At 63.4% G+C, this 113,518-nt stretch carries 104 protein-coding genes, 4 tRNA genes and 1 other RNA gene (2 of these 109 only partly in view); 34 read left to right on the forward strand and 75 right to left on the reverse strand.

The features are described from left to right. From AAHM38_RS02110 to ndk, 17 genes are all read right to left on the reverse strand, one after another. Positions 1–526, reverse strand: the 5' portion of a protein-coding gene (locus AAHM38_RS02110; protein ID WP_027677618.1) for a phosphoribosyltransferase. It extends 47 nt beyond the left edge of the window; the window shows 526 of its 573 coding nt (coding positions 1–526); its start codon is at positions 524–526; its stop codon lies off the left edge, out of view. Positions 527–641: 115 nt separating this feature from the next. Beyond that, positions 642–1,982, reverse strand: coding sequence for an adenylosuccinate synthase (locus AAHM38_RS02115; RefSeq protein WP_116574861.1), 1,341 nt, complete (start codon positions 1,980–1,982; stop codon positions 642–644). Between the two features lie 95 nt (positions 1,983–2,077). Then, positions 2,078–3,241: an ATP phosphoribosyltransferase regulatory subunit gene (locus AAHM38_RS02120; RefSeq protein WP_116574860.1), complete on the reverse strand. Its 1,164-nt coding sequence runs from the start codon at positions 3,239–3,241 to the stop codon at positions 2,078–2,080. Between the two features lie 58 nt (positions 3,242–3,299). Continuing rightward, positions 3,300–3,500 (reverse strand): DUF2065 domain-containing protein, encoded by a 201-nt coding sequence (locus AAHM38_RS02125; RefSeq protein WP_027677621.1) that lies wholly within the window; start codon positions 3,498–3,500, stop codon positions 3,300–3,302. 76 nt (positions 3,501–3,576) lie between these two features. After that, on the reverse strand, positions 3,577–4,491 hold the full coding sequence (gene hflC, locus AAHM38_RS02130; RefSeq protein WP_116574859.1) for a protease modulator HflC: 915 nt from the start codon (positions 4,489–4,491) through the stop codon (positions 3,577–3,579). Positions 4,492–4,503: 12 nt separating this feature from the next. Continuing rightward, positions 4,504–5,880, reverse strand: a complete 1,377-nt coding sequence (gene hflK, locus AAHM38_RS02135; protein ID WP_116574858.1) for an FtsH protease activity modulator HflK — start codon at positions 5,878–5,880, stop codon at positions 4,504–4,506. A 55-nt stretch (positions 5,881–5,935) separates the two neighbouring features. Continuing rightward, entirely contained in the window at positions 5,936–7,189 is a 1,254-nt protein-coding gene (gene hflX / locus AAHM38_RS02140) for a GTPase HflX (RefSeq protein ID WP_116574857.1), read from the reverse strand. Between the two features lie 73 nt (positions 7,190–7,262). Beyond that, positions 7,263–7,502, reverse strand: a complete 240-nt coding sequence (gene hfq, locus AAHM38_RS02145) for an RNA chaperone Hfq (protein ID WP_004626316.1) — start codon at positions 7,500–7,502, stop codon at positions 7,263–7,265. A 299-nt stretch (positions 7,503–7,801) separates the two neighbouring features. Then, positions 7,802–9,145 (reverse strand): ribosome biogenesis GTPase Der, encoded by a 1,344-nt coding sequence (gene der, locus AAHM38_RS02150; RefSeq protein ID WP_009238402.1) that lies wholly within the window; start codon positions 9,143–9,145, stop codon positions 7,802–7,804. Between the two features lie 194 nt (positions 9,146–9,339). Beyond that, entirely contained in the window at positions 9,340–10,518 is a 1,179-nt protein-coding gene (gene bamB, locus AAHM38_RS02155) for an outer membrane protein assembly factor BamB (protein ID WP_012761773.1), read from the reverse strand. A 49-nt stretch (positions 10,519–10,567) separates the two neighbouring features. Continuing rightward, a complete protein-coding gene (locus AAHM38_RS02160) occupies positions 10,568–11,203 on the reverse strand; it encodes a YfgM family protein (protein ID WP_012761772.1) in 636 nt (211 codons plus the stop codon). 66 nt (positions 11,204–11,269) lie between these two features. Next, the gene (hisS, locus tag AAHM38_RS02165; RefSeq protein ID WP_009238404.1) at positions 11,270–12,592 is read right to left on the reverse strand and encodes a histidine--tRNA ligase; all 1,323 of its coding nucleotides are present in this window, start codon (positions 12,590–12,592) and stop codon (positions 11,270–11,272) included. Positions 12,593–12,689: 97 nt separating this feature from the next. Then, positions 12,690–13,976: a flavodoxin-dependent (E)-4-hydroxy-3-methylbut-2-enyl-diphosphate synthase gene (ispG, locus tag AAHM38_RS02170; protein ID WP_116574856.1), complete on the reverse strand. Its 1,287-nt coding sequence runs from the start codon at positions 13,974–13,976 to the stop codon at positions 12,690–12,692. A 50-nt stretch (positions 13,977–14,026) separates the two neighbouring features. Further along, the gene (locus AAHM38_RS02175; RefSeq protein WP_012761770.1) at positions 14,027–15,109 is read right to left on the reverse strand and encodes a RodZ domain-containing protein; all 1,083 of its coding nucleotides are present in this window, start codon (positions 15,107–15,109) and stop codon (positions 14,027–14,029) included. Further along, positions 15,102–15,899 (reverse strand): type IV pilus biogenesis/stability protein PilW, encoded by a 798-nt coding sequence (pilW, locus tag AAHM38_RS02180; protein ID WP_012761769.1) that lies wholly within the window; start codon positions 15,897–15,899, stop codon positions 15,102–15,104. The genes AAHM38_RS02175 and pilW overlap by 8 nt, the downstream gene beginning before the upstream one ends. Then, positions 15,896–17,047 carry a 23S rRNA (adenine(2503)-C(2))-methyltransferase RlmN gene (rlmN, locus tag AAHM38_RS02185; RefSeq protein WP_012761768.1) on the reverse strand — a complete coding sequence of 384 codons (1,152 nt, stop codon included), beginning with the start codon at positions 17,045–17,047 and terminating at the stop codon, positions 15,896–15,898. The genes pilW and rlmN overlap by 4 nt, the downstream gene beginning before the upstream one ends. A gap of 42 nt (positions 17,048–17,089) precedes the next feature. Beyond that, complete coding sequence (gene ndk, locus AAHM38_RS02190) at positions 17,090–17,515, reverse strand: nucleoside-diphosphate kinase (protein WP_004626298.1); 426 nt, start codon at positions 17,513–17,515, stop codon at positions 17,090–17,092. A gap of 369 nt (positions 17,516–17,884) precedes the next feature. Here ndk and AAHM38_RS02195 point away from each other — a divergent pair, with 369 nt between their 5' ends. Further along, the gene (locus AAHM38_RS02195) at positions 17,885–18,586 is read left to right on the forward strand and encodes a Bax inhibitor-1/YccA family protein (RefSeq protein WP_116574855.1); all 702 of its coding nucleotides are present in this window, start codon (positions 17,885–17,887) and stop codon (positions 18,584–18,586) included. 94 nt (positions 18,587–18,680) lie between these two features. Here AAHM38_RS02195 and rlmD read toward each other — a convergent pair whose 3' ends face one another. Continuing rightward, complete coding sequence (rlmD, locus tag AAHM38_RS02200) at positions 18,681–20,033, reverse strand: 23S rRNA (uracil(1939)-C(5))-methyltransferase RlmD (protein WP_037027398.1); 1,353 nt, start codon at positions 20,031–20,033, stop codon at positions 18,681–18,683. Positions 20,034–20,193: 160 nt separating this feature from the next. On the opposite strand from rlmD, the gene AAHM38_RS02205 reads away from it, so the two are divergent. Beyond that, positions 20,194–21,057, forward strand: coding sequence for an endonuclease/exonuclease/phosphatase family protein (locus tag AAHM38_RS02205; RefSeq protein ID WP_116574854.1), 864 nt, complete (start codon positions 20,194–20,196; stop codon positions 21,055–21,057). 32 nt (positions 21,058–21,089) lie between these two features. Here AAHM38_RS02205 and rpoS read toward each other — a convergent pair whose 3' ends face one another. The 4 genes from rpoS to surE are packed head-to-tail and all read right to left on the reverse strand — an operon-like array spanning position 21,090 to position 24,779. Then, complete coding sequence (gene rpoS / locus AAHM38_RS02210; RefSeq protein ID WP_012435315.1) at positions 21,090–22,226, reverse strand: RNA polymerase sigma factor RpoS; 1,137 nt, start codon at positions 22,224–22,226, stop codon at positions 21,090–21,092. Positions 22,227–22,234: 8 nt separating this feature from the next. Continuing rightward, on the reverse strand, positions 22,235–23,062 hold the full coding sequence (locus tag AAHM38_RS02215; RefSeq protein WP_004626287.1) for a peptidoglycan DD-metalloendopeptidase family protein: 828 nt from the start codon (positions 23,060–23,062) through the stop codon (positions 22,235–22,237). A 1-nt stretch (position 23,063) separates the two neighbouring features. Beyond that, positions 23,064–24,008 carry a protein-L-isoaspartate(D-aspartate) O-methyltransferase gene (locus AAHM38_RS02220; RefSeq protein WP_012761762.1) on the reverse strand — a complete coding sequence of 315 codons (945 nt, stop codon included), beginning with the start codon at positions 24,006–24,008 and terminating at the stop codon, positions 23,064–23,066. A 15-nt stretch (positions 24,009–24,023) separates the two neighbouring features. After that, the gene (surE, locus tag AAHM38_RS02225) at positions 24,024–24,779 is read right to left on the reverse strand and encodes a 5'/3'-nucleotidase SurE (RefSeq protein WP_009238415.1); all 756 of its coding nucleotides are present in this window, start codon (positions 24,777–24,779) and stop codon (positions 24,024–24,026) included. A 211-nt stretch (positions 24,780–24,990) separates the two neighbouring features. Between surE and AAHM38_RS02230 the strand changes: the two genes are divergently transcribed. Beyond that, positions 24,991–25,965, forward strand: a complete 975-nt coding sequence (locus AAHM38_RS02230; RefSeq protein WP_009238416.1) for an NADPH:quinone oxidoreductase family protein — start codon at positions 24,991–24,993, stop codon at positions 25,963–25,965. Positions 25,966–26,039: 74 nt separating this feature from the next. Here AAHM38_RS02230 and AAHM38_RS02235 read toward each other — a convergent pair whose 3' ends face one another. From AAHM38_RS02235 to AAHM38_RS02265, 7 genes are all read right to left on the reverse strand, one after another. Next, the gene (locus AAHM38_RS02235; protein WP_009238417.1) at positions 26,040–27,146 is read right to left on the reverse strand and encodes an alkene reductase; all 1,107 of its coding nucleotides are present in this window, start codon (positions 27,144–27,146) and stop codon (positions 26,040–26,042) included. Positions 27,147–27,246: 100 nt separating this feature from the next. Next, entirely contained in the window at positions 27,247–27,876 is a 630-nt protein-coding gene (locus tag AAHM38_RS02240; RefSeq protein ID WP_012761761.1) for a TetR/AcrR family transcriptional regulator, read from the reverse strand. 91 nt (positions 27,877–27,967) lie between these two features. Then, on the reverse strand, positions 27,968–28,759 hold the full coding sequence (locus AAHM38_RS02245) for an ABC transporter permease (RefSeq protein WP_009238419.1): 792 nt from the start codon (positions 28,757–28,759) through the stop codon (positions 27,968–27,970). Between the two features lie 23 nt (positions 28,760–28,782). Beyond that, the gene (locus AAHM38_RS02250) at positions 28,783–29,595 is read right to left on the reverse strand and encodes an ABC transporter ATP-binding protein (protein ID WP_009238420.1); all 813 of its coding nucleotides are present in this window, start codon (positions 29,593–29,595) and stop codon (positions 28,783–28,785) included. A 64-nt stretch (positions 29,596–29,659) separates the two neighbouring features. Further along, positions 29,660–30,709, reverse strand: coding sequence for an ABC transporter substrate-binding protein (locus AAHM38_RS02255; RefSeq protein WP_116574852.1), 1,050 nt, complete (start codon positions 30,707–30,709; stop codon positions 29,660–29,662). 88 nt (positions 30,710–30,797) lie between these two features. After that, the gene (locus tag AAHM38_RS02260) at positions 30,798–32,006 is read right to left on the reverse strand and encodes a CaiB/BaiF CoA transferase family protein (RefSeq protein ID WP_116574851.1); all 1,209 of its coding nucleotides are present in this window, start codon (positions 32,004–32,006) and stop codon (positions 30,798–30,800) included. A gap of 28 nt (positions 32,007–32,034) precedes the next feature. Then, positions 32,035–32,949 carry a LysR substrate-binding domain-containing protein gene (locus AAHM38_RS02265; protein ID WP_012761758.1) on the reverse strand — a complete coding sequence of 305 codons (915 nt, stop codon included), beginning with the start codon at positions 32,947–32,949 and terminating at the stop codon, positions 32,035–32,037. A gap of 211 nt (positions 32,950–33,160) precedes the next feature. Between AAHM38_RS02265 and AAHM38_RS02270 the strand changes: the two genes are divergently transcribed. Next, entirely contained in the window at positions 33,161–34,501 is a 1,341-nt protein-coding gene (locus AAHM38_RS02270; RefSeq protein ID WP_116574850.1) for a carbohydrate porin, read from the forward strand. A 14-nt stretch (positions 34,502–34,515) separates the two neighbouring features. Here AAHM38_RS02270 and recR read toward each other — a convergent pair whose 3' ends face one another. From recR to AAHM38_RS02290, 4 genes are all read right to left on the reverse strand, one after another. Further along, entirely contained in the window at positions 34,516–35,139 is a 624-nt protein-coding gene (gene recR, locus AAHM38_RS02275; RefSeq protein WP_371316215.1) for a recombination mediator RecR, read from the reverse strand. Next, on the reverse strand, positions 35,136–35,435 hold the full coding sequence (locus tag AAHM38_RS02280; RefSeq protein ID WP_116574849.1) for an antibiotic biosynthesis monooxygenase family protein: 300 nt from the start codon (positions 35,433–35,435) through the stop codon (positions 35,136–35,138). The genes recR and AAHM38_RS02280 overlap by 4 nt, the downstream gene beginning before the upstream one ends. A 23-nt stretch (positions 35,436–35,458) precedes the next feature. Further along, complete coding sequence (locus AAHM38_RS02285) at positions 35,459–35,806, reverse strand: YbaB/EbfC family nucleoid-associated protein (RefSeq protein ID WP_009238427.1); 348 nt, start codon at positions 35,804–35,806, stop codon at positions 35,459–35,461. Between the two features lie 85 nt (positions 35,807–35,891). Beyond that, complete coding sequence (locus tag AAHM38_RS02290) at positions 35,892–38,087, reverse strand: DNA polymerase III subunit gamma/tau (RefSeq protein ID WP_116574848.1); 2,196 nt, start codon at positions 38,085–38,087, stop codon at positions 35,892–35,894. 126 nt (positions 38,088–38,213) lie between these two features. Between AAHM38_RS02290 and ffs the strand changes: the two genes are divergently transcribed. Next, an RNA gene (gene ffs / locus AAHM38_RS02295) (signal recognition particle sRNA small type) lies at positions 38,214–38,312 on the forward strand. A gap of 52 nt (positions 38,313–38,364) precedes the next feature. Here ffs and AAHM38_RS02300 read toward each other — a convergent pair. Together AAHM38_RS02300 and AAHM38_RS02305 are read right to left on the reverse strand one after the other, a co-directional pair. Further along, a complete protein-coding gene (locus AAHM38_RS02300) occupies positions 38,365–41,886 on the reverse strand; it encodes a UvrD-helicase domain-containing protein (protein WP_116574847.1) in 3,522 nt (1,173 codons plus the stop codon). Next, on the reverse strand, positions 41,883–44,726 hold the full coding sequence (locus tag AAHM38_RS02305; RefSeq protein ID WP_116574846.1) for a PD-(D/E)XK nuclease family protein: 2,844 nt from the start codon (positions 44,724–44,726) through the stop codon (positions 41,883–41,885). The genes AAHM38_RS02300 and AAHM38_RS02305 overlap by 4 nt, the downstream gene beginning before the upstream one ends. A 217-nt stretch (positions 44,727–44,943) precedes the next feature. On the opposite strand from AAHM38_RS02305, the gene trxA reads away from it, so the two are divergent. The 9 genes from trxA to AAHM38_RS02350 all read left to right on the forward strand — a co-directional run bounded on the left by trxA (position 44,944) and on the right by AAHM38_RS02350 (position 55,469). Continuing rightward, positions 44,944–45,270 carry a thioredoxin TrxA gene (gene trxA / locus AAHM38_RS02310; protein ID WP_004626253.1) on the forward strand — a complete coding sequence of 109 codons (327 nt, stop codon included), beginning with the start codon at positions 44,944–44,946 and terminating at the stop codon, positions 45,268–45,270. Positions 45,271–45,459: 189 nt separating this feature from the next. Continuing rightward, a complete protein-coding gene (gene rho / locus AAHM38_RS02315) occupies positions 45,460–46,722 on the forward strand; it encodes a transcription termination factor Rho (protein ID WP_004626250.1) in 1,263 nt (420 codons plus the stop codon). A 267-nt stretch (positions 46,723–46,989) separates the two neighbouring features. After that, the gene (locus tag AAHM38_RS02320) at positions 46,990–48,363 is read left to right on the forward strand and encodes a sigma-54 dependent transcriptional regulator (RefSeq protein ID WP_116574845.1); all 1,374 of its coding nucleotides are present in this window, start codon (positions 46,990–46,992) and stop codon (positions 48,361–48,363) included. 1,164 nt (positions 48,364–49,527) lie between these two features. Beyond that, positions 49,528–50,196: a LuxR C-terminal-related transcriptional regulator gene (locus AAHM38_RS02325; protein WP_116574844.1), complete on the forward strand. Its 669-nt coding sequence runs from the start codon at positions 49,528–49,530 to the stop codon at positions 50,194–50,196. A gap of 61 nt (positions 50,197–50,257) precedes the next feature. Then, positions 50,258–51,124 (forward strand): M90 family metallopeptidase, encoded by an 867-nt coding sequence (locus AAHM38_RS02330; protein WP_116574843.1) that lies wholly within the window; start codon positions 50,258–50,260, stop codon positions 51,122–51,124. Next, positions 51,121–51,678: a hypothetical protein gene (locus AAHM38_RS02335; RefSeq protein WP_116574842.1), complete on the forward strand. Its 558-nt coding sequence runs from the start codon at positions 51,121–51,123 to the stop codon at positions 51,676–51,678. The genes AAHM38_RS02330 and AAHM38_RS02335 overlap by 4 nt, the downstream gene beginning before the upstream one ends. A gap of 203 nt (positions 51,679–51,881) precedes the next feature. Continuing rightward, on the forward strand, positions 51,882–52,142 hold the full coding sequence (locus AAHM38_RS02340; protein WP_004626237.1) for a type B 50S ribosomal protein L31: 261 nt from the start codon (positions 51,882–51,884) through the stop codon (positions 52,140–52,142). Positions 52,143–52,312: 170 nt separating this feature from the next. Next, positions 52,313–54,103 (forward strand): ArnT family glycosyltransferase, encoded by a 1,791-nt coding sequence (locus tag AAHM38_RS02345; protein ID WP_009238436.1) that lies wholly within the window; start codon positions 52,313–52,315, stop codon positions 54,101–54,103. 19 nt (positions 54,104–54,122) lie between these two features. Further along, entirely contained in the window at positions 54,123–55,469 is a 1,347-nt protein-coding gene (locus tag AAHM38_RS02350; protein ID WP_012761746.1) for an MATE family efflux transporter, read from the forward strand. Positions 55,470–55,574: 105 nt separating this feature from the next. Here the strand turns inward: AAHM38_RS02350 and AAHM38_RS02355 are convergent. The 4 genes from AAHM38_RS02355 to gltX form a co-directional block, all read right to left on the reverse strand. Then, positions 55,575–55,651 (reverse strand) — tRNA-Asp (locus AAHM38_RS02355). Positions 55,652–55,714: 63 nt separating this feature from the next. Beyond that, positions 55,715–55,790, reverse strand: a tRNA-Glu gene (locus AAHM38_RS02360). A 119-nt stretch (positions 55,791–55,909) separates the two neighbouring features. Next, positions 55,910–55,985 (reverse strand) — tRNA-Ala (locus AAHM38_RS02365). Between the two features lie 126 nt (positions 55,986–56,111). After that, positions 56,112–57,509 (reverse strand): glutamate--tRNA ligase, encoded by a 1,398-nt coding sequence (gene gltX, locus AAHM38_RS02370; RefSeq protein ID WP_012761745.1) that lies wholly within the window; start codon positions 57,507–57,509, stop codon positions 56,112–56,114. A 205-nt stretch (positions 57,510–57,714) separates the two neighbouring features. On the opposite strand from gltX, the gene AAHM38_RS02375 reads away from it, so the two are divergent. Beyond that, a complete protein-coding gene (locus AAHM38_RS02375; RefSeq protein WP_012761744.1) occupies positions 57,715–58,671 on the forward strand; it encodes a patatin-like phospholipase family protein in 957 nt (318 codons plus the stop codon). Positions 58,672–58,746: 75 nt separating this feature from the next. Here AAHM38_RS02375 and AAHM38_RS02380 read toward each other — a convergent pair whose 3' ends face one another. The 5 genes from AAHM38_RS02380 to AAHM38_RS02400 all read right to left on the reverse strand — a co-directional run bounded on the left by AAHM38_RS02380 (position 58,747) and on the right by AAHM38_RS02400 (position 65,382). Further along, positions 58,747–59,394 carry a C40 family peptidase gene (locus AAHM38_RS02380; protein ID WP_009238440.1) on the reverse strand — a complete coding sequence of 216 codons (648 nt, stop codon included), beginning with the start codon at positions 59,392–59,394 and terminating at the stop codon, positions 58,747–58,749. Between the two features lie 241 nt (positions 59,395–59,635). After that, on the reverse strand, positions 59,636–61,291 hold the full coding sequence (locus AAHM38_RS02385) for an ABC transporter ATP-binding protein (RefSeq protein ID WP_116574841.1): 1,656 nt from the start codon (positions 61,289–61,291) through the stop codon (positions 59,636–59,638). Beyond that, entirely contained in the window at positions 61,288–62,412 is a 1,125-nt protein-coding gene (locus AAHM38_RS02390; RefSeq protein WP_116574840.1) for an ABC transporter permease, read from the reverse strand. The genes AAHM38_RS02385 and AAHM38_RS02390 overlap by 4 nt, the downstream gene beginning before the upstream one ends. Before the next feature lie 14 nt (positions 62,413–62,426). Then, complete coding sequence (locus tag AAHM38_RS02395) at positions 62,427–63,479, reverse strand: microcin C ABC transporter permease YejB (protein WP_116574839.1); 1,053 nt, start codon at positions 63,477–63,479, stop codon at positions 62,427–62,429. Positions 63,480–63,495: 16 nt separating this feature from the next. Beyond that, positions 63,496–65,382 (reverse strand): extracellular solute-binding protein, encoded by a 1,887-nt coding sequence (locus AAHM38_RS02400; protein ID WP_179817505.1) that lies wholly within the window; start codon positions 65,380–65,382, stop codon positions 63,496–63,498. A gap of 309 nt (positions 65,383–65,691) precedes the next feature. Between AAHM38_RS02400 and fabI the strand changes: the two genes are divergently transcribed. Further along, positions 65,692–66,486 (forward strand): enoyl-ACP reductase FabI, encoded by a 795-nt coding sequence (gene fabI / locus AAHM38_RS02405; protein WP_116574837.1) that lies wholly within the window; start codon positions 65,692–65,694, stop codon positions 66,484–66,486. 190 nt (positions 66,487–66,676) lie between these two features. Here the strand turns inward: fabI and AAHM38_RS02410 are convergent. The 6 genes from AAHM38_RS02410 to cysS form a co-directional block, all read right to left on the reverse strand. After that, positions 66,677–66,770 (reverse strand) — tRNA-Ser (locus AAHM38_RS02410). A 138-nt stretch (positions 66,771–66,908) separates the two neighbouring features. Beyond that, positions 66,909–68,159 (reverse strand): aspartate kinase, encoded by a 1,251-nt coding sequence (locus AAHM38_RS02415; protein ID WP_009238446.1) that lies wholly within the window; start codon positions 68,157–68,159, stop codon positions 66,909–66,911. Between the two features lie 96 nt (positions 68,160–68,255). Then, the gene (tilS, locus tag AAHM38_RS02420; RefSeq protein WP_116574836.1) at positions 68,256–69,674 is read right to left on the reverse strand and encodes a tRNA lysidine(34) synthetase TilS; all 1,419 of its coding nucleotides are present in this window, start codon (positions 69,672–69,674) and stop codon (positions 68,256–68,258) included. Next, positions 69,643–70,611: an acetyl-CoA carboxylase carboxyltransferase subunit alpha gene (locus tag AAHM38_RS02425; RefSeq protein WP_004626201.1), complete on the reverse strand. Its 969-nt coding sequence runs from the start codon at positions 70,609–70,611 to the stop codon at positions 69,643–69,645. Before AAHM38_RS02425 ends, tilS begins: the two co-directional genes overlap by 32 nt. Before the next feature lie 86 nt (positions 70,612–70,697). Continuing rightward, positions 70,698–71,582: a DNA-3-methyladenine glycosylase family protein gene (locus AAHM38_RS02430; protein WP_165835769.1), complete on the reverse strand. Its 885-nt coding sequence runs from the start codon at positions 71,580–71,582 to the stop codon at positions 70,698–70,700. Next, a complete protein-coding gene (gene cysS / locus AAHM38_RS02435) occupies positions 71,567–72,958 on the reverse strand; it encodes a cysteine--tRNA ligase (RefSeq protein WP_116574834.1) in 1,392 nt (463 codons plus the stop codon). Before cysS ends, AAHM38_RS02430 begins: the two co-directional genes overlap by 16 nt. A 253-nt stretch (positions 72,959–73,211) precedes the next feature. Between cysS and AAHM38_RS02440 the strand changes: the two genes are divergently transcribed. Genes AAHM38_RS02440 through AAHM38_RS02455 form a run of 4 tightly spaced genes read left to right on the forward strand, consistent with a single transcriptional unit; the run spans position 73,212 to position 75,848 of the window. Next, on the forward strand, positions 73,212–73,862 hold the full coding sequence (locus AAHM38_RS02440; protein ID WP_116574833.1) for a hypothetical protein: 651 nt from the start codon (positions 73,212–73,214) through the stop codon (positions 73,860–73,862). Between the two features lie 52 nt (positions 73,863–73,914). Then, positions 73,915–74,496 carry a peptidylprolyl isomerase gene (locus AAHM38_RS02445; RefSeq protein ID WP_009238452.1) on the forward strand — a complete coding sequence of 194 codons (582 nt, stop codon included), beginning with the start codon at positions 73,915–73,917 and terminating at the stop codon, positions 74,494–74,496. Positions 74,497–74,526: 30 nt separating this feature from the next. Continuing rightward, entirely contained in the window at positions 74,527–75,033 is a 507-nt protein-coding gene (locus AAHM38_RS02450) for a peptidylprolyl isomerase (RefSeq protein WP_004626191.1), read from the forward strand. Beyond that, complete coding sequence (locus tag AAHM38_RS02455; protein ID WP_116574832.1) at positions 75,030–75,848, forward strand: UDP-2,3-diacylglucosamine diphosphatase; 819 nt, start codon at positions 75,030–75,032, stop codon at positions 75,846–75,848. Before AAHM38_RS02450 ends, AAHM38_RS02455 begins: the two co-directional genes overlap by 4 nt. Before the next feature lie 22 nt (positions 75,849–75,870). Here AAHM38_RS02455 and cysE read toward each other — a convergent pair whose 3' ends face one another. Beyond that, positions 75,871–76,617, reverse strand: a complete 747-nt coding sequence (gene cysE / locus AAHM38_RS02460; protein WP_116574831.1) for a serine O-acetyltransferase — start codon at positions 76,615–76,617, stop codon at positions 75,871–75,873. A gap of 147 nt (positions 76,618–76,764) precedes the next feature. Further along, positions 76,765–77,649, reverse strand: a complete 885-nt coding sequence (locus tag AAHM38_RS02465; RefSeq protein WP_116574830.1) for an RNA methyltransferase — start codon at positions 77,647–77,649, stop codon at positions 76,765–76,767. 133 nt (positions 77,650–77,782) lie between these two features. On the opposite strand from AAHM38_RS02465, the gene AAHM38_RS02470 reads away from it, so the two are divergent. The 3 genes from AAHM38_RS02470 (at position 77,783) to AAHM38_RS02480 (ending at position 80,317) form a co-directional block, all read left to right on the forward strand. Next, positions 77,783–78,595 (forward strand): inositol monophosphatase family protein, encoded by an 813-nt coding sequence (locus AAHM38_RS02470; protein ID WP_116574829.1) that lies wholly within the window; start codon positions 77,783–77,785, stop codon positions 78,593–78,595. Between the two features lie 316 nt (positions 78,596–78,911). Continuing rightward, positions 78,912–79,616: a glutamine amidotransferase gene (locus AAHM38_RS02475; protein ID WP_116574828.1), complete on the forward strand. Its 705-nt coding sequence runs from the start codon at positions 78,912–78,914 to the stop codon at positions 79,614–79,616. Next, a complete protein-coding gene (locus AAHM38_RS02480; protein WP_116574827.1) occupies positions 79,613–80,317 on the forward strand; it encodes an MOSC domain-containing protein in 705 nt (234 codons plus the stop codon). The genes AAHM38_RS02475 and AAHM38_RS02480 overlap by 4 nt, the downstream gene beginning before the upstream one ends. 12 nt (positions 80,318–80,329) lie before the next feature. Here the strand turns inward: AAHM38_RS02480 and AAHM38_RS02485 are convergent, their stop codons facing one another. Next, the gene (locus AAHM38_RS02485; RefSeq protein ID WP_116574826.1) at positions 80,330–82,141 is read right to left on the reverse strand and encodes a methyl-accepting chemotaxis protein; all 1,812 of its coding nucleotides are present in this window, start codon (positions 82,139–82,141) and stop codon (positions 80,330–80,332) included. Positions 82,142–82,161: 20 nt separating this feature from the next. Then, positions 82,162–84,018, reverse strand: coding sequence for a methyl-accepting chemotaxis protein (locus AAHM38_RS02490; RefSeq protein WP_012761729.1), 1,857 nt, complete (start codon positions 84,016–84,018; stop codon positions 82,162–82,164). Between the two features lie 238 nt (positions 84,019–84,256). Between AAHM38_RS02490 and AAHM38_RS02495 the strand changes: the two genes are divergently transcribed. The 3 genes from AAHM38_RS02495 (at position 84,257) to AAHM38_RS02505 (ending at position 88,981) form a co-directional block, all read left to right on the forward strand. Further along, positions 84,257–85,153 carry a LysR family transcriptional regulator gene (locus tag AAHM38_RS02495; RefSeq protein WP_116574825.1) on the forward strand — a complete coding sequence of 299 codons (897 nt, stop codon included), beginning with the start codon at positions 84,257–84,259 and terminating at the stop codon, positions 85,151–85,153. 97 nt (positions 85,154–85,250) lie between these two features. Beyond that, positions 85,251–87,899, forward strand: a complete 2,649-nt coding sequence (gene mutS / locus AAHM38_RS02500) for a DNA mismatch repair protein MutS (protein WP_116574824.1) — start codon at positions 85,251–85,253, stop codon at positions 87,897–87,899. A gap of 5 nt (positions 87,900–87,904) precedes the next feature. Beyond that, positions 87,905–88,981, forward strand: coding sequence for a metallophosphoesterase (locus tag AAHM38_RS02505; RefSeq protein WP_012761726.1), 1,077 nt, complete (start codon positions 87,905–87,907; stop codon positions 88,979–88,981). A gap of 47 nt (positions 88,982–89,028) precedes the next feature. Here the strand turns inward: AAHM38_RS02505 and AAHM38_RS02510 are convergent, their stop codons facing one another. Next, positions 89,029–89,556 carry an FKBP-type peptidyl-prolyl cis-trans isomerase gene (locus AAHM38_RS02510; protein ID WP_009238465.1) on the reverse strand — a complete coding sequence of 176 codons (528 nt, stop codon included), beginning with the start codon at positions 89,554–89,556 and terminating at the stop codon, positions 89,029–89,031. Positions 89,557–89,567: 11 nt separating this feature from the next. On the opposite strand from AAHM38_RS02510, the gene AAHM38_RS02515 reads away from it, so the two are divergent. Both AAHM38_RS02515 and AAHM38_RS02520 read left to right on the forward strand, forming a co-directional pair. Further along, entirely contained in the window at positions 89,568–90,797 is a 1,230-nt protein-coding gene (locus AAHM38_RS02515; RefSeq protein ID WP_116574823.1) for a ribosomal protein uL16 3-hydroxylase, read from the forward strand. A 240-nt stretch (positions 90,798–91,037) separates the two neighbouring features. Then, the gene (locus tag AAHM38_RS02520) at positions 91,038–91,271 is read left to right on the forward strand and encodes a hypothetical protein (RefSeq protein WP_024542047.1); all 234 of its coding nucleotides are present in this window, start codon (positions 91,038–91,040) and stop codon (positions 91,269–91,271) included. Between the two features lie 156 nt (positions 91,272–91,427). Here the strand turns inward: AAHM38_RS02520 and AAHM38_RS02525 are convergent, their stop codons facing one another. The 8 genes from AAHM38_RS02525 to AAHM38_RS02560 form a co-directional block, all read right to left on the reverse strand. After that, complete coding sequence (locus AAHM38_RS02525; protein ID WP_012761724.1) at positions 91,428–92,213, reverse strand: MBL fold metallo-hydrolase; 786 nt, start codon at positions 92,211–92,213, stop codon at positions 91,428–91,430. A 34-nt stretch (positions 92,214–92,247) separates the two neighbouring features. Further along, positions 92,248–93,444 (reverse strand): outer membrane protein assembly factor BamC, encoded by a 1,197-nt coding sequence (gene bamC, locus AAHM38_RS02530; protein ID WP_012761723.1) that lies wholly within the window; start codon positions 93,442–93,444, stop codon positions 92,248–92,250. A 61-nt stretch (positions 93,445–93,505) separates the two neighbouring features. Then, the gene (dapA, locus tag AAHM38_RS02535) at positions 93,506–94,390 is read right to left on the reverse strand and encodes a 4-hydroxy-tetrahydrodipicolinate synthase (RefSeq protein WP_012761722.1); all 885 of its coding nucleotides are present in this window, start codon (positions 94,388–94,390) and stop codon (positions 93,506–93,508) included. Between the two features lie 118 nt (positions 94,391–94,508). Continuing rightward, entirely contained in the window at positions 94,509–95,075 is a 567-nt protein-coding gene (locus AAHM38_RS02540) for a class I SAM-dependent methyltransferase (RefSeq protein WP_012761721.1), read from the reverse strand. Between the two features lie 10 nt (positions 95,076–95,085). Continuing rightward, positions 95,086–96,288, reverse strand: coding sequence for a tryptophan--tRNA ligase (locus AAHM38_RS02545; protein WP_012761720.1), 1,203 nt, complete (start codon positions 96,286–96,288; stop codon positions 95,086–95,088). 21 nt (positions 96,289–96,309) lie between these two features. After that, entirely contained in the window at positions 96,310–96,975 is a 666-nt protein-coding gene (locus AAHM38_RS02550) for a site-2 protease family protein (RefSeq protein WP_009238471.1), read from the reverse strand. Between the two features lie 66 nt (positions 96,976–97,041). Next, positions 97,042–97,665, reverse strand: coding sequence for an L-threonylcarbamoyladenylate synthase (locus tag AAHM38_RS02555; protein WP_009238472.1), 624 nt, complete (start codon positions 97,663–97,665; stop codon positions 97,042–97,044). Between the two features lie 13 nt (positions 97,666–97,678). Further along, complete coding sequence (locus AAHM38_RS02560; protein ID WP_116574822.1) at positions 97,679–98,539, reverse strand: 3',5'-nucleoside bisphosphate phosphatase; 861 nt, start codon at positions 98,537–98,539, stop codon at positions 97,679–97,681. 151 nt (positions 98,540–98,690) lie between these two features. Between AAHM38_RS02560 and AAHM38_RS02565 the strand changes: the two genes are divergently transcribed. The 3 genes from AAHM38_RS02565 to AAHM38_RS02575 are packed head-to-tail and all read left to right on the forward strand — an operon-like array spanning position 98,691 to position 100,709. Further along, the gene (locus tag AAHM38_RS02565; protein ID WP_116574821.1) at positions 98,691–99,770 is read left to right on the forward strand and encodes an NAD(P)/FAD-dependent oxidoreductase; all 1,080 of its coding nucleotides are present in this window, start codon (positions 98,691–98,693) and stop codon (positions 99,768–99,770) included. A gap of 7 nt (positions 99,771–99,777) precedes the next feature. Beyond that, positions 99,778–100,323: a DUF4166 domain-containing protein gene (locus AAHM38_RS02570; RefSeq protein ID WP_116574820.1), complete on the forward strand. Its 546-nt coding sequence runs from the start codon at positions 99,778–99,780 to the stop codon at positions 100,321–100,323. Continuing rightward, positions 100,320–100,709, forward strand: coding sequence for a thiol-disulfide oxidoreductase DCC family protein (locus AAHM38_RS02575; RefSeq protein WP_116574819.1), 390 nt, complete (start codon positions 100,320–100,322; stop codon positions 100,707–100,709). The genes AAHM38_RS02570 and AAHM38_RS02575 overlap by 4 nt, the downstream gene beginning before the upstream one ends. 8 nt (positions 100,710–100,717) lie before the next feature. On the opposite strand, the gene AAHM38_RS02580 is transcribed toward AAHM38_RS02575, so the two are convergent. Then, positions 100,718–101,635: an alpha/beta fold hydrolase gene (locus tag AAHM38_RS02580; protein WP_116574818.1), complete on the reverse strand. Its 918-nt coding sequence runs from the start codon at positions 101,633–101,635 to the stop codon at positions 100,718–100,720. A gap of 79 nt (positions 101,636–101,714) precedes the next feature. Continuing rightward, entirely contained in the window at positions 101,715–102,584 is an 870-nt protein-coding gene (locus AAHM38_RS02585; protein WP_371316216.1) for a ferritin-like domain-containing protein, read from the reverse strand. A gap of 88 nt (positions 102,585–102,672) precedes the next feature. Here AAHM38_RS02585 and AAHM38_RS02590 point away from each other — a divergent pair, with 88 nt between their 5' ends. From AAHM38_RS02590 to AAHM38_RS02600, 3 genes are all read left to right on the forward strand, one after another. Beyond that, positions 102,673–103,200 (forward strand): gamma carbonic anhydrase family protein, encoded by a 528-nt coding sequence (locus AAHM38_RS02590; RefSeq protein WP_009238479.1) that lies wholly within the window; start codon positions 102,673–102,675, stop codon positions 103,198–103,200. Then, positions 103,197–104,210 carry an Hsp33 family molecular chaperone HslO gene (gene hslO / locus AAHM38_RS02595; protein ID WP_116574816.1) on the forward strand — a complete coding sequence of 338 codons (1,014 nt, stop codon included), beginning with the start codon at positions 103,197–103,199 and terminating at the stop codon, positions 104,208–104,210. Before AAHM38_RS02590 ends, hslO begins: the two co-directional genes overlap by 4 nt. Positions 104,211–104,315: 105 nt before the next feature. Continuing rightward, on the forward strand, positions 104,316–104,729 hold the full coding sequence (locus AAHM38_RS02600; RefSeq protein WP_012761711.1) for a hypothetical protein: 414 nt from the start codon (positions 104,316–104,318) through the stop codon (positions 104,727–104,729). Between the two features lie 56 nt (positions 104,730–104,785). On the opposite strand, the gene ftsB is transcribed toward AAHM38_RS02600, so the two are convergent. From ftsB to AAHM38_RS02650, 10 genes are all read right to left on the reverse strand, one after another. Continuing rightward, positions 104,786–105,121 carry a cell division protein FtsB gene (gene ftsB / locus AAHM38_RS02605; protein ID WP_012435260.1) on the reverse strand — a complete coding sequence of 112 codons (336 nt, stop codon included), beginning with the start codon at positions 105,119–105,121 and terminating at the stop codon, positions 104,786–104,788. Positions 105,122–105,212: 91 nt separating this feature from the next. Beyond that, on the reverse strand, positions 105,213–106,496 hold the full coding sequence (gene eno / locus AAHM38_RS02610) for a phosphopyruvate hydratase (RefSeq protein ID WP_116574815.1): 1,284 nt from the start codon (positions 106,494–106,496) through the stop codon (positions 105,213–105,215). A gap of 54 nt (positions 106,497–106,550) precedes the next feature. Next, positions 106,551–106,841, reverse strand: a complete 291-nt coding sequence (locus AAHM38_RS02615; RefSeq protein WP_009238484.1) for a DUF1330 domain-containing protein — start codon at positions 106,839–106,841, stop codon at positions 106,551–106,553. A 90-nt stretch (positions 106,842–106,931) separates the two neighbouring features. Further along, on the reverse strand, positions 106,932–107,786 hold the full coding sequence (kdsA, locus tag AAHM38_RS02620) for a 3-deoxy-8-phosphooctulonate synthase (protein WP_009238485.1): 855 nt from the start codon (positions 107,784–107,786) through the stop codon (positions 106,932–106,934). A gap of 21 nt (positions 107,787–107,807) precedes the next feature. Then, positions 107,808–109,469 carry a CTP synthase gene (locus tag AAHM38_RS02625; protein WP_116574814.1) on the reverse strand — a complete coding sequence of 554 codons (1,662 nt, stop codon included), beginning with the start codon at positions 109,467–109,469 and terminating at the stop codon, positions 107,808–107,810. A 90-nt stretch (positions 109,470–109,559) separates the two neighbouring features. Then, positions 109,560–110,381 carry an alpha/beta fold hydrolase gene (locus tag AAHM38_RS02630; protein ID WP_009238487.1) on the reverse strand — a complete coding sequence of 274 codons (822 nt, stop codon included), beginning with the start codon at positions 110,379–110,381 and terminating at the stop codon, positions 109,560–109,562. Positions 110,382–110,398: 17 nt separating this feature from the next. Further along, positions 110,399–111,301, reverse strand: coding sequence for a hypothetical protein (locus AAHM38_RS02635; protein ID WP_009238488.1), 903 nt, complete (start codon positions 111,299–111,301; stop codon positions 110,399–110,401). 82 nt (positions 111,302–111,383) lie between these two features. Further along, entirely contained in the window at positions 111,384–112,229 is an 846-nt protein-coding gene (locus AAHM38_RS02640) for a transglutaminase family protein (protein ID WP_116574813.1), read from the reverse strand. 57 nt (positions 112,230–112,286) lie between these two features. Further along, complete coding sequence (locus AAHM38_RS02645) at positions 112,287–113,237, reverse strand: alpha-E domain-containing protein (protein ID WP_116574884.1); 951 nt, start codon at positions 113,235–113,237, stop codon at positions 112,287–112,289. Between the two features lie 74 nt (positions 113,238–113,311). Next, positions 113,312–113,518, reverse strand: partial view of a circularly permuted type 2 ATP-grasp protein gene (locus AAHM38_RS02650; RefSeq protein WP_116574812.1) — the 3' end only. 1,278 nt of this gene lie beyond the right edge of the window; the window shows 207 of its 1,485 coding nt (coding positions 1,279–1,485); its start codon lies beyond the right edge, outside the window; its stop codon occupies positions 113,312–113,314.

Raw genomic sequence — 113,518 nt, forward strand, 5'->3', positions numbered from 1 at the left:
GCTTGATCCACGCCGCCAGGTTGTGGGGACGCAGCGTGTCGTACTCCTCGAACGGCTGATGGATCCACGGATTGGTCGCAAGAAACTGCACGGCGTAATCCGGTTTGATCTTCGAGCATGCCTTGTGCCACAGCACAGCGGTGCGCACGTCGGTCACGGCCGGATAGCGCTCCTTCAGGTGACGCCCGACACGCTCCAGCGTGACGCCCGAATCCACCAGATCATCCACCAGCAACACGCGGCCTGACAGCTCGCCACGCGTCATCGTGATGTATTGCGCGATGTCGAGATCGCCCTGCTGCGTGCCGGCGGCTTCGCGATAGCTGCTGGTTGCCAGGATGGCCAACGGCAGGTCGTAGATGCGCGAAAGCTGATCGCCAACACGCAAGCCGCCGCGCGCCAGGCACAGGATCTTGTCGAACTTCCAGCCCGACTCGTGCACGATCAGCGCCAGACGCTCGATCAGACCATGGTAGTCATCCCAAGACACCCACAGGTGCGAGTCGTCGTTGATCGGCTGGTTCATGGTGTACCTCTTCGTATCGTGAATGCGGCGTGAGTTGCCGCTATCGTGTTCTATGAAAACGGCGCTCCATGCAAATTCGCCCGGCGAAGCACCGGGCGAATCTGGGAGCAACGCGTCAGTCCTTGTAGGGATGACGCAGCAGGATGGTCTCGTCGCGGTCGGGACCGGTCGAGATCATGGCGATCGGAATACCGGCCACTTCTTCGACACGCTTCAGGTAAGCCTGAGCGGTTTCGGGCAGCGCGTCCCATTCCTTCAGGCCGAAGGTGGAGGTATTCCAGCCCGGGAATTCTTCGTAGATCGGCTGGCAACGCGCCACGGCATCGGAGCCGCGCGGCAGGATGTCGATTTCCTTGCCGTCGAGCATGTAGCCCACGCACAGCTTGAGCGTTTCCAGTCCATCCAGCACATCGAGCTTGGTCATGCACAGACCAGACACACCGTTGATCTGGATCGCGCGACGCAGCGCAGCGGCATCCAGCCAACCCGTGCGGCGCGGACGGCCCGTGACCGAACCGAATTCCTTGCCGACATTGGCCAGACGCACGCCGATCGGATCCTGGCGCGCCGGGTTATCCGCATCGTACAACTCGCTCGGGAACGGGCCAGAGCCCACGCGCGTGCAATACGCCTTGGTAATACCGAGGATGTAATGCAGTTGGCCCGGGCCGACGCCTGCACCCGCGGCGGCATTACCCGCGACGCAGTTGCTCGACGTGACGAACGGATACGTGCCGTGGTCGATATCGAGCAGCGTGCCTTGCGCGCCTTCGAACATCAGGTTCTTGCCGGCAGCGTTGGCGGCAAACAGCTCGGCCGATACGTCCGTCACCATCGGGGCGAGGCGAACTGCGTACGACAGCATCTCGTCGAGCGTCTGCTGGAAATCCAGCGCCGGGTGATTCAGGTACTGCGTCAGAACGAAATTGTGGAAATCCAAGTTTTCGCGCAGACGCTCGGCAAAGTAAGCCGGGTCGAAGAGGTCCTGCACGCGCAGCGCGCGGCGGGCCACCTTGTCTTCGTACGCGGGGCCGATGCCGCGGCCGGTGGTGCCGATCTTAGCAGCGCCACGCTTGGCTTCGCGCGCCTTGTCGATGGCGACGTGGTACGGCAGGATCAGATTGGTCGCTTCCGAAATGCGCAGTCGGTTCTGCACCTGCACGCCGGCCGATTCCAGCTCGTCGATTTCCTTGAACAATGCCTCGGGCGACAGCACAACACCGTTGCCGATGTAGCACGCGACGCCGTCGCGCATGATGCCTGACGGAATCAGACGCAGGATCGTCTTCTTGCCGCCGATGATGAGGGTATGGCCTGCGTTATGTCCGCCCTGGAAACGAACCACGCCTTGCGCATGATCGGTCAGCCAATCGACGATTTTCCCTTTACCTTCGTCACCCCATTGGGTGCCGATGACGACGACATTGCGTCCTTGGCTCACTGCTGGTGCGGACATGTTGAATTTGCAGATGGGTTAAAAACGTATTCTACCCTTGTTGCCAGGGGCTTCCTTGAAATTGCGGGGTATTTACACAACGTTATGCAGCAGCTTCAGATCGAAGCGTTGCGGGGCTTGACGATCCAGCGACCGCCCTCTTCGACGAGCTGCCGGTCGTAGGCGAATTCCTCCAGATCTTCCGGGTGGCCCGGCAGCGACTGGATCACGATTTCGCCCGCAGCGCGCAACGCGGCAATCGCCTCGCGCAGCTTGGCATCACCCGACCATGGCGCGTGGATGGCGGCGGCGCGCGCCTCCACCGGCGAGATACCCGCCACTTCGCGCAGGTCCAGTGAAAAGCCTGTCGCCGGGCGGGCGCGGCCGAACGCCTCGCCGACCTTGTCATACCGGCCACCGCGCGCCACGGCATTCGGCACACCGGCCACATAGGCAGCGAACATCACACCGCTGTGGTAGTGGTAGCCGCGCAGATCGGCCAGATCGATGTTGACGGTCGCTCCGCCTGCACGCTCGGCCAGCGTAGCCAAGTCGTTCAGCGCGCGGCCGATGGCAGGCAACGCCGGCAACTGCTTGCGCGCAAGCTCGAGCACGTCAACGCCGCCGTACAGCGCCGGCAACAGATTGATGGCGTCGCGCTGAGCCGCCGGAAGATCAGCCGTGATGGCACGCAAGGCGGGCACGTCCTTGGCGGCCAGCGCCGTGAAAAGATCGTCCTGAATGCGTGCGGCAATCGGCGATTGCTCCAGCAACGCGGCCACCACGCCGACGTGACAGAGATCCAGACGCACATCGGCCAGACCCGCGGCCGACAGTGCGGCGAGCATCAGCTCCTGGATTTCCAGATCGGCTTCCAGCCCGGCGTGGCCGTAGATTTCAGCACCGATCTGCAGCGGCTCACGGGTGACGTGAAATCCACTCGGGCGCGTGTGCAATACCGAACCGGCGTAGCACAAGCGCGTGACGCCGGCGCGGTTCAGCAAGTGAGCATCGATGCGGGCGACTTGCGGTGTGATGTCGGCGCGCAGGCCGATGGTGCGGCCGGAAAGTTGGTCGACCAGCTTGAACGTCTTCAAATCGAGGTCATGCCCAGTGCCGGAGAGCAGCGACTCGATGTATTCCAGCATCGGCGGCATGACGAGTTCGTAGCCGTAAGTGCGGAACAGGTCGAGCATGCAGCGGCGCAACTCTTCGATCTTGCGCGCCTCGGAAGGCAGCACATCAGCAATGGATTCAGGCAGCAGCCAATTGGTCGGCATGGCGGTCTCGCTCGGGAGTCTGGTACGGCAGAAATTCGGTAAAAACGCAGGAAGTGCGCTAGCGATGCAGCAACCGCAGGAGGATCAGTCCAATCGCCATCGACACCAGGCCGATCACGCGAAGCTTTTCGTCGGGCAGATCAGTCAGCGTCTGGAACGCGCGTCGCCAGGCCTGCGGCGCCACGAACGGCAGAATGCCCTCGAATACGAGCACCAGCGCGCACGCTGCGAGCAAAACGTTGGGGAGTGACTCTTCCATGGGATGCGGTTGGCGAACGAACAAAACCCCGGCAAGCCGGGGTCTGTCCGCCTCAAATGATCAGCGACACATTGTACTAGCGATGGCGCCCCGTCTGGGCTGCCGGTGCCGCCGCGGAGTTGCCGCCGTTCGGGCTGCGCATGTATTTGAAGAAATCGTTGTTCGGGTGCAGCACCATCACGTCCTTCCGATCACGGAACGACGCGCGATACGCTTCCATGGAGCGCCAGAAGGCGGCGAACTGCGGATCGCGGCCAAATGCATCGGCATAAATATCTGCGGCGCGGGCGTCGCCCTCACCCTTGATCTTCTGTGCATCGCGGTAGGCATCGGCGAGGACGACTTCGCGCTGACGATCGGCATCGGCGCGGATCTTTTCGCCCTCGGCGGCACCTGTCGATCGCAGCTCGTTGGCCACGCGCTTACGCTCGGCCTCCATGCGGCGATAGACGGATTCCGTCACGCTGGCCAGCAGATCGACACGCTTCAGGCGCACGTCGATGATGTCTACGCCGACGGACTTGCCATACTCCTGCACGCCTTTGAGGATGCTCTGCATCACGGCTTCACGATCGGTCGAGACCACATCGGACACTGTGCGGCGTGCAAACTCATCGCGGGCGATAGAGTTGATCTTCTGCGTCATGCTGTCCTGCGCAAGGCGGTTATCGCCTTTGAAGCTCACGTAGAAGAGACGCGGATCGGACACGCGCCACTTCACGAACCAGTCGACCAGCAGGTTCTTCTTCTCCGCCGTGATGAAACGATCGGCGCCGGCGACATCGATGGTCTGCAGGCGCTTATCCATGAACACAACGTTCTGCAGCGGCGGCGGAAGCTTGAAGTGCAGCCCCGGCTCCTTGATGACCTGCTTGATCTCACCAAAGGCGAACACCACGGCGTACTGCCGTTGATCCACCACGAACACCACCGACGAAAACACCGCCAGGGCAATGACCAGCGCCACGAAGGCAGAAATCAGACGATTCATAGTGCCCTCCTGTTAGCGCGAATCACGGTCACGGTTGCGCAGTGCTTCGCGCGAGCGCGAGTCTGCGTCATTGGCCGGTGACGGATTGGAGGGAGTCGGTACGCCCTGCGCAGAACCGCTGTCCTGCGCTGAGGCGCCAGGCGCCGCTGCCGGGCGGGAGGTGTCGCCCTGCGTTTGCGCGATCAGCTTGTCCAGCGGCAAATACAACAGGCTGCCATTGCTCTGGTCGACCATGACCTTGGTCGAGTTGGAGTAAATGTCCTGCATGGTTTCCAGATAAATGCGATCGCGCGTAACCTGCGGCGCCTTCGCATATTCGCGTTGCACCGAGGCAAAGCGGGCCGCATCACCCTCCGCCCGTGCGATAACACGTGCCTTGTAGCCTTGCGCCTCTTCACCCAGACGGGCGGCCGTACCCTTGGCGCGCGGCACCACGTCATTGGCGTAAGCCTGACCTTCGGAGATGGCACGCTCGCGATCCTGGCCCGCCTTGGTCACATCATCGAACGCGGCCTGCACCTGCTCCGGCGGCTGCACGCTCTGCACGTTGACGCTGAGGATGCGGATGCCGGTCTTGTAAGCCGACAGGATTCGTTGAATCGATTCCGCGAGATTTCGGCCAACCGCATCGCGCCCTTCGTACAGCACCGCGTCCATCTTGTTGCGGCCAACGATCTCGCGCACCGACGTCTCGGCCGCCTGTGTCACCAATTCTTCATCGCCGCCGCGGTCCGTACGGTTGTAGAACAGGTAATCGACCGGATTGGCAATGTTGTACTGAACCGAGAAGCGCACGTCGACGATGTTCTCGTCCTGCGTGAGCATCGAGGAGTCTTTGAGGTTCGTGTCCTTGATCTGGGTCGTCCGACCAATTTCAAGCGTGCGCACGCCCGACAGGTTCACGATTTCGTGCGACTCGATCGGATACGGCAGACGCCAATTGATACCGGGCGTTGCCAGATACTTGAAGCGACCGAACTGCAGGATCACGCCTGTCTGGCCTTCCTGCACGATAAAGAAACCGCTGGCCAGCCACAGGCCCACCAGCACCGCCAGCAGCACGCCGACGCCCAGCCCCGAGCCACCTCGGCTGCTACCGGGACGCAGCGGCGTGGGACCGTCGTTACCGTTACCGCTATCCTTGCGGCCGAACAGGTTGTTCAGACGGCGATTGAAGTCGCGCCACAGCTCGTCAAGGTCGGGCGGGCCATCCTGGGGCGGCTTGCTTTGGCGCTTCGGCTCATCTTTGTCTTCGCGCTCGGCGTTGTTGTCATCGCCGCGGCCCCACCGGGGATCATTCAGCGAAAGCAGCACGCGCAAGCGGTGCCACAAACCTCGCGCCGAACGCGGCGAGGCCATGGAAGAAGACTGGGTCGAAATCTCGGGCATGAGCGGTCGGGCTTGTCCTGATTGTCTGACTGCGAAGAAGTAACGGGCCATTCTATCAGCCCTCTTCGTCACCTTTGGCGGAAGAACCGCTGCTCGGCAAGCTTTGCGACAGTTCGTCACGGTGCTCCGGCAGCAAATCGCGGCGCGTGTCGAAGCGCGGATCGAAATCGCCGCCATGCGACGCGGGGTGCTCACGCAGGCGGATCGCGGTCTCGACCAGGGCTTCGCGCAACAGATCGAGCCCGGTCCCTTCGATGGCGGAAACGAACACGCGCCGCACGGCACCGGTCTCGTCGCGCTCGATACGCGGGCCAGCGACGCGCAGCTCCTCCGCCGCGTCGATCTTGTTCATCACCAGAATCTGGGGGATGCCGCTGGCGTTGATTTCATCCAGCACGCGATCGACCTGCTCCATCTGCTCGTGCTTGACGGTGCTGGCGGCGTCCACCACGTGCAGCAGCACGTCGGCGTGCACGGTTTCTTCCAACGTGGCGCGGAAGGCGGCCACCAGCTGCGTCGGCAAATCACGGATAAATCCCACCGTATCCGACAGGACCACATTGCCCAGCCCCTCGAGGTACAGCCGGCGAGAGGTGGTGTCCAGCGTGGCAAACAGCTGATTGGCAGCGTACGCGCGCGCCTTGGTCAGCGCATTGAACAGTGTCGATTTGCCGGCGTTGGTATAGCCGACCAACGAGACGGAAAAAGCGTCGTTGCGGCTGCGCGAACGGCGCTGCGTGTCATGTTGACGTTGGAGTTTGTCCAACTCGGACGACAGACGCTTGGCGCGCTCATCGAGCATCCGGCGATCCAGCTCGAGCTGACGCTCGCCCGGGCCGCCGCGCAGGCCGACACCGCCCTTCTGGCGCTCCAAGTGACTCCATGCCCGGACAAGACGGGCAGCCTGGTACCGCACGCGTGCAAGCTCGACCTGCACCTTACCGACGTGGCTTTGCGCGCGCTGGCTGAAGATGTCGAGGATGAGTCCGGTCCGGTCCACCACGTGGCGCCCGAAAAAGCGCTCGAGGTTACGCTGCTGAGCCGGGCTGAGCGCGTGGTTGAAGATGACGATCTCCGCATCTTCCTCATCTGCGGCGATCTTCACCTCTTCGGCCTTGCCAGCACCGATGAACAACGCAGCGTCGGGCCTGGAACGCTTGCCCGTGACCGCACGCACCGGTTCAGAACCGGCGGTGGAGGCCAGCAGGGCCAGTTCGCTCAAACTTTCCTGAAAATCGTGTTTGCCGAAATCGACGGCGACCAAAATGGCGCGCGTCGGCTCCGAGCTGGAGGTGGGATGGGATGCCAAACGGGGGAATAGAGAAGGGAGAAACGGGGTGGGTGCGTCCCGCCGCGCGGAAGGCGGCGGGAGCGAGGCAGAATCAGGCGTCAGGCGCTTCGTCCACGCGGAAATTCACGGCACGGGCCGGCACCACGGTGGAGATTGCGTGCTTGTACACCATCTGCGTCACGGTGTTACGCAGGAGCACGACGTATTGGTCGAACGACTCGATGTTGCCTTGCAGCTTGATACCGTTGACGAGGTAGATCGACACCGGCACATGCTCCTTACGCAGCGCATTCAGAAACGGGTCTTGTAGCAATTGCCCTTTGTTGCTCATGGCACACTCCAGATTTATAGGTTTAGTGGTGGGTTATGGGGCTAGGAAGCCCGGGTTCAAGCAGGCGACGCAAAAAAAGTTCGTCAAAAGAGTCGGCCAGACGCGTCCAAATGACGCCAATGGCGCCTGGATTTGTAGACACCAAGCGCCATGTCTCGAGAATTTAGCCTTAGAAATCAGGGAAAGCAAACGGAAAACCGAAGACCCCGCCATATGAAATGGCTCGGCCTTTTTGGTCATCCTCCGTTCGACTGCCCCGCGTCACACGCTCCCGCCGTCGAGCACCGCCCGCGCGGCGCTCAGTCGTTCGATTGGGAGTACGGGTTTTTGTTCGTACGAAATTCGATCCGCAGCGGTGTGCCCTTCAGTTGGAAGGCCTCGCGGAAACGCCCCTCCAAGTAGCGGCGATAGGTCTCGGGAATATTCGACAGCGCATTGCCGTGAATCACCACGATCGGCGGGTTGGAACCGCCCTGGTGCGCGTAGCGCAGCTTGGGGCGTGAAACGCCTGCGCGTCGCGGCTGCTGGTACTCGACCGCCTCCATCAGCACGCGCGTGAGCTTCGGCGTGGGCAGCTTGACCATGGCGGCAGCATAGGCGGCGTCCACGGACTTCATCAGCGCGCCAATGCCAGTGCGCTCCTTGGCGGAAATGTAATGCACGTTGGCGAACGACAGGAACTGAAGCTTGCGCTCCATATCGTGCTTGATGCGATCGCGGGCATGCCCGGTCAGGCCATCCCACTTGTTCACACCGATTACCAGCGCGCGGCCGGATTCGACGATGAAGCCGGCGATATGCGCGTCCTGATCGGAAATATCCTGCTGCGCATCGAGGATCAGCACGACCACGTTGGCATCTGCAATGGATTGCAGCGTCTTCACCACCGAGAACTTCTCAATCGCCTCGAACACCTTGCCACGCTTGCGCAAGCCCGCCGTATCGATAAGCGTGTAAGGTTTGCCGTTACGCTCGAAGTCCACGTAGATGGCATCGCGCGTCGTGCCCGGCATGTCGAACGCGATCACGCGCTCTTCGCCGATCAGGGCGTTCACCAGCGTCGACTTGCCCACGTTCGGACGGCCAACGATGGCGATACGGGTACCGTGGTCGTGCGCGTCGGCTGCCTCGGCAAGCTCGGGGCGCTCGGCAAATGCCAAGTCGAGCGCCTCCGCCACCAAATCATTGACTCCGTCGCCGTGCGCGGCCGATATGGCAGCCGGATCGCCCAAACCAAGCTCGTAGAAATCGCTGGCGACGGCGGTGTAGCGCATGCCCTCGGCCTTGTTGACGGCGAGCAGGATGCGGCGCCCGGTTTTGCGCAGGTAATCGGCGATCACGCGATCCTGCGGCGCCAGTCCCAGGCGGCCATCGACGATGAAGATCACGACATCGGCTTCAACCACGGCCTGGCGCGTCTGCTTGGCCATCTCAGCCACGATGCCTTCCTTGGCAACGGGTTCGAAGCCGCCGGTATCGATGGCGATGAACGGACGGTCGCCGACCCGGCCTTCGCCGTAGTGGCGATCGCGCGTCAGGCCCGGAATATCCGCAACCAACGCGTCACGCGAGCGCGTCAGACGGTTGAAGAGGGTCGATTTGCCGACATTCGGCCGCCCTACAAGGGCAATGACTGGTTTCATGCTTGTGTGCCGCACGCGAATAGCGCCACGGCAAATTCTGATTGTTGCAACTGCGGTTGGCATCTGCACGGCTGAATGCCTGGTGACACAGATGCAAGACGCCCGCGGAGTACGCGGGCGCAAGTTCGAGGCGGCTCAGCCGCCCCGATGTGATGTGTGTGCCGCCGCAAACCACCCGGCCGCGGCCGCGAATGTTACTTCGGCAGATAGCCGTAGACACCGCCGCCGCGGGTTTGGACGACGAGTGTCTGGCCGACCACCACAGGTGCTGCGCCAATGGCGCTGCCGTCGGTTTTCACGCGCGCGACGAACTTGCCATCATCGCGCGACAGGAAATGCAGCCAACCTTCGGAATCGCCCACGATGACCGCACGGCCAAACGCCAGCGGCGTACCGAGGTCGCGCCATAGCAGCGCGTCGTTTTTCCAGAGGTCGGCACCGTTTTGTGCGTTAAAGCCGTAGACAACCGACTTCTCGTCAGCGGCGAACAACCCGCCATCATCTTGCGTCACGCCGGTCGGCGACGAGAAATCACGACCCCAGCGCGGGGCGCCAGTGCTCATATCAAAACACGCCACGCGACCTTGGAAACTGGCTGCGCAGACTTGCGAACCGTTGACCGACGGCGCACCGGTCACATCGTTCAGCCGCTCGATTTCCGATACGCCACGCGGATACGACACGGCAGCTTCCCAGCGCAGCGCGCCATTGCTGGCCGACAGCGCACCCAGCTTGCCACCGGCAAACCCCAGGATGATGTTATCGCCGGCAAAAATCATCGGCAGACTGCTGCGCAGGTTCAGCGCCGAGGGAGAACGCTGATAGATCCACTTGCGTTCGCCGTTGCTGGGGTCCAGACCCAGGACGCGACCATCCGTCGTGCGGACGATCACCAATCCCTGCCCAACCAGCGGCGCCGTCAGGACTTCACCGTTAACGGCGACCTTCCACTTCTGCGCGCCCTTTTCGTCGAAAGCGATGACCGCGCCCTTCTCACCCGCCACCGCGGTCAGGGTGCCGTCGCTGCCGGGGCCAGTGGTCAGGTCCACGTCCGCCTTGCCTTGCCAGACCGTGCGGCCGGTCGCGCCATCCAGGGCGGTCACAGTACCGCCGGCGGCCGACACGTAGACGTTGTTGCCCGCCACCGCCGGCTGCATCACGTAGCGGCCGCTCTTGCCGACGCTGACGCTCCACACCTGACGCACTGCCAGCACTTGCTGAACCTCCATCAGCTTGGCCGGCTCATGCTTGTTCTTGCTGCTGAACAGCGAGCAACCGCCAAGGACAGCCGTCGCTGCCAGTGCCAGCACTGCCACGCGCGCCGCCTGTGCAATACCGCGCGCGACACCACCCTGCTCAAGTGCGTGAATCATGAAATCGGGATCCTTTTGTTATGCGTTGAACTGCACGAGGGTGCGCCAATCAGGCGCCGCCCAGGGCATCCAGCTTGAACTGCACGATCTGGCGCGCCGAAGCGTCAGCCGGACCGAACTTTTCCAACGCCAGCTTGTAGGCAGCGCGGGCTTCTTCGTTCTTGTTCTGCGCGGCCAGCAGATCGCCGCGACGATCGGCGTAAAGCCCGGCGAACGCCGGCGCAACGTCGCCGGAGACTAGCGCGATGCCCTGATCGTAGGCTTTCTCATCGAGCAGAAGGCCAGCCAGGCGCAGCTTGGCGAGCGCCTTGTATTCGTCGTCGCGCGCATGATCAACCGTCCATTGCAGCTGCGCCTTGGCGCTGGCCACATCGTTGGCTTCGTACAGCGCCTTGGCTGCGGCCAGCGCGGTCATCTGCGCGTAAGCCGTGCCGCCGAACTTGTCTTCCATGTCAGTGGCGGCGCGCTTGATCTTCTCAGCATCCTTGCCATCAACGGCCTTCTGTACCTGCTCGTACAGCACGGACGCTTCGCCGGCCTGCTTGCGCTGCCAGTTCTTCCAGCCAAACCAACCGGCCACAGCCAGCAGCACCACGATGGCGACCCATGTGACTACGTTGCCGTTATCACGCCACCAGTGCTTGAGGCTCTCAATTTGTTCCTGTTCTTCGAGATCGTAGGCCATGCTTTGCAGAGCTTGAATATTGGGAGTGAATCGCGGTTGTTCGCTGCCGAGGTCAGCTGCCCGCTGTTAGTCGTTATTGGCCACCAGGGCGTCGATCAGGCGGTCGACCAGTTGGTCCGACGGCACGGTCTGCTGGGCATCCGCGGTCGGATCGCCCCGCAGCGGCTTGATCTGGGCGACGCCTTGGGTGACTTCATCGTCGCCAATGATAACCGCATAGGAGGCGCCACTTGCGTCAGCGCGCTTGAACTGCGACTTGAAGCTACCGTTGCGGCCTTCCGGCGAGGCGTGCAGGATGACGTCGAGGCCGGCATCGCGCAGGCGCTCTGCCGCGATCAGCGCCTGCACCTGTGCCTCGTCTCCCTGGTGGACGATATAGACGTCACAGCCTTGTGCTTCTGGCTCGAGCTTTTCTTCACGCAGCAGTTCAATGATGCGCTCGACACCCATCGCCCAACCGCATGCGGGGGCTGGCTTGCCACCGATCTGCTCGATCAGCGGGTCATAGCGGCCGCCACCGGCCACAGTGCCCTGCGCGCCCAGCTTGTCCGTCGTCCACTCGAAGACGGTGAGGTTGTAGTAGTCCAGCCCCCGCACCAGACGCGGATTGATGGTGAACGGAATGTTGTTCGCCTTGAGGAGCTTTTGCACGCCCTCAAAGTGCGCGCGCGATTCGTCGCCCAGGTAGTCGATCAGCTTGGGCGCGCCTGCGGCCATGTCCTGCAGCGCCGGGTTCTTGGTGTCGAGCACGCGCAGCGGATTGCTGTACAGGCGGCGCTTGCCGTCCTCATCCAGAATGTCCTGGAAGCCTTCCAGATATTTGATGAGATCGGCGCGGTGTGCAGCGCGCTCTTCCGCCTGACCGAGCGAGTTCAGCTCCAGCTTAAGGCCGACCAGGCCGAGGTCGTCCCACAGCCGCTGGCACATCAGGATGACTTCTGCGTCGATGTCCGGGCCCGCAAAGCCCAGCGCTTCTACGCCCACCTGATGGAACTGGCGATAGCGACCGCGCTGCGGACGCTCGTGACGGAACATCGGGCCGGTGTACCACAGGCGCTTCGGGCCGTCGTACAGCAGGTTGTGCTCGATCACGGCGCGCACAGCGGCAGCGGTGCCTTCGGGGCGCATGGTCAGTTGTTCGCCGTTCAACGCATCGGTGAAGGTGTACATCTCTTTCTCGACGATGTCCGTCACCTCGCCGATGCCACGCACAAACAATTGCGTCTGCTCTACGATCGGCGTGCGAATCTGCTGGTAGCCATAGGCGCGCAGCATGCTGCGCACGGCGTTATCAAAGTGCTCCCACAGCGGGGCGTCAGCAGGCAGCAAGTCGTTCATGCCTTTGACGCCAGCGATCTTCTGCACGCGTTGTTTTTGTGTATCGCTCATGATGTCACGTTGAAAGCCGGCTTCTCGCATCTACCTTCATGCAAGGCCGGCCGGTCGTTTCGTGCTTCGGCTTTGGATTCCGAAGCCTGATGTCGCTTTAGACCGCCGCCGGAGTCTGTGCGCCGTAATGCGTCCGCACGTACTCGTCGACGATCGCCTGGAATTCTTCTGTGATGCGCTCGCCGCGCAACGTTTTCACCTTCACGCCATCAACGAAAACCGGCGCCGCCGGCGACTCGCCCGTGCCTGGCAGCGAAATGCCGATATTGGCGTGCTTGCTCTCTCCGGGGCCGTTGACGATGCAGCCCATCACGGCCACATTCATCTCTTCGACGCCGGGGTACTGCTCCTTCCACACCGGCATCTGCTCGCGCAAATACGACTGGATGCGCGCCGCGAGTTCCTGGAACACCGTGCTGGTCGTGCGCCCACAACCCGGGCACGCGATCACCATGGGCGTGAAATTGCGCAGGCCCATGGTCTGCAGAATCTCTTGCGCGACGATGACTTCCTTCTCGCGCGGCGCACCCGGTTCCGGCGTGAGCGAAATGCGGATCGTGTCGCCGATGCCTTCCTGCAGCAGCACTGACAACGCCGCCGTGGAAGCGACGATACCCTTGCTCCCCATGCCGGCCTCGGTCAGGCCCAGGTGCAGCGCGTAATTGCAGCGACGCGCCAGCTCGCGGTACACAGCAATCAGATCCTGCACCGCCGACACCTTGCACGACAGGATGATCTGGCTGCCTGGCAAGCCCAGTTCTTCAGCCTTCTGCGCGGACTGGATCGCGGAGGTGATCAGCGCCTCGACCATCACGGCGCGGGCATCCCAGGGGGTTGCACGTTGCGCGTTCTCGTCCATGATGCGCGCAAGCAGATCTTGGTCAAGGCTGCCCCAGTTCACCCCGATACGCACCGGCTTGTCGTAGCGGCAGGCGATCTCGATCATCTGCGCAAACTGCATGTCGCGCTTGGCACCTTGCCCGACGTTGCCCGGGTTGATCCGGTACTTGGATAGCGCCTGCGCGCACTCCGGATAGTCCTGCAGCAGCTTGTGGCCGTTGTAATGGAAATCGCCGACCAGCGGCACATCCACACCCATGCGGTCGAGCTGCTCTCGGATGGCCGGCACCGCGGCCGCAGCAGCCGGGGTATCCACTGTGATGCGCACCAACTCAGAGCCGGCTCGCGCCAGTTCCTTTACCTGGATTGCGGTACCGATGGCGTCCGACGTGTCGGTATTCGTCATCGATTGCACGCAGACCGGCGCGTCGCCACCGACGTGCACAACACGATCACCCCAGCGGATTTGCGCGGCGCGCGAGTTCCGGCGCGGCAGCGGGCCCACCAAGGCTGGAGCGCAATCGAGAGGTGTGGAGATTTCCATGATCAGACAGGGCGCACTGCCTACAGGCACCGCGCCAATTACAAGACGGTTCAGGGCAACGTGGCCCGTGCCACGCGATTGCGGGCGTACTTCTGCAGATCGACGGTCGCGCCACCCACGGCCAGCGATTCAACGGCTTCTGCATTGCCGAAGACGACCTTGAACGGTGGCGTGCCGGTCAGATCACGCGCGTCGCCTTCCTTCGAAATGCCGCTGGCGAGCGTCTTGCCGGTCTTGTCCTTGATCTCGTACCAGGACGAACCGGAGAAGCGCACCGAGACCGAACCGCCGCCCGATTCAGCCGGCTTGGCAGCTTCTGTCGGCAGAGCAGCGGCCGGACCCTCGACGTTGATGACAGCCGGCTTGCCACCCGCAGCCGCTACGGCGGGCGCCGGAACGGCACCGTTGTCTGAACGCGGCAGCGTAGGCGGCGGCGCCAACGGCGCAGTCACCACACCCGAGGCCGGAGCGGCCGGTCTAACAGGCGTCAGCGGTGTCGGCATCGAAGCGGCCGGCGTCTCGGACGGAGCCTGCTCAGTTGCTGGAGCCACTTGCGCGGGCGCGGTTTGCTCCGCAGCCGGCGCCTCCTTCGCGGTGGATTCGGTGTTCTGCGTCGCTGCCGTTTGCGTAGCGAACCATTGCTTCAGACGGTCCATACCGGCCAGCGCACCGGCCGCCACAATCACCGCAACTAGCGCACCAATCAGCCAGCGGCCATTGCCGCCGCGACGCTTGGCGAAACTCGGCTTGTCCGAAAACGATTCACCCAGCCCGCCCTCGGGACGCAAGCCGATGTTGGTGATCGGCGCACGCGCGTTCAAACGCGCAAGCTGGTCATCGACATCGACCTGCAGGGCGCGCGCATAGGCGCGGATGAGGCCCTTGGTGAACGTCATGTCAGGCAACGCACTGACATCCGCCGATTCCACCGCCAACAACTTGCCCGGCGCCACCTTCAGGCGCGTGGCCAGATCGTCGACAGTCAGCCGTTGACGCTCACGGCCGGCACGCAGGCGTTCGGCAATCTCGCGCAGCGCATCGTCGCGCTCCGACGAAGGGGCGGCAGGCGGATTCGAGACAGGCGCCGCGCCATGAGAAAAATCGGCAGCGCTTGCCACGTCGCGGTCAGTCATCCCAGGCTCCTCGTTCGAATGCCGCCTCTTCGGGCGCATTGGGGAAGCGGCGCTGCAATTGCGCGCTCCATGCGTTCTGCTGCGAAGTGTCGCCGAGGCGCCGCGCGATGCGCGCGCCCAGCCATAGGCTTTCTGCCGTCGGATTGCCGCGGCCATTCACACGCTCGATAAACGGCATGGCACGCGAATATTCGCGGCGTTTGTAGTACAGCTGCGCCAATGTCAGGTTGGTCAGCGAATTGTTTGCGTCGATGTAGGTAGCGCGCGTCAGGCTCTTCTCCGCGCCCTCCAGATCGCCCTGACGCATCTGGCAAACGCCCAGGTTCGTCCACGGTTTGGCGGGGCTGCCGGCGGCCGGCGCCTCAATGGCCTGGCGCAGCATCGCCATGCCTTGATCCGGCTTGCCGCCTTGCGAGCACAGGAACCAGCCGTAGTTGTTCAGCAGGTCTCCATCTTGCGGCGTTGCTGCCAGAGCGCTGCGAAAACTCTCATCCGCCTGCTCGCGTTGGCCCAGGTTCATGTAAGCCAGCGCGCGAATGTGATACGCGTTCGGGACGCTCGGATCGATCGCGATGGCATTCTTGATTTCCTCAAGCGCTGTCGCACTCTGGCCGGCTTCCAGGTATTGCGTCGCGAGTTGCAATCGGATCGCCGCCCGACGACCGACGTCGGCCTTTTGTTCGGGGACGGTTGTCACTTCTCGTGTCTGAGTCTGGACCGGCGGCGACAATGCGCACCCGGCGGCTGCCAGCATAAAGACCAGACTGACAGCAGTCGACCAACGCTTCATGCGGTACCCATGCGGTGAGTGGAGTCGGCCCCGACCACCGGGATCTCGACGATCTTGCCGAACTTCCCGCGCTCGGCCAGGCGTGTGCGATCTTTGACCTCACCGGCGAGCTGACCGCAAGCCGCATCGATGTCATCGCCCCGCGTCTTGCGGATGGTGGTGACGATGCCGGCATCCAGCAGCACTTGCGAGAAGCGGCGGATCTGCTCATTGTTCGAGCGCTTCAAGCCCGATTCCGGAAACGGGTTGAAGGGGATCAGGTTGAACTTGCACGGCACGTCGGCCACGACGCGCAGCAGTTCACGGGCATGCTCGACGGTGTCATTGACACCATCCAGCATGCAGTATTCAAAGGTGATGAAATCGCGCGGCGCGAACTCGAGATAGCGGCGGCAAGCAGCCATCAGTTCGGCCAGCGGGTACTTCTTGTTGAGCGGCACGAGCACGTCACGCAGCGCATCATTGGATGCATGCAGCGACACGGCAAGTGCCACAGGCACATCGCGCGCAAGACGGTCCATCATCGGCACGACGCCGGAGGTGGATACCGTTACGCGACGGCGTGAAAGGCCATACGCGTTGTCGTCCAGCATCAGCGCCAGAGCGGGCACCACGGCGTCGTAATTCAGCAGCGGCTCGCCCATGCCCATCATGACCACATTGGTGATGACGCGGTCGTCTTTCGGACCACGGCCGAGCTGTTTGCGCATAGCGAATTCCGCCATCCAGAGCTGACCGATGATCTCGCCAGTGCTCAGATTGCGCGAGAAACCCTGCTTGCCGGTCGAACAGAACCGGCAGTTGACGGCACACCCCGCCTGAGACGATACGCACAACGTGCCGCGCGTCTCTTCGGGGATGTAGACCGTCTCGACGGCATTGCCCTGCCCCACGTCGACCAGCCACTTGCGCGTGCCATCCGACGAAAGGTGATCGGTAATGACCGCCGGCGCCTGGATGTTGGCGCGGGTCGCAAGCTTTTCGCGCAGCGACTTGGCGAGATCGGTCATCTCGCCAAAATCGGACGCGCCCGACTGATGAATCCAGCGCTGCAACTGCTTGGCGCGAAACGACTTCTCACCCAGGCTCTCGCAGTACGCGAGAAGGCCGTGTGCGTCGAAATCGAGGAGATTCACCACATCGCTCATGACTTGCAACCCGAAACCACAACCCCAGTCTAGTGTTGACGCTTAGCGGCTGTAAATGTTCAGGCCCGGGAAGAAGAAGGCTACTTCCACGGCAGCCGTTTCAGCTGCGTCCGAACCATGCACGGCGTTGGCGTCGATGCTGTCAGCGAAGTCGGCGCGGATCGTGCCCTTCTCAGCCTTCTTCGGATCGGTTGCGCCCATCAGGTCACGGTTCTTGGCGATTGCGTTTTCGCCTTCCAGCGCCTGCACCATCACCGGGCCCGAGATCATGAAGTCCACCAGGTCCTTGAAGAACGGGCGCTCCTTGTGCACAGCGTAGAACTGTTCGGCTTCAGCGCGCGACAGGTGGATCATCTTGGCTGCGACGATCTTCAGGCCGGCACCTTCGAAGCGGGCGTAGATCTGGCCGATGACATTCTTGGCCACGGCATCCGGTTTGATAATCGACAAAGTGCGTTCGAGCGCCATCAAAAACTCCAAAAAATGAAGGTGTTACGTGAAAGATAAACGTTAAATTCTAACACGGGAGGCAACCGGATTGGATGTCAAGCGGTGCAACCGGATGTGACGCGCGGTGGCCGCGGCGGGAGGCGGCACAGTCACTTCCCGCCGAGCAGCCTTCCAGCCCGATGAACACGGCTTAGCATCCCCTTATCGAGAGCACGAAAAGTCACGTCCGAAGGGCATTTTCCGTCCCGATTGCCCTCCCGCCGCCGGAACCGCGTGGCATGCTGGCCCTCCAAGCAAAGGACGATGCGGCTTGCAAAAGCCAACTTTGGATGCCACATTCGCTGTGTCGTCACATTGTCTGCAATGTCATTCACCCAAGGAGTTCGCATGGACAACCAACTCAACACGTACGGTTTTGGCGCTTCCGGCACCGCCGGCGCGTTGGCCGTCCGCAACCGTGTGCTGCGCAATACCTATTGGCTGCTCGCGCTTTCCATGATCCCCACCATCCTCGGTGCGTGGATTGGTGTCGCCACCGGATTCAACCTGATGGGACGTAACCCGCTGATGGGTTTCGTCATCTTCATGGCAGTGGCCTTTGGCTTCTTCTACGCCATTGAGCGCTTCAAGAACAGCGGCCTGGGCGTGGCGCTGCTGCTCGGCTTCACGTTCTTCATGGGGCTGATGCTGTCGCGGCTGATCGGCATGATTCTGGGCTTCTCGAACGGTGCGTCGCTCGTCATGACGGCGTTCGGCGGCACGGCGATCATCTTCGGTGTGATGGCGACGGTCGCCACGGTCAGCAAGCGCGATTTCTCGGGCCTGGGTAAGTGGCTGTTCATGGGCGTGCTGGTGCTGATCGTTGGCTCGGTGGCCAATATCTGGCTGCAATTGCCGGCGATGATGCTGACGATCTCGGTGCTGGCCATCGCGATCTTCTCTGCCTACATCCTGTTCGACGTACAGCGCATCGTGAACGGCGGCGAGACCAACTACGTGACCGCCACCCTGGCGATCTACCTCGACGTCTACAACATCTTCACGAACCTGCTGGCGATCCTGGGCATCTTCGGCGGGAATCGTAACTAAGCACGCACAGCACGCTGGCAACAGCGCAGCGAAAAAAAAACCGGCGCCTGGTGCGCCGGTTTTTCTTTGTCCGTGAGACGCGGAATCGCTCAGATCAGTCGCGCTCGAACACCGCCATCGACTCGACATGCGACGTGTGCGGGAACATGTTCACCACGCCCGCACCCGCCAGTCGGTAGCCTGCCTCGTGCACCAGCAAGCCCGCGTCGCGCGCCAACGTCGCAGGATTGCACGACACATAGACGATGCGCTTCGGCAGCAAATCCGCCTCCTCACCGCCGCGCTGCGACAGCTCGGCCAGCGCCTTCGACACAGCCAGTGCGCCTTCGCGCGGCGGATCGACCAGCCAGCGATCAAACTTGCCCAACGCGGCGATATCGTCAGCAGTCACTTCAAACAGGTTGCGACAAGCGAACTTCGTCTTCGCGTCCAAGCCGTTGTGCTGCGCGTTGGCGAGCGCACGCGTGGTCAACGCCTCGCTGCCTTCAATGCCCATGACTTCGCGCGCACGCGTTGCCATCGGCAGCGTGAAATTGCCGATACCGCAGAACAGGTCGAGCAGCCGATCGCCCGGCTGCGCGTCGAGCAGTTTCAGCGCGCGCGACATCAGCACCCGGTTGATCTGGTGATTGACCTGCGTGAAATCCGTCGGCTTGAACGGCATGGTGATGCCGAACTCGGGCAACGTGTACGTCAGCGTGCGATCGAGCGGATAGAACGGATAGACCGTATCCGGGCCCTTCGGCTGCAGCCAGAACTGGATGTTGTGATGATCGGCGAAAGCACGCAGCTCCGCCTCATCCTCAGCGGTAATCGGCTCTAGGTTGCGCAACACCAGCGCGGTTACATCCTGGCCGACCGCCAGTTCGATCTGCGGCATACGTTGTACGATCGACAGGCGGCCCACCAATTCGCGCAACGGAACCAGCAGCGCGGACACGTGCGGCGGCAACACCTCGCACGACGTCATGTCCGCCACATAGCTGCTCTTGCGCTCGTGAAAACCCACCAGTACGCCGCCTTTGGCGGCAACATGGCGCACGGTCAAACGCGCGCGATAGCGGTAGCCCCAATCCGGGCCGGCAATTGGCCGGAACACCACGTCCGGACGCAGCTTGGCGAGATGCCACAGGTCGTCTTCCAGCACGCGCTGCTTGATCGCAACCTGTGCGCGCGAATCCAGATGCTGCATCGAGCAGCCACCGCACACGCCAAAGAACTTGCACTGCGGCGTCACGCGTGAAGCAGACTGGCGCAGAATGTTGACGACACTCGCTTGCTCGTACGACGGCTTTACGCGGTGACTGCGGTACATGACCCGCTCCCCCGGCAACGCGCCTTCCACGAACACAACCTTCCCCGGCGTGCCGTCCTCGTTGGTCAAACGGCCGATGCCGCGCGCCTCGCCATCCAGCGAGACGATGTCGAGCGGACCGGCCACGGGCAATTCTGGCTTGCGGCGGCCACGAGGCTTGGCCGGCGGCGTATTCGGCGCGACCGTTGCTGGAGCAGAAGAGGAAGGCGTGACGTTGGGTGCAGCTTGAGACACGAGCGAGCCTGGGCAAAATGAGGGCAAGGGCGGCATTGTAAGACACCGGAGGACCAGCATGGGCACCGTCATCCTGACGTGGAATATCCAGTGGGGCCGTGGCGCCGACGGGCACGTCAGCCTCGCGCGCCAACTCAAGCAAGCGCGGGAGATGGCCGAATTCGATGTGCTGTGCCTGCAGGAAGTCACCTCCGGCTTCAGCGATCTGCCGGGGCAACCGGGCGCGGACCAATGGAGCGAGCTCGCCGACGCGCTTGGCAGCGAGTACACCGTCATCGGCGGCTTCGCGCTGGAGCGCCACAACGGCGCGCATGTGCAGCGCTTCGGCAACGCCATTGCCACCCGCCTGCCCGTGCATTACATCCAGCGCCATGCATTGCCCTGTCCGCCGGATACCACACCGTACATGCCGCGCATGGCCATTGAGGCGATCGTGCAGGCGGCGTTTGGTGCCTTGCGCATCGTCACCACGCATCTGGAGTACTACTCGGAGCTGCAACGTGTGGCGCAAATCGATGCGCTGCGAGCCATCCACACGGAAGGTTGCGCGCGAGCGAATCAACCAGCCACGCTTGGCGCAGAACCCGAAGCGGGCCCTTTCCGGCCGCTCGCGCAGACCAAGGCAACCATCATCTGCGGTGATTTCAACTGCAAGGCGGATTCCATGCCCAAGCGCTTGGCCACCGCGCCATTCGCTCGCGAACCCGCTTTGCATGATGCGTGGGAGATTGCGCACGGCGCAACGCCGCAGCCGCCGACCTTCGGTGTCTACGACCGCGCTGACTGGACTGAACCAGCCTACGCGTGCGATTTCATGCTGATTAGCGAGCCACTGAAACCGCGTGTGCTGCGCCTGGAAATCAACAGCGCTACACAGGCATCGGATCATCAACCGATGCTGCTGGAGCTGCGGAACGACTGAAAAAGGGGAACGAAAGAAGGGACAGTGGCGCCTTACAGCACCGCGTCCTTGCGTACGCCCTGAGAGGCGAAATGGCGCTTTAGCTTGACCAGGGCTTCCTGCTGGATCTGCCGCACGCGTTCGCGCGTCAAACCCATCTCGGCGGCCAGTTCTTCCAGCGTCGCTGGTTCGATGTAGTTGAGGCCAAAGCGGCGCTCGACCACATAGCGATGCTTGTCGGACAAGCGTGCGAGCCACGACTTCATCAACTGCGACAGCTCGCGATGGGCCACTTCCTGATCCGGCGATGCGCCATGCTCGTCCGATAGGAAGTCGAGCAGGCTCGTGCCCGGATCAAGATCGAACGGCGTATCCAGCGAAGTCGTGTGCTCGTTGAGCGAGAGCACGTCCTGCACTTCCTCCGTGGTCTTGCCAAGCAGGTGGGCGATGTCTTCAAGGCTTGCGTCTCGGCCATCCACGCCGCTCTTTTCCAGATGGCGCTTAGCGCGCAGCACCTGATTGAGCTCGCGAATCACATGCACCGGCAAACGGACGGTGCGCGCCTGATTCATGATCGCGCGCTCGATGCTTTGGCGGATCCACCACGTTGCATACGTCGAGAAGCGGAACCCGCGTTCCGGATCGAACTTTTCGATCGCGTGCATTAGACCCAGGTTGCCCTCCTCGATCAGATCGAGCAGCGGCACACCGCGGTTCAAATAACCCTTGGCGATACTCACGACCAGGCGAAGGTTGCGCTCGATCATGACCTGGCGCGCTGCGAATTCGCCGGCCTTGGCCAGCGTCGAAAAATGCAGTTCTTCTGCTGGCGTCAGGAGCGGCTTGATGCTGATGCGATTGAGATAGTGCTGAACAGTGTCGGCGGCCAGCTCGGCCTGCAGCACCTTGCGGAAATCTTCCTCGGGTGCGGCCTCCTCGGCCTCTTCGCCCTCCTCCTCTTCTTCGTCCGACTCGTCAGCACTGTCGGACGTGTCGTTCAGATCGGCGGAATCGGCAACAGGGAGGTCGTCGACAAGCGCATCGACGACTTCGATCTCTTCAGCAGGAGGCTGCGCCGCACCGCGCGCACGCCGCCCAGCGCGCCCGTTTGGGGTGCGCTGGCCCTCTACAGCAGCGTCGATGTTGTCATCGGCTGGGGTGACGGGCGTGGCGGCTTTCTGGCGCGGCATGCATTCCTCTATTGAGGCGGCAAGTAGCGCATCGGATCGACCGGCTTACCGTTGCGGCGCACTTCAAAATGAAGCTTCACGCGATCCGCATCGGTACTGCCCATTTCGGCGATCTTCTGCCCTTTCTTGACCGTGGATTGCTCGGTGACCAGAACCTTGTCGTTGTTGCCGTAGGCGGTCAGGAACGTGTCGTTGTGTTTGATGATGACAAGATTCCCGTACCCACGCAAGGGTCCAACGTGGATCACTTTTCCATCGTCAGCAGCGACCACCGCATCGCCACGTTTGCCGCCAATGTCGATGCCCTTGTTGCTCTTGTCATCGAAACGGTTGATGAGTGAGCCGCGTGCCGGCCAGCCCAGCGAGATTGCACTGTCGCTTGCCCCGGCAGGAGCGCTGGACGACGCAGTGGGCGGCGGCGTGACCGCGATGGAATCGACTGGCTGCGTAGTTGTATTGGTCGGGCGAACCGGCGTAACGACGGCCCCAGTGCTGCTGACATCCGCGTTCGGCGGTACAACGCGCAACAACTGATCGACTTCGATCTGGTTCGGGTTGGCGATATTGTTCCAGGCTACCAGGTCTCGCGGCGCCTGGCCGTTACGCAATGCGATGCTGTACAAGGTATCGCCACGCTTGACACGATAGTAGCCGGGGGGCGGCGGCTCTTGCGACACGGTGCCAGTGTTGCCTGCACGCGAGGTGCGGTCGAGAACAGGGGCCTGGTTGCCGGAGGATGCGCAAGCCGCCAGTAGTGCGGCCGACACCATCGCCACGGCGAGCCGGCCTGCGCGTGCGGGGCTTGGACGGTTCATGGAGCTCCGGGAAATGAACATGCTAAACAGTTCCTGATTTTAACGGGACAAAGAAAACGCCTTCAAGCGCGGTACTGTGAAACTCGAAGCGGCTGCGGCGCTCAATGAGAACGAGCTGCTGCGCCGGACCGCTGTTGCGGTCGGTGGCAACGGGGGCGATCAGCCGGCCGCCGACGGTCAGCTGGTCGAGCAGCGCCTGCGGCACCTCCAGCCCCGCTGCCGCCAGGATGATGGCGTCGAACGGCGCGGCCTTCGGCAGCCCGAGCATGCCGTCGCCATAGTGCAGGCGGATGTTTGGCACGCGGAGTGGCCGCAAGTTCGCTTTGGCTTTTTCATGCAGCGGGCGAACGCGCTCGATCGAGTACACCTCATCCGCCAGTTGCGCCAGAACAGCTGCCTGGTAGCCACAGCCCGTACCGATTTCCAGCACGCGCGCGAGCGGCATGCCGGTGCGGCGCGACCGTCCATTCAACAACAACTCGATCATCCGCCCGACCACTGACGGCTTCGAGATCGTTTGCTGATGACCAATCGGCAATGCGGAGTCTTCATACGCCTGCGACGCCAGGCCGGCATCGACAAACAGATGGCGTGGCACGGTGCCGATTGCAGCGAGCACGCGCTTGTCACTCACGCCCCCTCCTTGCACACGGCCAACCAATGTCTGACGCGCGCGGTCCGACGCCATGCCGCCCGCCGCCGCATGCGCTGCCGCCGTGCGTGCCTGCACGGCGCTCGCAGCGACGGCGCCGACCGCAGCGTCGACCCCCGCCACGCGTTGCGGCGCAGGTGCGGGGGCGGCAGCGGGCGACGCGCGCTCCACGGATGCCGCACGCACCGGCGTGGGGCGTGAGACTGCGCTTACCCCGGACGAGATTCGCGTTTTACGCTGGGGCTCCGCCGGCTTACGCTCGACCACTGCATCGAGCGTCAACGGGAAGCGCCGGTCGCGCGGGCGTTCAGACATGAGCCACCCGGCCGATCATGGTGTCTGCCAGCGGCGCACCGTGCGCAGTTGGGCTGTATCGGTCAGATCGAGCTGCAGCGGCGTCAGCGAGACGAAGCCGTGCGCAACGGCGTGAAAATCGGTGCCCTCGCTGGCGTCTTTTGCATCGCCGGCGGCACCGACCCAGAAGATCGGCTCGCCGCGTGGATTGGCTTGGCGGATCACCGGCTGCGACTGATGCCGCTTGCCCAGACGCGTCGCACGCCAACCTGCCAGCTCGGCGTACGGCAGATTCGGGATGTTGACGTTCAGCAGGACCGGCCCGTCCAGCGGATCGGACAGATAGCGCTCGACCACCTCGCGGGCAACGCGCTCGGCGGCGTCGAGGTGCGTCCAGCCCTTGTCGGCCTGCGAGAACGCAATCGACGGAATACCGAACAGGTAACCTTCGATGGCGGCGGCGACCGTGCCGGAATACAGCACGTCTTCACCCATGTTCTGGCCCTGGTTGATACCGGAGACGACCAGATCGGGCTTCTCTTCGATCATGCCGGTGAGCGCGATGTGCACGCAATCCGTCGGCGTGCCGTTGACGAAGCGAAAACCCTTCTGGGCACCTTCCGTCGCCTCGAACACCGAAAGCGGACGCTGCAGCGTCAGCGAGTTGGACGCGCCGCTGTGGTTCTGTTCTGGTGCGACCACCGTCACGCGGCCGAGGGGGCTCAGCGCGCGGTGCAGCGCTGCAAGCCCGGGGGCGAGGTATCCGTCGTCGTTGGCAATGAGAATATGCATGGCGCGGATTGTAACCGAGCAACGTTCGCGAATCGTGCTTGGGCACACGTTCTACACGCTTACAAAATATGCATCGACAGGCTGGACGCTTCATCGCAGCCGGTCAAATCGAACGATCGTGCTTTTATTCGGTTACACTGGCAGACGAGATCGCGTGCAATGCATGCGAGATGGCGAACAATCCAACGCAAGACTGTTGAGGAGACACATGATGAAAGCCGTCGTCTGCAAGACCTGGGGCCCGCCCGAATCGCTGGTGATCGAAACATTGCCGGATCTCTCGCCGGGTGCGGGCGAAGTCGTGATCGACGTGAAGGCTGCGGGGGTGAATTTTCCTGACGTGCTGATCATCCAGAATAAGTACCAGTTCAAGCCGGAGCTGCCGTTTACCCCCGGCTCGGAAGTCGCGGGCGTGGTCAATGCAGTAGGCGAAGGCGTGTCGCACCTCAAGGCCGGCGACCACGTGATCGCCTTTCTTGGCCAGGGCGCGTTTGCTTCACAGGTGAAGGCATCGGCCAAGGTGGTGATGCCGATGCCGCCGGGCATGGCGTTCGACACCGCTGCGGCATTCACGCTCACGTATGGTACGTCGCACCACGCGGTGGTCGATCGCGGGCAACTGAAGGCTGGTGAGACGATGCTGGTGCTGGGCGCTGCGGGCGGCGTCGGGCTGGCGGCCATCGAGATCGGCAAGGCGATCGGCGCACGCGTGATCGCCGCAGCATCGAGCGACGAGAAGCTGGCGGTCTGCAAGGACCACGGCGCTGATGCGCTCATCAACTATTCTACCGAAGACCTGCGCGAGCGCATCAAGGAATTGACCGACGGCAAGGGCCCGGACGTGATCTACGACCCGGTTGGGGGCATTTACGCGGAGCCGGCATTCCGCTCGATCGCCTGGCGTGGCCGCTACCTCGTGGTCGGCTTTGCCAATGGCGAGATCCCCAAGATGCCGCTAAACCTGGCACTGCTGAAAGGCGCATCGCTGGTTGGCGTGTTCTGGGGCGAATTCGCACGCCGCGAGCCGAAGGCGAATTTGGCGAACATGATGCAGATGCTCGGCTGGATGCAGGAGGGTAAGATTCGTCCGCACATCTCTGCGCGCTATCCGCTGGAGCAGACGACGCAGGCGCTGCTGGACATGGCGGCGCGCAAGGTGACGGGCAAGGTGGTGATCCAGCCTTAAAGACTTAGGCGCCAGACAAAAAAAGCCGCGCAGGCGATCAACCTGCGCGGCTTTCTCTTTGGTACAACGGGTTATCAGGCCGCTTCTTCGAGCGTCGGATAGTCGGTATAGCCCTTTTCCTGGCCACCGTAGAACGTTTCGCGATCTGGCTTGTTCAGCGATGCGCCGGCACGGAAGCGCGCCACCAGGTCAGGGTTGGCGATGAACGGGCGGCCGAACGCCACGGCATCAGCCAGACCGGAAGCGATCATCTGCTCCCCCTCTTCCGCCGTGTATTGGCCGCACACGATAAGCGTGCCCTTGAAGGCGTCGCGCAGTTGGCGGCGGAAATCGTTGCTCAGTTCGGGGCCGCCTGCCCAATCCGGTTCGGCGATGTGCAGGTAGGCGATACCGCGCTTGGTCAACTCGCGAGCGAGGTACAGCGCGCTTTCTTCTGTTTGCTCGTCGGCAATGTCGTGAGCCACGAAGTGCGGCGACAGGCGGATGCCGACGCGGTCTGCGCCAATCTCGGCGATGGCGGTGTCGACCACTTCGAGGATCAGGCGGGCGCGGTTTTCCAGCGAGCCGCCGTATTGGTCGGTGCGCTGGTTGCTGTTGGTCGACAGGAATTGGTGTAGCAGGTAACCGTTGGCGGCATGGATTTCAACGAAGTCGAAACCGGCGCGGCGCGCACGCAGAACGGCCTGGCGGTATTGCGCGATCACACCGGGGATTTCTTCCGTGGCAAGAGCGCGCGGCTCGCTGGTCGGCACATTGGCGGGCGTGCCGTCGGGCTGCACGACAAAGCTCTGCGCGCCCTTGGCGACGATGGCTGACGGCGCGACGGGAGCCTGGCCGTTTTCCTGCAGCAGCGTGTTGGAAATGCGGCCCACGTGCCAAAGCTGTTGCGAGATGCGGCCGCCCTTGGCGTGCACAGCATCCACCACGGTTTTCCAGCCCGCTTCCTGTGCGTCGGTGTACATGCCCGGCGTCCAGGCGTAGCCCTGGCCCTGGCGGGAAATTTGCGTCGCTTCCGTAACGATCAGACCAGCAGTTGCACGCTGCGCGTAGTAAGTCACGTTCAGTTCGGTCGGCACGTCACCTGGCTGGCCGGCGCGCGAGCGTGTAAGGGGTGCCATGACGACACGATTGGCGAGGGTCGTACGGCCGGTCTGAACCGGGGACAGCAGTTGTTGAGTCATATCAGCTCCTGGAAGAGGGACTATTCGACCGGTCATCTAGAACCGGAATCAAAGAAAAAGCGAGGAACGTGCCTCGCAGGCAATTGGTTTCAGAATGGAATCAGTGTTTGGGCTTGGCTAGCAGCATTTCCGTTTGCGCGACACAGCTCTTGAACGCGTCGACCGTGCGGTGCGCCTTGGCCAGCAGTGCACCACCCATCCACATGGCGTACAGGCCTTCGGCCAGTTCGTGCGCGTCCTGCACCGGCGCCAACGAGCCGTCGGCGACACCGGCCTCGATCGCGGTGGCGATGCGCTCGACCATGCGCGTCATCCCTGCCGACAACACCTTGCGCATCGGCTCCGACAAATCCGATACCTCGCCTGAAAGCTTGACCGCCAGGCACGTGACTTCGCACGCGCTGCGCTCATGCAGATCGATCCAGGCCAAGAAATAGCGCAGCAGCCGCTCACGGGCGGTGATGCGCGTGTCGTTGAACAGGCTGACAACGCCCGCGTCGTAGTCCTGGAAATAGCGCTCCAGCATGGCGACGCCAAAATCTTCCTTCGACCCGAAGTAGTAATAAAACGAGCCCTTGGGTACCTGCGCACGGCCCAGGATTTCCGCCAACCCGACGGCCGAAAAACCGCGCCCGAGGATCAGCTCGGCACCAGCGTCCAGGATGCGGTCGCGGGTGTCGTGCCGGGCTTCGGCGCCTTCAGCGGTGGCGGGTTCGGGGTGCTTACTCATGGTGGATCGCATTGTAGTAGACCGACCGTCTAGCTGCATGACCCTGCTCTAGGCAGGGTCGATGTGACGTTCGCATCGTTGGCTCGCGCGCTCAGAGCTTTTCGGTTTCGCCGCTCTTCGGTTGCCAGCGCATCAGGCGTTTTTCCATCAAGCCTACGAGCCAGTCCAGCACGAGCGCAAATACCGTCAGCACGACGATGCCCGCAAAGACGGTGTTGATGTCGAACGTGCCCTCTGCCTGGAGGATCAGGTAACCGACACCGCGCGCGGAGCCGAGGTACTCGCCCACCACCGCCCCGACGAAGGCCAGGCCCACGGACGTATGCAGCGATGAGAACACCCAGCTCGTCGCGCTCGGCAGATAGACGAAGCGCAGCAGCTGCCGCTGCGATGCGCCCAGCATGCGCGCATTGGCCAGCACGACCGGGCTCACTTCCTTCACGCCCTGATAGACGTTGAAGAAGACGATGAAGAACACCAGCGTCACTGCCAGCGCGACCTTTGACCAGATACCCAGTCCGAACCACACGCCAAAGATCGGCGCCAAGATCACGCGCGGCATCGAGTTGGCGGCCTTGATGTATGGATCAAGCACCGCCGAGGCCGCCGGGCTCAGCGCCAGCCACAGGCCTGCGCCCAGGCCGGTGGCCGTGCCGATGGCAAATGCCAGCACTGTCTCGGCCAGCGTCACGCCAAGGTGCTGATAGATATCGCCTTCGGTGACGAACCACGCCCAGACGCGCTGGGCAACGATGAGCGGTTCCCCGAAGAAGAACGCGACTTCCTGCGAGCGCGTGGCGAAGTGCCACACGCCCAACGTGACGACCAGTAGGCCAAGCTGCCAGGTGCGCAGCGCAAATGGAGAAAGCGGACGGTTAGCCATGGATGCAATCGATCAGATTCAGGTCAAGCCACGCGGCGGTGCTGCGCATAGCCCTTGAGCACTTCTTCGCGCAGGACATCCCAGATGCGCGAGTGCAGATCGACAAAGCCGGCCTGATCGCGAATCTCTGCCACATCGCGCGGGCGCGGAAGGTCGATGGTGAATTCGCCGATCGGGTGCGTGCCGGGGCCGGCAGCCAGAACGACCACGCGGTCGCTCATGGCAATCGCTTCGTCCAGATCGTGCGTGATAAACAGCACCGCCTTACGCTTGGCGGCCCAGAGATCGAGCACCTCGTTTTCCATCAACTGGCGCGTCTGAATATCGAGCGCAGAAAACGGCTCGTCCATGAGGATGATGTCGGGGTCGAGCACCAGCGTTTGCGCCAGGCTTACACGCTTGCGCATGCCGCCGGAGAGTTGATGCGGGTAGCGGTCTTCAAAGCCGGCCAAACCCACGCGCGCAAGCCACGACATCGCCAAATCACGCGCCTCCTTGTCGGGCATGCCTTGAAACTCCAGCCCGGCCATCACGTTGTCGAGCGCGCTGCGCCATGGCATCAGCGCCTCGGCCTGGAACATGTAGCCGGCGCGACGGTTGATACCGACCAGCGGCTCGCCAAACACCCGCACCTGCCCGGAAGACGGCTGCAACAGGCCGGCCGCTAGATTCAGCAACGTGGATTTGCCGCAACCCGTCGGCCCCACCACCGAAACGAACTCGCCGGCATGCACCTCCAGCGAGGTGTTCTGCACAGCGGTGTAACGCTGGCCCGGCGTGTCGGGCGAGATGAACGTGCAGGTGATCTGATCGAACGAAAGCGCGGGATGGGACATGGTCTGCGGTCCAAAAGCAATGCGCCCGGGCGGAACCGGGCGCGTTGCTGAAAGCCTGTGGGACTTACTTGTACTTGGCGTTGGCCTTCTGCACGAAGGTATTGGTGAAGGTCTGGTCGAGCTTGATCTGCTTGCCCCTCACTTCCGCATCGAACTCCGACAGCGTGCGCAGCGCCGTAGCCGGGCCGTCGGCCGGCATCGTGCCATCCGGCGAGATGGCCTCACGCACCTTCTCCCACGCCGCCAGATACAGCGCACGGTCGCCCAAAAGATAGGCTTCGGGCACCGTCTTGACGATGTCCGACGGGCCCGCCTTTTGCAGCCACTTGAGCGCACGCACCATGGCGTTGGTCATCGCCTGCGTCGTGTTGGGATTCTTCTGGATGAACGCGGTAGACGCGTACAGGCAGCCGGCCGGCATGTTGCCGCCGAACACCGCCTTGGTTTCGGCCAGGGTGCGGGTATCGGACACGACGCGCACTTCGTTCTTTTGCGTGAGCATCGACATCACCGGGTCCAGGTTGGCCAGGGCATCGATCTGCCCAGCACGCACGGCGGCAATCGCTCCGCTGCTCGGGCCCACGCCAATGATCGACACTTCGTTCGGCTTGATGCCGGCGCGCGCCAGCACGTAGTTGACCATGATGTTGGTCGACGAACCGGGAGCCGTCACGCCGATCTTCTTGCCTTTCAAATCGGCAATCGACTTGTAGTTGGGCAGCGTCTTGTTGTTGACCGCCAGCACGATCTGTGGGGCCCGCCCTTGCAGCACGAACTCCTGGTACATCTGCCCCTTGGCCTGCAGCACCAGCGTGTGCTCGTACGCGCCGCTCACCACGTCGGCGCTGCCGCCAACCACGGCCTGCAGCGCTTTTGCGCCGCCGGCAAAGTCGACGATTTCAACGTCCAGGCCTTCGTCCTTGAAGTAGCCCAGGCGCTCGGCAATCGTCAGCGGCAGGTAGTAGAACAACGCCTTGCCGCCCACCGCGATGGTGACCTTGCTCTTTTCAGGTTTGCCCTGCGCCAGAACGGCTGGACTGGCAGCCAGCAGGCTCGTCGCACACAGTGCAGCGCCCATCCACTTTGCCCAGCGCCCAATGACTTGTGTCCCCATGCCTGTCTCCTGTTCTGTGCGTTCACTGCCTCGGCGGCGATATTACCGCAACGATTTGCAACACAACATGCGGGATCGTCCTAGCTGTCTAGCTTTTGGCTTCGGCAATGATGCCTTGCGAAACCAGCGCATCGATCTGCCCATCCGTCAGGCCGTGGCCGCGCAGTACGTCACGCGTGTGCTGGCCCAGGCGCGGCGCGCTCGCCTGCACGGCGCCCGGCGTGGCGGAAAGCTTGGGCACCACGCCCGGCATTTCCACCTCGATGCCCGACTGCGCGCGCACCGTTTCGATCACGCCGCGTGCGCGGTAGTGCGGGTCGGCAGCAATGTCTGCGACGGTGTAGATCGGACCGCAGGGCACTTCGGCCGCATGCAGCGCAGCCAGAACATCGGCGATGGGGAGCGTGCTTGTCCAAGCATTGACGGCAGCGTCGATTTCCTCGGCACGCGCCGCGCGGCCGTCGTTGCGGGCCAGGCCGGGATCGTCAGCCAGATCTTGCCGGCCCATGTGTTGCATCAGGCGGCGGAAGATGTTGTCGCCGTTGGCGGCAATCAGCACGTATTCGCCACCGGCGCAGCGATAGGCGTTCGACGGTGCGATACCCGGCAGCGCCCCGCCCGCCGGCTGGCGGATCGCGCCAAACACCGAATACTCCGGCAGTAGGCTCTCCGTCAGGTTGAACACGGATTCATAGAGCGCCACGTCGATCACCTGCCCCTTGCCGCCGCGCGCATCGCGTTCGTACAAGGCCAGCAACACGCCCAGCGCGCCATGCAGGCCGGCGATCGTGTCGCCAAGCGACAGCCCTGCGCGGGCAGGCGGCCGCCCTGGCTCACCGGTCAAATAGCGCAGGCCGGCCATGGCTTCTGCAATAGCCGCAAAGCCGGGCTCATCGCGTTTGGGCCCCGTCTGGCCATAGCCTGACACGCGCAACATGATGAGCTTCGGATTCACCGCCGAAAGCGCCTCGTACGAGAGCCCCCACTTTTCCATCGTGCCGGGCCGGAAGTTTTCGATCAGGACATCGGCTTCGGCCGCCAGCTTGCGTACGACTTCCTGCCCTTGCGGCACCCGCAGGTCGACACAGACCGACTGTTTGTTGCGCGACTGCGCCTCCCACCAGACTGATGTGCCCTCGTGCAGCATCCGCCATTTGCGCAGCGGGTCGCCCTGCCCCGGCGGCTCGATTTTGATGACCTGTGCGCCAAAGTCGGCGAGCGTCTTGGCTGCAAACGGCCCGGCAATCAGTTGCCCGAGTTCGAGCACGCGGATGTCCTGCAAAACCTGTGTCGGCATGGTCGTATGGAGTGGGAGAGCGTTGAATTCAGAGTACGGCGGAGTTGCCGAGCAGATGCGTCATCAACAGGCGAGCGGAGCTGGTCAGCGCCTCGGGGTCACGCACGCCCACCAGCAGGCGGCGATGCGCCCATTCGTCTTGGAGCGCCACGAGCGCCAGACCGGCGCCCGGCAGGCTCGATACATGGCTTTGTGCGGCGATGCGCGGCAACACGCCCACGCCAAGGCCAGAGGCCACCATCCGGCAGACGGCTTCAAAGCTGCGCACCTGGATGCGCAGGCGCAATGGCTTGCCCAGACGCAAGCTCTCGTCGACCAGTTGCGCGGCGAGCGACGTGCCCGGCGGCAGGCTGACGAAATCGAAGTCCAAGGCGTCGGCGAAATGAACCTGCTTGCGCGCGGCCAACGGATGCCCGCGGGGCGTGACCATGGCGAGATCGTCCTCGCGGTAGTCGAACGATTGCAGCCCTTCACACGGCGTACCGGCCGCGAAGATCCCAAGGTCTGCCCGGTTCTCGCGCAGCGCGGCAACGATGTCGCCGCTGTCCTGTTCTTCCAGCGCGATGCGGATCGCCGGGTTGGCCAGCATGAAGGCGGCCAGGTCGTCAGCCAGGAATTGCGTAATCGACGAAGTATTGGCCCACACGCGCACCAGCCCGCGCGTGCCGGCGGCAAAGTCGGACAGCGCACCGGCCATACGTTCGACGTCCTGCAAGATGCCGACAGCGTGGCGGAAGCACGCCTGCCCCGCTTCGGTCAGTTCTACACCCGCGGCATGGCGATACAGCAACGGCGCGCCCACGGCCGCTTCCAGATCGGAAATCCGCTTGCTGGCCGCCGCCACAGCCAGGTGCGATTGGCGCGCCCCGGCCGAGATGCTGCCCAGCCGAGCCACCGCCACAAAGAGGCCAAGGGTGACGAGATCGAAGCGGGCAAGATTCATGATGCAGATAATTCGGCGGAGTTGGAGAAACGCGACAGGTTAATGCGAATCGTTACAATTTTCATCGGCAAGTCATGACATAGCGCTTAGCATGGCCGGGTTTTTGCCTCATTCCGGCTGCGCCAGCCCGGAATTTTAGCGGTTGCCCCATTTGTCGTGCCTCATGCCCTCGCTGACTCTTCACGTCATCCCTCGCCGTCCATTCACTCTGATGGGAGCCGTGCAACAAGCCACGGCGGCCTTCATGCTCGTATTGAGTCTGCAAAGCGCTGCGCTGGCGGCTGGCGCGGAAACGCCTGCCGCGGACATCCCGGAGCCAGAGCGATGGAACGTGCATGGACAGTTCACCAACGTGACGCAATGGCATCCGTCGTTCCGCTCGCCTTACAGCGGCACCAATAGCCTCACGCCTGACAACAACACCAAGGAGACGGTCGACGTCACGCTCTACCTCGGCCTGCGCCTGTGGAAGGGCGCCGAGCTGTACGCGAACCCGGAAATCGACCAAGGTTTCGGACTAAGCAATACGGTCGGCCTGGCCGGCTTCTCAAGCGGGGAGGCCTACAAGATCGGCAACAATGCCCCCTACCGCAAGCTGCCGCGCTTGTTCCTGCGGCAGGTCATTAATCTCGGCGGCGAGCAGCAGGCAGTAGAGTCAGCTCCCAACCAGCTTGCCGGCAGCCGCTCGGCAGACAACGTCACCATCACCGTCGGCAAGTTCTCGGTGGCAGACATATTCGACACGAACACGTACGCGCACGACCCGCGGGGCGATTTCCTGAACTGGGCGGTGATCGATGCCGGCGCATTCGACTATGCAGCTGACGCCTGGGGCTACACGCATGGTCTGGCGGCGGAATGGACGCAATCGTGGTGGTCGCTGCGCGGCGGACTCTTCGCGCTTTCGGTGGTACCCAACAGTGTCACGATCGACACCACGTGGAAGCAGTACCAGTGGGTGGGCGAATTTGAAGCGCGCCACGATTGGTTCGGCCGCCCGGGCAAGATCAAGCTGCTGGCCTTTGCAACACGAGGCCGCATGGGGGGCTATGGCGATGCGGTCAGCCTCGCCCAACAGACGGGCAACACGCCGGACACGGGCCTGGTGCGGCGCCTCGCTTGGCGCCCGGGGGTTGCCTTGAACCTGGAGCAGGAAATCACCTCCGACTTGGGCGTCTTTGCGCGGGCCAGCATGAACGACGGCAGCAAGGAAACATACGAGTTCACCGACATCAACCAGTCAGTGTCGGCCGGGTTCTCGCTGAAGGGCAACCGTTGGGGGCGCCCGAACGACACGTTCGGTGCCGCCGTGGTGGTGAACGGCCTGTCGCGCGCGGCACGCCAATATTTCGCGGCCGGCGGCATGGGCGTATTGATTGGTGATGGCGCGCTCAACTACGGCACCGAACGCATCGCCGAGCTGTACTACAACTGGGCAGCCATCAAGCACCTCACGCTCGGACTGAACTACCAGTATGTCGTCCATCCCGCGTACAACCGGGATCGCGGCCCGGTATCGATCGTCGGGGCACGCGTCCACGCCGAATTTTAAGCAACTGCGGAAGATCAGAGTTGGCGCCGGTCCAGCACGGCTCGAGCGATGGTACCCGCGTCCACGTATTCCAGCTCACCGCCTACCGGCACGCCACGCGCAAGCCGCGTCGCCTTAATGCCGCGCGCCTTCAACATCTCGCCAATGTAATGGGCCGTCGCCTCACCTTCGCTGGTGAAGTTGGTTGCGAGGATGACCTCGGTGCACGGCCCGCCCAACGCAGGATCGGTCGCACGGGCCAGCAAGCGTTCAAGGTGAATCTCTTTGGGGCCGATGTTGTCCAGCGGCGAGAGCCGCCCCATCAGCACGAAGTATTGGCCGCGATAGGTCAGCGTCTGCTCGATCATCATCTGATCAGCCGGCGTTTCCACCACGCACAGGACCGAAGCGTCACGGCGCGTGTCAAGGCAGGTCTCGCAAACATCCTGCTCGGTAAAGGTATTGCAGCGGCTGCAGTGCTGGATCGATTCCGTCGCCTCCGACAGCGCCTGCGCCAGTTGCGCGGCGCCTTCGCGGTCATGCTGCATGAGGTGATACGCCATCCGCTGGGCAGACTTGGGGCCGACGCCCGGCAGCACGCGCAAGGCCTCAACCAGCATCTGCAGCGCCGACGGCGTGCCCGCGGCGTTACGCATCATGCATGCTCCAGAATCGTTGTGTGGTGCAACACTTCGGGCATCGGATCATAAAAGTGATGCAGCAGCGCGCGCCAGCGCTGGTATTCGGGCGATTGCCGAAAGCCGATGGGGTGATCTTCCAGCGTCCGCCAATGCACCAGCAGCAGATAATCGCTCGCCTTTTCCATGCACCGTGACAGCGACAGCGAAACGAAGCCACGCATCGCACCAATGATGTGGCGAGCCTCGCCGAAGGCGGCCTCGAAGGCAGCTTCCTGGCCGGGGCTGACGTGCAGCAGCGCGGATTCCAGCACCATGGCGCGATCCAGATGAGCGTCGCTTAGAACGGCAGTTTGAAGCCAGGCGGCAACATGCTCGCCATACCGCCCAGGCCGGAAGTGAGCGAGCCCATCTTCTCTTGCGTGGTGGCCTCGGCCTTGCGCACGGCATCGTTGAACGCTGCGGCGATCAGGTCTTCGAGCAGATCCTTGTCTTCGCCTTCGGCCAGCAGGCTCGGGTCGATCGACACACGCTTCACGTCGTTCTTGCAGGTCATCACCACTTTCACGAGGCCCGCGCCGGACACGCCTTCCACCTCGATCAGGGCGAGCTGCTCCTGCGCCTTCTTCATGTTCTCCTGCATCTGCTGGGCCTGCTTCATCAGCCCGGCGATCTGGCCTTTCATCATGGTCGTTGCTCCTTGAAATGGGTCATGCAAGGCGCGCCACTCAGATGCGCGCGCCGGTGTTCAATGTTCAGTCTTGGAATGCGGTTCAGTGCGCGTGCGGTTGGATCGACCCAGGCACGACCTGCGCGGCAAAGTCCCGAACCAGCGCCTGCACAAAGGGGTTGGTGGCGATGGCATCTTCGGCATTGCGCTGGCGCTCGGCGCGCTGCTCGGCATCGACGGCCGCCGCGGTGGCGCGTGCAGGTCCGATATCGCACGCCACACGGACGGGCGTGCCGAAGTGTTCCGTCAGTGCGGCTTCCAGACGCTCGACGACGTTCGCATCAGTCAGCGGAGGCAACGGTACACGCAATCGCATCGTGGCACCTTCCACAGCCGCCAACTCGCTCTGGTAAGCCAGTTGCTGAGCCAGACCGCGGATCGGCAGGCTCGCTGCCAGCGCCGGCCAATTGCCGTCGAACGTGGCAAGACCGCTGGTGCTCAGATCAGGCGGCGTAGCAACGGCTACCGGCTCGGGGGCAATCGTCTTGACCGGCGCGGGTGCGGCTGCGGGGGCCTCGATCGGTGCTGGACCTGTTGCCGGTTCAGGCGCACCGGGACGCACTCCCGAAGCGGCATCCCAGCCGGCAAAGGCGGCGTCCATCTCCTCAAGTGACGGCGAAGCAAACTCGCCCGGCATTTCGTCCCAGGGTGGCGGGCCGTCATCGGCGGGCACAGCGACTGCAGCCGGTTGTTCACCGCGCTGCGGCGGTGACACCACGGCAGCAGTAGCCGCAGCCGTATTCGGACGTGGGCCCGCAATGGGAGCAGCAGGACGAGCGACGGGAGCGGCAACCGGTGTAGCGGCGGGCGCAGAGGCGCCACCACGGCCACGGCTTGACGCCTGACGCGCAGCGGCCAACGCTTCCATTGCCGGCGAGCGACGTGCGGGGGCCGCAGCCTGCGTATCTGAAACCGCCGCAACGGGCGCGGGCGCTGGCGGAGTCGCCTGATCAGTCGCTCGCGGCGCCTCGACCACCGGCTGCGGACGCACGGCCACCGGCGCAACCCGAGCAACCGGCGCCGCCACAGGCGCCGTCGCCGTAACCGCCGGACGCGTCGATGCGGCTGGCGATGCAGCCAGCGGCATCGCGCGCTTGCCGCCGCCACCGCCCGAAGGCGGCGCCGCGTCCCCACCGGAATGTCCCGGCTGGAACGCCAACATACGCAGCAGCGTCATCGTGAAGCCCGCGTATTCATCCGGTGCAAGCGCCAGTTCGTTGCGGCCCAGATTGGCAAACTGATAGAACAGCTGCACCGACTGCGCGTCGAATCGCTCGGCAAGCCGGCGCACGTCGTCGGCCTCGGGCCAGTCGTCCTGCACAGCAGCGGGCACAACCTGCGCCAGCGCAATCTTCTGCAGCAGCGAAGCCAGATCCTGCAGCGCGCCCGAGAAGCTCAGACTACGCCCGGCCATCTCGTCCGCAATCTCGACAAGCGCGGCGCCATTCTCGTCGGCCAGCGCATCGAGCAGACGCACGAGGTAGCTTTGATCAATCGCGCCGAGCATGCCGCGGACAGCTGCTTCGCTGACCTCGCCGGCGCTATACGCGATGGCCTGGTCAGTCAGCGACAGCGCATCGCGCATCGAACCCTGAGCCGCGGCCGCGAGCAGACGCAGCGCGTTCGGCTCGTGAGCGATGCCCTCTTCGCCAAGGATGCGATCGAGGTGGGACACGATGTGCCCCGGCGGCATCTGCTTGAGGTTGAACTGCAGGCAGCGCGACAGCACCGTCACCGGAATTTTCTGTGGATCGGTGGTCGCCAGGATGAACTTGACGTGCTCGGGCGGCTCTTCCAGCGTCTTCAGCATCGCGTTGAAGGCGTGGTTGGTCAGCATGTGCACTTCGTCGATCATGTAGACCTTGAAGCGGCCGCTTGTGGGTGCGTAGATCGCGCGGTCCAGCAGTTGCGCCATCTCGTCGACGCCGCGGTTGGAGGCGGCATCCATCTCGATGTAATCGACAAAGCGCCCGGCATCGATCTCGGTACAGGCGCGGCACACGCCGCACGGCTGTGCGGTGATGCCGCCCTGCCCATCCGCGCCGACGCAATTGAGCGATTTGGCAAGGATGCGCGACAGCGTCGTCTTGCCGACACCGCGCGTACCCGTGAACAGGTATGCGTGGTGCAGGCGCTGCTGTTCGAGCGCATGCGTGAGCGCTTTCACCACGTGTTCCTGACCGACCAGCGTGGTGAAATCGCGAGGGCGCCACTTGCGGGCGAGCACTTGATAACTCATGCGGCGGATTGTAGCAAAGCGAGGTGGATTTCCGACGCGGTTTCGTACGGGTCAACCGCCATGCGCGCCGAGCGAATTGCAAGGATATTCAGGTGGGGACGTGGGAGTCGGTTACAATGGCGGTCGGACGGGCCTCCTCGCATGGTGGCGCGGTCAACCTGGTCAGGTCGGGAACGAAGCAGCCACAGCCGTTTTCCGCCAGTGCCGAGGGTCAGGCTCGTCCCCCTTCTCTTCTCTCTTCCGCATCACCCTTCCCCTCTTGTCTATGCTGCCCGCGTCAGAACAGCGCGCCCTGGCTGTCGTCGTGTGACGCCTGCACCGGCCTGGGCAATGCATCCAGATCGAACCATTCCCCCTGCGCAGTCGCCACGCCCGCGCGCACGTTGCGCCCCGGATACATCGGCGTGACGGCGGCCACATAGCCGCGCAGCTGATCGGCATAGGCGGCTCGTTCGACCGGCAGCAAGCGCAGCTTGTAGTCGACCACGAGGACCTCGTTGCCACGCTCGATCAGACGATCGATGCGCAACAGCGCACCGTCGCGACCGAAAAGTTCGATCTCGTTATGAGCGGCGTCGAAGCGCGCAGGGTCGAAGACATGCGCCAGCGCCTCGGCAGAGAGCATCCGGCGCACAGCGTCAGCGGCGCGTGTGGCATCGGCTTGCGTGACGCCGGTCGCGCCGAACCAGCGCGCGATCGTCTCGGCGTCGGGCGCTTGTTTCGGCAAGCCCCGGCGTGTCAGGCGCTCGAGCACCGCATGCAGCAGTTCGCCCTGTGCGACGGCGCCTTGGTCGAAGACGATATCGGCCGCCCCTTCGGCAGGCGCGCCGGCCGCCCCCACACGCACCGTTACAGTCAGCGGCGCGCGAAAATCGTGATACGAGACAAGCTCGTGCCCCGCCGCACTCGAGACCGAATCGGCTACGTCATCCAGCATTGCAGCGGGTGACGCCACGCCTGCCGAGGCCAGCAGTGTGTACCAGCTGGCCGTGCCGTCCACCTCGGGCGCATCGCCTTCATCCAGAGATTGGGCTGCCGTGGCATCGCGCTTGTTCGCCACGCCGGAAACGATCAGTGCTTGCCGCGCACGCGTCATCGCCACGTAGAGCAGGTTCCAGTTTTCGCGCTCGGCAAGCGCATTTTCTTGCTTGAAGAGAGGCTCGCGCGCGAGGCCACGCTCGGACGTCTTGCCGAAGGCGGAAAAATGCGCTGGCGCCTGCGCTCCGGGCGGCCAGTCGATCAGGATCCCAGCCGTATCGACGCGCGCGTCGCTGTGGTGGCTGTCGAGCAGCACGACGAACGGCGCTTCCAGCCCCTTGGAGGCATGCACGGTCAGGATCTGCACGGCATCAAGACCCTCGTTGGCGACTTCGGCATCAATAGCATCCGGCGCCTCTGTGTCGCCCTGCATGCCTTCGTCTGGGCTTTCATCCTCGTCGCCCTGGCGGATGGCGCGCAGTTCAGCCATGAACTTCGGCAGGCTCGGATACCGGCCACCGTCCAGATCGAGCGCGAGCTTCAAGAACGCATCCAGGTTGGCGAGCACCTGATCGCGGTTCGCGGCCGGTGCGCGCTCGGCATAGCGGCGCTTGAGTTCGCCGGTGTAGACGATGTAATCGAGCAGATCGTGCACAGGCAGCGTGGGCGCCACCGCCAGCCAGCGCGACAGCATGCGATGCGCGTAGCGCAAGGTGTCCGACGCATCCGCCTGGCCGGCCAGCGCGGTCAGGCGCTCCCACCATGTCAATGCGGCCGCGCCTTCGCCAAACTGCGCCAGTGCGATGAGGTGCTCGTCCGAGGCGGCGAAAACGGGGCTGCGCAGCACATGCGCAAGCGACAAATCTGCCTGCGGCGTCATCAGGAAATCGAGCAGCGCGCATAGATCAAGCGCTTCAAGCGTAGCCAGCAGACCGCCGCGGCGCGGGCTCAGATACGGCACGCCGGCATCGCGCAGCGCACGTTCGTAATCGGCGAGGTAGCGTTTGCGGCGGACAAGCAGTTGGAAATCGCTCCACCGCACGGCGCGCTCGACGCCGCCTTCGCGAATGCGCTCATTGGCGTGCAATGCGCGCAGGCAAGCCGCCACTTGGCGGCCCTCGGCATAGCGCTGCGAATCGCCGGCCTCTTCGCGCGGTTCGGTTAGCGTATCGCGCGGCGCGGCTTCGTCAGCCTGCCCGGCTTCGGGCGCCGGCACGAGCGGCAACAGCAGCGCCTGCCCGACGGGCGCGTCCACGGCAGTGCTTTGCTCGGCGTAGATGGGATAGTCGCCGCGCGCCCGCGCTTGCAGGAACACGGCATTGACCCACTCCAGCACGGCCGGCGCGTTGCGGCGCGTGCGATTGGTACGCAGCACGGTCGCATTGAATTCTGCAACCAGCATTTCGCGCGCAGCGTCGAACAGCCGGGCATCGGCGCGCCGGAACCGGTAGATCGATTGCTTCGGATCGCCCACGAGGAACACGCTTGGCTGCGTGCCAGTGCCGGCATAACCGGCCAGCCAGCCTTGCAGGATGCGCCACTGCATCGGATTCGTATCCTGAAACTCGTCGAGCAGCAGATGCTTGTAGCGCGCGTCGAGCCGCACCTGCAGGTAAGCGGCCGTGTCGTCTTGCTGCATCAGGCGCGCCGCTTCCCATTCGAGATCGGTGAAATCCATCGCGCGCGCCTGGCGCTTGTACGCCTGATAGCGGTCGATGAGTGCATCGCCCAGCGCAAACAATGCAGCGTTGACGGCGCGCACGCGGGCCTCCTGGCGACGCGCCTGAAACGCCGTCAGAGTTTCGCAAAGCGTGGTATGCAAGGTCACCAGCGTTTGCGCGTGCTCGTCGCCGATGGCTTTGATGAGCGCCTTGGTCGGCTTGCAGGCGCGTGCTTTGCCGGCCTGCGTGTGGAACGCGGCGAACAGCGCTTCAAACGCTTGCGCGCGAGCAGCCTCGTCCGACACATCCATGCCGCGCGCAGCAGTGACCGCCGATTCGATGGCCACCGCGCGCTTGCCTTCGGCCGCACCGCCCTGCCCAAGCCAGCCGGACACGCTCAGCATGTCGGCCAGCAATGCCGCATCCTGTAGCGCTTCGATCAGAGGATCGACGGTCGCATCGTCGCCAAGCAATTCGTCCAACGCATCCAGCGGACGGCCGCCCGCCTGCGTCTTGTACGCCCACCAGTCGCTGCGCTGGTGGAACATTGCATCGAGCAGGCGACCGGCCTGGAAATCGCCGACCAGATCGGCAAGCGCTTCATACGCGGCGCGCAAGTCAGCGTGATCTTCCGCCAGCAGGCCGCGCCAGAAAGGCGCCCACGCTTCACGCCGCAGCCGTCCGGCATCTTCACGCAGCGAGGCGCCCTGCTGGACGCCAGACGACAGCGGCGCGCCGCGCAGCAACGACCCAAACCAGCCATGGAACGTATCAATCGCCATGTGCGATGGCGATTCCAGCACGCGCGCATACAGCCCACGCGCCGTTTCAATCAGCGCCGGCGCATCGCGCTCGTCCACCGTACGCGCGATCAGCTCGCGAACGACCCCCTCATCGTCGGCGCCGGCCAGTTGGGCGAGGATGTCGAGCAAGCGCTGGCGCATCTCTTCGGCGGCCTTGCGCGTAAACGTGATGGCGAGAATGTCCGACGGCGCGGCACCGGCCAGCAGCAAACGCAACATGCGCGTGACCAGCAGCCACGTCTTTCCGCTGCCCGCGCACGCTTCCACCACGACGGAGCGCTGCGGGTCGCACGCAGCGCGCGAGAAGGCCTCGGGCGAGACGGCAGCACCGTCGCGTTCGTAAGCGTGATCGCTCATGCCGCGCCCTCCGGCTCGCGCGGTGCGCCTTCGGTCCAATACCCCTTGCGGCATAGGCCGCGCGCCGCGCAGTAGCGGCACGCCGATTCATCCCCGAACGCCGGCAGTGGCGCACCGGCTGCGAGGGCCGTCATGTCCTTTTGCATCTGCTCGATCAACCAATCGACGACTTGCGTGAAATCGGGCAATGCAACGTCGCGCTTGTCGCCGCGGGCCTCGCCGTCGAGCGAAACCCACCCGCCCGAATCTGCACGCGCATCGAGGACGCCGTAAAACGGAAGCTGGCAATCCTCAAACGGCGTCTTGGCGCGACGCACCAGCGCCATTTGCGACTGCGTCTTGTAATCGAGCACCGCCACGCCGTGTTCGTCGTGCACATCAATGCGGTCGATCCGGCCGCGTAAGCGCAGCGCGCGCTCGTCGGGCAATGTGATGGACGTATCGACATCGACTTCACCTGCCTCAAAGCGCCAGCCATCCGCCTCGCGAGCGGCCTGCCACGCCAGGTACGACGGCATCACACCGAGCCAGCGCCGATAGAAGCGCAACGCGTTGCCGTCCTCGGCCAGCAGCGGGCCGAACTGTTCGTCGGTAATGGTCTGCAGCAGACTCAGACGATCGGCCGGATCGTGCATCGGCGTTTCCAGCAACTGGCGGTGAAAACGATGCAGGATCGCGTGCAGGATCTCGCCGATGTCGCGTTTCTCCAGTTCATCGGAAACTTCTTCCAGCTCGCCCAGCCGCAGCATGCGACCGACGAAGAACTGGTATGGACAGCGCCGCAGACTGTTGTATGCGGCCGCGCTCAGCGTGGACGGCACCAGCGTCGGCGCTGCGGGCGCGGGCATGTCGGTGGGCTGGCTCGTGGTCTGCAAACTGGGCAACGTGACTGACGTGTCGATACGTATGCCGCTCGCCGCCAAGCGGCGTTGCAAGCGTTCAAGCCAGCCGGAAAGGCGATGCGGCTCGCCACGTCCGCCGTGGCGTTGCCAGGTCAACACCACCTCGGGCTGATTGAGGAGCACTTCGGCCAAGTCACGAGCCTGCTGCGCAAAGCGCTGTGCGCGGTCGGGCAAACCGAGTTCGCGCCGCACGTCGTTAGAAAAGAACAGCCATTCGGGCTGCGCAGACGGCAACTGCGCATCGTCACAACCCACCACCACCACGCCATCAAAACGCCGCATGCGCGCGCCATTCAGCGGCAGGATGACAACACGCCGGTCCGCTGGCGGTGAAGGTTCGCTGAAGACCGCAGATTCGAGCAGCATCGAGAGCAACGCGCGCCATTCCGTCAGGGAGAAACGCGCGCCCGCATCGGTGCTGCCATGTATGGACGTGCGCAGCCGGTCAATCCAGTCCAGCAGTTGCCGGCCCGCATCGTCGTTCTGCAACCCGGTGCGCATATGCAGACGATCGAGCGTGCCTGCCAACAGCGTTACCCACGCGTCGAGCGTGGCGCTGCCGGCCCGGCGCCACAGCGCCGCTTCGTCGGCCAGCACGCCCAGACGATCGGCAAGGCGGCTGACCTTTGCTTCGCCCTCGGCATCACTCGCAGGGCGATCGGTAACCAGCCGGCGCAATCGCCCCCATCCACCTGAAACGTTATGCCGGCGCACCCGACGCTCCAGTTCTGCTACCCAGGCAGGCGTGGCCGTGCCGGCATCGGCATCGCGCAAACAGAACGGGCTCTTGATGAGATCGAGCAACGCCGCGGTATCGCCGTCGCCCTGCACCACGTCGACCCAGCGCATAAGTGCCGCAGCGGCGCGCGTCGTGGAAAGCTTCCAGCCGGTCTCATCGCGCACCGGCACGTTCACGCGCGCCAGCAACGCGCGAACGCGCCGCGCGACGATGCGATCCTGTGCCACCAGCGCCAACGAGCGGCGCCCGGCATTCAGCCAATCGACCAGCGTATGCGCGGCGAAGGCTGCCTCGTCTTCAAAACGTGCAGCGCCTGCAATGCGCAGGATTGGCGCGGGCAATTGCGCGGCGGCAGCATCGTCCGCCGCCTGGGCTGGCGTGGCGCATTCGGGCCAGGCGTGCAGCAGCAGATTGCGGAAATCCGCGTGTGTGGAAGGCGCCGCAGACGTGCCGCTTTCAGGCGCGTTCCAGTCGTAGCCGATGCTCAACACCGGCACCCGCTCGGCGGCGCGCTGCAGGAAATCCAGATCGACCGCCTCGGGATCCGTCGGGCTCATCCACACGATCGGTCCGTCCAGTTCGTCGAGCAGGCGCCGCATGGCCCGCAATCGCATCGGAATCGGGTCCGCCGCGCCGGAAAGCAACCGCCAGAACGTCAGCACAATGCGCGATTCGGTACCGAGAAAGCGTTCGGACAATTGCGCGTAGGTGCGCTCCAACGCCTCGGCCAACGCCGACTCCAGCTCGTCAGCCCGCCCACCTGCGCCACTGTGCGCTGCATCCAGCGTCAGCCAGCGTTGCGACAACTCATCCGACACCGTCACAAGCACCTGCGCCACGCCCCACAGAGCGGCATCGTCTTGCGCGCCGAGCGCTTCACGCAGCCATGCCTGCGTCTTGAGCGCCTGCTGCACTGCCAGTAATCGCGACAGCGGCGTGCGCCCGGCGGGCGAACCTGCTTCCGGTGGCAAATCGAGCAGCCAATGCCCCAGGGTCAGAATGCGCGGCAGCAAACGCGGCGTGCCGGCTGCTTGCGCACCGGCATGCAGAGCGCCGCGCACCCCAGGAATCTGCGCGGCTGTCGGCACGACGATCGTCGCGGTACCGGGGGGTTGCGCATGCGCATCCAGAAAGCGCCATGCAGCGTCGGCGGCACGCGAAAGGAATGCTGGGCCAGGCGCGAAGGCAAGCGTCTGCATGCGAGGGAATATGGCGATATACCGGGAAGCGAAGACCTGCGGCTATCGGCGAGATAGCCACAATCAACAGTCGAATCGGTTGAAAATAGAGGCGTCGGTACTATATCAGCAGCATCCGCGCCGACAGTGGTCTCAATGCACGCCGGTCCGTGTAATCGTGTAATGTATGGGTTCGGCGCACGTCGCCAGCTTTTACGAAAAAACAGAGGTTCCCGCCATGAGCGAACAGATCAAGTATGTGAGCGACGCGTCCTTCGAGGCAGACGTGCTCAAGTCCGACAAACCCGTGCTGGTCGATTTCTGGGCCGAATGGTGCGGTCCTTGCAAAATGATCGCCCCGATCCTGGACGAAGTTTCCAAGGACTACGGCGAGAAGGTGCAAATCGCCAAGATCAACGTCGATGAGAACCAGGGCGTGCCGGCCAAGTTCGGTATTCGCGGCATCCCGACGCTGATTCTGTTCAAGAACGGCGCTGTGGCCGCGCAAAAGGTGGGCGCGCTGTCCAAGTCGCAACTGACTGCATTCCTGGACAGCCACCTGTAAGCCGTTTTTCGGCTATAGGCGACCTTTCGCGTTGCCCCACACACACGCTGGCGCACTTCCGCCTGGAAGCCCGCCAGCGTTGTGCTAAGATTGCAGCCAATCTGTTTCCCCGAGCGTTCGCTCGACCCTTCCCCCCTCCCCCGTTTCTCGTTTCGCCGCCCGTTCGGGCCCTTCCCTCATCTTTCGTCTATGCATCTGACAGAACTGAAATCCTTGCACGTGTCCCAATTGCTGGAAATGGCGGGGCAGCTGGAGATCGATAACGCGCAGCGCATGCGCAAACAGGAATTGATGTTTGCCATCCTGAAAAAGAAGGCGAAACAGGGAGAAACGATTTTCGGGGACGGCACCCTTGAAGTGCTGCCCGATGGCTTCGGTTTTCTGCGCTCGCCCGAGACTTCGTATCTGGCCAGCACCGACGACATCTACATCAGCCCGTCGCAGATCCGCCGGTTCAATCTGCACACCGGTGACACCATCGAAGGTGAAGTCCGCACGCCCAAGGATGGCGAGCGCTACTTCGCGCTGGTGAAGGTCGACAAGGTCAATACGCAGCCTCCTGAAGCGGTGAAGAACCGAATCATGTTCGAGAACCTGACGCCGCTGCATCCGAACAAGCCGCTCACGCTCGAACGCGACATCAAGGCCGAAGAGAACATCACCGGCCGCATCATCGACATGATTGCCCCGATCGGCCGCGGCCAGCGCGCGCTGCTGGTGGCAAGCCCGAAGTCGGGCAAGACCGTGATGCTGCAGCATATTGCGCACGCCATCGCGACCAACCATCCGGAAGCCGAGCTGTTCGTGCTGCTGATCGACGAGCGTCCGGAAGAAGTGACCGAAATGCAGCGCACCGTGCGCGGCGAGGTGGTGGCATCGACGTTCGATGAGCCCGCCGTGCGTCACGTGCAAGTGGCCGAAATGGTCATCGAAAAGGCCAAGCGCCTGGTCGAACTGAAGAAGGACGTGGTGATCGTGCTGGACTCGATCACGCGTCTGGCCCGCGCCTACAACACTGTGGTGCCAACCTCGGGCAAGGTGCTGACCGGCGGTGTCGACGCCAATGCGCTGCAGCGCCCGAAGCGTTTCTTCGGTGCGGCACGTAACCTGGAAGAAGGCGGTTCGCTCACCATCATCGGTACGGCGCTGATCGAAACCGGCAGCCGCATGGATGACGTGATCTATGAAGAATTCAAGGGCACCGGCAACATGGAAGTGCACCTGGAACGCCGGCTGGCCGAAAAGCGCGTCTACCCCGCCATCAACCTGAACAAGTCGGGCACGCGCCGGGAAGAACTGCTGATCAAGCCGGACATCCTGCAGAAGGTGTGGATTCTGCGTAAGTTCATCCATGACATGGATGAGGTCGAGGCGATGGAATTCCTGCTCGACAAACTCAAGACGACGAAAAACAACGCTGAGTTCTTCGACATGATGCGACGCGGCGGCTAAGTCTCCTGCCTGCATAGCGAAAAGCGCACCCATCGTGGTGCGCTTTTTTATTGCTGCGTCAACTACATGTTTTTCCTCGGGGTTCTCTTGTCAAAGTCGTGAAATTCGCTAGTTCATTTGCATTACAGTCCGGGCGCGCAAGCGTTTGCCACCATCGTCCTTAAACGTCATCGCAAAAGAGAAACCCGGCAACCATACTGCAAGCCTGCCCGGGCCGAGCCGCCTCGGCAAAGAAGGACCCACACCAAAAATCGAACGGGGGAAGCCATGCGAGAAGAGTCGCTGGAATGTACTGCTGCGTGCCGAACCGTCGTAGTGGCGTCACGTGCGGGGATGGGGGAGATCGACGAAACGATTTTGGGTGCCGACTGGCACGTGCGACGGGTAACGTCGATGCGTGAGCTGGGCTGTGCCATTCGTGACGGCGTCCCCAAGGCGGGGCTGGTCGATTTCGGCAGCGCGTTCTCGGCTGCGGAGTTGGACTTGCTCGAGCGGTGCATGCAGGTGCCGCATGTGGGCTGGGTGGCGGCGTTGCCGCCGGCCATGCTGCATCACGAACGCGTACGCCAGCTCGTGCGCGATTACTGCGTAGATTACGTGCAGATGCCGCTGCGCACGGACGAGACCGCGTATTCTCTGCGTCACGCCTGGGGCATGGCGTCGCTTGCACAGGAAGCCGCGCCGACGCCCAAGGCGAATCATGCGCGCATGCTCGGTGAGTGCCCCGCCATGCACGCACTGTTTCGCGCTATCCGCAAGGTCGCCCAAAATAGCGCGCCGGCCTTCATCGCGGGGGAGTCGGGCACCGGCAAGGAGCTGACTGCACAGGCCATTCATGAGGCGTCATCTCGCGCAGGCGGTCCGTTCATCGCCATCAATTGCGGGGCGATTCCGCCGCACCTGATCCAGTCTGAATTGTTCGGCTACGAAAAAGGCGCTTTTACCGGCGCGCATCAGCGTCATATCGGCTGGGTCGAGCATGCAAACGGGGGCACGCTGTTCCTCGATGAAATCGGCGACCTGCCGCTCGAGAGCCAGGTCAGCCTGCTGCGCTTCCTGCAGCAAGGCACGATTACGCGGCTTGGCGGGCACCAGGCGATTCCGCTGGACATCCGCATCATCTCGGCAACGCATGTGGATCTGGAAGCGGCCCAACACCACGGCGGATTCCGGACCGATCTGTTCCATCGACTGTGCGTGCTCACCCTGTCGGTGCCGCCCCTTCGAGAGCGCGGCAGCGACATCGTTCTGCTGGCCGAACACATCCTGGCCCAGCATGCCAGCGAGGCGTCGCACCGGATTCGCGGGTTCACGCCCTGCGCGCTGCACGCGATGATGCATTACCCGTGGCCGGGCAACGTGCGCGAACTCATCAACCGCGTGCGCCGCGCGCTGGTGATGACCGACAACCGCAAGATCTCCGCGGCCGACCTGCACCTCGAAGGCTATGCATCCGTCTCGGGCCAGACACTGGAGGAAGCGCGCGAAGGTGCGGAGTCGGATGCCATCCGCACGGCCATCGCCCGTAACGGCTTCCATATGGGCATGACGGCACGCGAACTGGCGGTGTCTCGCGTCACGCTGTATCGGCTGATGCAAAAGCACGGCATTCGAGCAGAGCATCCACTGCACCCGGCCTAGGCCAGGGCTCATCGCTTTCATTTCGCTCGGCCGGGGCATAGCGGGGGTGCTACGTCCCTGAATGCGCTTTTTTTTTGGGCAAGCCGAAGGAATTGCGCCGCGGCCTGCCTCTCGCTTTCCTCACCCGATTCATCCAATACTTGGTTCAATGCACCGAATCCAGCGACTGGCATGCGACGGAATCGGCGGCGCCCGCACGGCAAATGCGGTCAGGTTGGCTCGCATCGGGAACCCGGTTGAGGATGGCTAATGAGAAAAAAGTGCCCGCCGGGGGACGGAGCACGAAACCGTTGAACAACCGCCGTACCTGCTTCTGCAGCGTAGTTGCAAAAGCGCCACATTTGGTGCGCGCGGAGCCGCGCCAACAGGGCCGACCCGCGCCAAGTGACTGCCGCGGCGCCGATCATCCGGCGCGGTAGCTGACACACACCGCGATGCACCCCACTTTCGGGGGGATTGCGCAAGCCCCGTCGCCGTTGGATTGTTAAGCCACGCATGCGACGTACTCAGTTCGCCGTCCGTGAGCGCGGACCCGACAGAACCGGTGGATGGATCGAATGCGTGGGTGGGAACAAGACCGAATGCGAGTCGCGCCGGCAACGTATCGGCGAGAACGCTTCGAAGGGCGACCGACAGCGTGATTGCACGCTGCACGATGAGATCGCTGCGTACTGCGAGCGCCGGCATCATGACGACCATGGCCGCGCGGTTAGCCACCACCCCGGTCCTCTCGATCGTCCACCCGAACGGCAAACGTCGAGCACAGCGCTGCGCGATTGTCGGCATGGCCAACTCCTCCCCGTCGGGGATGGAGCGACATCCATGCCATGGCGGCTAACGCCTTGTTTTAACGGGATATTTTCAACACGGAGAACCGCCAAACCCCGGCATGGCAGGCGATTTTGTGTCGCGACTGAAACAGCTGTCGCCATCAAAAATCGCGGTGATCGGGCGCAGGCGCTCCAGTGGTCTAATTGCGCGCCCTGGCAAACGCTGGGCTACAGTAGCCAGGACGCAGCAACGAGAGTCCCGAGGCATGGCCGTTGGCGGCTGTCATTTTTGACTTCCGCCACTAAAATGATTCGGAACGGGGGTCTGCTCCGGCCTGTATCTCGCCTGGGCGACAAGGATGTTCGCAAGATCGGTAACAGGTCGAGAACAACGATGAACACTGTTTTGATCGAAGCCCATCCGTTGGTGCGTACAGGGATTGCGCACCTGCTACGGACGCTCAAAGGCGTCACCGGCGTCACTGTCGTCGAGCCAGACGAAGGGATGTTTGACGCCATCGAAACCAATGCCGACGCGGGTCTTCTTGTCATCGGCCTGCCGCTGCCACATCTCGATGAGTTGTCGGCCATCGGCGAGATCATGCACCGGCCGCACGCGCGCCACGTGGTTGTGCTGGCTGAATCCGAATCGCCCGACATCATCCGTACGCTCATGCAGATGGGCTTGTCCGGGTACACGCTCAAGCATTCGCCGGGCGAAGTCATCGCGGCTTCGCTGGAACTTGTGCTGGTGGGTGGCCAATACATTCCGGCCAGCGCACTGCTGCCGGAATCGCGCCTGGACGGTGCGCCCAACCCTGCGCTCGCTGGCGACCCTCAGACCGATCCGAAGCTGCTCGGTATTACGCCCCGGCAGTACGAGATTCTGGTGCTGCTCTCGCGCGGGCATCCGGTCAAGACGATCAGCCGCATGCTGAATATCTCCGAGGCAACGGCCAAGGCGCATATCAGCACGCTGTATCGGCGCCTGACGGTCCGCAGCCGCACTGAGGCGGTGTACGTCGCCAATCAGCGCGGCGCGCGCCTGCTCTCGGTCGCCTGACTCCATCCAAAGCGAGAGCGCACGTCGCAAAGTCGCACGCGACGGCCGATATACTGGCCGCATGCTTTCGTCCGTTTTCCGCTGGCTCTCACGCCGCGCACGTACGCGGCGCCTGGCGCGTTACGCCATCTCCGACGCGCTGTGGTCACACGCACTCGATGGCCTGCCCTTTCTGCTCGACTGGTCCGACGCAGACCTCGCACGCCTGCGTGAAACGGCCACGCTCTTCATCGCCGAAAAGGAATTCACCACCGCGCACGATTTGCCGCTCACCGACGACATGGTGGTCAGCATTGCCGCGCAAGCCAGCGTGCCGATCCTGGAGCTGGGCATCACGTGGTACAGCGGATGGCACGGCGTCGTCATCTACCCTGGCGAGTTCGTCATCCGCAAGGAAGTCATGGATGAAGACGGCGTCGTGCACAACGTGCGCGAAGAAGCCGTCGGTGAGGCATGGGAGCACGGTCCGGTCATCCTCTCGTGGCAGGACATCGAACTCGGGGGCGCACTGGCCGCGCCCGGTGCGCAGCCGTATAACTTGGTGGTGCATGAGTTCGCGCATAAGCTCGACATGCTCAACGGCGAGTCGGACGGCATCCCGGCGTTTTCATCACGCCTGCATGCCAACGTTGATCGCGAGCAATGGGCCGATGACCTCAATGCCGAGTACGACGTGTTCGTCAATCGTTGTGAGCAGATTCCGGAGCGCCGTTGGGGCGACGACCCGATCCTGTCGGTGCTCGACCCTTATGGCGCCCACCATCCGGCCGAGTTCTTTGCGGTGGCTTCGGAAGTGTTTTTCGTCGAACCGGTGGCCTTGCTTGAGGCGCTGCCATCGTTGTATGCGCTCCTGCAGGCGTTTTACCTGCAGGATCCGGCACGGCGCGTGCTGGGCTCCGAGCAACGCCAGGAGGGATCCCTGCCATGAAGATTCGCCAAGCGCTTCGCACAACGCTGCTCGGTTGCTGCCTCGCTGCCGGCACAGCGTTGGCACAACCCACCGCGCCCGTGGTCCTCAGCATCACCGCGCAATTCGATGGGCAATCCGAAACCAAACGCGTCACGCTTGCGACGGAGACATCCACGACGGGGCAGCACGTCGCCTTGCTCGAACGTACGCATACGTACGACGTGGGCGGTTCGATGCCGCGCAAAGAATGGGAGACGCGCTTTGCCGCCGGCCTGCCCGACGACACGATCCCGCAGGGCTGCGACACCACCACGTGCAAATTCCTACGTCACCGCTGGGCCAAGACTGGCGTCGACGTCACTCTGCGGCCGATGGTCGCTTCGGGCGAATTTCAGACGCTGTCCATCGGTGTAACGCTGCATCGGTTCCAGCCGTCGCCCGACGCCGAAGCCCCCGCCCGCATCGACACCTGGACGGGCAATGTCGACACCTCGTTGCGTGTCGGCGACACCAAGACCATGGATTTGGACGGCCACGGCGTGCTCACAATCGAGCGTCTCGGCCAACCTTGACCAAAATAGGCTCTTTCTGTCACTTTTCGAGGTGCCGACGCCACGGATTTTGCGGCAAGCGCGTTGCTCAAGCCTTTGTTTCTCTGGCATAATTCTCGTTTCTCCACCCGGCAAGTGATTCGAAGGCTGGTCGCACGGTGGCTCCTACCCTGTGAGCACCGGAAGCGCGCCGCGAATTGGCTACCTCTACCCCAGGGCCCATCATGAAAGAAGGCATTCACCCGAATTACCGCGAAGTCGTGTTCCAGGACATGTCCAGCGACTTCAAGTTCATCACCCGCTCGACCATCCAGACCAAGGAAATGATCACGCTGGACGGCAAGGAATACCCGCTGGCCAAGATCGAAGTCTCGTCCGAATCGCACCCGTTCTACACGGGCCAGCAAAAGGTTCTGGACACGGCCGGCCGCGTGGAAAAGTTCCGCAACAAGTTCGGCAGCAAGATCGGCAAGGCTGCCAAGTAATACCGGCGCCGGAGACGGCTCACCAGATGACCCGTCTCACTGGTCAGAAAAAGGCAGCTCCGGCTGCCTTTTTTGTTTCTCGGTACATGCTTAGGCCGTTGATTCGGCCGCTCTTTACGATTCGCACGTTCCAGTGCAACCCCGACTGGGCTCGCCCGGTCTGACACCCGATGAACACCACCCGCGTCTCGCGCATCCGCCTGACTGCCGCCGCCACCCGAGAGTTGCCGCGCTGGCTGCTGCTTGCCATCTGCGTGATCTACGGCCTGTCGGGCCTGTTCTCGCGCGACCCGTGGAAGAACGAAGACGCCGCAGGCTTCGGCGCGATGTGGACGCTGGCCACCGGCAGTGCGCAGGACTGGCTGATGCCGAACATCGTCGGGCGCCCCGTCGTGCAATCTGGGCCGCTGGTGTTCTGGATCGGCGGCGCGTTCATTCACCTCTTCGGACAATGGCTCGGCCCGGCGGACGCGTCTCGCCTGGCCACCGCTCTCTTCTTCTTCGTTACCAGTGCTTGCATCTGGTACGGGGCTTATCTGCTGGGTCGGCGCCCAGAAGTCCAACCGTTTGAGTTCGTCTTCGGCGGCCAGCCAAACACGCGCGACTATGGCCGTACACTGGCAGATGGTGCACTGCTGATCTTCCTCGCCTGCGTTGGCCTCGCGCAACGCGGTCACGAAACGACACCGCTGGTCGGGGCGCTGTGCTTCGTGGCGGTCGCGGTGTATGGCTTGATCCGAGCGCTCGACAAGCCGGTGCACGGCAGTCTCGTCTACGGCATCGGCATCGGCTGCCTGTCGCTGGCGGGCGGCCCAATCCTGCCATTGGCCATCACGGTGGCCGTATTGATCGCCGCGCATGCCACGCGCGTACTGCCGCTGCGACCTCTGCTGACAGTAGCACTGCCCGTGTCGATCGTACTCGGCTGCTCGTGGCCGGCAATAGCGTACTTGCTGGCAAACAATCCGACTGACGCCGTGACCTACGTCCGTGAATGGGCGCGCTTCGATCGCCATCAATACGCCGGTCCTACGGCGCATTCGCTTGGCTTTGTCGCACGCAACCTGCCGCTGTTTGCTTGGCCGGTTTGGCCGCTGGCCGCATGGGCGTGGAAAAGCTGGGGCGGCATGCGTACCGCTCCGCATATCACGTTGCCATTGGCCGTCCTCCTGCCGCAATTTGTGTTGCTGCTCATGCAGCCTCACCCGGGCGACGACGGCTTCCTGCTGCTGATTCCGCCGATGGCCGTGATGGCCACGTTCGCACTGCCAACGCTCAAGCGTGGCGTGATCAGCGCAATCGACTGGTTTGCTCTGCTGGCTTTCACCATCTTGGGTGGCACGCTATGGCTGCTGTGGATCGCCAAGATGACGGGTTTTCCGCCTCAGCTTGCGCGCAACGTGTACCGCATCGTGCCGGGCTACCGGCCTGAGTTCAGCTGGACCGCGTTGGTCTGCGCGCTGCTCGTGACCGCGGCGTGGGTGCTCATCGTGGTCTGGCGCACATCGCGCGCACCCAAGGCCATCTGGCGCGCCGTGGTGATCTCGGCCGCCGGCACCACGCTCATGTGGGTGCTGATGATGACGCTGTGGCTGCCCACCATCAACTACGCCAAGACGTACCGTGATGTTGCGCAGTCGGCCGCCCTTGCGCTGCCGCGCACCTACACGTGCGTGCAGCCAATCCGCATGGGCGATGCGCAGCTTGCCTCGTTTGCGTACTTCGGCCACATCCGCTTCGGCAGCGCCGAGGACAACTGCGACATCCTGCTGCGTCACGACCCGTACGACTACGGTGCACCGACGAGCGTCTCCAACTACGAGTGGCGCCCGATCTGGGAAGGCCGACGCCCCGCCGACCGCGACGAGCACTTCCGCATGTACCGCCTGACCGAGGCCGCCACCGCCACACATCCGCCGCCCGCGCCGGCCACCACACGCCGGCGCAAGCTGCGCCAATAACGCTCTCGGTCGTACCCACATGTTTGTCGCCGACGTCCGCCGCATTACCGCACTGGCTTGGCCTGTGCTGATCGGCCAGTTGGCGGTCATCGCTTTCGGCGTGCTCGATACGGCGATGGCTGGCCGCGCCTCTGCAGCAGACCTCGCGGCCATCGGACTCGGCGGGTCGATCTACGTGACCGTGTACATCAGCCTGATGGGTGTGCTGCAAGCGCTCTCGCCCATCGCCGGCCAACTGTATGGCGCGCAAAGGCACAGCGAGATCGGCGAAGAAGTGCGCCAGGCTGTCTGGCTCGGGCTGGTGCTCGCGGCGATCGGCATGCTGATCCTGTGGTTCCCCGCCCCACTACTGCAACTGGCAGACGCCACGCCCGAACTCGCGGAAAAAGCCACCGCCTATTTGCGGTATGAAGCACTCGCATTACCTGCAGCGCTCGGCTTCCGGATCTACTCTGCGTTGAACAACGCGCTGTCGCGCCCAGTGATGGTGACGGTACTGCAGCTCGCCGGCCTCGCCATCAAATTTCCGCTCAACGCACTGTTTCTGTACGGCGGCATGGGCGTCCCCGCGATGGGTGGCCCGGGCTGTGCACTCGCCTCGATGATCATCAGCTGGCTATGGTTTGTGGCTGCGGCCGCCATCCTGATGCGCAATCCCGCATACAAGCCGCTTGCGATTTTCACGCAATACTCACCACCCAATCGCGCCCGGCTGTGGGCACTCGTACGCCTGGGTGTGCCGATGGGCTTCACCTACCTGATCGAGATCACATCGTTCACGTTGATGGCGATCTTCATCGCGCGTCTCGGTACGGTGGTCTTGGCAGGGCATCAGATTGCCGCCAACCTTGGGGCAGTGGCCTACATGGTGCCGCTGTCCTTGTCGATCGCGACGTCGACGCTGGCTGCGCAGTCGATCGGCGCGCGCGATCGCGTTGCGGCCCGACGCATCTCGCTGAACGGCATCAAATTGGCGGTGATGTGCGCGATCATCGTCTGCGCGGCCGTGCTGTTCTTGCGTCGCGAGCTGGTCAGCCTCTACACGCACGATGCTACTGTCCTGGCGATTGCGGTGCCGCTGCTGCCTTTCATCGCCTTCTATCAGATGTTCGATGCGCTGCAGGTCATGACTGCATTCATCCTGCGCGCATACAAGATCGCGCTCATCCCGACCGTCATCTACGCCTTATCGCTGTGGGGCGTGGGTCTGGGCGGCGGCTACGTGCTCGGATTTGGACTACTGGGGGAGTTTGCGACGCCTCTGCGTGGCGCAGCCGGCTTCTGGGCGGCCAACGCGCTCAGTTTGATGGTGGCCGGCGCGTTGCTGGTCAGCTATTTCAATCGAGTTAGCCGTACCGCCGATTAAAGAAAGCCATTCGCCGCCGCTTTAAAAGCGGCGTCAATCTGGAATGACTAGAACTGAATAGAAAGCGCAAAAGAAAAAACCCGCTGCAAGCAGCGGGTTTTGATTTGGCGGAGCGGACGGGACTCGAACCCGCGACCCCCGGCGTGACAGGCCGGTATTCTAACCGACTGAACTACCGCTCCGTGTCGGTCGCAACATCAGCTAGAGACTGATCTTGCTATGAGCTTCTGGTTAAGCTCTTGTTTTGGCGTCCCCTAGGGGATTCGAACCCCTGTACTCACCGTGAAAGGGTGATGTCCTAGGCCTCTAGACGAAGGGGACAGAAACTGTTTTGCAACGCTTTCTGTCTTACGCTGCGAAGTCCGCTACTATAACGAACTTTTTTGCGTTTTGGAAGCCTCTTTTCAAAATTTATTTTTGAATCGAATCTTCCGGCATTTTGGTGGAGCTAAGCGGGATCGAACCGCTGACCTCTTGCATGCCATGCAAGCGCTCTCCCAGCTGAGCTATAGCCCCAAGGTACTGCCTTTTACTGCTTGCTTCTTACTGCATTTCGCTTCGTGTTGCAGCGAAAACAAGAGTATAGGGGAAGTGTTTAGCGCTTGGCAATACCCTTAAGCAAAAATTTTTGAGCCGGATTCATCACGCGCCCAGGCGCCGCAGAACGACGTCGCGACCGAACAGTTCCAGCACAGCATCAATCGACGGCGTTTGCAGTTGGCCCGCCACCAGCAGGCGTACCGGCATTGCCAGCTTCGGCATCTTCCAGCCCTGTGCCGCCAACACTTCCTTGAAGGCAGCGCCAATGGCCTCGCGCTTCCACTCCGGCAGCGCGCCAAGCTTCTCTGCCAGCACGGCAATGCCAGGGCGTACGTCGTCAGTGAGATGCTGCGCAGCCAATTCCGGCTCGACCGCGATATCCGTGCGATAGAACAGCAGCGCGGTCTGCGCGACTTCACGGAGCGTGTTGGCGCGATCCTTCACGAGCGCAATCACGTCAGCCAGCACAGGGCCGCCATCGACCTTGCCACCCAGCTCTTCAATGAACGGCTTCACCAGATCGGCCAGGCGCACGTTATCGGCCTGCTTGATGTAGTGGTTGTTCAGCCAGGCGAGCTTTTCGGGGTTGTATTGCGCCGGCGACTTGCCCAGGTGTTCGAGGTCGAACCATTCGATGAACTGTTCGCGCGAGAAGATCTCAGCATCACCGTGCGCCCAGCCGAGGCGGGCGAGGTAGTTGACGATGGCTTCGGGCAAATAGCCCGCATCACGGTAGCCGGTGACGGCCATGGCACCGTGGCGCTTGCTCATCTTCTCGCCCTGCTCGTTGAGCACGGTCGGCAAGTGAGCGTAGACCGGCGGCGTACCACCAAGCGCGCGCAGGATGTTGATCTGGCGGGGGGTGTTGTTGACGTGGTCATCGCCGCGGATCACGTGGGTGATCTGCATATCCATGTCGTCGACGACCACGCAGAAATTGTACGTAGGCGTACCGTCGGGGCGCGCGATCACGAGGTCGTCGAGTTCATCGTTGGAGATTTCGATACGGCCCTTCACTGCGTCGTCCCACACGACGCTTCCGCCGATGGGGTTCTTGAAACGGATCACTGGTTGCACGCCGGCTGGGGGCGTGGGCAAAACCTTGCCAGGCATCGGGCGCCAGGTGCCGTCGTAGCGGGGCTTCTCGCCACGCTCGCGTTGCGCTTCGCGCAGAGCGTCGAGCTCTTCGGTGCTCATGTAGCACGGGTAGGCGAGTTCCTGCTGCACCATCTGCGCGACCACGGCGCGGTACCGGTCCATCCGCTGCATCTGGTAGAACGGACCTTCGTCGATGTCCATGTCGAGCCAATCCATCGCTTCCAGGATCACGTCGACGGCTTCCTGGCTGGAGCGCTCCACGTCGGTGTCTTCGATGCGCAGAATGAAATCTCCCTTCATTTTGCGCGCGAAGGCCCACGGATAGAGTGCCGAGCGGATGTTGCCGAGGTGGATGAAGCCCGTGGGGCTGGGAGCGAAACGAGTGCGGACGCGCTGTGTCATAGGAATGGCCGAACGAAGAAGGCCGCGTGGTCGGACCCTGAGTACGGATCCTGAGCGGCCTCTATCAAAACCGAAATTATAGCAACCGAGCTGCACCTGTCTGGCCGACCCGTCGCCGAACTTTGGCACAATGGCGGCCGGCCGCAGTGCGCTCCGTTACGACTGAACACAACTACGCGGCATATCAAACCGCCCCAACCTCCTCATGCAACGCCGCCTCTTCCTGGGTGCCGCCGGCGCCTCGATACTCTCCGCCTGCACCGTGACGGGCTTTTCGCCCGGCAAAACTGAAACACCCGTCACCCCCGCCACGGCTGTACTACCGCCGACGGCCCTGCCCGCCTCACAGCCCCTGCGGATCGGGTTGGCGCTGGGCGGCGGTGCCGCGCGCGGTTTTGCGCACATCGGCGTCATCAAGATGCTGGAAGCCCAGGGCATTCAGATTGACTTCATCACCGGCACGAGCGCGGGCAGCGTGGTGGCGGCGATCTACGCATCGGGTATGTCGGGGCTGGAGATGAACCGCATGGCCCTCAAGATGGACGAGGCCATGATCGCCGACTGGGCGCTGCCCTTCGGAACGCGCTTCGGCGGCTGGCTCAAGGGCGAGGCGCTGGAGAAATACATCAACCGGCTGGTCAAGCAGAAGACGATCGAGCAGATGCGCATTCCACTCGGCATCGTTGCGACGGATCTGGCGAGCGGCAAGCCGATCCTGTTCCGGCGGGGCAATACCGGTCAGGCGGTGCGTGCGTCCTGCAGTATCCCGGGCGTGTTCCAGCCGGTAACGATCAGCGGTCGCCAATATGTGGACGGCGGCTTGGTGGCGCCAGTGCCGGTTACCTACGTCAAGCAGATGGGCGCGACGTTCGTGATTGCAGTGAACATCTCGGCAGACCCTGCCAACCAGGCTGTGTCGGGGCAGGCGAGCATGCTGCTGCAGACGACAGCCATCATGGGGCAGAGCATCAGCAAGACGGAGCTGGCCCAGGCCGATGTGGTCATCACGCCGTCGCTGCCGTTTGTGAAGGGCAGCGACTTTACCGCGCGCAACGAGGCGATTCTCGCGGGCGAGCAGGCTGCCCAGGCCGCCATGCCGTTGCTGCGCGAGAAGCTGCATCTGACGCAGACCGTCGTCGGCACACCCTTGCCACCGCACTGACACGCCGTCTGCAGGCAACAAAAAAGACCGCCGCGGCGGTCTTTTTTCTATTGCGTGATAGCCAATCGGAGCGACTCAACCACCGTACATTGCCAGCGGTTTGCCAGCGGCGTTCGGGTCAACGCGCTTGAGCTGTTCGACAAAGTTATCGGCGCCGTCCTTGATTGCGGTACCGGAATTGCCCTCGATGCGGCGGGCGCCGTTGTAGCGCGTCACCCAGTACGAGGCGGTCATGTCGTCCACGCGAATCTTGCTGCCCGTGGACGGTGCGTGCACGAACTTATTGTCGCCGATATAGATGCCGACGTGCGAGAACGTGTGGCGCATGGTGTTGAAGAACACCAAGTCGCCAGGACGCAGTTCAGCCGTGTCGACGCTGGTGCCGACGCGGCTCATTTCCACGGCGCGGCGCGGCAGCAGGAAACCGAAGGTGTCATTGAAGACGTAGCGGACGAAACCGCTGCAATCGAGGCCCGATTCCGGCGTATTGCCCCCGAAACGGTAACGCAGGCCGATCATGCCCAGTGCGTTCATGACCACGTCGCCGGTCTTGCTCATTACGTTGGAAATGAGGCCGGACTTGGCTTCGGGCTTGACGTCGGCGCGGACTTCCGTGTCCTTGAAGACCGTATCAGCATGCACCGCATTCGACACGAGCACGCCGCAACCGATCACAACACCTACCGCCAGGCGCGCCATGGAATGAAGTACGAAATGCTGCATTGGCTCTCCCTCGGAAACTTGTAATGATGCGGCCGACATACGCCGTCGCAAATGAGAACAGTCCGAATCTTGTTAAAACAATCTCGCAGGATGATAAAAGTGACACTTTGACTTGTCAAAGGTCGTTACAAATTCCTCGGAATCCACATGCAAATCAGGTACTTAGACATGACTTTAGATGCGCATTCTTACAAAAACCGCGCCTCTAAACTGCACTGACCTGGGGCAAGAGCAGTGGAAATTACGGGTTATCCCGAGCGGGGATGAGCGAGGCAGCCGCCATCAGCTTGCAGGTGTAGGGGTGCGAAGGCGACGCCAACACCGCTTCAGTGTCGCCCTCTTCCACCACTTTTCCATCCTTCATCACCACCACGCGATGTGACATCGCGCGAATAACGGCAAGGTCGTGGCTGATGAATAGATACGACAGGTTGTACTTTTTCTGAAGGGCTGAGAGCAGCGAAAGCACCTGCTGCTGGATCGACACGTCAAGCGCCGAAGTCGGCTCATCAAGCACCAGCAACTGCGGCTTGAGGATCAGCACCCGCGCAATGGCAACGCGCTGGCGCTGCCCACCCGAGAATTCATGCGGATAGCGGCCCAGAGCCGTGCGATCCAGCCCGACCTCGCGCAGCGCCTCGATCACGCGGTGACGGCGCTCGGTGGCGTTGACATGCGGCTGGTGCAGCGCAAGGCCCTCGCCAACGATCTCTTCGATCGTCATGCGCGGCGACAGCGAGCCATACGGGTCTTGAAACACGACCTGCATGCGCGCGCGCACCGCCCGGCGCTCATCGCGAGAAATGCGCAGCAGCGAGTTGCCAAGGAAGCGCAGGTCGCCGCTCTTTGCGGTTTGTAGACCCAGCAGCGTCTGCGCGAGCGTGGTCTTGCCAGAGCCGGATTCCCCCACGATGCCGAGCGTCTCGCCTTCGCGCAGTTGCAGCGACACGGCATCGACCGCGGTGAACGGGTCTGTCCTGAACCAGCCGGCAAATCCAGGGCGATGGCGTTCGTAGGTGACCGTCAGCTTGTCGGCTTCGAGCAGCACCGGTGCAAGCGGCACCAGCGGCAGCACGTCGCGCTGCGGGCGGCTCTCAAGCAAGCGCACCGTGTACGGGTGCTGAGGCGCGGCAAATACGTCGGCTGTGTTGCCGGTCTCGACCAGGACGCCCCGCTCCATCACGCCAACGCGCTCAGCAAAGGCACGGACCATGTTCAGGTCGTGCGTGATCAGCATGATGGCCATGCCGAATTCAGCCTGCAGCTCGCGCAGCAATTGCAGGATCTGCATGCGCACCGTCACGTCGAGCGCGGTGGTCGGCTCGTCAGCCAACAGGAGCTTGGGCGAACATGCCAGCGCCATGGCAATCATCGCGCGCTGGCGCTGACCGCCCGACAGTTGGTGCGGGAAGGCATCAAACCGGCGCGGCGCCTCCGCAATGCCGGTGCGCTCCAACAGCGCAATCGCACGTGCCTTGGCGGCGCGCTTGTCCAGTCCCTCGTGCAATTCCAGCGTTTCGACGATCTGGTTGCCGATCGTGTACAGCGGGTTGAGCGCCGTCATCGGCTCCTGGAACACCATGGCGACATCGGCGCCACGCAGGCCGCGCATTTCGCGCTCGCTGGCGGCCAGCAGATCGCGGCCTTCGAGCAGGATACGGCCGCTGTATTGCGCATCGGCCAGCAATCGCATGATCGATAGTGCGGTCACGGACTTGCCTGAGCCCGATTCGCCCACCAACGCGAACCGCTCGCCGACGTGCAAATCGAGCGAGACATGCTTGACGGCTTCTGTCACCTCGCCGTGCTCGGATTCGAAATGCACGCACAGGTCATCCAGGCTCAGCAGCGGGCCGTCGAACTTCGGTGCGGAGGAACGCAGATCGACGCGGGTCATTTCACCCCCGTCGGTTTCTGGCGCGTGCGAAGTTGCGCGAATGACAGGCGCGTGTCGAAGGCATCGCGCAGCGCGTCGCCCATGAAAGTCAGCAGCACGAGGGTCAGCACGAGCACCACGAACGTCGATAGCGAGATCCACCACGCATCCAGGTTGGCCTTGCCCTGAGCCAGCAGCTCACCGAGGCTCGGGGTGGATGGCGGTACGCCGAGCCCAAGGAAATCGAGGCTAGTGAGCGCAAGAATGGCCGCGCTCATGCGGAACGGCAGGAAGGTGATCACCGGTGTCAGGCTGTTGGGCATGATGTGGCGCCACATGATCTGCCAACTGGACAGGCCCATCGCTCGCGCGGCCTTCACATAGTCGAGCGAGCGGTTGCGGTAGAACTCGGCGCGCACGTAATCCGACAGGCTCATCCAGCCGAACAGCGACAGCAGGATGATCAGCAGCCCAAGGCTGGGGGTGAAGATCGACGCGAAGATGATCAGCAGGTACAGCTCCGGCATCGAACTCCAGATTTCAATCAGGCGCTGCGACACCATATCGAAGCGCCCGCCGAAGAAGCCCATCAGCGCGCCGGTCAGTGTGCCGACCACCACGCCGAGCACCGTGAGCGCCAGGCCGAACAGCACCGACACGCGGAAGCCATACAGCAGCCGCGCAAACACATCGCGGCCACGGTCATCGGTACCGAGCCAGTTCTCAGCGGACGGCGGCGCCGGGTTGGGCTCCTTCGAGAAATAGTTCAGCGTCTCGTACGAATACGGATTGGGCGGGTAAATCGCAAAGCTTCCCGGCTCCTTGAACTTGTCCCGGATGAATGGATCGAGGTAATCCGTCGGGGTCGGAAAATCCCCGCCGAAGGTCGTCTCGGGGTATGCCTTCACGATCGGGAAATACCAGTTGCCGTGATACTTGACCACCAGCGGCCGGTCATTGGAAATGCATTCGGCGCCCAGACTCAGAACGAACAGCACCACGAAGATGATCAGGCTCCAATAGCCCAGCCGATGCTGCTTGAAGCGACGCCACGCGCGCTTGAGCGGCGACGGCGAATGGCGCACCGGATGCGCCGCCGCTATGTTGGATACCTGGGTGGAAGTGCGGGAATACTGCGTCATGGTTGCTGGCCCACCTATCGCCCAACCGAGCCAAAATGGATACGCGGATCGACCAGCACGTAGCACACGTCGGAAATCAACCGCGCAGCCAGCCCAATCAGCGTGAACAGGTAAAGCGTGCCGAGCACGACCGGATAATCGCGTCGCATCACGGCCTCATACGAGAGCAGCCCCATGCCGTCGAGCGAGAACAGTTGCTCGATCAGCAGCGAACCCGTAAAGAACGCACCAATGAATGCCGACGGGAAGCCCGTCACCAGCGGCAGTAACGCGTTGCGGAAGATGTGCTTCCACAGCACGCGCCGCTCCGACAGGCCCTTGCTACGCGCGGTCAGCACGTACTGCTTGCGGATTTCCTCCAGGAACGCGTTCTTCGTCAGCATGGTGATGACGGCAAAACTGCCCACCACCGACGCCATGACGGGCAGCGTGATGTGCCAAAGGTAATCCGTGATCTTGCCAAGCAGGCCAAGCTGATCCCAGTTGTCGGACGTGATGCCGCGGATCGGGAACCACTGGAAGAATGTGCCCCCACCAAACAGCACCAGCAGCAACACCCCCAGCACAAAGCCCGGGATGGCGTAACCGACCAGCACGATGATGCTGGTCACAAGATCGAACCGGCTGCCTGCGCGCACTGCCTTCGCAATGCCGAGCGGCACCGCTATGAGATATGTGAGAAAGAATGTCCACAAGCCGATCGAAATCGATACCGGCAATTTCGACTTGATGAGATCCCACACGCTGCGGTGCTGGAAATAGCTTTCACCCAGGTCGAAGCGTGCAAAACGGCCAAGCATCAGGAAGTAACGTTCGACGGGGCTTTTGTCGAAACCATACAAGGCGCGGATTTCCTTGATCTTCTCGGCGTCGACGCCCCGACGCCCGCGATAGTCGAAGGCGCCGCCACCGCTGGCCTCGCCGCCACCGCCCCGCCCCTTCATCTCCATCATCATCTGTTCGACCGGACCACCGGGCACGAACTGGATCACGACAAACGTGAGCGTAACAACGCCGATCAGCGTCGGGATCAGGAGCAGCAACCGTTTGATCAGGTACGCGAACATGGTGTCACCGATGCGGTCATTTAGCAGCCGATTGGGGGGATTCCGGCATCCGCCACCAGGCCGTCAGCACCCAGGCCTCGGCCGAGTAGTAATACGGCAAACGATCCGGGTACATCAGGTTCTTGTTGTAGGCCACGCGGTGCAAAGCCGAATACCAGTGTGGAATCACATAGCAGCCGTGCATCAGTACGCGGTCGAGCGCGCGCGAGGCGGTGATCAGCTCGTCGCGATTGTCGGCACGCAGTACATCGTCGATCAGCGCGTCCACGGCTGGCGATTTCAGGCCGATCACATTGTCCGAGCCGGCCTCGTCAGCCGCCGCTGAACCGAAGCGATCCTTCAGCTCGTTGCCGGGGCTTTGCGAATCCGGAAAGCGCAGCGAGATCATGTCGAAATCGAACTCTTCCAACCTCTTCTGGTAGAGCGCGAAATCGGTCATGCGCTGGTTGACCTGAATGCCGAGCTTCTCGAGGTTGCGCGCGTACGCTGCCATGACGCGGCTCATGGCGCCCCCGTCATCGAGCATCTCGAAGACGAACGGCTCGCCCTTGCTGTTGCGCAGCGCGCCGTCCGTGTACGTCCAGCCGGCTTGCGCCAGCAGGCGACGCGCCTGCCGCAGGTTGTCCCGCAGCGAGCTGGGGGGATCCGTCGAAGGCGGGGCGGACAGCACGCCAAACACTTCGGGGTCGAGCTTGCTGCGCAGCGGCTCCAGCAACGTCAGCTCACCCTTGCTGGGCGTGCCCGTGAGCGAATCCGACGCGGCCAGCTCGCTATTGGCGAAGTAGCTGTCGAGCCGGCGATATGCACCATAGAAAAGCTGTCGATTGAGCCATTCGAAATCGAGCGCCAACGCCAGCGCCTTGCGCACGCGAAGGTCCTGGAACAGAGGCCGCCGCAGATTCATCACAAAGCCCTGCATGCCGGCACCGTTGCGATGCGGGAATTCGCTCTTGATCAGCTCGCCGCTGCGAAATTTCACGCCGACGTAACTCTTCGCCCAGTTCTTGGCGCGGTATTCGACCATGGCGTCGTACTCGCCAGCCTTGAACGCCTCCAGGCGGGCAGTTTCGTCCTTGTAGAGCTTGTATTGGATTCGCTCAAAGTTGAATGACCCACGGCGAACATTCAAGTCGCGCCCCCAATGATCGGGATTGCGCCGAAAGGTAATGCCGCGCGACGGGTCAAAGCGCTCGATCACATACGGGCCGCTCGCGATCGGGTCCTGGAAGGTCAGCTTGTCGAATGCGACATCCTTGCCGCCGTCCGGATCATCGGGCTTGCCACTGCCCTTGCCCCACTTGGGCGAGAACACCGGCAGGCCGCCGACGATGAGCGGCAGCTCCTTGTTCTTGCGCTTGAAGTCGTAACGGATGGTGCTGGCGTCCACCACCGTCACCTTGGCAACATCCGCGGTCATGCTGCGGTAGGCGGGGCTTGCCCCCTTGCCCATCAGCATGGCGTAGGAGTATTTGACGTCGGACGCGCGCACGCGATCGCCATTGGAGAATCGTGCGCGCGGGTTGATGTGGAAGGTGACCGAGAGCTCGTCGGGGGCGACCGTCACGTCGTCCGCAAGCAGGCCATAGCCACTGGCGGTTTCATCCCAGCTTGTGATGAGCAGGCTTTCGAAGACCAACTGATTCAGCCCCGGCGCCGACGTCCCCTTGATCGTGAACGGATTGAACTTGTCAAAACTCGTGCGGCGGTCCGGATTGCCGAGCAGCAGCATGCCGCCGATGGGCGCCTTCGGGTTCAGATAGCCGAAGTTGGAGAAACCGGCCGGATACTTGAGGTCGCCATATTCGGCGTAGCCGTGTGCCGCCCACGCGGGAGTCGCGCAGATCGCCCCCAGCAGGCTGAACAGCGCCATGAATCGCTTGTGTGCCGCAACGCGCACGCTCATTGCGCCCCTTGCCCCCAAAGTCCTTGCATGCGTTGATCCGATTGATCGCTGTCTGAAAAACTGTTTTCGACGATTCTAACGCCCTCACGCGGCAATTCCGCCAATTCAGGGCCGGGGATCGTCCCGCATTGACAAGGCCGGCAGGGATTGTGCGGCACCGCGCAAATGGGCAGCCGCCCCGCGCTTTCCGGTATGATCGCGCCCACCTAATTGCCTCGTGCCCAGGATGCCGCCGCTGCGCAGCCGCAGTGACGAGTGACCACAGCAACATACGGGCGCGACGTTGCCCCACATTTGTACGGAGAAACCATGGGATTCCTCGCTGGCAAGCGCATTCTGATTACCGGCCTTCTGTCCAACCGCTCGATTGCCTACGGCATCGCCAATGCCTGCAAGCGCGAAGGCGCGGAACTGGCCTTCACCTACGTCGGCGAACGCTTCAAGGACCGCATCACTGAATTTGCCACCGAGTTCGACAGCAAGCTGGTGTTCGACTGCGATGTCAGCAGCGATGAGCAGATCGCCAAGGTGTTCGAAGACCTCGGCCAGCACTGGGGCCACTTCGACGGCCTGGTCCACTCGATCGGCTTTGCACCGCGCGAAGCGATCGCCGGCAACTTCATCGATGGCCTGTCGCGCGAGTCGTTCCGCATCGCGCACGACATCTCGGCGTACAGCTTCCCCGCGCTGGCAAAAGCTGCGCTGCCGATGCTGTCGCCCAATGCTTCGCTGCTCGCCCTGACGTACCTGGGTGCTGAGCGCATCGTCCCGAACTACAACACGATGGGCCTGGCCAAGGCGTCGTTGGAAGCCGGCGTGCGCTACCTGGCCGGCGCGCTGGGGCCGAAGGGCATTCGTGCCAACGGTATCTCGGCTGGCCCGATCAAGACGCTCGCCGCCTCTGGTATCAAGGATTTCGGCAAGCTGCTGAAGTACATGGAAGAGGTCGCCCCGCTGCGCCGTAACGTCACGATCGAAGAAGTCGGCAATGTGGCTGCGTTCCTGCTGTCGGATCTGGCAAGCGGTGTGACGGGCGAGATCACCTACGTCGATTGCGGCTTCAACGTGACCGCAGGCGTGCCGGAGAGCGTCGGCCAAGGCTGATTTGCATTGGTGCGCGCGCGGGCCATCTTCGGATGGCCCGCGCATACCAAGCCAACAAAGCAGCAGACAAAGAAAAAGCCCGCATGGCGCAAACCATGCGGGCTTTTTGACGTGCATTGCAATGCGAGCCGTCACGTCAGCTCGACTCGCATCCGCCTGTTGGGTGCGCTTCCCGCGAGAAGCGCCAAACTGGCGGAGACGGAGGGATTCGAACCCTCGATCCAGGTTTTGGCCCGGATGCTCCCTTAGCAGGGGAGTGCCTTCGACCTCTCGGCCACGTCTCCCAAACTCGCGTCGCACGAAGGAGCCCGTGCAACGAAACGCGTATTCTAGCCACTTCACCCCACCCGGTCAACGACAACTGCATGACACGCGGCGAGAATCTGGGGCTCTCGGGGTCGCCACCCCGGCCGATCAGCCGATTACGCCTGGTCCAGCTCGAACGCCTTGTGGAGTGCGCGCACGGCCAGCTCCATGTACTTCTCATCGATCAGCACCGAGATCTTGATTTCCGAGGTGGAGATCATCTGGATGTTGATCCCCTCTTCCGACAACGTGCGGAACATCTTGCTGGCGATGCCTACGTGCGAGCGCATGCCCACGCCCACCACCGACACCTTCGACACCTTCGGGTCACCCGACACGCTGGCCGCGCCGATATGCGCCTTCACGCTATCGTTCAGGATCGCCAGGGCGCGCTGGTATTCGCCACGCGGCACGGTGAAGGTGAAGTCCGTCTTACCTTCCACCGACTGGTTCTGGATGATCATGTCGACGTCGATGTTGGCGTCGGCAACCGGGCCCAGGATCTGATAGGCGATGCCGGGCTTGTCCGGCACACCGATCACGGTGATCTTGGCTTCGTCGCGGGCAAAGGCGATGCCGGAAATGGCGGCGGCTTCCATGTTCGAATCTTCCTCAAAAGTAATCAGCGTGCCCGAGTTCATCTCAACGTCGAGCGGCATCAGCGGGTCGGTCAGCGACGACAGCACGCGGGTCTTCACGCGGTACTTGCCGGCAAACTCCACCGAGCGAATCTGCAGCACCTTCGAGCCAAGGCTGGCCATTTCCAGCATCTCTTCGAAGGTGATCTTGTCCAGGCGACGCGCGTCGTCCACCACGCGCGGATCGGTCGTATAAACGCCATCGACGTCGGTATAGATCAGGCACTCCTCGGCTTCGAGCGCGGCGGCAACCGCCACGGCCGAGGTATCCGAGCCACCACGGCCCAGCGTGGTGATATGGCCTTCGCTGTCGATGCCCTGGAAGCCCGTGATGACCACCACACGACCGGCGTCGAGATCGGCGCGCACACGCTCGTCGTCGATCGACTGGATGCGCGCCTTGGTGTAGGCCGAATCGGTCTTCACCGGCACTTGCCAGCCGGTGTAGCTGCGGGCATCGATGCCTTCGGCATGCAGAGCAATGGCCAGCAGACCCACACTCACCTGCTCGCCAGTCGAGGCAATCATGTCGAGTTCACGCGGGTCGGGTTGGGCCGAAATCTCTTTGGCCATACCCAGCAGGCGGTTGGTTTCGCCAGACATGGCCGACGGAACGACCACGATCTGGTGACCTGCACGGTGCCACTTGGCAACGCGCTTGGCGACATTCTTGATGCGTTCAACCGAACCCATCGAGGTGCCACCGTATTTGTGAACGATGAGAGCCATCTTGGAAAGATCAGGAGGAGGCGGAGCGGTGCAAAAGCTTTTGAAAATACAGCAATTTGCATCGATCGGCAAGCAATCCGCCGGTGACGATGTGTATCACGACGCACCCTCAAGGCCAGGACGCCACGTGATGCGCCAACCAGTACCGCTATGCGTGGCCGCCTGGTTCATTCCCAGCCCCGCGGCAAACACCAGCATTTCGCCTGCATAGAGCAGTGGCAAACGCTCGCGCTCCCACGCAGGAATGCCGGCTTCCTGGTAAGCCTGCTTGAGCGCCCGCGACGGCCCGCCCGGGCGCAGCACGATGCGCTCGCCACCGCGCCGGGGCGACAGGACCAGCTGCGCTTGCAAAGTTTGCGTCGCAACGCCATCGCTCGCCACGGGCGCAAACAACAGCGCCCCGCCCCATGCGTCCACCGCCACACGCTGCTCGGCCGGATGCGCCGGCTCGAACAGCTGGGCCCCGATCGCGACCGCGGCCTGCCCGGGGCGATCGTTGGTGCCAGTGTCGATCCATGCAATGCCACGGTAGCGCCTGACCTGCCCAGTCGGCAATTCAATGCGCAGTGCACCGTCATCTCGCGCGTCAACCAGTTGCGTATGCAGATCCTCCAGGCGGCGACTCGACAGCGCGCGCATGCCCCCCTTGGCCAACCAGGCACGCAGCACCGCACGCTGACGTGGCGCGGACAGCGCGCTCAACGCCGCCACGTTCAGTTCATTGGCCGACGCGACCTGGCTCAAGTCCGCCTGCGCAATCTCATCGATCAACGCAGCCGCATCCGCCAGATGTGCCGCACTGCGCGACAGCGCCTCGCGATAGGCCGGGAAATGATCCGCCATGCCCGCAAGCAGTGGACGCAATGCATTGCGTGCATAGCGTGCGTCGGTGTTGGAAGGATCTTCGACCCAGCAGAGCGCGTGGGCATGTGCGTACAGTTCGATCTCGCTGCGCGGTGCATCGACCCATGGACGCAGCAACGTGACTGCACCCGCCCGCGCCATCGGCATGGCGGCCAGGCCATCGAGGCCGGCACCGCGCATCAGTTGCAGCAGCACCGTTTCCGCTTGGTCATCCTGATGATGCGCCGTCAGCAGAATGGAGGCGCCCGTCTCCGTGCAGAGCGCTTCGAGCGCTGCGTACCGGGCTTCGCGCGCCGCCTCTTCAACGCCCCGCCCCGCATCAACCGCTACATTGACGCGGCGCCCATGAAACGTAACGCCGACCGCTTGGGCCATGCGCCGACACGCGCATTCCCAGACATCGGCGTCAGCATGCAGGCCATGGTGAATATGGAGCGCCACGAGCTGCACGCGGGCACCCGCGTCGCGCCACGCGGCACACGCGTGCAGGAGCGCCGCGGAATCCCGCCCGCCTGACAGGGCAATTGCCACAGTCGGCGGCTCTGCGTCTCCAGAAACAACAAAGGCCGCACACGCGGCAACGCGTTGTGCGACCTTGTTGACGAGATCAGCCGACGAATCAGCGACCTTCGGTTTCCTTGAACTTGCCATAAGCCATCAGGCGCTCGTGACGGCGCGCCTGGAGTTCCGACGTCTTCATGCCCTGGAACTGGCGCAGCGATTCGGCCAGCGCGCGCTTGAGCATCGTCGCCATGCTCTTCGGATCACGGTGTGCGCCGCCCAGCGGCTCGTTGACGATCTTGTCGATCAGGCCGAGCGCCTTCAGGCGATGCGCGGTCAGGCCCAGTGCCTCAGCGGCTTCCGGCGCCTTCTCTGCGGTCTTCCACAGGATCGACGCGCAGCCTTCCGGCGAGATCACGGCATAGGTGGCGAACTGCAGCATGATCACGGAATCGCCCATGGCAATGGCCAGTGCGCCGCCCGAACCGCCTTCACCGATGATGGTGGCGATCAGGGGCACCTTCAGGCCGGCCATCACAAACAGGTTGTGCCCGATGGCTTCGGATTGGCCACGCTCTTCCGCATCGATGCCCGGGAATGCGCCCGGCGTATCGACAAACGTGAAGATCGGCAGGCCGAACTTGTCCGCCAGCTCCATCAGCCGCTTGGCCTTGCGGTAGCCCTCGGGCTTGGACATGCCGAAGTTGCGCAGCGCGCGCTCCTTCGTGTCGCGACCCTTCTGGTGACCGATCACCATGCAAGCCTGGCCGTTGAAGCGCGCCAGACCGCCCACGATCGACAGGTCGTCGGCGAAGGTGCGATCGCCGTGCAGTTCGTGGAAGTCGGTAAAGATCTCGCGGACGTAATCGAGCGTATATGGACGCTGCGGGTGCCGGGCGATCTGCGCGACCTGCCATGGCGTCAGGTTGGCGTATAGATCTTTGGTGAGCTGCTGGCTCTTGGAAGCCAGGCGGGAAATTTCTTCAGAAATGTCGACAGCGGAATCGTCTTGTACGAAGCGAAGTTCTTCGATCTTCGCCTCAAGTTCTGCGATCGGCTGCTCGAACTCCAGGAAGGTAGTTTTCATGGATCTTCTGAAAGGCTCTTGAAGGCGCGCATTCTACCGGATTTTGACCGCCCGGCGATGCGCTCCGTTTCATCGAAATGAACAGTTCAATAGGTGGTCGCCGTGTCTAGGCTGCGCCACATATACCAAGTAGCCACGGTGCGCCATGGTTCCCAGTTGGCAGCCACTTCGCGCGCCTCGCTGCGAGTGACGGGTTCGCCACTGAAATAATTCTGTGAGATCGCGTTGATGAGTCCGATATCGTCCAGCGGCAGCACGTTCGGGCGCATCAGATTGAACATCAGGAACATCTCTGCTGTCCATCTGCCGATGCCGCGGATCTGCGTCAGCTCGGCAATCACATCCTCATCTTCCATTTCCGCCCACTTAGCGACGTGCACGGTGCCGTTGCGGAAGTGATCGGCTAGGTCAAGGATGTACTCGGCCTTGCGCTTGGACAAACCGCAACCCGCCAGCTTCTCCTGACCGGCGCGCAAGAACTGTGCGGGCACCAGCTTGGGGCACACAGCCACGACGCGCTCCCACACCGATTGCGCAGCCTTGACCGAAATCTGCTGACCCACAATCGAGCGTGCGAGGGTGACGAACGGATCGCCGCGCGAAGCCAAATGCGCCGGCCCGCAGGTCGGGATGATCTTGCGCAGGATGCGGTCGCGCTTCATCAAGTCTGCGCAAGCCTCTTGCCAGTATTCCGGCGGGCCCGAGAGCACCACTTCTGCCGGCACAGGCAGCGCCTCGCTGGTGGGAAGCGTTTCCGGCAGCGGCACCTTGCCAGCAGGCGCGCGTTTAGCCGGAGCCTTGGCGACCTTCACCGGCACGCCCTTGGCGGCAACCGTCTTGCTCGCTACGCCGTCTACTTTCTTCGCCACCCCTTTCTTGGCAGCCGGGGCCTTCACCGCCGGCGCTTTCTTGGCGACGGTGCTGCGCACTACGTTGGCTTTCTTGGCCACCGCGTTCATGCGCGTCTCCATTCGGTCACCCCACCCGGTTTGTCTTCCAGAACGATCCCTGCAGCGAGCAGATCGGCACGGATCGCATCGGCACGGGCGAAATCGCGTGCGGCTTTGGCGGCGCGGCGCTCTTCGATACGCGCTTCCACTTCGGCGGCGTCCAAGCCATCGGGCGACACACCGCCCTGCAGGAACGCATGCGGATCGCGGCCCAGCAGGCCCAGCACTCCGGCCAGCGCGGCCAGTTGACTGGCCAGCTCGGGCGAGCGCGTCTTGTTCACCTCGCTCGCCAGCTCAAACAGCACCGACACGGCGACGGGCGTGTTGAAGTCGTCGTTCATCGCTTCCAGGAAGCGCTTGCCGTGCGACTCGCTCCAGTCGGGCTTGGCGCCCGCTGCGGCCGGCACATCCTTGAGCGCCGTGTACAAACGCGTGAGCGCATGGCGCGCGTCGTCGAGGTGCGCGTCGCTGTAATTCAGGTCGCTGCGATAGTGCGAGCGAAGGATGAAGAAACGCACGACCTCTGCGTCGTACAGCTTCAGCACATCGCGGATGGTGAAGAAGTTGCCGAGCGATTTCGACATCTTCTCGTCATTCACCCGGACGAAGCCGTTGTGCATCCACGTGTTGACGAAGGTCTTGCCGGTCGCGCCTTCGGACTGGGCAATTTCGTTCTCGTGATGCGGGAACTGCAGATCGGCGCCACCGCCGTGCAGGTCGAAATGCTCGCCCAGCAACTCGCAGCTCATCGCCGAGCACTCGATATGCCAGCCCGGGCGGCCCTCGCCCCACGGCGACGCCCAGCGCGACTCGGCCGGCTCATCGGCCTTGGCGGATTTCCACAACACGAAGTCGAGGGGATCCTGCTTGGCATCGTTGGCAGCCACACGCTCGCCCGCACGCAGGTCTTCGAGCGACTTGCCCGACAGCTTGCCGTAACCGGGAAACTTGCGGACCGCGTAGTTCACGTCGCCGTCGGTGGCCTGATAGGCGAGACCGTTCGTCTGCAGCCTGCCGATCATGTTCAGCATCTGCGGCACGTATTCGGTGGCGCGGGGCTCGTGGTCGGGGCGCTGCACACCAAGCGCATCGGCGTCTTCGTGCATGGCAGCGATGAAGCGGCCCGTCAGTGCACTCATCGTCTCGCCGTTCTCGACTGCGCGCTTGATGATCTTGTCGTCGATGTCGGTGATGTTGCGCACGTAGGTCACCTCGTAACCTGACGCGCGCAGCCAACGCTGCACCATGTCGAACACCACCATGACCCGCGCATGCCCCACGTGACAGTAGTCGTACACCGTCATCCCGCACACGTACATGCGCACGCGGCCGGGCTCGATGGGGACGAACGTCTGTTTCTCACGCGCGAGCGTGTTGTAGATCTTGAGTGATTCCATGAAGCGGTGTCGGGAGACTCAGCGCGCCGCGCATGCGAGGTACAACGTTGCGGGCGGACTAAATTGGAGGCAATCGGCGCCGGCGAGGCGCCTGCAAAACTAGCGGCATATCTTACCGGAACTGCGCTGACGGGACCGCCTGCCAGTGCCCCTGGCATGCTCCCCGTCAAGAACCTTTCCCGGCGCGCACGGCCGCTGCTGCGCACAAAGACGGTTTGTTAGAATGCGGCGGAGTATAACGGAACCGATTCTCATGAACAGACCGCTGCGTCAGACCGCTGCAACCCTGGCTAGCCTGCTCGCGATGTCCGCGGCACCGGCCTTCGCCCAGACCGCCGGCTTTGCCTTGCCGGCCGACTTGATGCCCAGCACGCAGCAGGCGCCGCAGGTCGCGCGCCAGAAACGCATCGACGATGCGTTGGCCAAGAAGCAATACACCGAGGCACTGGCCGAGCTGGACAAGGACGTCGCTTCTCAGCCGCGTAACGCGCAGGCATGCTTTCAGCGCGGCGTGGCACTTGCCGGCCTAGGCCGCGCTGACGATGCCATCGTCGCCTTCAACCAGATGACGCAGGACTTCCCGGAACTGCCCGAACCCTATATCAACCTGGCCGCGTTGTACGCCGAGCGCGGTGAACTGCTTCGCGCCCGCGACAGCCTCCTCATGGCGAACCGGGTGGCGCCTGAAAATGCATTGGCGCAATCCAACCTTGGCGATGTCTACGTTCGCCTGGCCGCACAGTCGTACCAAAGTGCGCTCAAACTGAACCCCAAGAATGCTGCCGCGCGCGCACGTCTGGATGCCCTGCCCGATCTGCCGGGCGTGCACCCGGCTTCCAAACCCGCCTCGACCACGCTGCCCGCAGCCAGCGGCGTGAGCGCCAAGCCGGCAAAGCGTCAATAAGAAGACGCGGCCCGATCCTGCTTTCCCACCCACAAGCTTTCTCTTCCTGACCATGCTCCGTATTCGCTCCCTCTTTGCCGGGCTCGTGTGTGCACTGGCCGTAACCGCCACCGCAGCCACGGCAGCCACCGCGTCCGCGCCGCGCATCCAGTTCAAGACATCGATGGGTAACTTCACCGTTGAGGTGTATCCGGACAAGGCGCCCAAGACGGTCGCCAACTTCCTGCAGTACGTGAAGGACGGCTTCTACAAGGGCACGATTTTCCACCGCGTGATGGACGGCTTCATGATCCAGGGCGGCGGCTTCACGCCCGACATGAAACAGAAGGACACGCGCCCGCCGGTCGAGATCGAATCGAAGAACGGCCTGAAGAACGACAAGTACACGATCGCCATGGCGCGCACCATGGACCCGAACTCCGCCACCGCGCAGTTCTATGTGAACGTGGTCGACAACAACATGCTGAACTACCCTGGTCAGGACGGTTACGGCTATACCGTCTTCGGCAAGGTCGTCGAGGGCACCGACACCATCGACAAGATCAAGGCGGTGGAAACCACCACCAAGTTCCCGCACCAGAACGTGCCCGTGAAGCCGATCGTGATTGAATCGGCCACCGTCGTCTCCAAGTAACGCATTTTTGCCCCACCCAAGGAATTCACCATGACCCAAGTCAAGCTGCACACCAACCACGGCGACATCACCCTGGCCCTGGACGCTGAGAAGGCACCGAAGTCGGTTGCCAACTTCGTCGCCTATGTGAAGGATGGCCACTACAACGGCACGGTGTTCCACCGCGTCATCAAGGGCTTCATGATCCAGGGCGGCGGCTTCGAGCCGGGCGAGAAGATGAGCCAGAAGCCCACCAAGGCGCCGATCGACAACGAAGCCAACAACGGCCTGAAGAACGAGCGCGGCACCATTGCCATGGCTCGCACCAACGACCCGCACTCGGCCACCGCGCAGTTCTTCATCAACACGGTCGACAACGACTTCCTGAACCACACCTCGCCGACGCCGCAAGGCTGGGGCTACGCTGTGTTCGGCAAGGTGACCGAAGGCATGGATGTCGTCGACAAGATCCGCTCGGTGCGCACGGGCAACCGCGGCTTCCACCAGGACGTGCCGATGGAAGACGTGATCATCGAAAGCGCCGAAGTGATCGAATGATCGACGCAGCGCACGCCTCACAGGCATCCGCGCTGAAAACACCGGTCCGGGTTTCCGGGCCGGTGTTTTTTATTTCGGATCTGCACCTGACGGCCAGCATGCCGGCCACCGCCGCTGTGTTCGAGCGCTTCCTGCGCACGCGCGCCCGCGAGGCACGCACGCTCGTCATCCTGGGTGATTTCTTCGAATACTGGGTCGGCGATGAAGAACTGGCTGATGCGTTTCACCAGCACGTCGCCAACCTGCTCGCTGAACTTGCCGCGGCCGGCACGCGCGTGCTGTTCATGCACGGCAATCGTGACTTCCTGCTCGGCAAGCGTTTCCTGAAGGCTGCGCACGCCGCGCTGCTCCCCGACCCCACCGTGCTCGAAACGGACGATGGCCAGCGCATCGTGCTTGCCCACGGCGACGCCCTCTGCACGCGCGACACGGCCTACATGCGCTTTCGACACTGGACGCGCAAGCGCTGGGTGCAGCGGATATTCCTCACGATGCCGCTGCGGTGGCGGCTGAAAATCGCGCAGAAGATGCGCGCAGAAAGCGAAGCCGGCCGCGCCATGTCCGCCAATGTCGCCGGTGAGCCCCGTGCTGCCGCGATGATGGGCGACGTCGCACCCGAAGCGGTGGATGCGCTGCTCAAGGCATCGGGCACGTCCACGCTGATTCACGGCCACACGCACCGCCCGCAACTGCATCACGAGGCGAGCGGTGAACGCTGGGTTCTTTCCGACTGGGATTTCGACCAGGCACAGCCGCGCGGCAGTTTCCTCAAACTGCGGGACGGCGCGCTCACGGTCGAGCCAGTGACGGCCTGACCTGCCGTCACGCGCTCGCCACTTACTTGAGCATCCGCTTCAGTTGGCTTGCGTCGAAGGGATCATTCGGCGAGTTCTCCAGGTGCGCGCCCAGGCGATCCAACGCAGAAAGAATCGACTCGATGCGCTCCTGCTGAAGCTCGCTGTGGTCGATCAGCCGCTTGAGTGCCAGCGATACCGGATCGTCCGCATCCGGCGTGATGCCGTAGGCGGAAAACTCCTGCTTCAGCGCAGACTGGGCTTCGGTGGCCACATCGCGTTCGATGATGCGCGCCGGAATGCCAACCGCCGTAGCACCCGGCGGCACCGGCTTGAGCACGACCGCATTGGAGCCAACGCGCGCTCCATCCCCGATGACAAAGCCGCCAAGCACCTTGGCGCCCGCGCTCACCACCACGCCCTTGCCGAGCGTCGGATGCCGCTTGGCGCCCTTGTAGAGCGACGTGCCGCCCAGCGTGACGCCCTGGTAGATCGTGCAGTCGTCACCAATTTCGGCGGTCTCGCCAATCACGACGCCCATGCCGTGGTCGATGAACACGCGCCGGCCGACCGTCGCGCCAGGGTGGATCTCGATGCCGGTAAGGAAACGGCCGAGGTGCGAGAACCACCGCCCCAGCCACCGGAAGCCGCCGTGCCAACACGCATGCGCAACCCGATGAACGATGATGGCGTGCAGACCTGGATAGCAGGTCAGCACTTCCCAGCGGCTGCGCGCGGCCGGGTCTCGCTCCATGATGGCGCCGATATCTTCGCGAATGCGTGTGAACATCTTGAGCTGTGTGGATCGTTATATCTATATGCGCGATGCGCTAAGGGCAGTGTAAGGCATTGCCTTACCGCGCTGCGGCAAGGGTTTTAGCCCGACATGCAAGGGATGCCGCCCTGTCTGATCAACAACGGGCGGCTTTCAGGGCGATCAGCGACAGTCGTCGGCAGCGCCGGTGGGCGGCGCGGCAGCTTCGGCGCGGCGGCCGAGCATGCGCTTGGCGATCCCGCGCAGGATGTTGACCTCTTCGGCCTCCAACTGCGTGCGGGCAAACAGACGCCGCAGGCGCGGCATCAGCTTTTTCGGCTGAGCGGGGTCCAGAAAACCGATCTCGACCAGGCCCTGCTCCAGATGTTCGAACATCCCGTCGATCTGCTCAGCCGTGGCCGGTTCGCCAATAAATCCGACGCCTTCCATGCGGGTGTCGCCTGTGCCGGTGCCGGCCAGCAGCGCCATGCGCACTTCGTACGCAATCAACTGCACCGCCTGCGAGAGGTTCAGCGAGGCATACGCCGGATTGGCGGGAATGTGCGTGACGACGTGGCAGCGCTCCACCACCTCGTTGGGCAAACCGAATCGCTCGTTGCCGAAGACAAAGGCGACGGTAGTGTCCGGCGCGGCCAGCAACGCGGCCACTTCTTCCGCTGCATCACGCGGGCCGATGCGGCGCGGCCCGAATTCGCGCGGACGGGCAGTCAGCGCGATGGTGAGCGAGGCACCGGCAAGCGCCTCGCCAATGTCGTCGACCACGCGGGCGCCAGCCAGCACATCATCGGCGCCGCTTGCCATGGCAACGGCATCGGCGTGGCTTTGGGCGTCAGCCTCGCGCGGGCGCACGAGCACGAAGCTGCCGGGCTCGCCAAACCCCATCGTCTTGAGCGCACGTGCTGCGGAGCCGACATTGCCGGGATGGCTGGTCTCGACCAATACGAAACGGCACCGCACGGCACGCTGGCGCAGCGTATCCGGGTCGGCGGGGGTGGTGTTCGGTGTGCTGATTGGCGCAATTCGCGGGGCGCCGGATGCGGGGTTCATATACAATACGGCCACTCTTTTGACGGCGGGCAGGATCGCAAGATTGGCCCGCCGCTCGTTCTTCTACAATTCGTTGTGTTGTTTCGCCTGCGGCCGCTTCCGAAGAACGGCGCGTCAGGCGCGGAGATCCCACATGCATCCGATGCTCAATATCGCCGTCCGGGCTGCTCGCAAGGCCGGCACCGTCATCAACCGCGCGTCCTTCGACGTCGATAGCCTGCGCACCGAGCGCAAACAACACAACGATTTCGTCACCGAAGTCGATCGCGCAGCTGAAGCGGCGATCGTCGAAGTCATCAAGACTGCCTACCCCGATCACGCGATTCTAGCGGAAGAGTCCGGCCAATCCTGGGCCGACGGCGAAACCGCCAGCGAAAACGTCTGGGTGATCGACCCGCTGGACGGCACGACCAACTTCATCCACGGCTTTCCGCAATATGGCGTCTCGATCGCGCTGATGCAGCGTGGCGTCGTCACGCAGGCCGTGGTGTACGACCCGACGCGCGACGAACTCTTCACCGCCTCCAAGGGCGCCGGCGCATTCCTGAACAACCGCCGCATCCGCGTCACGCGCCGCGACAAGCTGGCTGACTGCCTGATCGGCACAGGCTTCCCCTACCGCGACCTGGAAGGCCTGTACGACTACACCCGCCTGTTTGCGACCATGACCGAAAACTGCGCCGGCCTGCGTCGCCCCGGCGCCGCCGCGCTTGACCTCGCATACGTAGCCTGCGGCCGCCTCGACGGTTTCTTCGAGCAAGGCCTGAGCAAGTGGGACATGGCCGCCGGCTCGCTGCTGGTGACGGAATCGGGCGGCCTGGTGGGCAACTACACCGGCGAATCGGGGTATCTCGACCAGGGCGAAATCCTGGCCGGCAACCCGAAGGCCTTTGTGCAGATGATCAAGATCACCTCGCCGTTCTCGCGGTCGAAGGCTGAGGCTTGATTGCTTCAAGCACGTGCTGAAAAGCCCTCGCCCGGTGCGAGGGCTTTTTGTTTGGGCTATCCAGCAATACGCAGCTACCCGGAAACGCGGTTCGCTCAATAAAACACCATATCCCGGCTTCGGCACCGGTTCCGGCAGCGCTCACGTCGCCATGCTGCGATAACGCGAGGGGTATCGCACTGAGGTCGATAGAAGGCAGATTGCAAGGCGCATTGGGAATGCGCCGCGTCCCGCAACAATCCCCCGCAAACCGCACGGGTTTTGCGCGCCGCGCCCCTCATTCACAATAAGCCCGCCATCAACCTCATCGCACGCCATGAAAACCGCCCTCGCCCTGCGCCACGTTCCATTCGAGCACCTTGGCATCCTGCAGCCGCTGCTGGAAGCGCGCGGCTACACGGTGCGCACCGTTGACGTGGGCGTGCAGCCGGTGCCGACCGACGACATGGCGGATGCCGATCTATTGATCGTGCTGGGCGGGCCCATCGGCGCGTATGACGATGCGACGTATCCGTTCGTACGCGATGAAGCAGCCGCCATTGCGCGGCGACTGGCCGCACGCAAGCCGTTGCTCGGCATTTGTCTGGGCGCGCAGTTGATGGCGCGGGCATTAGGGGCGGCGGTCAAGCCGATGGGCGTGAAGGAGATCGGCTTTGCACCCGTCACGCTCACCACCGAAGGTGCCGACTCACCGCTCGCGCCCCTGGCCGACGGCACGCCGGTGCTGCACTGGCATGGCGATCGATATGACCTGCCGCCCGGCGCAAGACGGCTGGCGTTCACGGAAGTTTGTGCAGAACAGGCTTTCGCCATCGGCAACCACGCTCTCGCGCTGCAATTTCATCTGGAGGCCAATCTGGAGGAACTGGAAGCCTGGCTGATCGGGCATGCAGCGGAACTCGGCGCAGCGGGTATCGACCCGCGCACGTTGCGTGCACAGGCGCCTGCGGTAGCGCAACGCCTGACGCAACGAGCACGCGAGGTCTTCGCTGCCTGGCTGGACTGCGTGGAGGCCGCATGAGGCTGCCCGGCCCCATCCGCATTGATTCCCTCCTCGCCGGACGCGTGGTCGACTACACGCGCCCAGGCTCACGCAGCGCCATCGACAAGCGGCCCGTGCGCGACGCAGTGGAGGTCGGTATCAACGGCATCGTGGGCGATGAGCAAGGCGATCTGCGTGTGCACGGCGGCCCTGACAAGGCGATTCATCACTACCCAATCGACCACTACGCGGCCTGGCAAGCGGATATCGGCGCGCAACCCGTGCTCGCACAGCCCAGCGCGTTTGGCGAGAACGTGAGCACCACCGGCATCACCGAAGCGGACATCTGCGTGGGCGACCGTCTGCGTGCGGGCAGTGTGATGCTGGAAGTGTCGCAACTGCGCCAGCCGTGCTGGAAGCTCAACGACCGCTTCAACACGCGCGACATGGCGCGCCGCGTGCAACACACGGGCCGCACGGGCTGGTATTACCGGGTTCTGGAAGGCGGCACGCTGCGCGCCGGCGATACGCTGGAATGGCTCGAGCGCCCGTGGCCGCAATGGCCGCTGTCGCGCGTGCTGGATGTGCTTTACCGCAACATGCTCGACCGTGCAGCGCTGACTGACATGCTGAGGCTGCCGCTCACGCCGTCGTGGCGCAAGCTGGTGGAAGGCCGCCTCGCGCGTGGCGAGGTGGAAAGCTGGGCCAAACGCATCGATGGCCCAGCGCTCGAAGCTTGAGTTCTCGACCGATCAGAACGTTTCCCAATCGGCGTCGGAACCACCGCCGGCCACAGCCAGCGGTTGCTTGCGTGCGGGAGCGGCAGCCGAAACGACTGCGGCAGCAGCGACCGGCGTCGACGCCTGAGTTGCCGTCTTCGCTTCACGCTTGCGCAGCGCGGCACGTGCGGGCTTGGCTGCGCTGACCGGCTTGGCAGTGGCCTTGGCCGCAGGCTTGGCAACCTTCTCCGGCTTCTGCACGGCTACAGCGGCGGTCTCGGCACCATCCAGCCGGAACTGCGACACCACCTGCGTGAGGTTCTGCGCCTGTTCTTCCAGCGACTGCGCGGCAGCGGCCGCCTGTTCGACCAGCGCGGCGTTCTGCTGCGTCACCTGCTCCATTTCCGTCACGGCCTGACCGATCTGCAGGATGCCCTGCGTCTGCTCGGCCGAGGCGGAAGCAATGTCTTCAACGATATTGGCGACGCGGCGCACGGCTTCCACCGTCTCGGAGATGGTCTCGCCAGCTTGCGCCACCTGCGAGTGCCCCGCTTGCACGCGCGACACCGAATCGTCGATCAGCGTCTTGATTTCCTTGGCGGCAGCAGCACTGCGTTGAGCCAGCGCGCGGACCTCGCCGGCCACCACGGCAAAACCGCGGCCCTGCTCGCCGGCGCGGGCGGCTTCCACGGCCGCATTCAGGGCGAGGATGTTGGTCTGGAAGGCAATGCCGTCAATCACGCCAATGATGTCGGCCATCTTGCGCGAGCCGGCGCTGATGTCGTCCATCGTCGCCACCACGCCGCGCACCACCTCGCCGCCACGCGAAGCCAGGTCTGCGGCATTCGACGCCAGCGCGCTGGCCTGGCGGGCGTTCTCGGAGTTGTTGGTGACGGTGGAGGTCATCTGCTCCATGCTGGCAGCCGTCTTCTCCAGCGAGGCCGATTGCTGCTCGGTACGCGAAGACAGATCGAGGTTGCCGCTGGCGATTTCGTGCGCGCCGGTGTTGACCGAGTCCGAGCTGTTGCGCACCTGGCGCACGGTGTTCACCAGGCTCTCACGCATGCGGCCCACGGCAGCCAGCAGGCGGCCGAGTTCATTGCGGCCACCCGTTTTGACGTGCGCGGCCAAATCGCCCTCGGCCACGCGGCTGAGCACGGCTACGGCTTCGTTAAGCGGGGTGATCACAAAGGCCTTGAGACCGTAGAACACCGCCACGATCAACGCGAGTGCCATGGCAATGCCGAGCGCCACGAACTTCAGGATCGTTTCGTAACGCGCACGGCCATCGTCTGCCTCGTCCTTGGCCAGCTTCTTGACGAGCTGTTGGAAGTTCTCGATCTGCACCGACCACGCGGCGCCGGTATCGGTCACGTCCTTGTAGTTAATCGGAGCATAGGCTGCTGCATCACCTGCGCGCAACGCCGCCAGGGCGCGCTGCACGGCTTCGATGTGCGTCTGCGCGGCCTGGACGATTGCTTGGCGCAGCGACTCGTCGACACCTTGGATACGTGGCGCATTCTTGAATGCTTCCACCTGCTCGATTGCCTTCTTCAGGCCTTTCTCGGAACTGGCAAGCGCTGCCGTCCTGGCGGCCTCGTCCATGTTTTCACGCAGGACGCTGTACAAACGTGACATGCCGGTGCGTGCGCGCTGCATGTCCTTGTACGCGTCGTTCAGCAGCATGCTGCGGTCGGAAATCTCGTGCACGCGCTCGGTCGCGGCGTTGGTGGTACGCAGCGCCAGCACACCCACCGCAGCTCCGACCACAATCATCAGTGCAAAGGTGATCAGAATCGCCAGCAGGCCAGCGCGCACGCTGGTGTTCTTCAAAACGCGGTCCATCTTGTCTCCGGGATCTTGGGTCAGAACGTTTCCCAGTCGGCGTCGTCTCCGGCGGCGACAAGAGGCTTCGCCTTGGTCAGGCTCGCGGGTATCGCTGCCGGTGCAGCCGGGCTCTTTTCGGTTCGCTCGACCGGTTTGGCAGCAGCCTTTCGCAACACAGGCGGCTTGCGCGACGTCAGCTTGGGCTTGGCGGCTTCGGTGCTCGGCTTGGCGGCACCGCGGCGCGGCGCTTCTTCTTTGGGCGCCGCCGGAGCGGCAGCTGCGACGGGCTTGACCGGCGCAACCACCGGTTCCACCCTGGCCACCATGGCGGGGGCACGCAGCGCGTGCGCATCCAAGCGGAATTGCGCCACCACCTGGGTCAGGCTCACCGCCTGCTCTTCCAGGGATTGCGCTGCGGCAGCCGCTTCCTCCACCAGCGCAGCGTTCTGCTGCGTGGCGTCGTCAAGCTGCGTGACGGCGTGGCTCACTTCTTCAATGCCCGAGCGCTGCTCCTGGCTGGCCGATGAAATCTCGCCAACGATGTCGGTCACGCGCTTCACGCTCGCCACGATCTCGCGCATGGTCGTGCCGGCTTCTTCCACCAGCGCGCTGCCTGCATCCACATTGACAACGGAATCGTCGATCAGCGCCTTGATCTCCTTGGCAGCAGCGGCGCTGCGCTGCGCAAGGCTGCGCACCTCACCGGCCACCACGGCAAAACCACGGCCCTGTTCCCCAGCACGTGCGGCTTCCACTGCCGCATTCAGCGCAAGGATGTTGGTCTGGAACGCAATACCGTCGATCACGCCGATGATGTCGACGATCTTGCGGGACGACGCGTTGATCGAGCCCATGGTTTCCACCACGCGCGTCACAACGTCGCCGCCGCGCACGGCCACATCCGAGGCGGACGCGGCCAACTGGTTGGCCTGCTGGGCGTTGTCGGCGTTCTGCTGCACGGTCGACATCAGCTGCTCCATGGCCGAAGCCGTTTCTTCGAGCGAGCTGGCCTGCTGTTCGGTGCGCGACGAGAGGTCGAGGTTGCCGCTGGCGATTTCGCGCGTGGCGGTGCCGATGGTTTCCGACGCGCCCTTGATGCGGCCGATGGTGTCCACCAGCGCCCCGCGCATGCGGCTCATCGCGTAGAGCAGGCTGTCGTTGTCGTCAGCACGGGTGGCAATCTCCACCGTCAGGTCGCCGCCGGCAATGCGGTTGGCAACGTCAGCCGCGTAGGCGGGGTCGCCGCCCAGCGTGCGCTGCAGGCTGCGGTTCGCAACGCTGCCCAGCAGCACCAGCAAGCCGCCCACCAGCAGAAGCAGGCCGCCGGTCTGGTAAAGCGACGTCATGAATGCAGCGTTGATGTCGTCCATGTAGACGCCGGTCGAGAAGACCCAGTCCCACGGCTCATAGCGCATCGCGAAAGCCGTCTTGGGCACCGGATCCGTGCCGCCGACTTTCGGCCACACATAGCTGGTGAATCCGCCCTTCGGATCTTTGGCCGCATTCGACAAGCCAACGTAGACGGCATTGCCCTGCGCATCCTTGAAGCCGGATTGGTCCTTGCCGATGAACTCGGGCTTGATCGGGTGCATCACCACCACGTTGTTGGAACTGGTGATGGTGAAGTAGCCGTCCTTGTCGTAGCGCAGCGCCTTGAAACGGTCGAGCGCCTGCTTTTGCGCGGCGTCTTTGCTCAACGTGCCGTTCTTGGTCAGGTCGTCGTACTGCTTGACCAGGTTCATCGCCATGGTCGTCACGCTGACGAGGTTGTTCTTGCGCTCCTCCATGCGGATCTCGCGCGCCTGATACGCGTTGAATACCGAGATCAACGTCAGCGCGACAAGGCTGATGACCAACGGCAGCCAAAGCTTTTGGCGAAAGCTGAGCTTGCTCATTCCAGAGTCTCCGGAAGCGGAACCGCAAGGCGCCATTTGCGCAAATGCGTTCCCACTATGGTTTTAGGGGTCCGAATGGTCTATCGGCAGGCCGGCCGCCAACCTTGAGGGGACGACCCCGGGCAATGGCCGGCCGCGCTCCCTTTGCGCCCATCCACCGCACCCCGCGCCGCACGCGATCTTTGCAGATGAATCCATATTGGGCAGAATTCTGTTGATCCAGAATTGATAATCGACGATGAAAACCACGCTCGAAGAACTGCTTGCCTTCCGCACCGTCGTCGATACGGGCTCCGTCACGGCGGCGGCTGAGCAGCTGGGCCAGACGGTGTCGGGCGTGAGCCGCGCGTTGCGCCGCCTGGAAGAAAAGCTGGACACCAACCTGCTCTCGCGCACCACGCGGCGGCTGTCGCTCACCGACGAGGGCGCGACGTTTCTGGCGCAGGCGCGCAGGATCCTCGCCGCCGTCGACGAGGCCGAGGAGCAGATCGCCCTGCGCCGCCAGCAGCCTGCCGGCCGCCTGCGTGTCAACGCTGCCATGCCGTTCATGCTGCATGTGGTGGCGCCGCTGGTGCCGGACTTCCGCGCACGGTATCCGCAGATCGAGCTGGAGCTGAACACCAACGACCTGATCATCGATTTGCTGGAAGAAGACACCGACGTGGCAATCCGCATCGGCACGCTGCGCGATTCCACCCTGCGTGCGCGCCTGCTTGGCACGCGGCGGCTGCGCGTGCTGGCGAGCCCTGCCTATCTGAAAACGCACGGGCGGCCCCGCCACGTGGATGACCTGCAGAAGCACGCCCTGCTCGGTTTCGTGCAGCCGGAATCGCTAAACCAATGGCCCCTGCGCGGCCCGTACGGCGATCGCCTGCGCATCGAGCCCACGCTCAAGGCCTCCAGCGGAGAAACCCTGCGCCAGCTTGCACTGCAAGGCGCCGGCATCGTCTGTCTGGCGGATTTCATAACCGTGGAAGACCGGCGCACAGGCGACCTTGTGCAGGTGCTGTCGGACGCCACGGTGGAGGTGCTGCAACCGATTCACGCGGTGTACTACCGCAACACGCAGTTGGCTTCGCGGATCGCGTGCTTTCTCGATTTTCTCGAAGCCCGGCTCGCCGACGATAAGCAGTGAAGCAGCATCGCTGGTATGCAACAATTGCGCGATTCAACACCTTCCGCGCGCGGCCTGATCGGATCACATCGGGCGGCGCGCTGCGCTTTGAGCACTCATGGCTGAACACTCCGCTCCGGTTCTGGAGATCGACCCGAAATACGGCCCGTTCGACAAGCACACCCCGATGATGCAGCAATATTTGAGGCTGAAATCGGGGCATCCGGACACGCTTGTCTTCTACCGCATGGGCGACTTTTACGAACTCTTCTTTGAAGACGCCGAAAAAGCCTCGCGCCTGCTCGACATCACGCTCACCGCACGCGGCAGTTCCAACGGGCATCCGATCCGTATGGCGGGCATCCCGTTCCACGCTGCGGAGCAATACCTCGCTAAGCTGGTCAAGCTGGGCGAATCCGTCGCCATCTGCGAGCAGATCGGAGACCCGGCGGCGACCAAGGGACCGGTCGAGCGCAAGGTCGTGCGCGTCGTCACGCCCGGCACGTTGACGGACGCCGCGCTGCTCTCCGACAAGGTCAACAACCATCTGCTGGCCATCGCGCACGTGCCTGGCAAACGCGGCGCGGCGCCGCTGATGGGCTTGGCGTGGCTCAACCTCGTCGGCGGCGAATTGCGTGTGATGGAATGCAGCCCCGATCAGCTTGACCGTGAACTCGAACGCATCCGCCCCGCCGAAGTGCTGGCCGACGATGCAACGCTCAACACCCTCCAGGTGGATGTTGCCCGCACGCGCCTGCCCGATTGGCACTTCGACGTGGAAGCCGGCACCCGCCGCCTGCGCGAGCAACTCGGCGTCGCGAGCCTCGTCGCCTTTGGCGCGGAAACGCTGACGGCCGCATTGGCCGCTGCCGGTGCGCTGCTGAACTACGCAGCGGCCACGCAAGGCCAATCCCTGCGCCACGTGATCGGCCTGACCGTCGAACATGAAAGCGAATTCATCGGCCTGGACACCGCCACACGCCGCAATCTGGAGCTGACCGAGACGCTGCGTGGGCAGGAATCGCCGACGCTGTTTTCGCTGCTGGACACCTGCGCGACCAGCATGGGCAGCCGCCTGCTGCGCCACTGGCTGCATCATCCGCTTCGGGATCGCGCGGTGCCCCAAGCGCGGCAGCAGGCCATTGAGGTGCTGCTCGGCAGCGATTGGCAAACGTTGCGTGCGACCCTGCGCACGCTGTCGGATGTGGAGCGCATTACCGGGCGACTGGCGCTGCTGTCGGCACGCCCGCGCGATCTGTCGTCGTTGCGTGACACACTGGCGCGCCTGCCGGAGATTCGCGAAGAACTGCCGCAAAGCGATGCGGCACCGCTGCTAGCCGAGCTGTATGCCGCGCTCACCCTGCCCGAAGACGCGCACGCCCTGCTCCAGAGCGCCGTGATGGCAGAGCCGGCAGCGATGGTGCGCGACGGCGGCGTCATCGCCCGCGGTTACGATGCCGACCTCGACGAGCTACGCGACATCTCGGAAAACTGCGGCCAGTTCCTCGTCGATCTGGAGGCCCGCGAACGCGAGCGCACCGGCATCGCCAATCTGCGCGTCGAATACAACCGCGTGCATGGCTTCTACATCGAAGTCACCAACGGCCAGGCCGCCAAGGTACCGGACGATTACCGCCGCCGCCAGACGCTGAAGAACGCCGAGCGTTACATCACGCCCGAGTTGAAAGCGTTCGAAGACAAGGCGTTGTCGGCGCAGGACCGTGCCCTGTCGCGCGAAAAGCTCCTCTACGAAGAGCTGCTCCAGAAACTGTTGCCGCACCTGGCCGAATTCAAACGTATCGCCGCCGCGCTGGCACAGGCCGATGTGCTCGCGACGCTGGCCGAGCGTGCGCATGCGCTGTCGTGGTCGCGCCCCACGCTGACGGACGCACCCGGTATTGAGCTGACGCGCGCACGCCATCCGGTGGTCGAACAACAAGTCGAACAGTTCGTCGCCAACGACTGCATGCTGCAGGAGGCGCGCAAGCTGCTGCTGATCACGGGCCCAAACATGGGCGGTAAATCGACCTTCATGCGGCAAACCGCGCTCGTCGTGCTGCTCGCTTACGTGGGCGCATTTGTGCCGGCGGAGGTCGCAGTCATCGGCCCAATCGACCGTATCTTCACGCGCATCGGCGCGGCCGACGATCTGGCGGGTGGCCGATCCACCTTCATGGTTGAGATGACGGAAGCGGCTGCCATCCTGCACCGCGCCACACCCAACAGCCTGGTGCTGATGGACGAGATCGGCCGCGGAACGAGCACGTTCGACGGGCTGGCGCTTGCCTGGGCGATTGCGCGTCACTTGCTATCGCACAACCGCAGCCACACGCTGTTCGCCACGCACTATTTCGAACTGACGCAACTGACGCAGGAGTTCGCTCAGGCTGCGAACGTGCACCTCTCCGCCGTCGAGCATGGTGATGGCATTGTTTTCCTGCATGCCGTGCAGGAGGGTCCGGCCAGCCAGAGTTACGGCCTGCAGGTCGCGCAGCTGGCGGGCGTGCCGCAGCCGGTCATTCGCGCCGCGCGCAAGCGGCTCGCGTGGCTGGAGCAGCATTCCGCCGACACCGGCGCCACGCCTCAGTTGGACCTCTTCGCCCTCGCCACCGATACGCCCATCGACGACGAAGGCGACGCCGACGCCGAAACACCCGACAGCGCGCTTGCGGATGCGCTTGCCGGGATCGATCCCGACGATATGACGCCGCGGGAAGCGCTTGATGCGTTGTACCGCCTCAAGGCATTGGCGAGCCCGGCCGCCTGATTCCGATGACCCGGCTCGGCGCAGTTTCCCGCACGTTTCAATGCATCGCCATGGCGTTGGCGATGCTGATGCCGGTGGCTGTACCAGCTGCACCCAAGGGCACGAATTCTGCAACTGACGCGCCGGGCGCCTTCACCTTTACGGTGATCGGCAACGTGCCGGACCGCGCCGAGGATGTCGCCCCCGTGCGCGCACTGCTGGACGCCATCGACGCCGAACACCCCGCCTTCGTCGTCCATCTGGGCAACCTCAAGGGCCGCGATGAAGCGTGTTCCGACACGCTGCTCGAAGCGCGCCATGACCTGCTCGACAGCCTGATCGCGCCCGTCATCTACATCCCGGGCGACCACGACTGGAGCGACTGCCAGCGCCCCGCCGCAGGCAGTTTCGACCCGGTGGAGCGCCTGCTGCGCCTGCGCGAGCTGTTCTACCCAGACGACAGCACGCTCGGCCAGCGCACCATGACGGTCATGCGCCAGTCGGATCAGGCCAAGTTCCGCAGCTACCGCGAAAACACGCGCTGGACGATGAACGACGTGCTGTTCGTCACCCTCAACGTGCCCGGCGACAACAACAATTACAAAACCGCGGGCGGGCGCAACGGCGAATACGAAGACCGCCTTGAAGCCAATCGCCAGTGGCTAGCCCGGGCTTTTGCCGTCGCGCGTCAGCGCAAGATGGCCGGCGTAGTCGTCATGATGCAGGCCGATCCACTCTTTGAAGATGGTTGGGAACGGCGCCGCGCGCCCAATCTGTTCGACGGCTTGCTACGTCGCCGCTCGCATGACGGCTACCTTGCACTCAAGCGCCAGATGCGATCGCTCACACGCGACTACGACGGTGCCGTTCTGCTCATCCACGGTGCCAGCCAGACGTTCATGCTCGACCGCCCGCTCAAGGACGAAGACGGCCGCCCGGACGCGCACGTCATGCGCGCACGCACCTATGGTTCGCCGGTGCTCGATCGCTGGCTTGACGTGTCCGTCACGCCCGGCCGCACGCCACTGTTCCATATACGCAGCCGCCGCCTCGACAACACGCCCGCCCCCGCGCCGGAAATCGCGCCGGCGCCGGCGCAATAAAAAACGGGAGCCGAAGCTCCCGTTCTCGTATCTCGATAAACCGCCGATCAGTGCAGCGTGTGCGGCTTGTCGTCGTCTTCGTCCTCGTCCACTACTTCAAGGCCGTGTTCACCGTGCACGTGGCCGTGCTCGATCTCTTCAGCCGTGGCTTCCCGCACTTCAGTCACCTTCAACTCGAAGCGCAGCGCCATGCCGGCGAGCGGGTGATTGCCGTCCAGCACAACCTTGTCTTCCGCCACGTCGGTGACTGTATAGACGATGGCATCTTCCTCGTCGCCATCTTCGGGCACGCCCTCGAACTGCATGCCAACTTCGAGCGGTTCCGGAAAGCGGTCACGCGGCTCGATCTTGATCAGCTCTTGATCGTAGTCACCGAAAGCATCGTCCGGTTCGAGCTGCAGCTTGGTCTCGAAGCCTTGTTCCTGGCCGTCCAGCGCTTCCTCGATCTTAGGGAACGTGCCATCATAGCCGCCGTGCAAATACACCATCGGCTCATCGGATTCCTCGATGACGTTGCCCTGCGCGTCGGACAGTTTGTAAGCCACCGACACTACCGTATTCTTCGCGATTTTCAATTGCGCACTCCATGAACGAAGTCTCATTATACGCTGCCGATGGCGGCGTCCAACCTGCTCTCCCAGCGGGGCATCCGGCGCAACTCCTCGGCGGGCTGTCACCGCGCGAATTCATGCGCACGCACTGGCAGAAAAAGCCGCTGCTGATCCGGCAGGCACTCTCCTCCGAAGAGATGCGTGCGCTGCACTTTCCGCTCTCGCCCGAACGTGTACTTGCCCTAGCTGCGCGCCCCGATGTCGAGTCCCGCTTGATCGCGCAATCGCGCGGGCGCTGGTCGTTCAATCACGGCCCCTTCGACGAACGCCCGCTGCCCTCGCGCAAGACACGCAACTGGTCGGTGCTTGTGCAGGGCGCGAATCTCGTCGAGCCGGCAGTCGAGGCGCTCATGCAGCGTTTCCGATTCATTCCGGATGCGAGGCTCGACGACGTGATGATCAGCTTCGCGACCGACGGCGGCGGCGTCGGCCCGCACTTCGATTCGTACGATGTGTTCCTGCTGCAGGCCCACGGCAGGCGCCGCTGGCGCATCTCAGCCCAGGACGATCTCACGCTCGTCCCCGATCTGCCGCTCAAGATCCTCGCCAACTTCCAGCCCGAAGAGGAATTCGTACTAGAGCCCGGCGACATGCTGTATCTGCCGCCGCACTACGCACATGACGGCGTGGCCGAAGGCGACTGCATGACGTATTCGATCGGCTTCCGCTCACCGTCGTACCGCGAACTGGCCGGCCACTTCCTGGGCTTCCTGTCGCAAACGCTGGAAGACGACCCCAACTTTGACGGCCGCTACGCCGATCCCGAACAGAAGCCCACCACCCACCCCGGCGAACTGCCGGCCGCCATGGTCAAGGCCCTTGTCCAGAAGCTCAACGCGTTGCGCTGGACGCCTGAACTCGTCGGTGAATTCCTCGGCGCGTACCTTTCCGAACCCAAGGATCACGTCGACTTCGTCACGCAGCCCCGCTTGCCGCTCGCACGCTTCACGGCCCGGGCGCGCAAGGAAGGCATCGTCCTCGATGCGCGAACGCAGGCGTTGTATGACGCGCAACGCTTCTGGATCAACGGCGATACGTTTGAACCATCGGGAACGCTGCTTGCGTGGCTCTCCGCGTTGGCGGACGCACGTCGTGCGAGCGCTGCATCCGTGGATGCGGCGGCCGGCTTGCCAGATCTGATGGATACGCTGCACGCTTGGTACGAAGAAGGCTGGCTCAGGCTGGCTGGACCCGCGCAACGATGATTCCGCATTGAAACAGATCGTTACAAAAGCGTCTGAATCGCACGTGCGTCAGCCCCGACTCAGCTACACACAGTAGGTAAAGGCCGCTATAATCCGACGCTAGCTTGCAAGCCGAGCAGTCCTCGTGCGGCTTGGCTGCCAGCATAGAAGAAGGTGTAGTACCTGAGCGATAATTACCGGTAATTATTCATCGCGCTTTCTGTTGTCCGCTTTCCATAATTCAGTTTAAGGATCGAAAAAATGAAAAAGTCTCTCCTGATCGCCTCGCTGATGGCTGCTGTGGCTCTGGCTGCTTGCGGTAAGAAGGAAGAAGCCGCTGCTCCGGCCGCCGCTCCGGAAGCTTCGGCTCCCGCCGCTGCTGCTCCGGCTGCCCCGGCTGCTTCGGACGCCGCTGCTGCCCCGGCTGCTTCGGACGCCGCTGCTGCTCCGGCTGCTTCGGATGCTGCTGCTTCGGCCCCGGCTGCCAAGCAATAATCGCGTTTCTCGCGAGACAAAAAAGCCGACCTTCAGGTCGGCTTTTTTTATGGGCGCCCATCTAGCGTTGGAACTCCGAGCAGCAACTACGCGACCCATCCGCCATTCAAAGTTGTTTCTGAATCTTACAAGCCGCGTCGATCGGACCAGCCGCCCTCAAACGGTGCACCAAAGCAGGCCCTCTTCCTGATCCGCAATCGGCACGTCTTCAGTGCGAGCCCCCAGCGGCACGGCAATCGCCTCAGCAGCCAATAGCGGCGTGTTGTTCTGCTTGGACAGATGCGCAGCAACGACCGTATGCAACGCGTCGTGGCGAACGCGCGTAAGGATCGCGGCTGCAATGTCATTGGCCAAATGGCCGAAATCTCCACCGATACGCCGTTTCAATGACCACGGATAGGCTGAATTGGCCAGCATCTCGCGGTCATGATTGCATTCGAGCACGAGGGCGTGCATGCCTGCCAGATGGGCGCACAGGTATTCCGTCAACATGCCGGCATCGGTCAGCACACCCAGGCGCCGCGCACCGTCGTTGAAAACGAACTGCAGTGGCTCGCGCGCGTCGTGCGGCACGGTGTACGGCAGGATCTGCAGATCGCCGACACAGAACATATCGTCGGCGCGGCAGAAACGCACGGCTGCACGGTCGGCGCCGCGCAGGTTTTCCGTGGCGCGATACGTACCGTGGCTGGTCCAGACGGGGATATCGAATTTGGCGGCAACCGCATAGGCGCTGCCAACGTGATCGCTATGCTCGTGCGTGACGAGGATGGCGTTGAGGGATTCGGGCGTACAGCCCAGGCGTTCGAGCCGTCGCACGGTCTCGCGGATACCGAATCCGCAATCCAGCAGGATGCGCGTGCACGTCGCGCCGCTCGCGGATTCCACGAGCAGCCCATTGCCTTCACTGCCACTGCCAAGGCTGGCGAATCTCAGTGTCATCGCCCACCCAGGCAGCCGTACTGCATAACGTCGATTACCGCAGTTGCTCGTCGAGCAGCGACAGGATGCGCTTGCCGATGTCACCGGTCTGCGCGGAGCCGTCGTCGTTCTGCACCAGCACCGTCGACGACGTGCCGGCATCCTTCACCACCACGCGGTAACGCTTGGCGCGCTTGAGGTCTTCGATCTTCGTGCCCGAGAACAGGCGCGAGAAGAAGCCCGGTGCATTCGCTTCGGCACGCGTATCAGCGTAGCGAACGAAATACACGCCTTGCGAACGATCGCGATCATCCACGGTAAAGTTCACGCGATCCAGCGCCAGGCCCACGGTACGCCATGCACGATCAAAGGGCTCCGGCACCTGCAGGATCGGTTGGCCATTCGACTGCGTGAGCAACGACGGGCCGGTACGCGGAGCCGGTTCAGCCTTCGTGCCGTCTTGCACCGGGTGCGCTGCCTGCGTTTGCGCGAGCTTCTGCTGTGCGGCTTCCTTGCTGGCGCCCAGACGCTGCATCAGGCGCGACAGGAATTCGGCTTCGAGTTCCGGATCGGCCGGACGCGGCGTCCACACGGTCTGGTCCTTTGACGAACCGACCAGTTGTTCCTGCGCGCCGCGGTGCGAGATGTAGACTTCGACCGTGCCGTTCGGACCCTTCTCGATGCGGGTGCGGAACTTGTCACGCTCAGACGTCGAGTACAAGCCATCGAACACCTTGCCGACGGTGCGGCGGATGATGTCCTGCGGAATCTTCGCGCGATTCTCGGCCCAGTCGGTTTCCATGATGCCGGTCTCGGGCGAGTCGATCACCAGCAGGAAGCCCAGCTCTTGCCAGAAGGTGCGCAATTGCGGCCACAGGGCATCCGGCGTGGTCTTCACAACCAGCCAGCGCTGATTGCCATCGCGCTCGATACGCATGTCGGACACGGCGGGCAGCACGTTCTCGGTGCCCGAGCCCGGCGTCGTGACCTTGGGCGCCGTCGACGTGTAGGCCGACAGCGTGGTCGTGCCCGTGTCCGGTGCGGCATAGCGGCGATCCGCCTGGATGCCGGTCAGGTCGGGCGGGACCTCAAGCGTCGGGCCCTTCTTGGCCTGCGATTTGTAATCGATGCGGTCCGGCTGCATCACCTCATTGACGGTATCGCAACCGGAAATCAGGGCAACCGACAACGCGGCCAGCAACAGTTGAGCGGACGTCGCCATAGCCCCGCGACGGGTTTGGTGCAGTTTCATTGACTTGCGATCCTTCAGATGAGAACGATGGCTTAAGGGCCTGAGAAGCGCCTTGAAACAATCAGGAGAGCAGCCCGGCATCCTTCAGGGATGCGCGCACAACCTCGTGATACTGGGGTGCCAGCGGCGTCAACGGCAGGCGGATGCCGCCTTCCATCTTGCCCATGGCCTGGAGAGCCCACTTGACGGGAATCGGATTCGACTCGACGAACAGATTCTTGTGCACCGACAGCAGTTGCATGTGGATGCGGCGAGCCGTTTCCACGTCGCCGCGCATGGCTGCTGCGCACAGTTCGTGCATGGCGCGCGGCGCAACGTTGGCCGTCACGGAGATATTGCCGTGCCCACCCAGCAGCATCAGCGCGATGGCGGTCGGGTCATCCCCGCTGTAAATCTTGAACGAGCCCGGCGCGCCCTTGATGAGTTGCGCAGCGCGGTCAATGTTGCCCGTGGCTTCCTTCACGCCGATGATGCCCGGCACTTCAGCCAGACGCAGCATGGTTTCGACCGTCATATCGGCCACGGTGCGGCCCGGCACGTTGTACAAAATAACCGGCAGATCCACCGACTCGGCCACCTTGCGGAAGTGCAGATACATGCCTTCCTGCGTCGGCTTGTTGTAGTACGGCACGACCTGAAGCGAAGCGTCAGCGCCCACTTGCTTGGCATACGCCGTGAGCTCGATCGCCTCGGTGGTGGAGTTGCCGCCCGTGCCGGCGATGATGGGAACGCGCTTGTTAGCTTGCTCGACCGCCACCCTGATCAGTTCACGGTGCTCTTCCACCGACACGGTGGGCGATTCGCCACTCGTTCCGACGATCACGATGCCGTCGGTGCCTTCGGCGATGTGCCAGTCGATGAGCTTGCGCAGGGACGGGAAATCAAGGCTGCCGTCCTCGTGCATGGGCGTGACGATGGCGACGAGACTGCCGGAAATCTGGATCATGGTTTCGAAAGCAGACAAAAGCGTGAACGTAAACAGTCGGATTGTACCGGATCGTCAGAACGGATTCGCCACATCTGAGACCCGCCAAGAGACGGGTAAGCCGCCGTCCTCAGCAACTTCAAAGTGCGTAGCGCGGCGCAACCGCCCCTGAGGGCTCGCGAACCGCGCAAATCCGCTGCAAGTAAGCGTCTCGGGGCGATGCGAGAAAACCGTCTTCGTAGCCGATCACCCGCATCTGGCCTCGCACGGCATCGAGCAGTTCGCCTGGTGTCAGCAGGAATGCCGAGTTCGACGGCTTCCCTACGGTTTCGTTTCCGTCGGCGAAAGTTTCGTAGATCAGCCGGCCGCCCGGCGCGACGGCCGCCAGCAAGTGCGGCCAAAGCGGTCGGTGCAGATAGTTCGTGACGACAACGGCATCGAAAGTGGCGCCGGCAGGCAACGGCCAGGGGCCGCCTTCGATGTCAGCGACGATGGTTTCGGCGATGCCGGCGAGGCCCGACAGCGCGGCCGCATCGCGGTCGATGCCAGTCAGGCGTAGACCGCGTGCGGCCAGCCAGCGCACGTGGCGTCCACTGCCGCAAGCCACGTCCAGCACGGAGGCGCCAGCCGGCAGTCCAGCAGCCCAACGCACCACCCACGGCGAGGGCGCAGCGAACGTGTGTGAATCAGACGCGACAGCAGACATCAACAGCCCATCAGCTGTACGACAGACCCATCGCCTCGCGCACCTCGCGCATGGTCTCCTGCGTAACCTTGCGGGCGTTGTCGCAGCCATCGGCAATGATGGCGCGCAGCAGTGACGGATCGTCGATGTATTTCTGGGCGCGCTCAAGCATCGGCTGCTGCTCCCGCAGGATGCCCTCGATCACGGGCTGCTTGCACTCCAGGCAGCCAATGCCGGCGCTGCGACAACCCTTTTGCACCCACTCTTTCGTGTCGGCATCAGAGTAGACCTGATGCAACTGCCAGACCGGACACTTGTCCGGGTCGCCCGGATCGGTGCGGCGCACGCGAGCCGGATCGGTCGGCATGGTGCGAACCTTTTTCTCGACGGTTTCCTTTTCCTCGCGCATGCGGATCGTGTTGCCGTACGACTTGGACATCTTCTGGCCGTCGAGACCCGGCATGCGCGAAGCCTCGGTCAGCAGCACCTGCGGCTCGGGCAGGATGATCTTGCGGGCGCCTTCCAGATAGCCGAACAGGCGTTCGCGGTCGCCCATGGACAGGCTCTGCGATTCGGCCAGCAGTGCGCGGGCCTGCTCCAGGGCCTCGTCTTCACCGCGCTCCTGGTAGGCTGTGCGCAGTTCCAAATACAGCTTGGCGCGCTTGCCGCCCAGTTTCTTTGCCGCCTCCAGCGCCTTCTCTTCGAAGCCCGGTTCACGGCCATAGAGGTAATTGAACCGGCGGGCGACTTCGCGTGTCATCTCGACGTGCGGCACCTGGTCTTCGCCCACCGGCACGAAGCCAGCGCGGTAGATCAGGATGTCAGCGGCTTGCAACAGCGGATAGCCGAGGAAGCCGTAGGTGGAGAGGTCCTTCTCCTTCAGCTTTTCGATCTGGTCCTTGTAGGTCGGCACACGTTCGAGCCAGCCGAGCGGCGTGCCCATCGAGAGCAGCAGGAACAGCTCCGCGTGCTCGGGCACACGGCTCTGGATGAACAGTGTGGACTGCGTCGGATCGACACCCGCAGCGAGCCAGTCGATCAGCATTTCCCACACCGATTCCTCGATCACCTCGGGCGACTCGTAGTGCGTGGTCAGCGCATGCCAGTCGGCGACGAAGAAGAAGCACGGATACTCGGCTTGCAGCCGGACCCAGTTTTTCAGGACGCCGTGGTAATGCCCCAGGTGCAGCGCACCGGTCGGACGCATGCCAGAGAGAACGCGGTCAGGAAACATGTGGGAAATGGAGTTGAAGACTCAGGAAAACAGCATCTGCAGCGGACTCAGAATCCACTGCAGCAGTTGAAACAGCAGCGCCATGATCGGGCGCATCCAGACGTTGGTGATGACGTTGGAAATAATCAACGCCATCACGATAAAGAAGCCGAACGGTTCGATGCGCGACAGGCCGAGCGCCATCCGGGGTGGCAGGAGTGCTGCCAGCACGCGCCCGCCATCGAGCGGCGGCAGCGGAAACATGTTGAACGCCGCCATCACCATATTGACCAGAATGCCCGCGCGCGCCATGCCGATCAGGAACGGCTCGTTCACGCCGCCCACCGCGAACACCACCGCCAGCACGCCCCAGAAGATCGCCTGGCCAAAGTTGGTAACGGGCCCCGCCAGCGCCACCCACATGCCATGCCAGCGCGGGTCCCGCAGACGGTCGAAGCGCACCGGCACCGGCTTGGCATAGCCAAACACGAAGGCACCATGGGTTGCAAAATACAGCAGCAACGGCATCGCAATCGTGCCGATAGGATCGATGTGGCGCAGGGGATTGATGCTGATGCGGCCCATGACATAGGCTGTATCGTCGCCGAAATGCTTGGCGACGTAACCGTGCGCCGCCTCATGCAGCGTGATGGCAAACAGGACGGGAATCGCGTAAACCGCGATGTTCTGGATCAGTGTGGGGTCCATAGGCGCGCTATTGTAGCAAGCGCGCGCCGCAGCACGACGCCACCGAAGCAAGCGCCAAGGGCTGGCCTACAGGCCCACGCGAGCCGGATCACCCCGGCCTTGGCGCACAAGCTCGGGCTCGCCGCCTGTCAGGTCGATGACGGTGGTGGGTTCGGCCGGGGCCGGGCCACCGTCGATGACGAGTTCAAGCTGCTTTTCAAGCCGATCCCGAATGGTCTCGGCCTCGTTGAGCGGTTCGTCATCGCCGGGCAGTTGCAGCGTGGCGGAGAGCAGCGGCTCACCCAGCTCGGCCATCAGCGCCAGGGGAATCGCGTGTTCCGGTACGCGCAGGCCGATCGTCTTGCGCGACGGGTGCGAAAGCCGGCGCGGCACCTCCTTGGTCGCCTCCAGCAGGAAGACGAACGGCCCCGGTGTGGCCGCCTTCAGCACGCGATATTGCTTGTTGTCGACACGCGCGAACGTGGCCAGCTCGGAAAGGTCCCGGCACATCAATGTCAGGTGATGCTTTTCGTCGATGCTGCGCACGCGGCGCAGGCGCTCGACGGCCGATTTGTCGTCCAGATGGCAGGCGAGCGCGTAGCAGGAATCGGTGGGCAGCGCGACCAGGCCCCCGCCGCGGATGATCTCCACGGCCTGGCGGATCAAGCGCCCTTGCGGCGTAGTCGGGTGGATCTGGAAGAACTGGGACATGGCAGCCGCGCGGTCAGGACATCCACCGGCTCCACACCGGCGTCAGGTTATCGGGCAGCGGCGGCAGCGTGCCGAGTTCGACGCGGCCCTCGCCCGGGCCATGGAAGTCTGAACCGCGCGACGCCAGCAGGCCGTAGCGGCGGGCTACGTCGGCATACAGCGCATATTGGTCGGGCGTATGACTGCCAGTGACGACTTCGACGCCCTCGCCGCCCAGCGCCTTGAATTCGTCAAACAACGCGCCGTGCTCGACCAGCGACAGCGTGTAGCGCCCCGGATGCGCCATCACCGCGACGCCGCCCGCGCCCTTGATCCAGTTGATCGCATCGGCCAGGCGCGCCCAGCGATGCGGCACGTTGCCCGGCTTGCCGTCGCCCAGATAGCGGTCGAACACCTCGTGGATGTCGCGGCAGTGACCGTGCTCGACGAGGAAGCGTGCGAAATGGGTGCGCGAGACCATGTCCGGGTTGCCGGCGTACCGCAAAGCACCTTCGTAGGCGCCTTCGATGCCGAGCTTGGCAAGCGCGGCGCTGATGTCTTCGGCGCGCGCGCAGCGGCCGGAGCGCGTGCGTTCCAGGCCCTGCGCCAGATCGGCGTTATCCGGATCGATGCCCAGGCCGACGATGTGCAGCGTGCGCCCCGCCCACGTCACGGAAATCTCCACACCCGAGAGGTAATCCATGCCCAGGGCCGTTGCGGCTTCGCGCGCGGCGGCCTGTCCACCCACTTCGTCGTGGTCAGTCAACGCCCAGAGCGTCACACCGTGGGCGGCAGCACGCGCGGCCACTTCGTGCGGCGCGAGCATGCCGTCCGACACCGTGGAGTGGCAGTGCAGATCGGCATTTCGGGCGGAGGCGGCGGAGAGATTTGGCATTTCGCCATTTTACTGCTGCGGCGCGCAACCGGGGGAGCCCTGCCCCCCACGGATCGGCATCCGGAAGACCCGACTGCCCGTGGCGGTGTTCGCGGCGGGCCGCTTGCTGCAGGCTATAGTGGCCGCATTGTTTTGTCCCGTTCGCTTTGCCATGACTTCCGCAACCACACTCGTCGCCAATTCCCCCCAGCCCGTGGAGCAAACTATCGACGTGCTCGTCGTGGGCGCCGGGCCAGTCGGGCTGTTTGCGGCGTTCCAGGCAGGCGTGCTCGGCTTGTCTTGCGTGCTGGTGGATGCCTTGGACCGCCCGGGCGGCCAATGCACGGAGCTGTACCCGGAAAAGCCGATCTATGACATCCCGGCGCTGGTCTCGTGCACGGCGCAGGAACTCGTCGACCGGCTGATGGCCCAGTGCGCGCCGTTCAACTACCCCATCCTGTGTGGTCGCAGGGCCGAAACCGTGGAAACACTGGAAAGCGAGCAGGGCCGGCGCTTTCGGGTCACCACCAGCGCCGGCGACGTGTTCGACTGCGCCGCCGTACTCATTACGGCAGGCAACGGTGCGTTCACCCCACAACGTGTGGCTTTGCCTGAAGCGGCCGCTCTGGAAGGTCGCCATCTGCACTATGCCGTGCGCGACACCGCGCGCTTTGCGGGCAAGCGCGTCGTCATCGCCGGCGGCGGGGATTCCGCGCTCGACTGGGCGCTCGCGCTGTGCAAAGTCGCCGCACGCGTGACACTGGTCCATCGGCGAGAAGGCTTCCGAGCGGCCGATGCGAGCGTTGCTGAAATGCGCGCCGCCGTCGCCGCCGGCGAAATGGATTTCGTGCTTGGGATGCTTTCGCGCCTGGACAGCACGCCCGACGGCACGCTCACCGGCGCAGCCATCCGCGGGCGCGACGGCGAAACCGTTCTGCGCTGCGATGAACTGATCGCCCTGTATGGTCTGGTTTCCGAGCCGGGCCCGATTGTCAACTGGGGCGTGGAGATGCGCGCCGGCCGCATCACGGTGGAAACAACGGCGTACGAGACCTCGCGCCCGGGCGTGTTCGCGGCGGGCGATATCGCGCTGTATCCAAACAAGCAGAAGCTGATTCTGTCGGGCTTTCATGAAGTGGCGATGGCGCTGCGGCGCGCCTACCGGTATGCGAATCCGGACAAGACGCTGGTGCATACGCATTCGAGCAACGACGCCGGGCTGCAGACGAAACTGCATGTAACGGCGGAATAAGTCTCGCATGCGCCCACCGTCGCTCTACGAAACTGTGCTTGGCGCGCGATATGCGGAACTGGCGCCGGCCGTGCAAACCTTCCACTGCCTGACCGGCGCGGTGACGCTGCACGGCGAAGTCGAAACGGAACCGCCAGCCACGCACCTCGCACGCGTGCTTGCATGGTGTATTCGCACGCCGCGGGCACCGACGCGTGGCCCGATCCGAATCACGCTCAACACCGCCGGCACGGAAGAAATCTGGACGCGCCAATTTCCCCGCCACACGATGCGCTCGACCTTGTCGCTGCACCGGGGGTACCTCACAGAGCGGCTCGGCGCGGTGCGCCTGTTCTTTTCGCTGGAGGCGAATCACGCCGTATTGCGCATGCGTCTGGAAGGTTTGCGCTTCCTCGGCATCCCTTGCCCTGCCTGGCTGCGGCCCGCCGTGTTGGCCGAGGAATCCGGCGACGGTGACCGCTTCCACTTCAACGTGCGCGCCAGCGTGCCGTTGCTTGGCGTGGTTGCGGCGTATCGAGGTTATCTCGACCTGACGACGATGGAGCGCGAATGATCGTCGTCTACGATGCGCACTGCCTGCTGTGCAGCGGCTCCATCCAGTTTCTGCTGCGGCATGACCGACAAGGCTTGCTGCGCTTCGCGTCCATGCAGGGTCAAACCGGGCGGCAGCTGCTCGCGCAGGCCGGCGTGAATCCGGATGACGTGGATACCGTGCTCTTCGTGCGAGACGGCCGTGCGTGGCGTGAAAGCGCCGCCATCCTGCGCATCCTGCATGCGCTTGGCTGGCCGTGGCGCTTGGCCTGGATCGGCTGGTTGATCCCTGCAACGCTGCGCGACGCGTTGTATCGCCGCGTTGCACGCAATCGCTATCGATGGTTTGGGCGGTCAGACACCTGCATCCTGCCGCCGCCCGGCGCGGCACAGCGGTTTCTTGATTGACCTGCCGCCTAGCGCTGCAAACAGAACTCTTCGATCAGCGCGGCCACCTGCTCCGGCTGATCGTGATGCAGCATGTGGCCCGCATCCGCAATCAGCACTTCCCGGAAATCAGGAAACGCCGCAAAGCGGGTTTTGAATTCAGCCAGCGGCACGTCGCCTGCAATGGCTTTTAATGTGGGCGAATCGACTGCCTCGACGTGCAGCACGGGGGCGGTAACACGGCGCCAGATTTCCATTACCTCATCCAGCCGATAAAGCTGGGGATTGATGATCTTGTGCGCGGGGTCACCGAGGATCTCCCAGCGGCCGTCAGCATTCTGGCTCGACCAGTGCTGCGCCAGGAATGCGGCCTTGTCGGCGGGCAGGCGTGGGTTGGTCTTCTGCAGGCGCGCGGCGACGTCTTCGACGGTCGCGTAGGTGTTCAGGCGCGGCTTGTCCTTCAGCTCGTCGAGCCATCGCGCATAGCGGCGCGGCGCCTGCGATGCCTTCGACGCCGACATGCCAAAGCCCTCCAGATCCACCACGCGTCGCACGCGTTCGGGCCGGATGCCTGCGTACAGGCACACCACGTTGGCGCCCAGGCTGTGACCGACCAGCGTCACCTGCCCTTCCGGCTGGTAGTGATCGATGATCGCTTCGAGGTCGGCCACGTAATCGGCAAACCAGTAGCTCTCCACGCCGGGGGCATCGGTAGGCCGGGCGGTCTGGCCGTAGCCGCGCCAATCCGGCGCCACGATATGCCAGCGCTCGCGCAGTGCATCGACCAGAAACTGGAACGATGCCGACACATCCATCCACCCGTGAAACAGGAACAGGATGGGCGCACCGGGCTTGCCCCATTCACGGATGTGGTAGCGCAGGCCGCGCACGGGCAGGTAGGTCGAGCGGGAGGCCTGGCGGGCGGCCGGCTGCGTGGTGGAGTCCATGGTTTCCGTCACCGAATATAAATCGAACGATCGTTCTTTTTCCCGGGATTATAGCGGCGGATGAGCTGCGCCGTGGCGCTCAGAACGAGGCTTCCAGCGCGGCGATTTCGTCGTCGTCGAAACCGGCCTGGCGGCGCGCTTCCAGGTTGAATGGCCCGCGCAATCGCGGCGCACCGTATTGCTCAGCCAGCTTACGATAGGTCGGCACGGGGTCCAGGCAGGCGCGCTCGCAGAGCCAGCGGTACCAGCGGTTGCCGACCGCCACGTGGCCAATCTCGTCGCGCAGGATGATGTCGAGAATGCCTGCAGCCGCCATATCACCGGCCTGGGCCAGCTTGGCCCGAATCGGCGGCGAGGCGTCGAGTCCACGTGCCTCCAGCGTGCGCGGCACCAGCGCCATGCGCGCGAGCGGATCGGCGGCGGTTTTCTCCGTCATCTGCCACAAGCCGTCGTGGGCGGGATGATCACCGTAGCGGCAATCTAGCGTGGCCAGATGCTCGGAAAGCAGCGAAAAGTGCGTCGCTTCCTCCGCCGCCACGCGCGTCCAGTCCTGGTAGAACGCCGCGGGCATCCCGGCAAAACGCCACACGGCATCGAGCGCAAGATTGATGGCGTTGAATTCAATGTGCGCGAGCGCGTGCAGCAGCGCGCCGCGGCCGCGTGGCGTATCGATCGCACGGCGGCGTGGAACTTCGGACGGCGGCACGAGCACCGGTACATCAGGGCGGCCGGGGACACCGTTTGCTGGTGCCGCAATGGCCTCGTCAATGCCCCAGCTCGCGTCGTCGGCGTTCTTGGCGCGCTCGCCCAGACGCAGCGTGGCGTCCGCCTTGCTGGCCGGATCGGTGAGACACAGCGCGGCCAGGGCAGCATGGCGCAGTGTGTCAGCGGGCGTTTGGTGGCGAGGTTGCGAAGCGGTCATCAGCGTACAATTTGGACTTTCCGCCATTTTAATTCGACGCATCGGCCTGCCTTGCCCGGCAAGCTTGAATACGCGCCCTTTTTCCCCACCTACGCAGATCCTGGAGACCGATCGCATGGCCCTCTACCAACTCGGCGACGTTGCCCCGAACATTGACGCAAACGCCTATGTGGCCCCGGAAGCGACCGTTATCGGCCGCGTGGAGTTGAAAGCACGCGCAAGCGTGTGGCCCGGCGCCGTCATCCGCGGCGACAACGAGCCGATTACCGTGGGCGAGGCCAGCAACGTGCAGGAAGGCTCGGTGCTGCACACCGACCCGGGCTGCCCGCTGAACATCGGCGACCGCGTGACGATCGGCCACCAGGCCATGCTGCACGGCTGCACCATCGGCGAGGGCTCGCTGATCGGCATCCAGGCGGTGGTGCTCAATCGCGCCGTGATCGGCAAGAACTGCCTGGTGGGCGCTGGAGCGATCGTCACCGAGGGCAAGGTCTTCGAAGACGGCACGCTCATTCTGGGTGCCCCCGCGAAGGCCGTGCGCAAACTGACGGAAGACGACATTGCCAAGATGCACCTGAACACCGAAACGTATGCGGTGCGCCAGGCGATGTACAAGCAGCAACTGAAACGGATTGATGGATGACTGACGAGCTGAAGAAATTTGTATTCGACGCTGCGCCCGTGCGCGGTGAACTGGTGCGCCTGGAAGGCACGTGGCAAGAAGTGCTGAACCGCCGCCGCTACCCCGCCCCGGTCAGCACGCTGCTGGGCGAGATGATGGCCGCTGCTGCGCTGCTGTCGGCCAACCTCAAGTTCAACGGCGCGCTCGTCATGCAACTGCACGGTGATGGTCCGGTGCACATGCTCGTCGTGGAGTGCAACTCCGATCTGTCGATGCGTGCGACGGCCAAGATTGCCGAAGGTGCCGAGATTGCGGACGACGCCACGCTGGCCACCATGGTCAACGTGCACGGCAACGGGCGCTTCGCCATCACGCTCGATCCGCAAGACAAGCTGCCCGGCCAGCAGCCATATCAGGGCATCGTGCCGCTGTCCGACGAGAACGGGCCGCTCGCCAGCATCACCGAAGTGCTTGAGCACTACATGCAAAGCTCCGAGCAGCTCGACACGCGTCTGTGGCTGGCTGCCGACGGCAAGGTCGCGTCGGGCATGCTGCTGCAACGCTTGCCTTCGTATGGCGGTGCGATGGAAGGCCGCACGGGCCATGCGTTCGCACAGGTGGGCGAGACCGGCCAGCCTCTGCACAAGGACGTGCAGGAGCAAGACCTCGACACGTGGGAACGCGTTTGCCAGCTCGGCAAGACGCTGCGCCGCGACGAACTGCTCGGGCAGCCCATCGACACGCTCATCAAGCGCCTGTACTGGGAAGAAATGGAAGCCGCCGGCATCCGCATGTTCGAGCCGCAGAGCCCGCGTTTCCGCTGCTCGTGCTCGCGTCTGCGCGTAGGATCCATGCTGCGTTCGCTCGGCCAACCCGAGGTCGACAGCATTCTGGAAGAACGCGGCAAGGTGGAAATCGACTGCGAATTCTGCGGCCAGCACTACAGCTTCGACGCCGTGGATTGTGCACAGCTCTTCGCACAAGACACCGTCGCGCAGGGCATTCAGGGCGCATCCGACCAGCGCCACTGAACACGGCGACATAGTATGAAGTGCGCGTCGCGCGCGGCACTTTTCAATGCCGCCCACGCTCTAAGTCGCCAGCCCCCTCATCTGCCGCTTGCTGCGGAGCGCACCATGTCCAAGCTCACTTCTTCGTCCTTGCGATCGTTGATTTTCTCTCGCGCTGGCGCGCTGGCGTTGCAGATCGGGGCCGCGCTGCTGGCGTCGGCCTGTGTTGCCGTGCCGCGTGGCCCGGGAGGCACGCCCTACACCGCCCGGCTACCGGACAATACGCAGGCTGCGGCACCGGCGCCGTTGTCGGCGGAAGACCGCAAAAAGCTGGATGCGCTGAATGCCAAGGCACTGCGCGAATCGGATCAAGCCATCAGACGCGATGCCGAGGCGCGTGCCTATGCTGCGGCGCCGTATTATGCACCGTACCCGTACTACGGAGGCTATTCGGTGTATTACGGCAGCGGATGGCGCCACCGTGGCGGCTGGGGCGTCAGCTACGGTGCACCCGTGTGGGGCTATCCGTACTACTGGTAAAACCGGAAATTGTCGTCAAGGCAAGCGCGTCTGCTGGACGCGTTCGCATGGCGGGCTCAGTGATGCGCCTGCTGACCCGCCGGAGGGGGCGGCGGTAGCGGAGTCTCGCTGGTTTTCGGGGCCGGGGCGACAAATTGCACGAAGCCTTCGTCGTCCTTCACCATCCCGAGCTCATATCGCGCGCGCTCTTCAATGGCGCCCGTGCCTTCCTTCAGATCCTTCACTTCACCTTCGAGCTTGGTGTTGCGCTGCTTCAGTTCAGCGTTGCGCTGATTCTGTGCCGTCACCTGCTTTTGCATGTCCCACACGCGCAACCAACCACCCTTGCCCAGCCAGAGTGGGTACTGGATGGCAAGCAATAACAGCAGCAGGAACAGCGTGATCAGGCGCATAGAGACAAGCGTTGGCAGGACTCGGGCCCCAAATGCCATGCGACCGCCAGAGCGGCGGTCGCACAGTCATGCAGGGCAAAACTGCGAGGAATTATCGCAGGTTATAGAACGCCGACTTGCCCGGATAGCTGGCGGTATCACCGAGGTCTTCTTCGATACGCAGCAGCTGGTTGTACTTGGCCATGCGGTCCGAGCGCGACAGCGAGCCGGTCTTGATCTGGCCAGCGTTCGTGCCAACGGCGATGTCGGCAATCGTGCTGTCTTCGGTTTCGCCCGAGCGGTGCGAGATCACAGCGGTGTAGCCAGCGCGCTTGGCCATCTCAATGGCGGCAAACGTCTCGGTCAGCGTGCCGATCTGGTTGATCTTGATGAGGATCGAGTTGGCGATGCCCTTCTCGATGCCTTCCTTCAGGATCTTGGTGTTGGTGACGAACAGATCGTCGCCCACCAGCTGCACCTTCTTGCCGAGCTTCTCGGTCAGGGCCTTCCAGCCCGCCCAGTCGCTCTCGTGCATGCCGTCTTCGATCGACACGATCGGGAACTTGTCAGCCAGGTTCGCCAGGTAGTTGGCAAAGTCTTCCGACGACAGTTGGAGGCCTTCGCCTTCGAGGTGGTACTTGCCGTCCTTGTAGAACTCGGAAGCCGCGCAGTCGAGCGCCAGCAGCACGTCTTCACCCGCCTTGTAGCCAGCCTGCTCGATCGCCGACAGGATGGTGTTCAGGCACTCTTCGTTGCTGGCGAAGTTCGGTGCGAAGCCGCCTTCGTCGCCCACAGCCGTGCTCATGCCCTTGTCAGCCAGGATCTTCTTCAGCGCGTGGAAGATCTCGGCGCCGCAGCGCAGAGCTTCACGGAAGCTCGACTGGCCGACCGGCATCACCATGAATTCCTGGATGTCCAGGCTGTTGTTGGCGTGCGCGCCGCCGTTGACGATGTTCATCATCGGCACCGGCATCTGCATGGCGCCCGAACCGCCAAAGTAGCGGTACAGCGGCAGGCCGGCTTCTTCAGCGGCAGCCTTGGCAACCGCCATCGACACCGCCAGCATGGCGTTCGCGCCCAGGCGGCTCTTGTTCTCGGTACCGTCCAGATCGATCAGGGTGCGGTCCAGGAACGCCTGTTCCGACGCGTCCAGGCCCATGATGGCCTCGGAGATTTCGGTGTTGATGTGCTCGACGGCCTTGAGCACACCCTTGCCCAGGTAGCGCGACTTGTCGCCGTCACGCAGTTCGATGGCTTCGCGCGAGCCGGTGGATGCGCCCGACGGCACCGCGGCACGGCCCATCACGCCCGATTCCAACAGCACGTCGCATTCGACGGTGGGGTTGCCGCGCGAGTCCAGCACTTCGCGACCGATGATATCTACGATGGCACTCATGAAAATCCCTCTTGGTGTCTTAAGGCAGGTAACGCTACGAGATCGACAGGCAGGTTAAATGCCTTCGACCACGATCATGTTCATGTTGGCAGCCTTGGCGCGCGCATTACGCGCAGCGCGATATTCCTCGCTGTTGTAGAACGTCTTGGCGGCATCGTAGCTCGGGAACTTGAGCACAACGATGCGGGTAGGGTTCCACTCGCCTTCCAGTGGCTCGGTCTTGCCGCCGCGCACCAGCGGCTCGGCGCCATGCGCTTGCATGGCCTTGGTCGACAGCGTCTTGTATTGCTCATACTGCACGGGGTCTGTCACGTCCACGTACGCGAGGATGTAGCCAGCGGCCATGTGTCTCTCCGGATGCCAAAACGAAAACTGAACTGGGCTGAACCGAAAACGACAGCGGCGGCTAGTAGAGCCGCCGGTCATCGGGGGAAATCAGTCGAACTGATTTTCCAGGAAACCGCTGCGCTTGGTGAGCGCATCCAGTTCTTTCAGTACTGACAGCAAGTCTTTCATGCGCCGCAGCGGCACAGCATTCGGGCCATCTGATTTTGCGCATGCGGGATCGGGGTGCGTTTCCATGAAGACACCTGCAATCCCCACAGCGATCGCGGCACGCGCCAGCACCGGCACGAACTCCCGCTGGCCGCCCGAACTGGTGCCCTGGCCGCCCGGCAGTTGCACCGAATGCGTGGCGTCGAACACCACCGGCGCCCCCGTCTCGCGCATGATCGCCAGCGAGCGCATGTCCGACACGAGGTTGTTGTAACCGAACGAGGCGCCGCGCTCGCAGGCCATGAAGTTGTCTTCCGGCAGACCGGCATCGCGGGCAGCGTGACGCGCCTTGTCGATGACATTCTTCATGTCGTGCGGTGCGAGGAACTGGCCCTTCTTGATGTTGACGGGCTTGCCGCTCTGCGCGCAGGCGCGGATGAAATCGGTCTGGCGGCACAGGAACGCCGGCGTCTGAAGCACGTCCACGACTTCGGCCACCGGCTTGATCTCGTCGATCTCATGGATGTCGGTCAGCACCGGCACGCCCACCTGGCGACGGACTTCCGACAGAATGCGCAGCCCCTCTTCCATGCCCAGACCGCGGAACGAAGCGTCCGACGAGCGGTTCGCCTTGTCGAACGATGACTTGTAGATGAACGGAATGCCCAACGCACCCGTGATCTCCTTGAGCGTGCCGGCGGTGTCGATCGCCATCTGCTCGGATTCGATCACGCAGGTGCCGGCAATCAGGAAGAACGGTTTGTCGAGGCCGACTTCGAAATCGCAGAGTTTCATGATGTTCCCGTGCGCCGGCACTCAGGCGACAGCGCGTTGCGTGTTCTGCTGATGCGCCAGCGCGGCTTCCACGTAGGCCTTGAAAAGCGGGTGGCCGTCACGCGGCGTCGAGGTGAATTCCGGGTGGAACTGCACGCCGACGAACCACGGGTGCATCGACGCCGGCAGTTCCATCATTTCCGGCAGGTTTTCAGACGGCGTACGCGCGGAGATGATCATCCCGGCCTTTTCCAGCTGCGGCACGTAGTGGTTGTTCACCTCGTAGCGGTGACGATGGCGTTCGTTGACTTCCGCGCCGTAGATCGCCGCTGCCTTGGTGCCCGGCTGAACGGGTACGCGCTGCGAGCCCAGGCGCATGGTGCCGCCCAGGTCGGAGTCGGCCGAGCGCTTTTCGACGCGGCCATCGCGATCCAGCCATTCGGTGATGAGTGCGACCACCGGGTGCTCGGTCTCGTCGTTGAATTCGGTGCTGTTGGCGTCCTTCATGCCGGCCAGATGGCGTGCAAACTCGATCACGGCCAACTGCATCCCCAGGCAGATGCCCAGGTACGGCACACCCTTTTCACGAGCGTATTGGATTGCGCGGATCTTGCCTTCCGTACCACGCTTGCCGAAGCCGCCCGGCACCAGAATCGCATCCAGCGTATCCAGCACCTGCGTATGGCCCGATTCCAGTTCTTCGGAATCGATGTACTCGATATTGACGCGCGTCGAAGTGTGCAGGCCGGCGTGGCGCAGCGCTTCGATCAGGGACTTGTACGACTCGGTCAGGTCAACGTACTTGCCGACCATGCCGATGGTGATCTCGTGCTGCGGGTTTTCCAGCGTGTGCACCATGTGCGCCCACACCGACAGATCCGCCGGCGGAGCTTCGATGCGCAGCTCTTCGCAGATGATGCGATCCAGCCCCTGCTCGTTGAGCATCTGCGGGATCTTGTAGATGGTGTCGACGTCCCACACCGAGATGACCGCGTCCTGCGGCATGTTGGCGAAGAGCGAAATCTTCGCGCGTTCATCGTCGGGAATCGGGCGGTCAGCGCGGCACAGCAGCGCGGTCGGCTGGACACCGATTTCGCGCAGCTTCTGCACCGAGTGCTGGGTCGGCTTGGTCTTCAGTTCGCCGGCGCTGGCGATGAACGGCACCAGGGTCAGGTGGGCGAACGCAACCTGGTTGCGGCCCAGGCGCAGGCTCATCTGGCGCGCAGCCTCCAGGAACGGAAGCGATTCGATATCGCCCACCGTACCGCCGATTTCCACGATCGCCACATCGGCCTTGCCGTAGTGCGATGCCGCGGCGCCGCGCTCGATGAACGCCTGGATTTCGTTGGTGATATGCGGAATGACTTGCACCGTCTTGCCGAGATACTCGCCGCGACGCTCCTTGCGGATCACGGATTCGTAGATCTGGCCGGTGGTGAAATTGTTCGCCTTGCGCATCTTGGCCGAGACGAAACGCTCGTAATGGCCAAGATCGAGGTCGGTTTCTGCGCCGTCCTCGGTCACAAACACTTCGCCGTGCTGGAACGGGCTCATGGTGCCCGGGTCGACGTTGATGTAGGGATCGAGTTTCAGGAGGGTGACTTTGAGGCCGCGCGACTCGAGAATGGCCGCGAGCGAGGCGGCGGCGATGCCCTTGCCGAGTGAGGACACTACGCCACCGGTAACGAATACGAACTTGGTCATGACCTAGCTTGCCGGGGAAAGCCGGATTATAGCAAAGGTCCCCCTCCGTTCCGTGACAGAACGGTGGAATTTGCCCAAGCGCAGTCTCGCCTATGCGGCGTGCCGCATGGCGCCTGCGTTGGCGCGCATTTCATCGATCAACTCGCGGATCAACGCGGCCGTTTCGAGCGGCTTTTCCATCGGATAAAGATGGCTGCCCTCGATCCAGCGCAGCCTGCCGCCGACGATGCGCCGAGTGGCGCCCAGTCCGACCTGACGAATCTCGCGCGAGCGGGTGCCTGCCACAAAGCTGACCGGGAATGCCGTCCCGCCCGCGACCTTGCGCCCCATGTTGGTCGGCAACGTGCGGTAGATCTGGTATTCGATTTCGCGGGAGAAGCGCAGTGTGCGCTCGCGGTCACGGCCGGTGGGCTCGGTGCCATGCTCAACATAGTCGCGCAGCACCTCTTCGTCCCACCGATCGAATTTGCGTTTGGCCTTGAAGTGGCTCCAGACGGCGTCGAGATCGGGCCATAGGTGGCGCCGGTTCTTTGTTGCCGCGGCAGGTGATTGGCTCTCGTCGATGTCGAGCCATTGCGCCACGCGCAGCAGCTTGGCGCGCCATCCCGCGATGATCGGCGAATCGAGCATCACGACGCCCCGCACCCGCTCGGGCCGGCGCAGCGCCGCCATCAGGCTGAGGAAGCCGCCAAGCGAATGGCCCACCAGCCAAACCGGCTCAGCCTGCGCGTCGATTTCTGCAAGCAGTTCTTTCACGAGCCCCGGCCATGACCGCGTTACCGGGAAACGTGGATCGTGCCCAAAGCGCTCCACTGCACGAATGTCGAATTCGTCACCGAGCACGCCGAGCATCTTGCGATACGTTCCGACCGGAAAGCCGTTGGCATGCGAAAAGAGCATCACGTCGCGCATCTCGGATCCTGTGCCGTTCAGCGCGACTTCTGCGACCCGCCGGCCACGCGCTGGATCGTGGACACCTGCTCCAACGCCGGGCCGGGGGCGCGGTCCGGTGTGGCGGGGGCTTCGGCGGCGGGCGGCGCAATGCGGACGGGCCCCACCTCTGCCGAGGGGTGCCCCTCGCGGCGCAACGGGTGCGCCGGCGAAGTGCCGGTTTCCCAATCCGGATCGTCGATTTCAGCAAACACCTGGCGCAGACGCTTGCCCCACGTGCCGCGGATCATCGCGAAATAGGGGTTGTCTTCGTCAATGGCGACAAAGCGCGTCACCTGCAGGGAGTCGGCCTCGTAGACCAGCAGGTCCAGCGGCAAGCCCACGGAAATATTGGACTTCAGCGTCGAATCCATCGAGATGAGCGCGCATTTTGCAGCTTCGTCCAGCGGCAGCCCGGGGCTGACCACGCGATCGATGATCGGCTTGCCGTACTTGGCTTCGCCAATCTGGAAATAGCAATTCTCGGGCGTCGCTTCAATGAAGTTGCCCGCCGCGTAGACGTTGAACAGGCGCGGCCGCTCTTCGCCAATCTGCCCACCAAAGATGATGCTGACGTTGAAATCGATCTTGGCCTTGGCCAGCGCCGCGGCGTCGCGGTCATAAACGTCGCGCACCGCCTCGCCCACGATCGTGGCCGCCTCGAACATGTCACGCGCCGTCCACAGCGAGCGCGGCTTGCCGCGCGCTTCGGTCAACACCTGGCGCACAGCCTGGCTGATGGCGAGATTGCCGGCCGTCAGCAGCACCATGACGCGATCGCCTTCGCGCTCGAAGACGGTCATCTTGCGGAACGTGGAAATGGCGTCCACGCCCGCGTTGGTACGGGAGTCAGACAGGAACACAAGGCCTGCGTCCAGGCGCATGGCGACGCAATAAGTCATCGGCGAAACAACAAACGGAAACGGTGGTTGGGGGCATTCTAGCGCGGCGATCAGAACCCATCCGCGCGCTTGGAAGAGATGCTCAATTCACTTGCGCAGCCTCGGCGGGCAGCGGCTCGATGGAGATGCTGACATCCAGTGTCTCAGCACCCCCGCCCTGCCGCACGCCGCGAACCGGGGCAGCGGATTGGTAATCGCGCCCGACCGCCAAGCGGATGTGGCGCGTATCAGTGAAGCACTGGTGGGTGACGTCGATGCTGCACCACGTGTGGGATTCGGCATCGAGGCAGACGTCGGCCCAGGCGTGACTGGCAAGGTCTTCTTCGCCCACGGCCTGGAAATAGCCGCTGACATAGCGCGCCGGCACGCCCAGTGCCCGGCAGCACGCGACCATCACCTGCGCCTGGTCCTGGCATACGCCCGTGCCCAGGCCAAACGCCTCCGCAGCAGCCGTGCCGACGTGCGTGGTGTTCGGCTTGTAGCGCACACGCGTGGCAATGGCTTGCGCCAGGCGCACGGCAGATTCTGCGTCGCCGTGCACCAGTGCATGCTCGCGCGCAAAGTCGATCATCTCGGCGGGCGCGGAAGTCAGCGGCGTGGGGCTCAGAAAATACAGCGGCGAAACGCGATAGCGCCCCTGCTCGGGGGCGTCGACAAACCGTTGGCTGCCAGGCGAGCCCGCAGGAAACGCTTCGACAATGCCGCGCGCGTCGATGATGACGTCTTCCGTACGGTTGCCGAGAGTGAAGTGGTGGACGATGTTGCCAAAACCGTCGGTGGCGCGCGTGAGGTTGCCAGGCGCGTGGACCTGCCAGCTCTCCACCTGCTGCAGCTCGCCGCTGCGAGGCGTCAGCCGCAGCTCATGCACGCTGTGGCGTAGCGGCTCGGCATAACGGTAGACCGTCGTATGTCGAATTTGGTATTTCACGATGACACGGGCGCCGCCCGAAAGCGGCGCCCCGATGTATGCACAATGCCCTGCAGGTCATGCGACCTCGAGCGGCACCAGGAAATCCTGGCTGATGCCGTTGCCCAGGTCGCCGATCCGCTCCAGGAAGTTGGTCAGCCAGGCATGCAGGCCGACCGAAAAGATATCTTCGATGCGGGCGTACCGCAGGTCGGCGTGCAGTTTACCAGCGCGCCGCTCCGTCTCCGCCGATTGACTGTTGCGCACGGTCGAAAGAATCGCAACCACCTCGTCCATGCTGGCCAGCAGCGAACGCGGCATATCGCTGCGCAGGATCAGCAGCTCAGCCACGCGCGTCGGCGTAATGACGTTGCGATAGATCTTGCGATACACCTCGAAGCCCGACACGGAGCGCAGCGTGGCGGCCCAGTGATAGAAGTCGCCCTGCTCGGCGGCCGATTCATCGCGTGTGGGCGTTGACTGGAACTTCACGTCGAGCAGCCGCGCCGTGTTGTCCGCACGCTCCAGGAAGGTCCCGAGCCGCATGAAGTGGAATGCGTCATCGGTCAGCATGGTGCCGACCTGCACGCCGCGCGACAGGTGCGAGCGGAACTTCACCCACTCAAAGAACTGCGACGGATCCTCGCGCAGCATGCCTTCGGCAATCAGGCGCTGCACGTCGAGCCACGTGGTGTTGATGGTTTCCCACACCTCCGTTGTGAGGGAGCCGCGCACGGCTCGGGCGTTCTCGCGCGCGCCGCGCAGGCAGCTCATGATCGACGACGGGTTGGTCATGTCGCGCACCATGAAATCAATTACGTCGTCGCGCGAAAGCAATCCGTAGCGGTCGGCAAAAACCCGCGTGAGTTCGGAAATATCGAGCATCGCCCACCAGCCCTGCTCCGCCACTTCCGCAGATTGCGGCATCAGGGAGGTCTGGTAGTTCACGTCGAGCATGCGAGCGGTGTTCTCGGCGCGTTCGGTGTAGCGCGCCATCCAGAAAAGGTGGTCTGCGGTGCGGCTGAGCATGGCGTTCCCTTCTACGTATTCGATATGCGGTGGATCGATTGAGCGATTGGCAGGTTGCGTCGCTGCGCGTGCGTTCAGCGCTCCAGCACCCACGTGTCTTTCGTTCCCCCGCCCTGCGACGAGTTGACCACCAGCGAGCCGGCCCGCAACGCCACACGCGTGAGGCCGCCCGGCACCATGCGCACGTCCTTGCCGGAGAGCACGAACGGCCGAAGATCGATATGGCGCGGCGCGATACCGGCTTCCACATACGTGGGGCAAGTCGACAGCGCCAAGGTGGG

Origin of the sequence: Ralstonia sp. OTU4908 (assembly GCF_038440115.1) — a bacterium.
In the GTDB taxonomy this organism is placed as follows: Bacteria; Pseudomonadota; Gammaproteobacteria; order Burkholderiales; family Burkholderiaceae; genus Ralstonia; species Ralstonia pickettii.

Coding starts and splice junctions, on each gene's coding strand:
- AAHM38_RS02115 (WP_116574861.1), bottom strand. CDS start 1,982: ATGTCCGCACCAGCAGTGAGCCAAGGACGCAATGTCGTCGTCATCGGC.
- AAHM38_RS02120 (WP_116574860.1), bottom strand. CDS start 3,241: ATGCCGACCAATTGGCTGCTGCCTGAATCCATTGCTGATGTGCTGCCT.
- AAHM38_RS02125 (WP_027677621.1), bottom strand. CDS start 3,500: ATGGAAGAGTCACTCCCCAACGTTTTGCTCGCAGCGTGCGCGCTGGTG.
- hflC (WP_116574859.1), bottom strand. CDS start 4,491: ATGAATCGTCTGATTTCTGCCTTCGTGGCGCTGGTCATTGCCCTGGCG.
- hflK (WP_116574858.1), bottom strand. CDS start 5,880: ATGCCCGAGATTTCGACCCAGTCTTCTTCCATGGCCTCGCCGCGTTCG.
- hfq (WP_004626316.1), bottom strand. CDS start 7,502: ATGAGCAACAAAGGGCAATTGCTACAAGACCCGTTTCTGAATGCGCTG.
- der (WP_009238402.1), bottom strand. CDS start 9,145: ATGAAACCAGTCATTGCCCTTGTAGGGCGGCCGAATGTCGGCAAATCG.
- bamB (WP_012761773.1), bottom strand. CDS start 10,518: ATGATTCACGCACTTGAGCAGGGTGGTGTCGCGCGCGGTATTGCACAG.
- AAHM38_RS02160 (WP_012761772.1), bottom strand. CDS start 11,203: ATGGCCTACGATCTCGAAGAACAGGAACAAATTGAGAGCCTCAAGCAC.
- hisS (WP_009238404.1), bottom strand. CDS start 12,592: ATGAGCGATACACAAAAACAACGCGTGCAGAAGATCGCTGGCGTCAAA.
- ispG (WP_116574856.1), bottom strand. CDS start 13,976: ATGGAAATCTCCACACCTCTCGATTGCGCTCCAGCCTTGGTGGGCCCG.
- AAHM38_RS02175 (WP_012761770.1), bottom strand. CDS start 15,109: ATGACTGACCGCGACGTGGCAAGCGCTGCCGATTTTTCTCATGGCGCG.
- pilW (WP_012761769.1), bottom strand. CDS start 15,899: ATGAAGCGTTGGTCGACTGCTGTCAGTCTGGTCTTTATGCTGGCAGCC.
- rlmN (WP_012761768.1), bottom strand. CDS start 17,047: ATGAGCGATGTGGTGAATCTCCTCGATTTCGACGCACACGGCCTTCTC.
- ndk (WP_004626298.1), bottom strand. CDS start 17,515: ATGGCGCTCGAACGCACTTTGTCGATTATCAAACCGGATGCCGTGGCC.
- AAHM38_RS02195 (WP_116574855.1), top strand. CDS start 17,885: ATGGACAACCAACTCAACACGTACGGTTTTGGCGCTTCCGGCACCGCC.
- AAHM38_RS02205 (WP_116574854.1), top strand. CDS start 20,194: ATGGGCACCGTCATCCTGACGTGGAATATCCAGTGGGGCCGTGGCGCC.
- rpoS (WP_012435315.1), bottom strand. CDS start 22,226: ATGCCGCGCCAGAAAGCCGCCACGCCCGTCACCCCAGCCGATGACAAC.
- AAHM38_RS02215 (WP_004626287.1), bottom strand. CDS start 23,062: ATGTTCATTTCCCGGAGCTCCATGAACCGTCCAAGCCCCGCACGCGCA.
- AAHM38_RS02220 (WP_012761762.1), bottom strand. CDS start 24,008: ATGTCTGAACGCCCGCGCGACCGGCGCTTCCCGTTGACGCTCGATGCA.
- surE (WP_009238415.1), bottom strand. CDS start 24,779: ATGCATATTCTCATTGCCAACGACGACGGATACCTCGCCCCCGGGCTT.
- AAHM38_RS02230 (WP_009238416.1), top strand. CDS start 24,991: ATGAAAGCCGTCGTCTGCAAGACCTGGGGCCCGCCCGAATCGCTGGTG.
- AAHM38_RS02235 (WP_009238417.1), bottom strand. CDS start 27,146: ATGACTCAACAACTGCTGTCCCCGGTTCAGACCGGCCGTACGACCCTC.
- AAHM38_RS02240 (WP_012761761.1), bottom strand. CDS start 27,876: ATGAGTAAGCACCCCGAACCCGCCACCGCTGAAGGCGCCGAAGCCCGG.
- AAHM38_RS02245 (WP_009238419.1), bottom strand. CDS start 28,759: ATGGCTAACCGTCCGCTTTCTCCATTTGCGCTGCGCACCTGGCAGCTT.
- AAHM38_RS02250 (WP_009238420.1), bottom strand. CDS start 29,595: ATGTCCCATCCCGCGCTTTCGTTCGATCAGATCACCTGCACGTTCATC.
- AAHM38_RS02255 (WP_116574852.1), bottom strand. CDS start 30,709: ATGGGGACACAAGTCATTGGGCGCTGGGCAAAGTGGATGGGCGCTGCA.
- AAHM38_RS02260 (WP_116574851.1), bottom strand. CDS start 32,006: ATGCCGACACAGGTTTTGCAGGACATCCGCGTGCTCGAACTCGGGCAA.
- AAHM38_RS02265 (WP_012761758.1), bottom strand. CDS start 32,949: ATGAATCTTGCCCGCTTCGATCTCGTCACCCTTGGCCTCTTTGTGGCG.
- AAHM38_RS02270 (WP_116574850.1), top strand. CDS start 33,161: ATGGGAGCCGTGCAACAAGCCACGGCGGCCTTCATGCTCGTATTGAGT.
- recR (WP_371316215.1), bottom strand. CDS start 35,139: ATGATGCGTAACGCCGCGGGCACGCCGTCGGCGCTGCAGATGCTGGTT.
- AAHM38_RS02280 (WP_116574849.1), bottom strand. CDS start 35,435: ATGGTGCTGGAATCCGCGCTGCTGCACGTCAGCCCCGGCCAGGAAGCT.
- AAHM38_RS02285 (WP_009238427.1), bottom strand. CDS start 35,806: ATGATGAAAGGCCAGATCGCCGGGCTGATGAAGCAGGCCCAGCAGATG.
- AAHM38_RS02290 (WP_116574848.1), bottom strand. CDS start 38,087: ATGAGTTATCAAGTGCTCGCCCGCAAGTGGCGCCCTCGCGATTTCACC.
- AAHM38_RS02300 (WP_116574847.1), bottom strand. CDS start 41,886: ATGAGCGATCACGCTTACGAACGCGACGGTGCTGCCGTCTCGCCCGAG.
- AAHM38_RS02305 (WP_116574846.1), bottom strand. CDS start 44,726: ATGCAGACGCTTGCCTTCGCGCCTGGCCCAGCATTCCTTTCGCGTGCC.
- trxA (WP_004626253.1), top strand. CDS start 44,944: ATGAGCGAACAGATCAAGTATGTGAGCGACGCGTCCTTCGAGGCAGAC.
- rho (WP_004626250.1), top strand. CDS start 45,460: ATGCATCTGACAGAACTGAAATCCTTGCACGTGTCCCAATTGCTGGAA.
- AAHM38_RS02320 (WP_116574845.1), top strand. CDS start 46,990: ATGCGAGAAGAGTCGCTGGAATGTACTGCTGCGTGCCGAACCGTCGTA.
- AAHM38_RS02325 (WP_116574844.1), top strand. CDS start 49,528: ATGAACACTGTTTTGATCGAAGCCCATCCGTTGGTGCGTACAGGGATT.
- AAHM38_RS02330 (WP_116574843.1), top strand. CDS start 50,258: ATGCTTTCGTCCGTTTTCCGCTGGCTCTCACGCCGCGCACGTACGCGG.
- AAHM38_RS02335 (WP_116574842.1), top strand. CDS start 51,121: ATGAAGATTCGCCAAGCGCTTCGCACAACGCTGCTCGGTTGCTGCCTC.
- AAHM38_RS02340 (WP_004626237.1), top strand. CDS start 51,882: ATGAAAGAAGGCATTCACCCGAATTACCGCGAAGTCGTGTTCCAGGAC.
- AAHM38_RS02345 (WP_009238436.1), top strand. CDS start 52,313: ATGAACACCACCCGCGTCTCGCGCATCCGCCTGACTGCCGCCGCCACC.
- AAHM38_RS02350 (WP_012761746.1), top strand. CDS start 54,123: ATGTTTGTCGCCGACGTCCGCCGCATTACCGCACTGGCTTGGCCTGTG.
- gltX (WP_012761745.1), bottom strand. CDS start 57,509: ATGACACAGCGCGTCCGCACTCGTTTCGCTCCCAGCCCCACGGGCTTC.
- AAHM38_RS02375 (WP_012761744.1), top strand. CDS start 57,715: ATGCAACGCCGCCTCTTCCTGGGTGCCGCCGGCGCCTCGATACTCTCC.
- AAHM38_RS02380 (WP_009238440.1), bottom strand. CDS start 59,394: ATGCAGCATTTCGTACTTCATTCCATGGCGCGCCTGGCGGTAGGTGTT.
- AAHM38_RS02385 (WP_116574841.1), bottom strand. CDS start 61,291: ATGACCCGCGTCGATCTGCGTTCCTCCGCACCGAAGTTCGACGGCCCG.
- AAHM38_RS02390 (WP_116574840.1), bottom strand. CDS start 62,412: ATGACGCAGTATTCCCGCACTTCCACCCAGGTATCCAACATAGCGGCG.
- AAHM38_RS02395 (WP_116574839.1), bottom strand. CDS start 63,479: ATGTTCGCGTACCTGATCAAACGGTTGCTGCTCCTGATCCCGACGCTG.
- AAHM38_RS02400 (WP_179817505.1), bottom strand. CDS start 65,382: ATGAGCGTGCGCGTTGCGGCACACAAGCGATTCATGGCGCTGTTCAGC.
- fabI (WP_116574837.1), top strand. CDS start 65,692: ATGGGATTCCTCGCTGGCAAGCGCATTCTGATTACCGGCCTTCTGTCC.
- AAHM38_RS02415 (WP_009238446.1), bottom strand. CDS start 68,159: ATGGCTCTCATCGTTCACAAATACGGTGGCACCTCGATGGGTTCGGTT.
- tilS (WP_116574836.1), bottom strand. CDS start 69,674: ATGGCAAGTTCAAGGAAACCGAAGGTCGCTGATTCGTCGGCTGATCTC.
- AAHM38_RS02425 (WP_004626201.1), bottom strand. CDS start 70,611: ATGAAAACTACCTTCCTGGAGTTCGAGCAGCCGATCGCAGAACTTGAG.
- AAHM38_RS02430 (WP_165835769.1), bottom strand. CDS start 71,582: ATGGAGACGCGCATGAACGCGGTGGCCAAGAAAGCCAACGTAGTGCGC.
- cysS (WP_116574834.1), bottom strand. CDS start 72,958: ATGGAATCACTCAAGATCTACAACACGCTCGCGCGTGAGAAACAGACG.
- AAHM38_RS02440 (WP_116574833.1), top strand. CDS start 73,212: ATGAACAGACCGCTGCGTCAGACCGCTGCAACCCTGGCTAGCCTGCTC.
- AAHM38_RS02445 (WP_009238452.1), top strand. CDS start 73,915: ATGCTCCGTATTCGCTCCCTCTTTGCCGGGCTCGTGTGTGCACTGGCC.
- AAHM38_RS02450 (WP_004626191.1), top strand. CDS start 74,527: ATGACCCAAGTCAAGCTGCACACCAACCACGGCGACATCACCCTGGCC.
- AAHM38_RS02455 (WP_116574832.1), top strand. CDS start 75,030: ATGATCGACGCAGCGCACGCCTCACAGGCATCCGCGCTGAAAACACCG.
- cysE (WP_116574831.1), bottom strand. CDS start 76,617: ATGTTCACACGCATTCGCGAAGATATCGGCGCCATCATGGAGCGAGAC.
- AAHM38_RS02465 (WP_116574830.1), bottom strand. CDS start 77,649: ATGAACCCCGCATCCGGCGCCCCGCGAATTGCGCCAATCAGCACACCG.
- AAHM38_RS02470 (WP_116574829.1), top strand. CDS start 77,783: ATGCATCCGATGCTCAATATCGCCGTCCGGGCTGCTCGCAAGGCCGGC.
- AAHM38_RS02475 (WP_116574828.1), top strand. CDS start 78,912: ATGAAAACCGCCCTCGCCCTGCGCCACGTTCCATTCGAGCACCTTGGC.
- AAHM38_RS02480 (WP_116574827.1), top strand. CDS start 79,613: ATGAGGCTGCCCGGCCCCATCCGCATTGATTCCCTCCTCGCCGGACGC.
- AAHM38_RS02485 (WP_116574826.1), bottom strand. CDS start 82,141: ATGGACCGCGTTTTGAAGAACACCAGCGTGCGCGCTGGCCTGCTGGCG.
- AAHM38_RS02490 (WP_012761729.1), bottom strand. CDS start 84,018: ATGAGCAAGCTCAGCTTTCGCCAAAAGCTTTGGCTGCCGTTGGTCATC.
- AAHM38_RS02495 (WP_116574825.1), top strand. CDS start 84,257: ATGAAAACCACGCTCGAAGAACTGCTTGCCTTCCGCACCGTCGTCGAT.
- mutS (WP_116574824.1), top strand. CDS start 85,251: ATGGCTGAACACTCCGCTCCGGTTCTGGAGATCGACCCGAAATACGGC.
- AAHM38_RS02505 (WP_012761726.1), top strand. CDS start 87,905: ATGACCCGGCTCGGCGCAGTTTCCCGCACGTTTCAATGCATCGCCATG.
- AAHM38_RS02515 (WP_116574823.1), top strand. CDS start 89,568: ATGAACGAAGTCTCATTATACGCTGCCGATGGCGGCGTCCAACCTGCT.
- AAHM38_RS02520 (WP_024542047.1), top strand. CDS start 91,038: ATGAAAAAGTCTCTCCTGATCGCCTCGCTGATGGCTGCTGTGGCTCTG.
- AAHM38_RS02525 (WP_012761724.1), bottom strand. CDS start 92,213: ATGACACTGAGATTCGCCAGCCTTGGCAGTGGCAGTGAAGGCAATGGG.
- bamC (WP_012761723.1), bottom strand. CDS start 93,444: ATGAAACTGCACCAAACCCGTCGCGGGGCTATGGCGACGTCCGCTCAA.
- dapA (WP_012761722.1), bottom strand. CDS start 94,390: ATGATCCAGATTTCCGGCAGTCTCGTCGCCATCGTCACGCCCATGCAC.
- AAHM38_RS02540 (WP_012761721.1), bottom strand. CDS start 95,075: ATGTCTGCTGTCGCGTCTGATTCACACACGTTCGCTGCGCCCTCGCCG.
- AAHM38_RS02545 (WP_012761720.1), bottom strand. CDS start 96,288: ATGTTTCCTGACCGCGTTCTCTCTGGCATGCGTCCGACCGGTGCGCTG.
- AAHM38_RS02550 (WP_009238471.1), bottom strand. CDS start 96,975: ATGGACCCCACACTGATCCAGAACATCGCGGTTTACGCGATTCCCGTC.
- AAHM38_RS02555 (WP_009238472.1), bottom strand. CDS start 97,665: ATGTCCCAGTTCTTCCAGATCCACCCGACTACGCCGCAAGGGCGCTTG.
- AAHM38_RS02560 (WP_116574822.1), bottom strand. CDS start 98,539: ATGCCAAATCTCTCCGCCGCCTCCGCCCGAAATGCCGATCTGCACTGC.
- AAHM38_RS02565 (WP_116574821.1), top strand. CDS start 98,691: ATGACTTCCGCAACCACACTCGTCGCCAATTCCCCCCAGCCCGTGGAG.
- AAHM38_RS02570 (WP_116574820.1), top strand. CDS start 99,778: ATGCGCCCACCGTCGCTCTACGAAACTGTGCTTGGCGCGCGATATGCG.
- AAHM38_RS02575 (WP_116574819.1), top strand. CDS start 100,320: ATGATCGTCGTCTACGATGCGCACTGCCTGCTGTGCAGCGGCTCCATC.
- AAHM38_RS02580 (WP_116574818.1), bottom strand. CDS start 101,635: ATGGACTCCACCACGCAGCCGGCCGCCCGCCAGGCCTCCCGCTCGACC.
- AAHM38_RS02585 (WP_371316216.1), bottom strand. CDS start 102,584: ATGGCGGAAAGTCCAAATTGTACGCTGATGACCGCTTCGCAACCTCGC.
- AAHM38_RS02590 (WP_009238479.1), top strand. CDS start 102,673: ATGGCCCTCTACCAACTCGGCGACGTTGCCCCGAACATTGACGCAAAC.
- hslO (WP_116574816.1), top strand. CDS start 103,197: ATGACTGACGAGCTGAAGAAATTTGTATTCGACGCTGCGCCCGTGCGC.
- AAHM38_RS02600 (WP_012761711.1), top strand. CDS start 104,316: ATGTCCAAGCTCACTTCTTCGTCCTTGCGATCGTTGATTTTCTCTCGC.
- ftsB (WP_012435260.1), bottom strand. CDS start 105,121: ATGCGCCTGATCACGCTGTTCCTGCTGCTGTTATTGCTTGCCATCCAG.
- eno (WP_116574815.1), bottom strand. CDS start 106,496: ATGAGTGCCATCGTAGATATCATCGGTCGCGAAGTGCTGGACTCGCGC.
- AAHM38_RS02615 (WP_009238484.1), bottom strand. CDS start 106,841: ATGGCCGCTGGCTACATCCTCGCGTACGTGGACGTGACAGACCCCGTG.
- kdsA (WP_009238485.1), bottom strand. CDS start 107,786: ATGAAACTCTGCGATTTCGAAGTCGGCCTCGACAAACCGTTCTTCCTG.
- AAHM38_RS02625 (WP_116574814.1), bottom strand. CDS start 109,469: ATGACCAAGTTCGTATTCGTTACCGGTGGCGTAGTGTCCTCACTCGGC.
- AAHM38_RS02630 (WP_009238487.1), bottom strand. CDS start 110,381: ATGCGCGACGTGATGCTCTTTTCGCATGCCAACGGCTTTCCGGTCGGA.
- AAHM38_RS02635 (WP_009238488.1), bottom strand. CDS start 111,301: ATGACTTATTGCGTCGCCATGCGCCTGGACGCAGGCCTTGTGTTCCTG.
- AAHM38_RS02645 (WP_116574884.1), bottom strand. CDS start 113,237: ATGCTCAGCCGCACCGCAGACCACCTTTTCTGGATGGCGCGCTACACC.